Annotated in this window: 99 protein-coding genes, 2 pseudogenes and 1 riboswitch (1 of these 102 running past the window's edge); of the genes and pseudogenes, 52 read left to right on the top strand and 49 right to left on the bottom strand. The window is 71.2% G+C overall.

Going from position 1 to position 112,730, the window contains the following annotated elements; translation table 11 throughout:
• Positions 1–139: the start of a PadR family transcriptional regulator gene (locus ACFC09_RS26535; protein ID WP_376532731.1), read on the bottom strand. The gene continues 410 nt to the left of window position 1, outside the view; 139 of the gene's 549 nt are visible here — the first part of the coding sequence; its start codon is at positions 137–139; its stop codon lies off the left edge, out of view.
• A gap of 178 nt (positions 140–317) precedes the next feature.
• Here ACFC09_RS26535 and ACFC09_RS26530 point away from each other — a divergent pair, with 178 nt between their 5' ends.
• The 4 genes from ACFC09_RS26530 (at position 318) to fumC (ending at position 5,725) form a co-directional block, all read left to right on the top strand.
• Positions 318–905, top strand: coding sequence for a hypothetical protein (locus ACFC09_RS26530; RefSeq protein ID WP_376532729.1), 588 nt, complete (start codon positions 318–320; stop codon positions 903–905).
• Positions 906–934: 29 nt separating this feature from the next.
• Positions 935–2,278, top strand: a complete 1,344-nt coding sequence (locus tag ACFC09_RS26525) for a carotenoid oxygenase family protein (RefSeq protein ID WP_376532727.1) — start codon at positions 935–937, stop codon at positions 2,276–2,278.
• A 292-nt stretch (positions 2,279–2,570) separates the two neighbouring features.
• Positions 2,571–4,247 carry an NAD-dependent malic enzyme gene (locus ACFC09_RS26520; RefSeq protein WP_376532725.1) on the top strand — a complete coding sequence of 559 codons (1,677 nt, stop codon included), beginning with the start codon at positions 2,571–2,573 and terminating at the stop codon, positions 4,245–4,247.
• Positions 4,247–5,725, top strand: coding sequence for a class II fumarate hydratase (fumC, locus tag ACFC09_RS26515; RefSeq protein ID WP_376532723.1), 1,479 nt, complete (start codon positions 4,247–4,249; stop codon positions 5,723–5,725). Before ACFC09_RS26520 ends, fumC begins: the two co-directional genes overlap by 1 nt.
• Before the next feature lie 259 nt (positions 5,726–5,984).
• Here fumC and ACFC09_RS26510 read toward each other — a convergent pair whose 3' ends face one another.
• Positions 5,985–7,637 (bottom strand): FAD-dependent oxidoreductase, encoded by a 1,653-nt coding sequence (locus ACFC09_RS26510; RefSeq protein ID WP_376532721.1) that lies wholly within the window; start codon positions 7,635–7,637, stop codon positions 5,985–5,987.
• A 266-nt stretch (positions 7,638–7,903) separates the two neighbouring features.
• Between ACFC09_RS26510 and ACFC09_RS26505 the strand changes: the two genes are divergently transcribed.
• From ACFC09_RS26505 to ACFC09_RS26475, 7 genes are all read left to right on the top strand, one after another.
• Positions 7,904–8,980, top strand: coding sequence for a SchA/CurD-like domain-containing protein (locus ACFC09_RS26505; RefSeq protein ID WP_376532718.1), 1,077 nt, complete (start codon positions 7,904–7,906; stop codon positions 8,978–8,980).
• A 64-nt stretch (positions 8,981–9,044) separates the two neighbouring features.
• Complete coding sequence (locus tag ACFC09_RS26500; protein ID WP_376532716.1) at positions 9,045–9,506, top strand: cupin domain-containing protein; 462 nt, start codon at positions 9,045–9,047, stop codon at positions 9,504–9,506.
• Positions 9,503–10,762: a beta-ketoacyl-[acyl-carrier-protein] synthase family protein gene (locus ACFC09_RS26495; RefSeq protein WP_376532714.1), complete on the top strand. Its 1,260-nt coding sequence runs from the start codon at positions 9,503–9,505 to the stop codon at positions 10,760–10,762. Before ACFC09_RS26500 ends, ACFC09_RS26495 begins: the two co-directional genes overlap by 4 nt.
• A 13-nt stretch (positions 10,763–10,775) precedes the next feature.
• Positions 10,776–12,026, top strand: coding sequence for a ketosynthase chain-length factor (locus ACFC09_RS26490; RefSeq protein WP_376532712.1), 1,251 nt, complete (start codon positions 10,776–10,778; stop codon positions 12,024–12,026).
• Between the two features lie 145 nt (positions 12,027–12,171).
• Positions 12,172–12,429, top strand: a complete 258-nt coding sequence (locus ACFC09_RS26485) for an acyl carrier protein (protein ID WP_376532710.1) — start codon at positions 12,172–12,174, stop codon at positions 12,427–12,429.
• 1 nt (position 12,430) lies between these two features.
• Positions 12,431–12,910 carry an SRPBCC family protein gene (locus tag ACFC09_RS26480; RefSeq protein ID WP_376532708.1) on the top strand — a complete coding sequence of 160 codons (480 nt, stop codon included), beginning with the start codon at positions 12,431–12,433 and terminating at the stop codon, positions 12,908–12,910.
• Between the two features lie 20 nt (positions 12,911–12,930).
• Positions 12,931–13,254 (top strand): TcmI family type II polyketide cyclase, encoded by a 324-nt coding sequence (locus ACFC09_RS26475; RefSeq protein ID WP_376532706.1) that lies wholly within the window; start codon positions 12,931–12,933, stop codon positions 13,252–13,254.
• Between the two features lie 94 nt (positions 13,255–13,348).
• Here the strand turns inward: ACFC09_RS26475 and ACFC09_RS26470 are convergent, their stop codons facing one another.
• The 3 genes from ACFC09_RS26470 to ACFC09_RS26460 form a co-directional block, all read right to left on the bottom strand.
• Complete coding sequence (locus ACFC09_RS26470) at positions 13,349–14,344, bottom strand: methyltransferase (RefSeq protein WP_376532748.1); 996 nt, start codon at positions 14,342–14,344, stop codon at positions 13,349–13,351.
• 277 nt (positions 14,345–14,621) lie between these two features.
• The gene (locus tag ACFC09_RS26465) at positions 14,622–15,680 is read right to left on the bottom strand and encodes a nitrous oxide reductase family maturation protein NosD (protein WP_376532704.1); all 1,059 of its coding nucleotides are present in this window, start codon (positions 15,678–15,680) and stop codon (positions 14,622–14,624) included.
• Positions 15,681–15,740: 60 nt separating this feature from the next.
• Positions 15,741–16,655, bottom strand: a complete 915-nt coding sequence (locus ACFC09_RS26460) for an aminoglycoside phosphotransferase family protein (RefSeq protein WP_376532702.1) — start codon at positions 16,653–16,655, stop codon at positions 15,741–15,743.
• On the opposite strand from ACFC09_RS26460, the gene ACFC09_RS26455 reads away from it, so the two are divergent.
• Genes ACFC09_RS26455 through ACFC09_RS26445 form a run of 3 tightly spaced genes read left to right on the top strand, consistent with a single transcriptional unit; the run spans position 16,642 to position 19,202 of the window.
• Complete coding sequence (locus ACFC09_RS26455; RefSeq protein ID WP_376532700.1) at positions 16,642–17,307, top strand: rhomboid-like protein; 666 nt, start codon at positions 16,642–16,644, stop codon at positions 17,305–17,307. The genes ACFC09_RS26460 and ACFC09_RS26455 overlap by 14 nt on opposite strands.
• Before the next feature lie 9 nt (positions 17,308–17,316).
• On the top strand, positions 17,317–18,726 hold the full coding sequence (locus ACFC09_RS26450) for an NAD(P)/FAD-dependent oxidoreductase (protein ID WP_376532698.1): 1,410 nt from the start codon (positions 17,317–17,319) through the stop codon (positions 18,724–18,726).
• Positions 18,723–19,202, top strand: a complete 480-nt coding sequence (locus tag ACFC09_RS26445) for a GNAT family N-acetyltransferase (RefSeq protein ID WP_376532696.1) — start codon at positions 18,723–18,725, stop codon at positions 19,200–19,202. The genes ACFC09_RS26450 and ACFC09_RS26445 overlap by 4 nt, the downstream gene beginning before the upstream one ends.
• 19 nt (positions 19,203–19,221) lie before the next feature.
• Here the strand turns inward: ACFC09_RS26445 and ACFC09_RS26440 are convergent, their stop codons facing one another.
• On the bottom strand, positions 19,222–19,743 hold the full coding sequence (locus ACFC09_RS26440) for an NUDIX domain-containing protein (protein WP_376532694.1): 522 nt from the start codon (positions 19,741–19,743) through the stop codon (positions 19,222–19,224).
• Positions 19,740–20,972, bottom strand: coding sequence for a helix-turn-helix domain-containing protein (locus ACFC09_RS26435; RefSeq protein WP_376532692.1), 1,233 nt, complete (start codon positions 20,970–20,972; stop codon positions 19,740–19,742). Before ACFC09_RS26435 ends, ACFC09_RS26440 begins: the two co-directional genes overlap by 4 nt.
• A 430-nt stretch (positions 20,973–21,402) precedes the next feature.
• Here ACFC09_RS26435 and ACFC09_RS26430 point away from each other — a divergent pair, with 430 nt between their 5' ends.
• Positions 21,403–21,837 (top strand): ATP-binding protein, encoded by a 435-nt coding sequence (locus tag ACFC09_RS26430; RefSeq protein ID WP_376532746.1) that lies wholly within the window; start codon positions 21,403–21,405, stop codon positions 21,835–21,837.
• Between the two features lie 437 nt (positions 21,838–22,274).
• Here the strand turns inward: ACFC09_RS26430 and ACFC09_RS26425 are convergent, their stop codons facing one another.
• On the bottom strand, positions 22,275–23,570 hold the full coding sequence (locus tag ACFC09_RS26425; protein WP_376532690.1) for a helix-turn-helix domain-containing protein: 1,296 nt from the start codon (positions 23,568–23,570) through the stop codon (positions 22,275–22,277).
• Positions 23,571–23,762: 192 nt separating this feature from the next.
• Here ACFC09_RS26425 and ACFC09_RS26420 point away from each other — a divergent pair, with 192 nt between their 5' ends.
• Both ACFC09_RS26420 and ACFC09_RS26415 read left to right on the top strand, forming a co-directional pair.
• Positions 23,763–24,203, top strand: a complete 441-nt coding sequence (locus ACFC09_RS26420; protein ID WP_376532688.1) for a hypothetical protein — start codon at positions 23,763–23,765, stop codon at positions 24,201–24,203.
• A 157-nt stretch (positions 24,204–24,360) separates the two neighbouring features.
• Positions 24,361–25,035 carry a class I SAM-dependent methyltransferase gene (locus ACFC09_RS26415; protein WP_376532686.1) on the top strand — a complete coding sequence of 225 codons (675 nt, stop codon included), beginning with the start codon at positions 24,361–24,363 and terminating at the stop codon, positions 25,033–25,035.
• A 74-nt stretch (positions 25,036–25,109) separates the two neighbouring features.
• Here ACFC09_RS26415 and ACFC09_RS26410 read toward each other — a convergent pair.
• Together ACFC09_RS26410 and ACFC09_RS26405 are read right to left on the bottom strand one after the other, a co-directional pair.
• Positions 25,110–25,304: pseudogene (locus ACFC09_RS26410) on the bottom strand (hypothetical protein); the annotation flags it as partial.
• Positions 25,305–25,416: 112 nt separating this feature from the next.
• The gene (locus ACFC09_RS26405; protein ID WP_376532684.1) at positions 25,417–26,763 is read right to left on the bottom strand and encodes a hypothetical protein; all 1,347 of its coding nucleotides are present in this window, start codon (positions 26,761–26,763) and stop codon (positions 25,417–25,419) included.
• A 203-nt stretch (positions 26,764–26,966) separates the two neighbouring features.
• Here ACFC09_RS26405 and ACFC09_RS26400 point away from each other — a divergent pair, with 203 nt between their 5' ends.
• The gene (locus ACFC09_RS26400; protein ID WP_376532682.1) at positions 26,967–27,437 is read left to right on the top strand and encodes an ATP-binding protein; all 471 of its coding nucleotides are present in this window, start codon (positions 26,967–26,969) and stop codon (positions 27,435–27,437) included.
• A gap of 931 nt (positions 27,438–28,368) precedes the next feature.
• Here the strand turns inward: ACFC09_RS26400 and ACFC09_RS26395 are convergent.
• Entirely contained in the window at positions 28,369–29,349 is a 981-nt protein-coding gene (locus ACFC09_RS26395) for a zinc-binding dehydrogenase (protein ID WP_376532680.1), read from the bottom strand.
• A gap of 178 nt (positions 29,350–29,527) precedes the next feature.
• Positions 29,528–30,688: an NAD(P)-binding protein gene (locus tag ACFC09_RS26390; RefSeq protein WP_376532744.1), complete on the bottom strand. Its 1,161-nt coding sequence runs from the start codon at positions 30,686–30,688 to the stop codon at positions 29,528–29,530.
• A 153-nt stretch (positions 30,689–30,841) separates the two neighbouring features.
• On the opposite strand from ACFC09_RS26390, the gene ACFC09_RS26385 reads away from it, so the two are divergent.
• The gene (locus ACFC09_RS26385) at positions 30,842–31,549 is read left to right on the top strand and encodes a pentapeptide repeat-containing protein (RefSeq protein ID WP_376532678.1); all 708 of its coding nucleotides are present in this window, start codon (positions 30,842–30,844) and stop codon (positions 31,547–31,549) included.
• Positions 31,550–31,631: 82 nt separating this feature from the next.
• On the opposite strand, the gene ACFC09_RS26380 is transcribed toward ACFC09_RS26385, so the two are convergent.
• A complete protein-coding gene (locus ACFC09_RS26380; protein WP_376532676.1) occupies positions 31,632–32,132 on the bottom strand; it encodes a hypothetical protein in 501 nt (166 codons plus the stop codon).
• A gap of 278 nt (positions 32,133–32,410) precedes the next feature.
• Here ACFC09_RS26380 and ACFC09_RS26375 point away from each other — a divergent pair, with 278 nt between their 5' ends.
• The 3 genes from ACFC09_RS26375 to ACFC09_RS26365 all read left to right on the top strand — a co-directional run bounded on the left by ACFC09_RS26375 (position 32,411) and on the right by ACFC09_RS26365 (position 36,290).
• Positions 32,411–33,187: a hypothetical protein gene (locus tag ACFC09_RS26375; RefSeq protein ID WP_376532674.1), complete on the top strand. Its 777-nt coding sequence runs from the start codon at positions 32,411–32,413 to the stop codon at positions 33,185–33,187.
• Positions 33,188–33,595: 408 nt separating this feature from the next.
• Complete coding sequence (locus tag ACFC09_RS26370; RefSeq protein WP_376532672.1) at positions 33,596–34,879, top strand: hypothetical protein; 1,284 nt, start codon at positions 33,596–33,598, stop codon at positions 34,877–34,879.
• Between the two features lie 391 nt (positions 34,880–35,270).
• Positions 35,271–36,290 (top strand): hypothetical protein, encoded by a 1,020-nt coding sequence (locus tag ACFC09_RS26365; RefSeq protein WP_376532670.1) that lies wholly within the window; start codon positions 35,271–35,273, stop codon positions 36,288–36,290.
• 186 nt (positions 36,291–36,476) lie between these two features.
• On the opposite strand, the gene ACFC09_RS26360 is transcribed toward ACFC09_RS26365, so the two are convergent.
• From ACFC09_RS26360 to ACFC09_RS26350, 3 genes are all read right to left on the bottom strand, one after another.
• On the bottom strand, positions 36,477–36,908 hold the full coding sequence (locus tag ACFC09_RS26360) for a hypothetical protein (RefSeq protein ID WP_376532668.1): 432 nt from the start codon (positions 36,906–36,908) through the stop codon (positions 36,477–36,479).
• 181 nt (positions 36,909–37,089) lie between these two features.
• Positions 37,090–38,907, bottom strand: coding sequence for a stealth family protein (locus ACFC09_RS26355; RefSeq protein ID WP_376532666.1), 1,818 nt, complete (start codon positions 38,905–38,907; stop codon positions 37,090–37,092).
• 13 nt (positions 38,908–38,920) lie between these two features.
• On the bottom strand, positions 38,921–40,618 hold the full coding sequence (locus ACFC09_RS26350; protein WP_376532664.1) for a stealth family protein: 1,698 nt from the start codon (positions 40,616–40,618) through the stop codon (positions 38,921–38,923).
• Between the two features lie 214 nt (positions 40,619–40,832).
• Here ACFC09_RS26350 and ACFC09_RS26345 point away from each other — a divergent pair, with 214 nt between their 5' ends.
• Positions 40,833–41,432: a DinB family protein gene (locus tag ACFC09_RS26345; protein WP_376532662.1), complete on the top strand. Its 600-nt coding sequence runs from the start codon at positions 40,833–40,835 to the stop codon at positions 41,430–41,432.
• A gap of 185 nt (positions 41,433–41,617) precedes the next feature.
• Here ACFC09_RS26345 and ACFC09_RS26340 read toward each other — a convergent pair whose 3' ends face one another.
• Entirely contained in the window at positions 41,618–42,193 is a 576-nt protein-coding gene (locus tag ACFC09_RS26340; RefSeq protein WP_376532660.1) for a TerD family protein, read from the bottom strand.
• Positions 42,194–42,400: 207 nt separating this feature from the next.
• On the opposite strand from ACFC09_RS26340, the gene arfB reads away from it, so the two are divergent.
• Positions 42,401–42,841: an alternative ribosome rescue aminoacyl-tRNA hydrolase ArfB gene (arfB, locus tag ACFC09_RS26335; RefSeq protein ID WP_376532658.1), complete on the top strand. Its 441-nt coding sequence runs from the start codon at positions 42,401–42,403 to the stop codon at positions 42,839–42,841.
• A gap of 129 nt (positions 42,842–42,970) precedes the next feature.
• Positions 42,971–43,873, top strand: coding sequence for a sigma-70 family RNA polymerase sigma factor (locus tag ACFC09_RS26330; protein WP_376532656.1), 903 nt, complete (start codon positions 42,971–42,973; stop codon positions 43,871–43,873).
• A 23-nt stretch (positions 43,874–43,896) separates the two neighbouring features.
• Here the strand turns inward: ACFC09_RS26330 and ACFC09_RS26325 are convergent, their stop codons facing one another.
• A complete protein-coding gene (locus ACFC09_RS26325; protein WP_376532654.1) occupies positions 43,897–44,364 on the bottom strand; it encodes a GNAT family N-acetyltransferase in 468 nt (155 codons plus the stop codon).
• A 226-nt stretch (positions 44,365–44,590) separates the two neighbouring features.
• Positions 44,591–45,163, bottom strand: a complete 573-nt coding sequence (locus tag ACFC09_RS26320; RefSeq protein ID WP_376532652.1) for a flavin reductase family protein — start codon at positions 45,161–45,163, stop codon at positions 44,591–44,593.
• 281 nt (positions 45,164–45,444) lie between these two features.
• On the opposite strand from ACFC09_RS26320, the gene cdgB reads away from it, so the two are divergent.
• Together cdgB and ACFC09_RS26310 are read left to right on the top strand one after the other, a co-directional pair.
• A complete protein-coding gene (gene cdgB, locus ACFC09_RS26315; protein ID WP_376532650.1) occupies positions 45,445–47,097 on the top strand; it encodes a diguanylate cyclase CdgB in 1,653 nt (550 codons plus the stop codon).
• A gap of 130 nt (positions 47,098–47,227) precedes the next feature.
• On the top strand, positions 47,228–48,184 hold the full coding sequence (locus tag ACFC09_RS26310) for a CBM35 domain-containing protein (RefSeq protein WP_376532648.1): 957 nt from the start codon (positions 47,228–47,230) through the stop codon (positions 48,182–48,184).
• 39 nt (positions 48,185–48,223) lie between these two features.
• Here ACFC09_RS26310 and ACFC09_RS26305 read toward each other — a convergent pair whose 3' ends face one another.
• The 3 genes from ACFC09_RS26305 to ACFC09_RS26295 form a co-directional block, all read right to left on the bottom strand.
• The gene (locus ACFC09_RS26305; RefSeq protein ID WP_376532646.1) at positions 48,224–49,144 is read right to left on the bottom strand and encodes a 1-phosphofructokinase family hexose kinase; all 921 of its coding nucleotides are present in this window, start codon (positions 49,142–49,144) and stop codon (positions 48,224–48,226) included.
• Between the two features lie 146 nt (positions 49,145–49,290).
• Positions 49,291–50,433 (bottom strand): N-acetylglucosamine-6-phosphate deacetylase, encoded by a 1,143-nt coding sequence (gene nagA, locus ACFC09_RS26300; protein ID WP_376532644.1) that lies wholly within the window; start codon positions 50,431–50,433, stop codon positions 49,291–49,293.
• On the bottom strand, positions 50,433–51,401 hold the full coding sequence (locus ACFC09_RS26295) for an ROK family protein (RefSeq protein WP_376532642.1): 969 nt from the start codon (positions 51,399–51,401) through the stop codon (positions 50,433–50,435). Before ACFC09_RS26295 ends, nagA begins: the two co-directional genes overlap by 1 nt.
• A gap of 100 nt (positions 51,402–51,501) precedes the next feature.
• Between ACFC09_RS26295 and ACFC09_RS26290 the strand changes: the two genes are divergently transcribed.
• A complete protein-coding gene (locus tag ACFC09_RS26290) occupies positions 51,502–51,759 on the top strand; it encodes a DUF3263 domain-containing protein (protein ID WP_376532640.1) in 258 nt (85 codons plus the stop codon).
• 641 nt (positions 51,760–52,400) lie between these two features.
• A complete protein-coding gene (gene otsB / locus ACFC09_RS26285) occupies positions 52,401–53,282 on the top strand; it encodes a trehalose-phosphatase (protein ID WP_376532638.1) in 882 nt (293 codons plus the stop codon).
• Positions 53,283–53,576: 294 nt separating this feature from the next.
• On the opposite strand, the gene ACFC09_RS26280 is transcribed toward otsB, so the two are convergent.
• Both ACFC09_RS26280 and ACFC09_RS26275 read right to left on the bottom strand, forming a co-directional pair.
• The gene (locus ACFC09_RS26280) at positions 53,577–55,061 is read right to left on the bottom strand and encodes a trehalose-6-phosphate synthase (RefSeq protein ID WP_376532636.1); all 1,485 of its coding nucleotides are present in this window, start codon (positions 55,059–55,061) and stop codon (positions 53,577–53,579) included.
• An 83-nt stretch (positions 55,062–55,144) separates the two neighbouring features.
• Positions 55,145–56,092: a glucosyl-3-phosphoglycerate synthase gene (locus ACFC09_RS26275; protein ID WP_376532634.1), complete on the bottom strand. Its 948-nt coding sequence runs from the start codon at positions 56,090–56,092 to the stop codon at positions 55,145–55,147.
• A 158-nt stretch (positions 56,093–56,250) separates the two neighbouring features.
• A riboswitch (SAM riboswitch) is annotated at positions 56,251–56,415 on the top strand.
• An 18-nt stretch (positions 56,416–56,433) separates the two neighbouring features.
• Between ACFC09_RS26275 and thrC the strand changes: the two genes are divergently transcribed.
• The 5 genes from thrC to ACFC09_RS26250 all read left to right on the top strand — a co-directional run bounded on the left by thrC (position 56,434) and on the right by ACFC09_RS26250 (position 62,645).
• Positions 56,434–57,717: a threonine synthase gene (gene thrC, locus ACFC09_RS26270; protein WP_376532632.1), complete on the top strand. Its 1,284-nt coding sequence runs from the start codon at positions 56,434–56,436 to the stop codon at positions 57,715–57,717.
• Positions 57,718–57,927: 210 nt separating this feature from the next.
• On the top strand, positions 57,928–58,203 hold the full coding sequence (locus ACFC09_RS26265) for a MoaD/ThiS family protein (protein WP_376532630.1): 276 nt from the start codon (positions 57,928–57,930) through the stop codon (positions 58,201–58,203).
• A gap of 435 nt (positions 58,204–58,638) precedes the next feature.
• Entirely contained in the window at positions 58,639–58,842 is a 204-nt protein-coding gene (locus ACFC09_RS26260; protein WP_004986573.1) for a cold-shock protein, read from the top strand.
• A 582-nt stretch (positions 58,843–59,424) separates the two neighbouring features.
• Positions 59,425–61,047, top strand: a complete 1,623-nt coding sequence (gene groL, locus ACFC09_RS26255) for a chaperonin GroEL (RefSeq protein WP_376532628.1) — start codon at positions 59,425–59,427, stop codon at positions 61,045–61,047.
• A 305-nt stretch (positions 61,048–61,352) separates the two neighbouring features.
• Positions 61,353–62,645, top strand: a complete 1,293-nt coding sequence (locus ACFC09_RS26250; RefSeq protein WP_376532626.1) for a hypothetical protein — start codon at positions 61,353–61,355, stop codon at positions 62,643–62,645.
• Between the two features lie 201 nt (positions 62,646–62,846).
• Here the strand turns inward: ACFC09_RS26250 and ACFC09_RS26245 are convergent, their stop codons facing one another.
• The 5 genes from ACFC09_RS26245 to ACFC09_RS26225 all read right to left on the bottom strand — a co-directional run bounded on the left by ACFC09_RS26245 (position 62,847) and on the right by ACFC09_RS26225 (position 66,682).
• On the bottom strand, positions 62,847–63,353 hold the full coding sequence (locus ACFC09_RS26245) for a hypothetical protein (RefSeq protein WP_376532624.1): 507 nt from the start codon (positions 63,351–63,353) through the stop codon (positions 62,847–62,849).
• A 339-nt stretch (positions 63,354–63,692) separates the two neighbouring features.
• Positions 63,693–64,373 (bottom strand): Uma2 family endonuclease, encoded by a 681-nt coding sequence (locus tag ACFC09_RS26240; protein ID WP_376532622.1) that lies wholly within the window; start codon positions 64,371–64,373, stop codon positions 63,693–63,695.
• A gap of 59 nt (positions 64,374–64,432) precedes the next feature.
• Positions 64,433–65,329 (bottom strand): hypothetical protein, encoded by an 897-nt coding sequence (locus ACFC09_RS26235; protein ID WP_376532620.1) that lies wholly within the window; start codon positions 65,327–65,329, stop codon positions 64,433–64,435.
• Positions 65,330–65,592: 263 nt separating this feature from the next.
• Positions 65,593–65,859 carry a DUF397 domain-containing protein gene (locus ACFC09_RS26230; RefSeq protein ID WP_376532618.1) on the bottom strand — a complete coding sequence of 89 codons (267 nt, stop codon included), beginning with the start codon at positions 65,857–65,859 and terminating at the stop codon, positions 65,593–65,595.
• Positions 65,843–66,682, bottom strand: a complete 840-nt coding sequence (locus tag ACFC09_RS26225; RefSeq protein WP_376532616.1) for a helix-turn-helix domain-containing protein — start codon at positions 66,680–66,682, stop codon at positions 65,843–65,845. Before ACFC09_RS26225 ends, ACFC09_RS26230 begins: the two co-directional genes overlap by 17 nt.
• Before the next feature lie 745 nt (positions 66,683–67,427).
• Here ACFC09_RS26225 and ACFC09_RS26220 point away from each other — a divergent pair.
• Together ACFC09_RS26220 and ACFC09_RS26215 are read left to right on the top strand one after the other, a co-directional pair.
• Entirely contained in the window at positions 67,428–69,356 is a 1,929-nt protein-coding gene (locus ACFC09_RS26220; RefSeq protein WP_376532614.1) for a hypothetical protein, read from the top strand.
• Between the two features lie 175 nt (positions 69,357–69,531).
• Complete coding sequence (locus ACFC09_RS26215; RefSeq protein ID WP_376532612.1) at positions 69,532–70,689, top strand: NADH:flavin oxidoreductase; 1,158 nt, start codon at positions 69,532–69,534, stop codon at positions 70,687–70,689.
• Here ACFC09_RS26215 and ACFC09_RS26210 read toward each other — a convergent pair.
• The 3 genes from ACFC09_RS26210 to ACFC09_RS26200 all read right to left on the bottom strand — a co-directional run bounded on the left by ACFC09_RS26210 (position 70,682) and on the right by ACFC09_RS26200 (position 74,611).
• On the bottom strand, positions 70,682–72,493 hold the full coding sequence (locus ACFC09_RS26210) for a PTS transporter subunit EIIC (protein ID WP_376532610.1): 1,812 nt from the start codon (positions 72,491–72,493) through the stop codon (positions 70,682–70,684). The genes ACFC09_RS26215 and ACFC09_RS26210 overlap by 8 nt on opposite strands.
• 16 nt (positions 72,494–72,509) lie before the next feature.
• On the bottom strand, positions 72,510–73,445 hold the full coding sequence (gene murQ, locus ACFC09_RS26205) for an N-acetylmuramic acid 6-phosphate etherase (protein WP_376532608.1): 936 nt from the start codon (positions 73,443–73,445) through the stop codon (positions 72,510–72,512).
• 245 nt (positions 73,446–73,690) lie between these two features.
• On the bottom strand, positions 73,691–74,611 hold the full coding sequence (locus ACFC09_RS26200; protein WP_376532606.1) for a MurR/RpiR family transcriptional regulator: 921 nt from the start codon (positions 74,609–74,611) through the stop codon (positions 73,691–73,693).
• 216 nt (positions 74,612–74,827) lie between these two features.
• On the opposite strand from ACFC09_RS26200, the gene ACFC09_RS26195 reads away from it, so the two are divergent.
• On the top strand, positions 74,828–75,211 hold the full coding sequence (locus ACFC09_RS26195) for a hypothetical protein (RefSeq protein ID WP_376532604.1): 384 nt from the start codon (positions 74,828–74,830) through the stop codon (positions 75,209–75,211).
• Positions 75,212–75,299: 88 nt separating this feature from the next.
• On the opposite strand, the gene ACFC09_RS26190 is transcribed toward ACFC09_RS26195, so the two are convergent.
• The 3 genes from ACFC09_RS26190 to ACFC09_RS26180 all read right to left on the bottom strand — a co-directional run bounded on the left by ACFC09_RS26190 (position 75,300) and on the right by ACFC09_RS26180 (position 78,394).
• Positions 75,300–76,397, bottom strand: coding sequence for a GNAT family N-acetyltransferase (locus ACFC09_RS26190; RefSeq protein ID WP_376532742.1), 1,098 nt, complete (start codon positions 76,395–76,397; stop codon positions 75,300–75,302).
• Positions 76,398–76,435: 38 nt separating this feature from the next.
• Positions 76,436–77,671: a Cmx/CmrA family chloramphenicol efflux MFS transporter gene (locus ACFC09_RS26185; RefSeq protein ID WP_376532740.1), complete on the bottom strand. Its 1,236-nt coding sequence runs from the start codon at positions 77,669–77,671 to the stop codon at positions 76,436–76,438.
• 78 nt (positions 77,672–77,749) lie between these two features.
• Positions 77,750–78,394 (bottom strand): hypothetical protein, encoded by a 645-nt coding sequence (locus tag ACFC09_RS26180; protein WP_376532602.1) that lies wholly within the window; start codon positions 78,392–78,394, stop codon positions 77,750–77,752.
• A 181-nt stretch (positions 78,395–78,575) separates the two neighbouring features.
• On the opposite strand from ACFC09_RS26180, the gene ACFC09_RS26175 reads away from it, so the two are divergent.
• Entirely contained in the window at positions 78,576–79,295 is a 720-nt protein-coding gene (locus ACFC09_RS26175; RefSeq protein WP_376532600.1) for a copper homeostasis protein CutC, read from the top strand.
• Between the two features lie 219 nt (positions 79,296–79,514).
• Here ACFC09_RS26175 and ACFC09_RS26170 read toward each other — a convergent pair whose 3' ends face one another.
• Positions 79,515–81,689 carry a HelD family protein gene (locus tag ACFC09_RS26170; protein ID WP_376532598.1) on the bottom strand — a complete coding sequence of 725 codons (2,175 nt, stop codon included), beginning with the start codon at positions 81,687–81,689 and terminating at the stop codon, positions 79,515–79,517.
• 354 nt (positions 81,690–82,043) lie between these two features.
• Here ACFC09_RS26170 and ACFC09_RS26165 point away from each other — a divergent pair, with 354 nt between their 5' ends.
• Positions 82,044–82,223, top strand: a complete 180-nt coding sequence (locus tag ACFC09_RS26165) for a hypothetical protein (protein WP_376532596.1) — start codon at positions 82,044–82,046, stop codon at positions 82,221–82,223.
• A gap of 104 nt (positions 82,224–82,327) precedes the next feature.
• Positions 82,328–83,314: pseudogene (locus tag ACFC09_RS26160) on the top strand (glycosyltransferase 87 family protein); the annotation flags it as partial.
• Between the two features lie 380 nt (positions 83,315–83,694).
• On the opposite strand, the gene ACFC09_RS26155 reads toward ACFC09_RS26160, so the two are convergent.
• From ACFC09_RS26155 to ACFC09_RS26145, 3 genes are all read right to left on the bottom strand, one after another.
• Positions 83,695–83,892 carry a hypothetical protein gene (locus tag ACFC09_RS26155; RefSeq protein WP_376532594.1) on the bottom strand — a complete coding sequence of 66 codons (198 nt, stop codon included), beginning with the start codon at positions 83,890–83,892 and terminating at the stop codon, positions 83,695–83,697.
• 146 nt (positions 83,893–84,038) lie between these two features.
• Entirely contained in the window at positions 84,039–85,682 is a 1,644-nt protein-coding gene (locus tag ACFC09_RS26150) for a DNA repair helicase XPB (protein ID WP_376532592.1), read from the bottom strand.
• 83 nt (positions 85,683–85,765) lie between these two features.
• Complete coding sequence (locus ACFC09_RS26145; RefSeq protein WP_376532590.1) at positions 85,766–88,405, bottom strand: helicase-associated domain-containing protein; 2,640 nt, start codon at positions 88,403–88,405, stop codon at positions 85,766–85,768.
• Positions 88,406–88,553: 148 nt separating this feature from the next.
• Here ACFC09_RS26145 and ACFC09_RS26140 point away from each other — a divergent pair, with 148 nt between their 5' ends.
• Both ACFC09_RS26140 and ACFC09_RS26135 read left to right on the top strand, forming a co-directional pair.
• A complete protein-coding gene (locus tag ACFC09_RS26140; RefSeq protein WP_376532588.1) occupies positions 88,554–89,708 on the top strand; it encodes a hypothetical protein in 1,155 nt (384 codons plus the stop codon).
• Between the two features lie 515 nt (positions 89,709–90,223).
• Positions 90,224–90,859, top strand: a complete 636-nt coding sequence (locus ACFC09_RS26135) for an HAD family hydrolase (RefSeq protein ID WP_376532586.1) — start codon at positions 90,224–90,226, stop codon at positions 90,857–90,859.
• Here the strand turns inward: ACFC09_RS26135 and ACFC09_RS26130 are convergent.
• Positions 90,835–91,086: a hypothetical protein gene (locus tag ACFC09_RS26130; RefSeq protein ID WP_376532584.1), complete on the bottom strand. Its 252-nt coding sequence runs from the start codon at positions 91,084–91,086 to the stop codon at positions 90,835–90,837. The genes ACFC09_RS26135 and ACFC09_RS26130 overlap by 25 nt on opposite strands.
• A gap of 513 nt (positions 91,087–91,599) precedes the next feature.
• Complete coding sequence (locus ACFC09_RS26125) at positions 91,600–92,166, bottom strand: hypothetical protein (RefSeq protein ID WP_376532582.1); 567 nt, start codon at positions 92,164–92,166, stop codon at positions 91,600–91,602.
• A 546-nt stretch (positions 92,167–92,712) separates the two neighbouring features.
• On the opposite strand from ACFC09_RS26125, the gene ACFC09_RS26120 reads away from it, so the two are divergent.
• Positions 92,713–92,904 (top strand): recombinase family protein, encoded by a 192-nt coding sequence (locus ACFC09_RS26120; RefSeq protein ID WP_376532739.1) that lies wholly within the window; start codon positions 92,713–92,715, stop codon positions 92,902–92,904.
• Between the two features lie 238 nt (positions 92,905–93,142).
• Complete coding sequence (locus ACFC09_RS26115; protein WP_376532580.1) at positions 93,143–93,526, top strand: cold-shock protein; 384 nt, start codon at positions 93,143–93,145, stop codon at positions 93,524–93,526.
• A gap of 46 nt (positions 93,527–93,572) precedes the next feature.
• Here the strand turns inward: ACFC09_RS26115 and ACFC09_RS26110 are convergent, their stop codons facing one another.
• From ACFC09_RS26110 to ACFC09_RS26095, 4 genes are all read right to left on the bottom strand, one after another.
• Complete coding sequence (locus ACFC09_RS26110; RefSeq protein WP_376532578.1) at positions 93,573–94,427, bottom strand: 1,4-dihydroxy-6-naphthoate synthase; 855 nt, start codon at positions 94,425–94,427, stop codon at positions 93,573–93,575.
• A complete protein-coding gene (locus ACFC09_RS26105; protein WP_376532737.1) occupies positions 94,417–95,130 on the bottom strand; it encodes a futalosine hydrolase in 714 nt (237 codons plus the stop codon). The genes ACFC09_RS26110 and ACFC09_RS26105 overlap by 11 nt, the downstream gene beginning before the upstream one ends.
• Before the next feature lie 11 nt (positions 95,131–95,141).
• Positions 95,142–95,612: a DUF2771 domain-containing protein gene (locus tag ACFC09_RS26100; RefSeq protein ID WP_376532576.1), complete on the bottom strand. Its 471-nt coding sequence runs from the start codon at positions 95,610–95,612 to the stop codon at positions 95,142–95,144.
• Between the two features lie 88 nt (positions 95,613–95,700).
• Positions 95,701–97,113 (bottom strand): MFS transporter, encoded by a 1,413-nt coding sequence (locus ACFC09_RS26095; protein ID WP_376532574.1) that lies wholly within the window; start codon positions 97,111–97,113, stop codon positions 95,701–95,703.
• 407 nt (positions 97,114–97,520) lie between these two features.
• Between ACFC09_RS26095 and ACFC09_RS26090 the strand changes: the two genes are divergently transcribed.
• The 4 genes from ACFC09_RS26090 to ACFC09_RS26075 all read left to right on the top strand — a co-directional run bounded on the left by ACFC09_RS26090 (position 97,521) and on the right by ACFC09_RS26075 (position 104,338).
• Entirely contained in the window at positions 97,521–98,447 is a 927-nt protein-coding gene (locus tag ACFC09_RS26090) for a DUF3027 domain-containing protein (protein ID WP_376532572.1), read from the top strand.
• A 494-nt stretch (positions 98,448–98,941) separates the two neighbouring features.
• Positions 98,942–99,697 (top strand): calcium-binding protein, encoded by a 756-nt coding sequence (locus ACFC09_RS26085; RefSeq protein ID WP_376532570.1) that lies wholly within the window; start codon positions 98,942–98,944, stop codon positions 99,695–99,697.
• A 163-nt stretch (positions 99,698–99,860) separates the two neighbouring features.
• Positions 99,861–103,058 (top strand): sacsin N-terminal ATP-binding-like domain-containing protein, encoded by a 3,198-nt coding sequence (locus ACFC09_RS26080; RefSeq protein WP_376532568.1) that lies wholly within the window; start codon positions 99,861–99,863, stop codon positions 103,056–103,058.
• Positions 103,059–103,408: 350 nt separating this feature from the next.
• Positions 103,409–104,338 (top strand): hypothetical protein, encoded by a 930-nt coding sequence (locus ACFC09_RS26075; protein WP_376532566.1) that lies wholly within the window; start codon positions 103,409–103,411, stop codon positions 104,336–104,338.
• 108 nt (positions 104,339–104,446) lie between these two features.
• On the opposite strand, the gene ACFC09_RS26070 is transcribed toward ACFC09_RS26075, so the two are convergent.
• Together ACFC09_RS26070 and ACFC09_RS26065 are read right to left on the bottom strand one after the other, a co-directional pair.
• The gene (locus ACFC09_RS26070) at positions 104,447–106,843 is read right to left on the bottom strand and encodes a cation-translocating P-type ATPase (protein ID WP_376532564.1); all 2,397 of its coding nucleotides are present in this window, start codon (positions 106,841–106,843) and stop codon (positions 104,447–104,449) included.
• A 176-nt stretch (positions 106,844–107,019) separates the two neighbouring features.
• On the bottom strand, positions 107,020–107,304 hold the full coding sequence (locus ACFC09_RS26065; protein WP_376532562.1) for a DUF2530 domain-containing protein: 285 nt from the start codon (positions 107,302–107,304) through the stop codon (positions 107,020–107,022).
• Between the two features lie 202 nt (positions 107,305–107,506).
• Here ACFC09_RS26065 and ACFC09_RS26060 point away from each other — a divergent pair, with 202 nt between their 5' ends.
• Positions 107,507–108,958, top strand: coding sequence for an NCS2 family permease (locus ACFC09_RS26060; protein ID WP_376532560.1), 1,452 nt, complete (start codon positions 107,507–107,509; stop codon positions 108,956–108,958).
• 17 nt (positions 108,959–108,975) lie between these two features.
• Here the strand turns inward: ACFC09_RS26060 and ACFC09_RS26055 are convergent, their stop codons facing one another.
• The gene (locus ACFC09_RS26055; protein WP_376532558.1) at positions 108,976–109,158 is read right to left on the bottom strand and encodes a ribbon-helix-helix protein, CopG family; all 183 of its coding nucleotides are present in this window, start codon (positions 109,156–109,158) and stop codon (positions 108,976–108,978) included.
• A 154-nt stretch (positions 109,159–109,312) separates the two neighbouring features.
• Between ACFC09_RS26055 and ACFC09_RS26050 the strand changes: the two genes are divergently transcribed.
• Together ACFC09_RS26050 and ACFC09_RS26045 are read left to right on the top strand one after the other, a co-directional pair.
• Entirely contained in the window at positions 109,313–109,750 is a 438-nt protein-coding gene (locus ACFC09_RS26050) for a MarR family winged helix-turn-helix transcriptional regulator (RefSeq protein ID WP_376532556.1), read from the top strand.
• 126 nt (positions 109,751–109,876) lie between these two features.
• Positions 109,877–111,157 carry an MFS transporter gene (locus ACFC09_RS26045; protein WP_376532554.1) on the top strand — a complete coding sequence of 427 codons (1,281 nt, stop codon included), beginning with the start codon at positions 109,877–109,879 and terminating at the stop codon, positions 111,155–111,157.
• Positions 111,158–111,298: 141 nt separating this feature from the next.
• Here the strand turns inward: ACFC09_RS26045 and ACFC09_RS26040 are convergent, their stop codons facing one another.
• Positions 111,299–111,868 (bottom strand): GNAT family N-acetyltransferase, encoded by a 570-nt coding sequence (locus ACFC09_RS26040; protein ID WP_376532552.1) that lies wholly within the window; start codon positions 111,866–111,868, stop codon positions 111,299–111,301.
• Positions 111,869–111,912: 44 nt separating this feature from the next.
• On the opposite strand from ACFC09_RS26040, the gene thpR reads away from it, so the two are divergent.
• Positions 111,913–112,491, top strand: coding sequence for an RNA 2',3'-cyclic phosphodiesterase (gene thpR / locus ACFC09_RS26035; protein WP_376532550.1), 579 nt, complete (start codon positions 111,913–111,915; stop codon positions 112,489–112,491).
• Positions 112,492–112,730 lie beyond the last annotated feature (239 nt).

Genomic DNA, 112,730 nt, shown 5'->3' with positions numbered 1-112,730 from the left:
GCCGGGTCAGCTCGCCGTAGACCTGGCTCTGGGTGGCGGGCCAGACATGTGCCAACGACGTGTCGAACAGCTTCATCAGGTCGTATCCGCTGGCAGTGCGGTCGACCAGCAGCCCGAGCAGAGCGTGCCGGAGGCTCATGACAGGCACCCCGCCTTCCCGTTTCGCACAGTTTCCCGACGTCAGTGCGGTCATTCTAGCTCCGACATGTCACTCCTGCACCTTCCACTATTGACTGGTCAGGCGTGACCTTCTACTTTCGACAGGTCGGACCTGAGGTATTCACGCGTCAGGCCGAACCGACCGAAGGGACCCAGTCGTGAGCTTCCGGAGCTACCTGCGCGGATTCATCCCGTGGATCGCCTTTGCCGCCGTCTCCTCGTTCGGCTGGCAGTGGGGCGCGCTGACCGCCCTGATACTCGGCGTGTACCTGCTGGGCAAGCAGCGCAGGGCAGGCGTGGCCGCGGACGCGCTGGTCCTGGAGACCAGCACCGTCGTCTACTTCGTCCTGCTGACCGCGCTCGCCTTCGCCGTCCCCGGATCGTCGCTGCGGCACTACGCGGGAGTGGCGTCCTTCAGCTGGCTCGCGCTGACCGCCTGGGGCACCCTCGCCGCCCGCCACCCCTTCACCCTCGGCATCGCCAGGCAGGGCACCCCGCGCGCGTTCTGGGACACCCCGCAGTTCCTGCGCGTCAACGTCGTCATCACCACGGTCTGGGCGCTGTGCTTCACCCTCACCGCCATCGCCGTCGCGGTCCTCGTCGCCGCCGGCGGCGGCACCCTGGCGACCACGCTCACCCAGGTCGCCGGATTCGTGGTGGGCGCCGTGTTCACCGCCCGCTACCCCAAGATCATGCAGGCCCGGTACGCCGCGCGGGCCCGAGCGGCGGCGCACGCCGCCGAATGACCCCCTCCGCCACCACCCGAGGATCCGACATGACCGCCACCGCTCCGCACCTGCTCGGCAACTTCGCCCCCGTACCCGACGAGGCCACCGTCACCGAACTGGCCATCACCGGCACCGTCCCGCCGGAGCTGACCGGCTGGTACCTGCGCAACGGCCCCAACCCCCGCCAGGCCGCCTCCGCCCACTGGTTCATGGGCGACGGCATGGTGCACGGCGTCCGGCTGGAGGGCGGCCGCGCCACGGCCTACCGCAACCGGTGGGTCCGCACCAGCACCTTCACCCACGGCGCGCGACTGCACGACGAACAGGGCGACGCCGACCTCACCGCGGGCACGGCCAACACCCATGTGGTCCGCCACGCCGGGCGCACCCTGGCGCTGGTCGAGTCGTCCTACCCCTACGAACTGGACTGCCGACCCGGCCACGAGCTGGACACCGTCGGGGCCCACGACTTCCGGGGCCGGCTGCGCACCCCGATGACCGCGCACCCCAAGATCTGCCCCACCACCGGGGAACTGCACTTCTTCGGGTACGGGGGCCTGAGCGCGCCGTACCTGACGTACCACCGCGCGGACGCCGGCGGCGAACTCGTCCTCAGCCGGCCGGTCGACGTCGGCGCGCACACGATGATGCACGACTTCTTCCTGACCAGCGGCCATGTGGTCTTCATGGATCTGCCGATCCTGTTCGACCTGGCCGTGGCGACCAGCGGCCGGCCGGGCATGCCCTACACCTGGACCCCCGACTACGGCGCCCGGCTCGGTGTGCTGCGCCGGGACGATCCGTACGGCGCCGTGCGCTGGTTCGAGATCGGCACCTGCTTCGTGTTCCACACGCTCAACGCCCACGAGGAGGCCGACGGGCGCCGGCTGGTGCTGTACGTGGTCCGCTACGACTCGCTCGGCGACGGCGTCAGGACCACCGGTCCGGGCACGCTGTGGCGCTGGACCGTCGACCTGGCCGCCGGGACCGTACGCGAGGAGCAACTGGACGACCGGGCCTGCGAGTTCCCCCGTGTCGACGACCGGCTGGCCGGACTGCCCGCCAGGCTCGGCCAGGTCAGCACCACCGGCGATCCGCACACCGGCGGACAAGACGGCGCGATCCACCGCTACGACCTTGAGCGGGGCACCGTCACCAGCCACCGGTTCGACGGCGGCCGGGTCCCCGGCGAAGCGGCGTTCGCCCCCGCCGACGACCGGGCCGGCGGCCCCGGCTGGCTGCTGACCTTCGTCCACGACCCCGCGACCGACCGCAGTGACCTGGTCGTCCTCGACGCCGACGACCTGAGCGGACCCCCCACGGCCACGGTCCACCTGCCCCGCCGGGTACCCGCGGGCTTCCACGGCAACTGGTTGCCCGACGGCTGTTGAGAAGCAGGGACGCAGGAGCGGGGGCAGCGGGGGAGGGGGTCGAGGGACAGGGACAGCGGGGGAGGGGGCCGAGGGGCAGGGACAGAGGGGAAGGGGCGTAGGGGCGGGGGAGGGTGTGGCCCGGCGCCGGGGCGGGCCGGGGCCACGACATTACAAATTGCGCCGAATGGATGAGGATATTCGTATATCGGTGTGTCCGCGGTGTCGGTGACCAGCGGAGGAGCAGCGGGTCCTGGGCCGGGACAACGCCTCGGGAACGAGAAGAACCATCCCTCCGGAAAGGCGGACCGCCATGAGTTCGGTCAGGACGACCCACAGATCTCCGGGAGCTGACGTTCTGCGGGACCCGATCCGCAACAGAGGCACGGCGTTCACCGAGCAGCAGCGCACCCAGCTCGGCATCTCCGGTCTGGTGCCGCCGGCGGTGCTGTCGGAGGAGCAGCAGGCGATGCGCGCCTACGAACAGTTCAGTTCCCAGCCGACGCCGCTGGCGAAGAACACGTTCCTGGAGTCGCTGCGGGACCGCAACGAGACGCTCTACTACAAGCTGCTCGTCGACCATCTGACCGAGATGCTGCCCATCGTGTACGACCCGGTGGTGGGCCAGGCGATCGAGCGCTACAGCCACGAGTACCAGCGTCCGCGCGGGGTGTACCTCTCGGTGGACGATCCGGACGCGGTGGAGACGGCGTTCGCCAACCTCGGGCTCGGCGCCGACGACGTCGACCTGCTGGTGGCCACGGACGCGGAGCAGATCCTGGGCATCGGCGACTGGGGCAGCAACGGCATGGGGATCTCCCAGGGCAAGCTGGCCGTCTACACCGCCGCCGCCGGCCTCGACCCGGGCCGGGTCGTCCCCGTCATGCTCGACGTCGGCACGGACAACGAGGCCCTGCTCACCGACCCGCTCTATGTCGGGCTGCGGCACTCCCGCACCCGCGGCGAGGCATACGACCGGCTCATCGGCAATTACATCGCGACCGCCTCGCGGCTGTTCCCGCGGGCGCTCCTGCACTTCGAGGACTTCGGGCCGTCCAACGCGCGCCGCATCCTGCTGGAGTACGCCGACAAGGCGTGCATCTTCAACGACGACATGCAGGGCACCGGGGCGATCACCCTCGCCGCCGTCCTCGCGGGCGTGCGGGTGGCCGGTACGCCGCTGGCGGAGCAGCGCGTGGTCGTCTTCGGCGCCGGTACCGCCGGGGTCGGCATCGCCGACCAGATCCGCGAGGCGATGGTCCGGGCCGGGGCCCGGCCGGAGGCGGCCGTCCGGCAGGTGTGGCTGGTCGACCAGCAGGGCCTGCTGCTGGACGACATGGCCGAGCTGCGCGACTTCCAGACCCCGTACGCCCGGCCGGCCGCCGAGGCCAAGGACTACAGCCGGGACGGCCGGGGCCGGATCAACCTGGCCACCACGGTGGCCGAGGCGCGGCCGACCATCCTCATCGGGACGTCCACCAGCCCCCGTGCCTTCACCGAGCCGATCATCCGGGAGATGGCCTCGCACGTCGACCGGCCGCTGATCTTCCCGCTGTCCAACCCGACCGAGAAGATCGAGGCGCACCCGGCGGACCTCGTGCACTGGACCGACGGCCGGGCGCTGATCGGCACCGGGACCCCGTGGGATCCGGTGCCCTACGACGGCGTCGATCACCGGATCGGGCAGGCCAACAACGCGCTCGTCTACCCCGGCCTCGGCCTCGGCACCGTGGTCGCGCGGGCCGCGCACGTCACGCCGGGCATGATCCGCGCCGCGGCCGAGGCGGTCGCCGGTCTGGTCGACACCGGCACACCCGGCGCCTCCCTGCTCCCGGAGGTGGCCAACCTGCGGGCCTCCTCGGCGACCGTCGCGGTCGCCGTGGTGCGCCAGGCGCTGGACGAGGGCGTCGCGCGGGCGGACATCGACGACGTCGTCCAGGCCGTGCAGGACGCGATGTGGCAGCCCGACTATCCCGAGGAGGTCGTGTGATGGCGGCGCACCGGACCGCCGTACGGGACGTGCCGATCGGCACGGGCGCCACCGGCACCCGGGTGGAGACCGACTCGATGGGCAGGATCGACGTCCCCGCGGAGCACTACTGGGGCGCGCAGACCCAGCGTTCCCTGATCCACTTCTCCATCGGCGACGACCACATGCCCAAGGCCGTCTACCACGCCTACGGCTACGTCAAGAAGGCGGCGGCCCTGGTCAACCGGCGGGCCGGCCGGCTGGACGAGGAGCGTGCCGCCGCGATCGTCCGGGCCGCGGACGAGGTCATCGCCGGCGAGCTGGACGGCGAGTTCCCGCTGTACGTGTGGCAGACCGGGTCGGGCACCCAGTCGAACATGAACGTCAACGAGGTGATCGGCAACCGCGCCAGCCAGCTGCTCGGCGGCGCCCTCGGCAGCAAGCGGCCGGTCCACCCCAACGACCACGTCAACATGGGCCAGTCGTCCAACGACACCTTTCCCACGGCGATGCACATCGCGACCGTCCTTGAGGTGTCCGGCCATCTGCTGCGCAACGTCGACCAGCTCGCCCAGGCGATCGAGGACAAGGCCGTGACCTGGGTGGACGTGGTCAAGACCGGCCGTACCCACCTCCAGGACGCCACCCCGATCACCGTCGGCGAGGAGTGGTCCGGCTATGTCGCCCAGCTGCGCGACGCGCGCGCCCGGACGGCCGAGAGCCTGTCCGCCGTCCACCGGCTCGCGGCGGGCGGCACCGCGGTGGGCACCGGTCTGAACGCCCCCGACGGGTTCGGCGAGCAGATCGCCGCGGAGATCGCCGAGCTGACCGGGCGGCCGTTCGTGACCGCCCCCAACAAGTACGCGGCCCAGGGTTCCCTGGACGCGATGGTGGCGGTCGGCGCGGGGCTGCGCGGCCTGGCCGTGGCCCTGATGAAGATCGCCAACGACATGCGCTGGCTGGCCTCCGGGCCGCGGGCCGGACTGCACGAACTCAGGCTGCCCGCGAACGAGCCCGGCTCCTCGATCATGCCCGGGAAGGTCAATCCCACCCAGCAGGAGGCCATGGTCATGGTCTGCCTCCAGGTCATCGGGGAGGACGCGATCGTCGCCGCCGCGGGCGCCCAGGGCAATTTCGAGCTGAACGCCATGCGCCCGATCATCATCAACAACGTCCTGCACTCGGCCCGGATCCTCGCCGACGCCTGCGAGAAGCTGCGCCGCTACAGCGTCGAGGGCACCGAACTCGACCGGGCGAGGATCGACGACTACGTCGGCCGGTCGCTGATGCTGGTGACCGCGCTCAGCCCCACCATCGGCTACGACAAGGCGTCCGCGATCGCGCACAAGGCGGACGACGAGGGCACCACGCTGCGCGAGGCGGCCCTCGCCCTGGGGGTCGCCGCCGCCGACTTCGACCGCATCGTCGACCCCGCGACCATGGTCGGCCGCCCCCGGCACGACCTGGGCCTGGATCGCCCCGGCGCGGACCACACCTGACGTGTCCGCGCCGGGGCCCGGGGGCGGCGGCCCTGGCACGACCTGCGCGCACACGGCGGCCCGGAGCCGGAGCCCGGGGGCCGGGGGCCGCCGCGGAGTGGCCCGAGCCGGCCGGTGGCCCGAGCCGGCCGGTGGCCGCAGCCGGCCGGTGGCCCGAGCCGGCCGGTGACCCCAGCCGACCGTTGATCCCCTCCGCCCCCGAACGGCGAGAGCCACCCGTGTCTCCCGGCACGGGTGGTTCTCTCGGTGGCGGGGCGGCTCAGTCCCTGCGCAGGATCTCCGCCAGGGCCTCGCGCAGTTCCGTCTCCGGGTCCGGTGCGGCACCGGTGGAGCGCCAGGCGACGAATCCGTCCGGGCGGACCAGGACGGCGCCGTCGGCCGTCGTGCCGTGCAGCCGCGTCCAGTCGACCGGTCCGGCGGCGCTCTCCGTGTCGTAGGTCAGGTCCGCGTCGGCTCCCGGGCCGATCCGGTAGGCGTCGAGCCGTACGCCGTCCCGCTCGGCGACGCGGCGGGCCGCCGCGTGCCAGCCGGCGTCGTCCGGCGCGTCGGTGAGCAGGACCATGGAGCGTTCGTACAGGTCGATGGTGGAGATCCGCTCGCCGTCCCGGCGCAGCCACAGGTGCGGGGCGCGGCTGCCGGGCTGACCGGCCAGGCGTAGCTCCTCCGGGACGACCGGCTGCTCGGGGTCGGTGCCGACGACGGCGCCCTGCGGGTAGCGGTAGCCGAGGACGACGTTGAGGATGCCGCCGCGCCGGCCGCCGCCGACGCCGGGGGCCGGCGCGAAGCCGGGGTGGCTGTGCTCGACCGAGCGGGCGGAGGCGCGGGCGCTGGTCGCCAGGGCCACCGGGCGGCGCTCGGTGCCGTACGTCTCCAGCAGGCCGCCCCCCGCCCAGCCGTCCAGCACCGCGGCCAGCTTCCAGGCCAGGTTGTGGGCGTCCTGGATACCGGTGTTGCAGCCGAACGCCCCGGTGGGGGACATCTCGTGGGCGGAGTCGCCGGCGAGGAACACCCGGCCGGACACGTACTGGTCGGCGACCCGTTCGGCCGCGCGCCACGACGCCGTTCCGGTGATTTCCACATCGAGGTCGGGGACGCCGACGGCCCGCCGGATGTGCCGGAGGAGGCGTTCCTCGGTGAACTCCTCCAGCGTCTCGCCCCGCTCCGGATGCCACGGCGCGTGGAAGACCCAGCGCTCCCGGTTGTCGATCGGCAGCAGCGCGCCGTCGGCCTCCGGGTCGGTGAGGTAGCAGCAGATGAAGTGCCGGTCGCCGACCACGTCGGCGAGCAGCTTGGAACGGAAGGTGACGCTGACGTTGGCGAACAGGTCGCCGGGGCCCGACTGTCCGATGCCGAGCCGGTGGCGCACCGGGCTGCGCGGCCCGTCCGCCGCGACCAGGTAGTCGGCCCGGACGGTGTACCGCTCGTCGGTGGAGCGGTCCCTGACGGTGACCGTCACCCCTTCGGCGTCCTGCTCGAAGGACTCCATCTGGTGGGAGTAGCGCAGGTCGCCGCCGAGTGCGCGGGCGTTCTCCATGAGTACCGGTTCGAGGTCGTTCTGGCTGCACAGGCACCACGCGGTGGGGCTGAGCCGGGCGAGTCCGCCGCCCGGGTCGATCTGTTTGAACAGCCATTCGCCGGCGTCGCCGACCAGCGTCGGGGTCTGGAGGATGCCGTGGTTGCCGGCGAGCGGCGAGGCCGCGGCCTTGATGCCCGGCGCGATGCCGGCCACCCGGAACAACTCCATCGTCCGTACGTTGTTGCCCCGTCCGCGTGGATGGATCGAGGTCCCGGAGTGCCGCTCGACCAGCATGTGCCGCACACCGAGACGGCCCAGGAACAGGGACATGGACAGGCCCACCAGGGAGCCGCCCACGATGAGGACGGGAATCCGGTGGTCGGCTTTCTGATGCATCGAAGCCTCCGTTGGCAGAGGTGCGCCGAGGGGCGCCTGTGATTTTCCATGCCCTCTGCGGGCGGCTCGGTGTGCCTCGGCTCTCTCAATCACCCGCGTGGTTCACAGCCCTGGGCGGGCCGCCCGGAGTGTCTTCGCGGTGCCCATCACCCGCGTGGTTCATACGAGTCGCGCACTCCTGGGGACCGGCACAGGATCAAGGAACGCTGACGTCGCGTCACCCGCGGCCGGCGCCCGAGTCTGCCCCGTAAGGAGATGTACGCAGGATGACCACTACCTCTGAACGTGTTTCAGAAGCGCTGACCCGACAGGTGTCGAAAGTCTCCCAGTCCGTGTTCGACGGCTCCCGGCTGCGGGTCGTCCTGCTGGTCGACGTGTACGACGGAGCCCAGCAGCAGTTCCTGAAGGCGTACGAGCACCTGTGCAACCAGGTTGCGTCCGTGCCCGGCCACGTCAGCGACCAACTCTGCCAGTCCATCGAGAATCCCTCCCAATGGCTCATCACGAGCGAGTGGGAGAGCGCCCCGCCCTTCCTCGCCTGGGTGAACAGCGAGGAGCACGTGGACATGGTGAAGCCGCTGCACGGCTGTGTCCGGGACACCCGGTCGCTGCGCTTCCACGTCGTGCGGGAGACCGGTGTGGGTGTCGAGCGGTCGCCGCAGCGCCGGCTCCAGACCTCGCCGCGGATCGGTGACGGGCTGATCCGGCACGCGCTGACCTTCACGGTCCGGCCGGGCAGCGAGGAGAAGGTGCAGAAGCTGCTCGCGGAGTACGCCGCGCCCGAGGCGAAGGTCGACGAGTCCACGCGGCTGTGCCGGACCTCGCTGTTCATGCACGGCAACCGGGTGGTGCGGGCCATCGAGGTGCGCGGCGACCTGCTCGCGGCCCTGCGGCACGTCGCCCGGCAGCCCGAGGTGCGCGCGGTCGAGGAGGCCATCAACCCGTACCTGGAGCAGGAGCGGGACCTGAGCGACCAGGAGTCGGCGCGGATCTTCTTCACCCGGGCGGCGCTGCCGGCCGTGCACCACGTGACGGCGGACGGCCTGGCCTGGGGCGAGCGGTGCGCGATGCACTACCCGGCGGTGCCCGGCCGTGGGATGCGGCTGGCCGAACTGCTCGCCCAGTACGACGAGATGGTCGCGGGGGACCCGACCAGCCCGGTGCTGCGCAGCACGATCTTCCAACGCGACGACGTCGTGGTGCGGCTGCTCGACCTGCGCGAGGAGACCGGCACCCAGCCCGTGGTGCCTCCGTCGCCGCACGCGGCCGAGCTGAAGTCGCTCCTCGACGGCGAGGCCGTCCGCATGACCCTGGTCACCGACCGCCGTTCGCCGGGCGCCTGAGCCGGCGGCCCGATCCGGTGGACACGCCCCTCATCCCACCGCAGCACACCAACGGAGGAACGTCGTGATCAAACCCCGTCCCAGAATCGTGGACCTCAGCGAGGTCGAGCCCAACGTCCGGCGCGGCGGCGATCTGCGCGCCATGCTCACCCCGGCCACGGTGGGTTCCACCAGCGGTTTCATGGGCGTGGCCATCGTGCAGCCCGGCGACCGCATCGGTGAGCACTACCACCCGTACTCCGAGGAGTTCGTCTACGCCCTGTGCGGTGAGCTGGAGGTGGACCTGGACGGCGAGGCGCACCAGCTGCGGCCCGAGCAGGGGCTGATGATCCCCGCCTACATGCGCCACCGCTTCCGCAACGTCGGCAACGTGGAGGCCCGGCTCGTCTTCCACCTCGGTCCGCTCGCGCCGCGTCCGCAGCTGGGCCACGTCGACACGGAGGAGACCGAGGTGATCGGCGCTGCCGCCGTCACCACCGAGGCGGCCGCCGACGACGCGGCCGATCCGCGGAAGGTTCCCTCATGACCCGGCGGGTGGCGGTCACCGGCATAGGCATCGTCGCCCCGGGCGGGATCGGCACCCGGGCGTTCTGGGACCTGCTCGCGGCCGGCCGCACGGCGACGCGCGGCATCACGTTCTTCGACCCGTCCGGACTCAGGTCCCGGATCGCCGCGGAGTGCGACTTCGATCCGGCGGCGTACGGGCTGGACGCGGAGCAGACCGAGCGGGCGGACCGGTACATACAGTTCGCGCTGGTCGCCGGTGACGAGGCGGTCCGGGACTCCGGTCTCGACCTGGCCAGGGAGAACCCCTGGCGGGTCGGTGTCTCGCTGGGCACCGCGGTGGGCGGCACCACCCGCCTGGAACACGACTACGTCCTGGTCAGCCACGGCGGGCAGCACTGGGACGTGGACCACCGCGAGGCGCAGCCACAGCTGCACCGGGCGTTCTCGCCGAGCACGCTGGCCTCCGCGGTGGCGGAACGATTCGGCGCCCAGGGTCCGGTGCAGACCGTCTCGACCGGCTGCACCTCCGGACTCGACGCGGTCGGGTACGCCTTCCACACCGTCGAGGAGGGCCGGGCCGACGTCTGCATAGCCGGTGCGTCGGACTCGCCGATCTCACCGATCACCATGGCGTGCTTCGACGCGATCAAGGCCACATCCCCCAACAACGACGACCCGGCCCACGCCTCCAGGCCCTTCGACAACAACCGTGACGGCTTCGTCATGGGCGAGGGCGGCGCGGTGCTCGTCCTGGAGGAACTGGAACACGCGCGAGCCCGGGGCGCCCACGTCTACTGCGAACTGAGCGGCTACGCCACCTACGGCAACGCCTACCACATGACCGGCCTGACCAGTGAGGGCCTGGAGATGGCGCGGGCCATCGAGGACGCCCTCGACCACGCCCGGCTGGACCCCACGGCCATCGACTACGTCAACGCCCACGGCTCCGGCACCCGGCAGAACGACCGGCACGAGACGGCCGCCGTGAAGCGGGCCCTGGGGCAGCACGCCTACCGGACGCCCATGAGTTCCATCAAGTCCATGGTGGGGCACTCCCTCGGCGCGATCGGCGCGATCGAGGTCGTGGCCTGCGTGCTGGCCCTGGCGAACCAGGTCGTCCCGCCGACCGCCAACTACGAGACCCCGGACCCCGAGTGCGACCTGGACTACGTCCCCCGTGTCGCCCGCGAGCGCACGCTGCGCAGCGTGCTCTCCGTGGGCAGCGGGTTCGGCGGCTTCCAGTCCGCGGTGATCCTGACCCGGCCCAGGGAGTAAGGGAGAGCACACGATGAGCGCACCCCACGAACGTCGCGCGGCCATCACCGGAATCGGTGTCGTCGCACCCAACGGAACCACCACCGACACCTTCTGGAAGGCCACCCAGCGGGGGCTCAGCGTCCTCGACCGGATCACCCGCGAGGGCTGCGAGCACCTGCCGTTGAAGGTGGCCGGCGAGGTTCGCGCGTTCGACCCGGCGGCGGCGGTCGAGGAGCGCTACCTCGTCCAGACCGACCGGTTCACGCACTACGCGATGGCCGCGGCCGACCTCGCGCTGGAGGACGCCCGGCTGGGCCAGGCCGACACCGCCGACGCGCCGTTCTCCATCGGCGTGGTCACCGCGGCCGGTTCCGGCGGCGGTGAGTTCGGCCAGCGGGAGCTGCAGCGACTGTGGGGTAAGGGCAGCCGGTTCGTCGGCCCGTACCAGTCCATCGCCTGGTTCTACGCCGCCTCCACCGGCCAGATCTCCATCCGTCGCGGCTTGAAGGGCCCCTGCTCGGTGGTCGCGGCCGACGAGGCGGGCGGCCTCGACGCCCTCGCCCATGCGGCGCGGGCGGTGCAGCGCGGCACCGACGCGGTCGTCGCCGGGTCGACCGAGGCGCCACTGGCCCCGTACTCGATGGTCTGCCAGCTCGGCTACCAGGAGCTGAGCACCGCGGACGATCCGCTGCGCGCCTACCTTCCGTTCACGGCCGAGGCCGGCGGGTTCGTGCCCGCCGAGGGCGGCGCCATGGTCGTGGTGGAGGCGGAGCGCACGGCCCTGGAGCGCGGGGCGCCGTTGCGCGCCATGCTCGCCGGGCACGCGGCGACCTTCACCGGAGCCTCCCGCTGGGAGGATTCCCGGGCCGGGCTCGCCCAGGCGATCCGGGGCGCCCTGGACGAGGCCGGGTGCGCGCCGGAGGAGATCGACGTGGTCTTCGCCGACGCGCTGGGCGTGCCGGCCGCGGACCGCGCCGAGGCGCTGGCCATCGCCGACGCCCTGGGCGCGCACGCCGCGCGGGTACCGGTCACCGCGCCGAAGACCGGCATCGGCCGGGGCTACTGCGCGGCGCCCGTGCTGGACACCGCGGCGGCGGTGCTCGCGATGGAGCACGGACTGATCCCACCCACCCCCAACGTCTTCGACGTCTGCCACGACCTCGACCTCGTGACCTGCCGGGCCCGCAACGCCGAACTGCGCACGGCGCTGGTCCTCAGCCGGGGACTCATGGGGTCGAACTCGGCGCTGGTGCTGCGGCGCGGCACCGGCGAACGCGTCTGAAGAACCCGACGCCTTCCGAGGCCGTCACCCGACGTCTCCCGAGGCCGTCACCCGAGACCGTCACCCGACGTCTCCCCGGAGACCGTCACCCGACGCCTCCCCGGAGGCCGTCTCACAGCACTCCCGGAGAGAAGGAGAGAACCGCATGAGTGTCCTCATCACGCTGGAAGAGTTGTCCGGGCTCATGAAGCAGGCCGCCGGGGTCAGCGTCGCCCCGCAGGAACTGGAGCAGCGCTCCGACAGCGGCTTCGACGCCCTCGGCATCGACTCGTTGGGCCTGCTCGGCATCGTCGGCGAGCTGGAGAACCGGCACGGCACGCCGATGCCGCCGGACGCGGAGCGCTGCAGGACGCCCCGGCAGTTCCTCGACCTCGTCAACACCACTCTGATGGCAGGAGCCTGACATGGCAGGACACACACAGAACGAGATCGTCATCGGCGCCCCCCTGGACCTCGTCTGGGAGATGACCAACGACCTGGCGAACTGGCCGCAGCTGTTCAGCGAGTATGCGGCGGTCGAGATCCTCTCCCGGGAGGGCGCGAAGACGACGTTCCGGCTGACCATGCACCCGGACGAGAAGGGCACGGTGTGGAGCTGGGTCTCCGAGCGCGAGCCGGACCGCGACACGCTCAGCGTCAAGGCACGCCGGGTGGAGACCGGCCCGTTCGCGCACATGGACATCCACTGGCGCTACGAGGAGGTCGCGGCCGGCACCCGGATGGTGTGGACCCAGGACTTCGCGATGAAGCCGGACGCCCCGGTCGACGACGACTGGATGACCGACAACATCAACCGGAACTCCAAGATCCAGATGGGGCTGATCCGGGACAAGATCGAGAAGGCCGCGGCCGGGAAGCGGTCCACGGCCGCCGTCGCCGACTGAGCGCGGAAGGAACGCACCCGATGCACCAGGCTCTCATCGTCGCCCGGATGGCCCCCGGCTCCGCCCCTGACATCGCCAAGGTGTTCGAGGAGTCGGACCGGGGGGAGCTGCCCCACCTCGTCGGGGTCGTCCGGCGCAGCCTCTTCCAGTTCGGCGATGTGTACATGCACCTCGTCGAGTCCGAGCGCGAGCCCGGACCGGCCATCGCCAAGGTCACCGACCACCCGGAGTTCCGGGGCATCAGCGAGCGGCTCACGGCGTACGTCAGCGCGTACGACCCCGAGACCTGGCGCTCCCCGAAGGACGCCATGGCGCACCGCTTCTACCTGTGGGAGCGCGGCTGACACCGTCTCCCGATACGGAAACACCGGTCGCCGGGCCCGCTGCCGCGGGCCCGGCGCCGGTTTCCGTGTCCGTACCGCCGCGCCGGTGTCCCGCTCAGCCGGGGACGTGGCAGTCGAACGCGTCCAGGTAGGGGTTGACGGGACCGGTGCCGTCGACGACCAGGCCGGCCGCGGTCAGCCGGCGCACCATGGAGTCGGTGGTGTGCTTGGCCCCGCCGACGTTGAGCAGCAGCAGCAGGTCCATGGCGGTGCTGAAGCGCATCGAGGGGGTGTCGTCGACGAGGTTCTCGATGACCACGATCCGGGCGCCGGGCCCGCCCGCCGCGATGACGTTGCCGAGCAGCCGCGTCGTGCTCGCGTCGTCCCATTCGAGGATGTTCTTGATGACGTAGACGTCGGCCTTCACCGGGACGGACACCCGGGCGTCGCCGGGCACGACGCGCGCGCGGTCGGCGAGGTCGCCGCCGGCGCGCAGCCGCGGCAGGGCGCCTGCCACCACGCGCGGCAGGTCGAGCAGACTGCCGTGCATCGACGGGTACTTGTCGAGCAGGCTCGCCACCACATGGCCCTGGCCGCCGCCGATGTCGGCGACCGAGGCGGCGCCGGACAGGTCGAGCAGCGCGGCCACGTCCCGCGCCGACTGCTCGCTGGAGGTGGTCATCGCGCGGTTGAAGACGTCCGCCGACTCGGGGGCGTCCTCGTTGAGGTAGGTGAAGAACTCCTTGCCGTACAGGTCCTCGACCACGTTCCGGCCGGTGCGCACGGCCTCGTTGAGCCGGGGCCAGGCGTCCCAGGTCCACGGCTCGGTGCACCACAGGGAGATGTCACGCAGGCTGTTCGGGTCGTCCTCGCGCAGCAGCCGGGACATGGTGGTGTGCGCGAACGTGCCGTCCGGCCGCTCCTCGAAGACGCCGTAGCAGACCAGCGCCCGCAGCAGCCGGCGCAGCGGCGCCGGCTCGGTCTTCACCGCGGCCGCGAGGTCCGTCACGGCCATGGGGGACTCCCCGAGGGCGTCGGCGACGCCCAGCCGGGCGGCCGCCCGGACGGCGGCGGCACATGCCGCGCCGAACACCAGCTCCCGCAGCCGCATGGACGGCGGTGGGGACGGGGAGCCTGCCTTCTCGTGCGGGGCCGAGGGCTTGGAGGTCGCGGTCGTCATGTGCCGCCTTCCTTCCTTGGATTGGCCTTGGACTGGCCTTGGTCCGGGCTGGACCGGCCCTGGACCGGCCTGGACCGGACCGGCCTGGACTGGACCGGCCTGGACTGGACCGGCCTGGACTGGACCGGCCCGTGGGCCGGCCCACGGACCGCCCCGGGGCCGGCCGCGGACCGGTCGGCCCCGGGCTACGGGACGCGACGGACGGCGGTCAGCACATGCCCGCGGGCTTGGAGGCCCGGCAGGAGTTGCCGCTGAACGTGTTGCCCTTGCCGGTGTCGGTGTTGACCAGGTCGGCCGGGGCGTTGTCGTCCAGCACGTTGTCGTTGATCCGGTTCCGCTCGCTGGTGACGCCCACGAAGCTCTTGAACAGGACGATGCCGCCCGACAGCGGCGACTTGCCGGAGTGACCGGTGATCCGGTTCCGGGTGACCAGGGTGTCCTCGGCGCCGGTCAGGACGATCCCGGAGCCCTGGAGCGCGGGCAGCCGGGCGGTCTTCGGGCAGGACTTGTTGTTCTGCGTGATCTGGTTGTCCCGGACGGTCAGGGCGCCCGCCCGCGGCTTGTTCTCGTCGCCGACGACGAACATGCCGACGCAGTTGCCGGTGACGTAGTTGTCCGCGACGGTGAGGTTGCGCAGACGCCGGACGGTCACGCCGATCCGGTTGCCCTCCAGGCGGTTGCTCTCGACCGCCGCGCCCTTGGTGTCCTTAGCGCCCTGCTCGGCCGAGACGGTGTTGGCGAGGAAGAGGCCCGCGTCGCCGTTCCCCTTGGCGTGGTTGTACCGGAACACGCCGTGCACGGACCGCTCCTGGGCGATGCCCCAGACGCCGTTGTTGGCGGCGTAGACCCTGGTCACGGTCATCCGGTCGGTCGACGTGCCGAACACCCCGGCCCGCGCGAAGCCGGTCACACTGAGGTCCGCGACGGTGACGTCCTGGACCGGGTGGGCCGTCGTGCCCGTCACGCAGATGCCGTTGCCCGCCGCGGAGCAGCCGGTGGCGGCCTTCTTCCCGGTGGGCTGGAGCACGGTGCCGAGACCCATGCCGCGCAGGGTCAGACCGGACTTGCTCACCGTCACGCTCTGCCGGTAGATGCCGGGGGTCAGCAGGACGGTGTCTCCGGCCCGTGCGGCGTCGACCGCCTTCTGGATGGATTCCCCGGGGTGGACCACGTGGGTCGTGTGGGCGGCGGAGGCCGGGGTGGTACCGAGGGCCGCACCGACGAGTGCCGCGGTGCACGCCAGGTACGCGATGCTGCATTTTGTCATATTCTGCACGCTATGGCCGATCAGCCCATGGACCGGGTGGATGGGCCGTTCGACGGCGTGTCATCGGCGCAGAGCGCGCCCGATCTCCAACTGGACGGCCTCCAACGGCCGTCCGTCCTCCGTCTCCCACAGACAGTTCTGCAGCACCCGCCCCAGCGTCCACGCCCGCGCCCGCTCCCGGTCCAGGCCCAGCGCATCCGTCAGCGCGTCGAAACGCCAGCGGGTCTCGGCCGGGTCGTAACGGTTGTCGATCGCCGGGAGCAGATCGAAGCCGGGGTCGCCGGCCAGCGGTTTCGGATCGATGGCCAGCCAGTCGGCCCGCGCCCCCGCGAGCACGTTCTCGAAGTGCAGGTCCCAGTGCAGCAGCCGGTCACCGGGCTCGGCCAGCACCTCGCGCACCGCCGCCGCGCAGTCCCCGACCAGCCGCCGGTCCGCCGGATCCGCGATCCGCTCCAGCGCCCACGGCACCTGCTCCAGCATCCGACGGGCGATGTCGGCCAGCCGGCGCATCCCCGGCGGGGCCGGCACCGCGGTCAGCCGGGCCAGCAGCCCGCCGATGATCCGCACCGCCTCCCGGTCGTCCGGCAGGTCGCTCAGCACCCGGCCCTCGTCGAGCCGCTCCAGCAGCAGCGTGCAGGTCGGCCCGTCGTGCTCCAGCAGTCGTACCGCCCCGTCGCCGTCCCAGACCCGCAGCGCCTCGGGCTCACCCGCGCTCTCCTCGTCGAGCGGCTGGAGCTTCAGCGCGGCCGGCGTCCCGTCGGCCCGGACCACGGGCAGCACCAGCGCACACCACCCGTACATGGCCGGACCGTCCACCACCAGCTCCCACCGCCGCAGGAACTCCTCGGCCCGTCCCGGCAGCTCCGCGATGAAGGAACGCCCCGCCTCCCCGTTGAACCTCTCCTGTGAGGCGACCAGCTCGCCAGGCACTTCGATCACCTCGCCGACGATACTGACGTGTGTGAACCGGGTCATCCGATTTCGGCGCGGGCTCGGGGCGGCGGCTGCCTACGTCCGCAGCGCCCCGGGAACCTACCTCTGGCTGCTGATCCTGTTCGCCACCACCGTCGCCCTGCACTACATGTCCCCGGCCTTCGAGCAGGCGTTCCTGCGGCACCGCTCGACCAACATCCACGAGCTGTCCCGCGACCCGGTACGGGTGCTGATCACCAGCGCGATGTGGATCGACGGCGAGTACTGGCTGCCGTACGCCGCCCTGTACACGGTCTTCCACGCCCAGGCCGAACGCTGGCTCGGCACCCTGCGCTGGCTCGTGGTCTGCGTCGCCGCGCACGTGCTGGCCACGGTGGGCAGCGAGCTGACGCTGCTGCACGCCATCGACGTCGGGGCCGCCCCGCGGCGGGCCGCCGACACCCTCGACATCGGCGTCAGCTACGCCCTGGCCGGGGTGGTGGGCGTGCTCACCTACCGGATCGCGGCGCCCTGGCGGTACGGGTACCTGGCGGCCGTACTGATCTTCTTCCTGGTGCCCCTCCTCACCGGCGCCACCTTCACCGACCTCGGGCACTTCCTGTCCGTACTGATCGGTCTCGCGTGCTATCCGCTGGTCAGGGGCCGCGGAAAAGCATGGAATCCGAAGGAGACACTGACCGCCCTCAGGGGTTAACGTCCGCGCATGAGCAGCTCGGCAAGCAGTGTCGTCAACGGCGGCATCTCCTTCTGGTACGCGGACGACGGCCTTCCCGCCGCCCGCGCGCCCCTGACCGGCGACGCGTCCGCCGACGTCGTGATAGTCGGCGGCGGCTACACCGGACTGTGGACCGCCTACTACCTGAAGAAGACCGCCCCCTTCCTGCGCATCACCGTCCTGGAGCAGAAGTTCTGCGGCTACGGCGCCTCCGGCCGCAACGGCGGCTGGCTCTACAACGGCGTCGCGGGCCGCGACCGCTACGCCCGGCTGCACGGCCACGAGGCCGCCGTACGCCTGCAACGCGCGATGAACGACACCGTCGCCGAGGTCGTCGCGGTCACCGAGGCCGAGGGCATCGACGCCGACCTGCACCGGGGCGGCGTGCTGGAAGTGGCCACCACCCCCGCCCAGCTGGGCCGCCTGAAGGCGTTCCACGCCCACGAGCTGTCCTACGGCGAGCGGGACCGCGAGCTGTACGGCGCCCGTGAGACCCGCGAACGGATCCGGGTCGCCGACGCGGTCGGCGCCGCCTGGACCCCGCACGGCGCCCGGCTGCACCCGGCCAAGCTCGTCAAGGGCCTCGCCGCGGCCGTCGAGGCGCTGGGCGTCACCGTCCACGAGTCGACACCGGTGACGGAGATCCGCCAGGGTCACGCCGTCACCCCGTACGGCACCGTGCGCGCCCCCTACGTGCTGCGCTGCACCGAGGGCTTCACCGCCGCCCTGAAGGGCCAGCGGCGCACCTGGCTGCCCATGAACTCCTCGATGATCGCCACCGAGCCGCTCACCGACGAGCAGTGGGCCGAGATCGGCTGGGACGGCCGGGAGACCCTGGGCGACATGGCGCACGCCTACATGTACGCCCAGCGCACCGCCGACGGCCGGATAGCCCTCGGCGGCCGTGGCGTCCCCTACCGCTTCGGCTCCCGCACCGACAACGACGGCCGCACCCAGGACGCGACCATCGACGCCCTCCGCGACATCCTCGTCCGCTTCTTCCCGTCCCTCGCGGGCCTGCGCGTGGCCCACGCCTGGTCCGGTGTCCTCGGCGTGCCGCGCGACTGGTGCACGACCGTCACCCTGGACCGCACGACGGGCCTGGGCTGGGCGGGCGGCTACGTCGGTTCGGGCGTCGCCACCGCCAACCTCGCCGCCCGCACCCTGTGCGACCTGGTCCGGCTGGACTCCGGCCAGGGCTCCCGCACCGCGCTGACGGACCTGCCCTGGGTCGACCACAAGGTCCGCCGCTGGGAGCCGGAGCCCTTCCGCTGGCTGGGCGTGAAGGGCATGTACGCCACCTACCGCGCCGCCGACCGCCGCGAACGGCTCCGCCCGAGCAGCGACTCCTCCCGCCTGGCCCGCTGGGCGGACCGGGTGGCCGGGAGGCACGCGTGATCCGCCCCGCGACCCCCGCCGACGTCCCCGTCATCCACGCCCTGATCCGCGATCTGGCCGTCTACGAGAAGGCCCCCGACGAGGCCAGGGCCACCCCCGGGCAACTGCACGAGGCGCTGTTCGGGCCGCACCCGGCCGTCTTCGCCCACCTGGCCGTGGACGACACGACCGGCGAGCCGGTCGGCTTCGCGCTCTGGTTCCTCACCTTCTCGACCTGGCGCGGCGTCCACGGCATCCACCTGGAGGACCTGTACGTCCGCCCGGAGGCCCGCGGCGCCGGCCACGGCCGCGCCCTGCTCACCGAACTGGCCCGCATCTGCGTACGGCGCGGGTACGCCCGCCTGGAGTGGTCGGTCCTCGACTGGAACGAACCCGCGATCGGCTTCTACCGCAGGCTCGGGGCCGTCCCACAGGACGGGTGGACGGTGTTCCGGCTCACGGACGGGGCGTTGGGTGAGCTGGGGGCGGGGCGATAGACCCTTGCCGGTGGCGGGTCTATGCCACGGGTACGCCGTCGCGGAGGTAGCGGGGGCGGCCATCTGCTACCGCGTCCAGAGCGGCCGTGAACCGTCGCCGCATACGGTCACCGACCCGGCGCAACGCCTCATCGGGCGCTATGAAAACAGCCTCGGACAGTTCTTCGTCCCGGGGCCGCAACGCGGGAGCCGCACTCATATCGAGGGTGCCCCCGTCGAAGATGAACGCGAGCTGATCGTCCCAGGGACCATGCGGGGCGACCCAGTCGACCACCAGCAGTCCCCGCACGGTCACCCGCAGACCGAGTTCTTCGATGAGTTCCCGGCCCACCGCATCCTCCGGGGGCTCGTTCGCCTCCGCCATCCCGCCGGGCAGGTCCCAGCCTGGCTTGTAGTTCGGGTTCACCAGGAGGACGCGTCCGGCGGCATCACGCAACAGCACGTCAGCGGCCACGCGCTTGCGGGCCTGCTTGGCGTTGCCCTCCGCGAGGTACGCGTTCCACGCTTCAGGGTCGGCAGGGGTGGGGGTGGTGGGCCTCATGCGGAGGTGCCTCCCGATGACGGCGGGATCAGATCGGCCAGCAGCAGCATTCTCGCCCTGCGCGCGTCATCGAAGCGCACCAGGTATTCCCGTACTGGTGGATACTCCTTGTGGCGCTCAAGCAGCCGGCGCAACTCGTCCAGTTGCTGGACGACCCGGACGGATCCGAGGGTGGGGCTCGTGCTCAGCAGCGCATGGGCAGCATGCACGGCGGCGTCCAGTTCCTTGCGCCGCACCCGGATGTCCACCACGGTGATCTGACTCAGGGCGAGCGACCGTGCCCGCCCTTCCTCGCGCAGCACAACGGCCTGTTCGGCCTCCGCCAGTGCCAAGTCGAGCCGTTCGAGGTCGCGCAGGATCAGCGCGGATTCGCTGGCCAGGGCGGCGGCGTCGAACGGGCTCAGCCACGGGTGCGCGGCGTCCGAAGTCCCTTCCAAGTCGCGCCGGGCCTCTTCGAGGGCGCCGGCGGCTGGGGTGTGCTGCGCGGCGGCGGCCAGGGCGCGAGCCTTCATGGTGTGCAGTCTCGCGGTCAGCACCGGAATACGCGGCCCCTGCGCGGCGAGGCCGAGGCCGGCGCGGGCCCACTGCACGGCCGCCGCCGGGTTTCCACTCTGAAGGGCGAGGTGGCTGCTGGAGGCTGCGACGTGCGCTGCAAGCGGGAGGTCACCCGAGGCGCGGGCCAGCGGCAAGGCGCGGGCGAAGTGGCGTTCAGCGAGGGCGTCTTGCCCGGAGTCGTGGGCCATCCACCCGGCCATCTCAGTCAGCGCCGCCGCTGCCGCGAACACCTGCGCGTCGCTGTCGGTGTCGACGAGCCGGGGCGCCACGCGGTCCGACAGATGGCGCACCACAGCCCCGTAGAGACGGCTGCCGCCAGTCTGCCGGTCGGCGCTGCGGAAGTGGTCCATGGCCACGAGATCGTCGCCGTTAGGCGGTGGACGGTCGCCATGCGGGTGTTCCGGTCCCGTCGGTGCGGGCTCCCATGACCGGCGCGCCAACCCCAGCAGCCGGCCGGGAATGTGGAAGGCGTCCGCGATCTGTTCGAACACCGTCAGCTTCTCCACCCGGCTCTTGCCGTTCATGTACTCGTAGAGCCGCCCTTGGGTGATGCCGACGGCGGCGGCGAGACGCCGGGTGCTGACGCCTCGGCCGTTGAGCATCCGGAAGACGGTGCCCATGTCCCGCTCGGCGCAGGCGCGTAGGAGCCGCTCATCACTGAGCAGCCCGCCCATGATCACGCGAGGGTCTGGTGCTGACTGCTGGTTCATCTCCGACTCCCCCGAGTAGCGGTGAGCCGATGCTATGTCCAGGGGGCCTGGGGTGACTCCGGGTTGGAGTCACCTTCTGGAGTCTCCTGAGCCCTGCACCCCGGCGTTGACTGACTGACAGCCGCCCCCGAGCGGCAGTCCCGCCCACGACGTTCTCCCCCGAGACAAGCGGGCGGGGTCATGCCCCCACGCAGACGCCGAGGCTCGCGATGACCAGACTCTCCCAGGAGCAGCACCCCGCAAGTACCACGAGGACCAGCAGCACACCGCCCCTGGCCTGCGCACGGCCGATAAGCCCCTACGCCCGCGTCTACGCTGCACGCCACGACGCCCCGGCCACTTGGAAGCCCGAGCACTTCCGCACGTACCTCGAACTCGGGGGCGTTTCGTGACGATGGCCACCGAACGCCCAGCCGGTATCGGACACCCCCGCTACGCCGAGAACCACCCCCGCACGGCGGAGGCAGCCGCCCAAGCGCGCCGTCTCGTCCGCGCCGCGTTCCGCCTGTGGGACCTCGACCACCTCACCGACCGCGGGGAACTGGTCATCACGGAACTCGTCGCGAACGCCGTCCGGCACACCTCGTGCCCCCTGGTTCGGCTGATCGTCGCGCGCCCCTCCCCGGACTGGGTTCGCCTGGCGGTGGTGGACCGGGCCCCCAGGAAGCTGCCCCGGATTCGAGAGGTCTGCGCCGATGACACGACCGGCCGGGGCCTGTTCCTGGTCGACGCGTACTCCGACCGCTGGGGATACGACCTCATGGGCACCAAGCCGGGCGCCCCGTGGGGCAAGGCCGTGTGGAGCGAACTGGGGATCACCGAACGGTGATCCTCAACCGCCTCGACACCGCACCATGCGACCAGGAGCACGTCGGCCGACGCCCCCGCCGGCACCGATGGTGGCACGGATCGGGTGGCGGCCGGTCGCGGCCCAGGTGCTCTCCGTCGTCGCGGTCACGGCCTGTGTCGTCTCGCTGATCTGCTGCGGCAGCCGCGGATGATCTCCGGCTGCCGGGCGGTGTTCTCCTCCTTTCCACTCGGCCACTCGCCGACCGGATCACCGGTTCCTCAGTAATAAGGAACGCGGACCGTCCGTGCCGGGCACCAGTCATGAGGAGTACGACCGGAAGCGGTGGGTGCGCTGGTACAGGGGCAAGCGGGCCTCCTGTGCGCTCACACCCCCGCGAGCCTTTATGGGGAGGACAGCGATAGCTGGCCCGTAGGGGCCGAATCTCGCGCCGACCGTCTCCCTGAGGCGGTCGGCAGTCAGCTGCGGACGCCGGTCACCGCGGCCAGCTCACCGACACCGCTCACTCGCGGATGCCGTGAGGACAGGTCGGCGACGATCTGACGGATTGCTGGGCGGTCGCGGACCTCTCCAGGGGAGACGCGCACGGCGGAAAGAAACTCGTGGGCCGCCTGCTCGGGCTTGCCCCACTGCCACCATGCACGGCCGAGATCGGTATGCATCCGCCCTTTGCGCTCGGCGGTGGGGAACTGGTCCGGGTGCAGCGCCCGGCCTGCCTGGAGGGCGGCCCCGGCATCACCCAGTGCCCAGTGAACGCCGACCTCGTAGAGGTCGACGGCGGACGGCGTGATGGAGAACAGACGGCTGGCCGGGGCTTGCTGCGGGAGGTCGCGCGCGGCCTGGGACGCCTCGCGGATCATGGTCAGCGCCTGGTCCCGGTCCCCGGCCCGCGCCGCCGTGTAAGAAGTGGTGCACAGCATCTGGGCGTAGGCTGCCGAATGGGCCGGTGTCGTCAGCCCGGTGGCCTCGACCTGGGCGGCAGCGCTCAGGATCAGGCGCTGTGCGGCGCCGGGCTGGCCCTGGTGGCGCAGGACGATACTCAGTTCCCGGGCGGCGGCAGCGGCGGCCAGCGGGGAGCCGGAAAGCTCCGCATGGACGGTGGCGCGGTCTGCGGTAAGACGCGCCCGGTCGTAACGGCCGATCTTGACGAGGAGCTGGGCGGCCAGGCTGTAGCACGACGAGAGCCGGGCGTGTGCAAGGTCCGTCCGGGACCGGGCGGCGTCGTGGGCGTCGGCGAGGAGCCCCGGCAGCGCTTCGAGAAGGTCAGCGTGCCTGCCCGCGTCGAACAGGGATCGCGCCCGCGCAAGGCGGGTATCAAGCGGCACGGCCGAGCCGGTCGGGGCAGGCGTGATCGCTAAGGCATCGTCCACGCGGACAAGGAGCTGGGAGGGGGCCGCCAGCCCGGCGGCCGCAAGCAGTGTCCGGCGGCGCATGGGGTCCTCCTGGGCGCAACGTGGACCATCGGCCGCCACTCTAGTGGCTTGGAGCACGTTCAATCCCAGTGCCGCACCCAAGACGTGCGGCGGCACACCGACCTCTTGGGCGGCCCGGCGCAGGAGACGCAGGTCAGCCGTTCGGCTGCCGCGTTGCTCCATCCTGGAGACGGTGGAGGCGGAGCAGCCGAGGCGTGCCCCGAGGTCGGCTTGCCGCCATCCCCGACCGACTCGGCCCATGCGGATGAGCCCTCCGGGGTCCTGGTGGTCGACGAGCGTACGGGCCTTGGTGGAACTCCACAGCGGGTCCATGGTGCGCATCGCGCCTCCCACTGGCCGGGGCCGGGCCAATCCACGGTAGCGAGCGCGCGAAGGGGCGTCGACGGTGTGTGCAGGACCTGCAAATTGCCTGCATTGCAAGGTAGTTGCTCACTCCTCGTGGCCGTCCGGTGGTGTCCTTCGAGAGCGGGCCCGCTCTGGGTGGCGGGCCCCGACAAAGCCATGGAGGGCAGCATGACGGCAGCAGTGGAGACCAAGGTCCGAGACCCCCAGGACTACGTGAAACGCGACGTGTGGGACCGGGAGATCCAGCTCCTGATGCGGGATCACCCCGTGGACGAGGTGATGGCCAACCGACTGTTCGGCGCGGCGGTCTCGTACCTGATCACGGCCATGGAGAAGTGGGGCCAGGGACTGGAGATGTGCTGTGGCCGCCTGGTCGACCTGGCGGTCCACGTCTTCATCCTGGACACCAAGAACTATCGCGAGTTCTGCGCGGAGCACTTCGACGGCAGGTTCCTGGAGCACATCCCCGAGATCGAGTTCAAGTACGACGGCTCGGTGGAGCGCACTGCGCAGATCATCGCGGACGCGGGCTTCGACGTGGACTGGAAGCTCTGGGAACGGGACTACGGCAAGTGCGGTCCGTGCAGTCCGGGGTCGAACTGCCACTGATCCGAACCGGTCAGGCCCGGGGGCGTCACGGACGCTCCCGGGTCTATTCGCGTGCCCAGCCAGGTGAAGCGGCGCCATTCGCCCATGCGCGGGAGAGAGCCCCGATACGGTGTCCAGCTCAAGGGACATCGGTCACTCCACCCTCCCGAGGAGCTTCATGCCCCACGCGCCCATGACACCGGCCGAGTACTGGGACAAGTACAAGCCCTACAAGGGCGAGGGCGCCCAACCGGCGCCGCAGGCCGACCGGTTCGACTGGACGCAGTACCCCGGGCACGGGCCCGGCTCCGAAGTACTCGGCCGCCCCCTCCACGCGCTGGAGCTCGGGCCGGCCGAAGGCAAGGAGGCCGCCCACTTGGCCCTTCAGGGCGTCGAGGTGACCGGCGTCGATTTCTCCCCCGTCCAGGTCGAGCGGGCCCGCGCCTGGTGGAGGGGCACCCCTGGGCTGTCCTTCGCCCAGGGCGAGGCATGCTCCTACCTCTCGTCGGCTCCGGCAGAGTACGACGCGATCTATTCGGTGTGGGGGGCCGTGTGGTTCACAGACCCCGAGGACCTGTTCCCGTGCGTCTTCAAGCGACTCTCCCCGGGCGGCGTCTTCGCCTTCTCGCAGGCCGAACCGGTCGCTGGTTCGTACGGTCCTCAGCAGATGTGGGGCAAGTGGCTCGAAGGACGGGAGCGCGAGCTGACGGTACTCCGGTGGCAGTACGCCCCCGAGATGTGGGCCGACATCCTCAAGCGGCACGGCTTCACCGACATTGACGCCCATGTCCTCAAGGCTCCGGAAGCGGGGAACCTGGGCACGCTCATGGTCCGCGCTCAGGTCCCCGCGTAAGGCGGCCCCCCGCCCTGGGCCTTGCTGAGTGCCAGGACACGAAAGAGCCCCCGCACATCTTCAGTACCCGGTGTCGGGACGACGGCCTCAAGGTGCCCGCCGGTCCACAGCACGGCTTCGGCGAACCACGCATCGGGACCGTCCGCGATACAGGAGACCGCCACGAGCGCCGCGGCGTCGTGCCCGTCCACCGCATCCGCCAGGAGCACCCGCACGCGCTCCTCGACCTCCGTACTCAGGCCGCGGTGACCGGTGATACCCACTCGCATTCCGTCCTCCTCCAGATAAATGCGGACAGATGTCTACAGGTAGGCGCCGTGCAACCGCTGGTCTAACTCGCGTAAAGGTGGAAGGAAAGCTGTCGTTGAGCCTGTAGCCGGGTCAGGCTGCCTTCAGCCGGGAGACCTCGCGCGCCCGCTCGTCGAGGGTGCGTACGACCGGCAGGGAGGCGTACGGCTTGAGACCGGCGCGCAGGTTGCGCAGGTGCTCGTCTCCTCGCGCGGAGCTGATCATCCGGTACTCGTCCAGGAAATCGTGCCAGGTGGCACAGGCTGCCTCAACGTGCCGCATGGACATCTGCCGTTGAGCGATCACCCCGAGGCAGTGCACACGGCCCTGACGCTCCTCAGGGTTGCGGGCGGCGTTCGAGCGGCGCAGGGCCTTGACGCTGCCCGGCCCGTCCTTGAGTGACCACCGGACATGGGCCTCGTGGAAATGGTAGGCAGCTTCGTCGTAGCCGCCCACGGCGTCCCGCCGGTCGTCCGCCTGGGCCAGTGCCGTCTCGGTCTCGCGGAGCCGGGTGAGAGCGGTGTGCCGATCGCCGGTCATCGCGGCGGCGGCGGCCTGCTGCCCGCGTAGGAACGCGGTCAGGCGCGGCCCGGACGCCGGGGCGGCTTCGGCGGCGGCGTCCGCCAGCTCCAGCGCCTTCGAGCCGTAGCCGAGGTGGGACGCCTGCAACGACATGCCGCGCAGCGTACGGCAGTAGGTGACGTGGTCCTCGCCGGCGCCGGCGAGGTCGAGGGCCCGCAGGTAGTACTTCTGCCCGAGCCCCTGCTTCGTCTCGTACATCGCCATCCACCCCGTGAGGTACACGAAGTCGGAGACGGCTGCCAGCATCGCCTTGCGCACCTGGTCCGAGGCGTCCGCGCGCAGGTACGTGCCGATGGTGTTCGTGATGAACGCCGCCGCCATCGGCCGGGCATGACCGGCGCCGATCTCGTCCAGGATGTCGGCGACCTTGTCTGTCATCTTCCGTACGGTCTCGACGTCGCTCGTTCCGATCCGCAGGGCGCGACCCGCACGGGCCTCCTGCACCCGCTGGTCGAGTTCCCCGGTCGCCTGGTCGTAGGCGGGCACCACCAGCGTGGCGGCGTACAGGCCCGCGGTCAGCACGTTGCGGCGGCCCGGGTCCAGGTCCGCACGGCTCAGCGCCATCACTCCCGAGACGACGTCGCGCTCCTCGGCCGGATCGTCCTCCCAGCCGACTTCGGCGGAAGTCACCGGGCGCCCGGCGAGCCGGGAGAGCGCTTCGAGGATCGCGGGCCTCGCTCGCGGTTTCGGCGTGCTGCCCGCGAGCCACTGCGACACGCTCGACTTGTCGTAGTGCAGAACAATCCCGAGTTCTTTCCCGACGGTGTTCGTGCGCCGCGCCAACTGCGCGTTTCCGATCCCCTCCGACTGCATCAGGCCCGCCAGGGCTGTGTTCGGCGTGCGCGATCGTCGTGCCATCGAAACCCCCGAGCTGTGTTCAACCAGTTCAACCCTGCCTCCACTCTGCTCCCTTACCCCGCTGTGCGCAGAGGAGTTGAGTGATTACCGGCCGTTCGGCGACCCGTAGCCGACGGTTGACGGCCGCGCCGGTCCCTTCTTCTCTCCGACCTCCGGGGGGTACCGGCGCGGTGCCCCCCGACCCCCTGCCCAAGGCGTGATCCATGACGATGACGGCGACCAGACCCCGTCCGAACGGGCATCCCGGCTACAGCGAAACCCATCCCCGCGCCGAACGGACGGCACCCCTGGCCCGCAGACTGGTCGGCACCGCATGCGCCGCATGGGGTCTTGCGGACGAGGTGACCAGGTCCGCAACACTGGTGATGGCCGAACTCGTCTCCAACGCGATCCGCCATGCCCGGGGTCCCACCATTCGGATCATCATCGACCGGCCCAGCGACGAGTGGGTGTGTCTGGCGGTCGTCGACCGCGCTCCCCACCGCCTTCCCGAGTTGCTTGCCCCGTCCGCTGAAGAACAGAGCGGGCGCGGGCTGCTCCTCATCGAGGCGCTGAGCGACCGGTGGGGCTACGACCGGCTCGGCCCGGCCTCCCGCCCGTGGGGAAAACGCTGCTGGGCCGAACTCAGCGTGAGCCTCGGCGTGAACCTCACCACGAACAGGGCGGACCGGTGATGCGGGACGGCTTGGACGATCCCCTGAACGACGCCTCTCGTCCGCCGCGTCCGCGCACTCGCCCGCGGCGAACCCGGATCGGATGGCGGCCGGTCGCGGCCCAGGTGCTCTCCGTCGTCGCGGTCACGGCCTGTGTTGTCTCGCTGATCTGCTGCGGCAGCCGCCAATGATCTCCGGGGACGGGCCTCCTCATTCCCCGGCCGCTCACGCCGTGGAGCTGTTCACGACCGTACGACGGCCGCACTTCGCCGAGAGCCGTCCGCTTCGCCCGCGGGCCGACGTTCTGCGCGGGGCGGCCCGCGTGCACGCTCCCGCGGCCCGCCGGCGGGGGCGCACCGTCGCGGGTATTGAACCTCCCGCGGTTCAGTGCCGTTTCCCCCTCCGTACCGCCGACAGCAGAGAAAGAGGAGGATAGGAACAAGTGGCAGATCAGGTTCCCCCCAATCGCCCGAACCAGCCAAGGCAGACGTTGATGGACGAGCTGTCCGTGTCGGATTTGACCGCACTCCTGATAAGCGCGTCTCAATCACGTGATGCTGAGGTGGCTCGGTATTTGGGCAACGCGTTGAACACCAGGCTCGCCACCCGCCCGGCGGACGGGCCGTCCGTCTCGGTGTCCGGTCCCGAGGCCCCCGCGAACGCGGCAGTCGCGCGGGCCATTCACCAAACTCTCCTGTCGACACGGCCAACGGATCAGGTTCGTTCACCGGAGCAGGATCACGTCACTAAATCCGTGATATCCCGAGTGGTCAATTCCCAGATAACGGCGGCGAACAAAGGGATGAGGAGGTAGTGGCGACTGCCCTTCCGGCTTCGTCACGGACCCGGGAGCGGCACTCCGGCCTCGATGTCGTTGGGGACGCGGTCGCCTCGTGCGGTGAGGCGGACCCGCTGCCCTCGGGTATGGCCTGGTGATACGGCCCCGGGCCGGTCACGGTTCCAGGACCACCTTGCCGATCGTCCCGCGGGTCTCCAGCGCGCGGTGGGCGGTCGCCGCCGCGGCGAGCGGGAAACGGGTGACGGCGGGCCGCAGCCGTCCCGCGGCTGCCTCCGCGAGGGCGCGCAGCTCCAGTGTGCGCACCGGGTTGGCGCCGCCCGCCCGGCCCAGCATCACCGGGCCGAGCACCTGATCGGAGACGCCCTCGACGAGGTGGCCGCGGCCCGTGCCGATGCCCTCCGCCGACCAGCCGAAGACGATGTGCCGGCCGCCGTCGCCGAGGAGCGCGACCGACTCCCGGGCCACGTCCCCGCCCACCCCGTCGAAGACGACCGTCGCCCGTCGCCCGCCCAACTGGGCGCGGACCAGGGCCGGCCAGCCGGGATCCGTGTAGTCGACGGCGATGTCGGCGCCGTTCGCCCGTACCCGCGCGACCTTCTCGGGCCCGCCCGCGAGCCCGACCACCGTCGCTCCGGCGTGCCGCGCGTACTGCACCAGCAGGGTGCCGATGCCGCCGGCCGCCGCCGGGACGACTACCACCGAGTCCGGGCCCAACTCGGCGAACTGCACGATCCCCATCGCCGTACGGCCCGTGCCGATCATGGCGACCGCCTCGGCGAAGTCCAGGTTCTCCGGGATGTCGTGGACCCGCTCGACGTCGGTGACGGCCAGTTCGGCGTAGCCCCCGGGGACGGACCCGAGGTGGGCCACCACGCGACGGCCGAGCCAGAGCCCGGCGACGCCCTCGCCGAGCGCGTCCACGACACCGGCCACCTCACGCCCGGGTACGGTCGGCAGGGCGGCCGGCTCGGGCAGCGGGCCCCGGTGCCCCTCGCGCAGGAAGGTGTCGAGGAGGTGGACCCCCGCGGCGGCCACCGCGATGCGGACCTGGCCCGGTCCGGGGGCGGGGTCGGCGACCTCCTCGTGGACCAGGTTCTCGGCCGGGCCGAAGACGTGCAGGCGGATGGCGTGCATGGGCTCCCCATCAATGATCCGGTTGATCTGGTGGTTTATGTGATGTGTCTGGTTTATGTGGTGTTTTCGGTGGTTTCCGTCGTGAGTGTCCGTTGGTGTGTGTGCGGCCGTTCGGTGGTGGCGCGTGCGCCGGTGCCTGTGCGCCGAAGCCACTCTTCGACCTCAAGCGCGCTTGAGGTCAAGCCCGCCGGAGGCCGAGTGTGCGGTGGCCGAGGGCCAGCGACGCGGCGGTGAGCGCGCTGTTGAAGGACACCTCCGACAGGACGCCGGGCGCCGCGACCTGGTCCCCGACGAGATACACGCCGTCGCCGCGGTCGATGGCGGGCCGGTCGCGCCAGCTGGTGCCCGGCAGGTCGAGGGCCCCGGTACGGCCCTTCGCGACCGCCTCCCGCCGCCAGGTAACCCGCCCGCGCCAGCCCTCGAAGCCGAGGTCGAGCAGTTCCTCGGCGCGGGCCACGCCGTCCGCCCGTGACGCGCCCGGCCCGATCGGGAGCTGCCCCTGGATCAGCTGTTCACCGGCCGGGGCGAGGGAGCGGTCCGCGGCGGTGCACCGCTCCAGCCAGCCGGGCGCGTCGAGATCTGACACCACGAAGGCGTCACCGCGCCGGGTGCGCACCGCCACGTCGACGAGGACCGCGCACCCGCTGGGCCAGACCAGTGCGTCGTCGCCGAGCAGCCGGCGGGCGGCGGCGAGCGACGTGGCGACGATCACCGGTGTGTCGGTGGGCAGGGTGTCGACGCGGGACAGCGTCTCCATCCGTACCCCCAGGTTCCAGGCCCGCGCGGCCATCCGGTCGATGACGCTCGCCCAGCCGCCGCGCGGATAGTGCGCCTCCGGCGGCAGCCGGGTCGCCCGGCGCAGGCGCTCCTGCACGAAGGCGGCCGACAGCGCGCCCGGATCGTGGTGGAAGAGGGCGACGGCGCAGTAGTGCGCGGCGGCCAGTGCGCCCTCCTCGCCCGCGATCTTCGTCGCCCAGCCCAGGAAGTCCCGGTCCACGGGGGCCGCCGGGGCACCGGGACGCAGCAGCTTGAGCATCGCGAACGGCGGGGTGCGGCGCAGCACACCGTGGTGGCGCAGCCGCAGCCGGGCCGCCTCCCGCGCCGGGAGGGGAGCGAGCGGCCCGAGCAGTCCGCGCCGCTTGAGCCACGTCCAGTGCGGGCCGCCGCTGTACAGGGCGTGCGGGCCCTCGTTCGTCCGGTACGGGCCCTCGGCGGTGCGCGCCCGTCCGCCGAGGGTGTGGTGCGCTTCGTACACGGTGACCTTGGCGCCTGCCTCCGCGGCGGTGATGGCCGCGGTGAGACCGGCGAAGCCGCCGCCGACTACGGTGATGCGCCGCATGCGCTGCATGGCAGGTGTCCTCCCTCGGGCCCGGCGGCCCACGACGGTGTCGGGTGCTCGGACATAGGACTCGGGGAGTCGGCCGGAATGTGACATCGGCGGTGTCGTCGCAGGTCAGGGCGGATTGTCAGAGGTGTGGTGCAGCATGGGCGGATGGGTAGGAGAGCGACTGGTGACGGTGGTGGGTCCGGCGGGCCGGGCCGGAGCGGTGGTGTGCGGGCGGCCCGTCGTCCCGAGCTGCGGCTGCCGCCGACGACGCCGTACGACGGACAGGAGTTGGAGCCGGACGGGGACTACGACGGCATCGCGTTCCAGGAAGCGGACCTGGTCGGTCAGGACGGCGCGGGGGCCCGTTTCATGGACTGCGTGCTGACGGGGTGCGCGCTGGACGAGACGCGGCTGCGCAAGGCCCGGATCCTCGACAGCTCGCTCACCGGCATACGGGGCGTGGGCACCGACCTCGCCGAGGCGACCCTGCGCGATGTCGAGCTGCTCGACGCCCGCCTGGGCGGCACCCAGCTGCACGGCGCCGTGCTGGAGCGGGTGCTGATCCTCGGCGGCAAGATCGACTATCTGAATCTGCGTACGGCCAGACTCAAGGACGTCGTCTTCGAGAGCTGTGTCCTGGTCGAACCGGACTTCGGGGGAGCGCGTCTGGAGCGGGTCGAGTTCGTCGACTGCGCGCTGAAGGGGGCGGACCTCAGCGGTACGACTCTTGTGGACGTCGACCTGCGCGGTGCCGCCCCGCTGGAGATCGCCCGCGGGGTGGACCGTATGTCCGGCGCGGTGCTCAGCACCGGTCAGCTACTGGACCTGGCCCCGCTGCTGGCGGCGGAACTGGGCATCCGGGTGCTGGACTGAGCCATGAGCCGGACCGAGCCACGGTCCGGGCTGGGCCACGGACCGGACCGAGTCGCGGTACGGCGGGGTTCCGTCGCCCGGCTCAGGGCACCCGGGGGAAGCGGGCCTGGAGCGTCCACACGGCCGGGTTCTCCGCCAGGGACTCGTGCAGGTCGGTCAGGTCGGCGAGCAGGTCGTGCAGGAAGTCCCGTGCCTCGCGGCGCAGTTCGGCGTGGGAGAAGGACAGCGGGGGCTCCTCGGCCGGCGTCCAGTCGGCCCATACGTCCACCCAGCCGAAGCGCCGCTCGAAGAGGACGCGGTCCGTCGACTCGGTGAAGTCCAGCTCCGCCCGCTGCGGTCGCGAGGCCCGCGAACCGGCGGGGTCCCGGTCCAGCCGCTCCACGATGTCGCACAGCGCCCAGGCGAAGTCGAGCACCGGCACCCATCCCCAGGCTGTGGACAACTCGCGGTCCGTCTTGGTGTCCGCGAGGTAGACGTCTCCGCAGAACAGGTCGTACCGCAGAGCGTGGACGTCCGCCCGCCGGTAGTCCGTCTGCGGCGGGTCCGGGAAGCGGTTGGAGAGGGCGTAGCCGATGTCGAGCACGGGGTGATGGTGTCAGAGGCCGGTGTCCGGCCGGCCTGCGGGACCGGGCTGGTCGGGTGTGCGGGCCGGGTCGGCAGGTCCCGTGACTTCCTTGTGGGATCTGCCGCGGGACGTTGGCGGAGCCGGTCGGGGACAGGCGGGATCTCGCATCGCCATTGAGCCGGGCGGCACGTGCCTGCGAAGCTCTGTGGCATGAGGCCGGGGAGGGGTGAACCGTTTCGCCCGTTGGGCCGGGGGGGACGCCAGGGGGGGACAACGAGTGAACGGAGAACGATGTCATGCCCAGAAAATCGCGTGCGCAGTGGGATGATTTTATTGAGGGTCTGCAGGCGTATTATGAAAAACCGGAGAATTTGGGCACTGTGCCTCGTCAAAGATATGTTTATACGGCGAAATCGGGCGACGTGTGCAAATTGGGAATAGACATTAAAAATTGGCGGAATAACGGGCTGCCCCAGAATTGCCCGCAGGATGTCAGGGATGTGGTCGAGATGTACCGCGTCCTCGACTTCGTAAACCCTGGGACGGTTAAGTCGCGTGAGCAGTGGGATGCTTTTATTGAGGGTCTGCAGGCGTATTATGAAAAACCGGAGAATTTGGGCACACTGCCTTATGCGGGCTATCTTCATGTCACAGAAGACGGTGTCGAATCCAACGTGGGAGATGACCTCAATAATTATCGGGTGAGGGGGATACCTAAGAGTTGCCCACCGAATGTCAGGGGCGTGATCGAGGAGTACCTTGCTGAATTTGCGGATCCTATTGTATTTCGTTCGGCGCAGGCTGTGGGTGAGTCTTACGGGGATTCCAATCAGTCTGCGGGTCTTTCTGCACCGGAGTATCAGGCTGGTTCGTCCGTCGGTGAACCGTTCGGTTCTGGTCAGTGGGAAGTTCCGTTGGTGGGTTCTGAGGTGGGTCAGTGGGCTCAGTGGACGCTGCCTCCGGGGGGTGGTCCTTCTGTCGCGCCTGGGGCCGGTTCGTCCGGGCAGGCGGTCCAGATGCCGATGCCGGCCGAGCCCACTCATGAGAATCGGAGGGTCATTCGCCGGGGTTGACCTCATGACCACTGGGGTACCCGCGGGGGTTCGGTGTTAAGGATGTCCATGGACCTGCCGGGTCGCTGTTCCGCTGTTCCGCGATGTCACCAGGCGCCCACGGGACGTCGAGCACGGGGTGATGGTGTCAGAGGCCGGTGTCTGGTCGGTCTGCGGGACCGGGTTGGTCGGGATTGGCGGGCCTGGTCGGGTGTGCGGGCCGGGCGTGCAGGTCCCGCAACTTCCTTGTGGGACCTGTGGGACGTTGGCGGAGTCGGTCGGGGGCAGGCGGGATCGGCGAATCGCCGTTGAGTCGGGCGGCACGTGCTTGCAAAGCTCTGAGGCGTGAGGTCAGGGAGGGGTGAACCGTTTTGTCCGCTGGGCCGTTGGGGATGCCGGGGGGACAACGAGTGAACGGAGAACGCTGTCATGCCCAAAAAGTCGCGTGCGCAGTGGGATGCTCTTATTGAGGGTCTGCACGCATATTATGCAATAGCGGAGAATGCGGGCACCGTGCCTCCTCGTCCATATTTTCATGAGACGGAAGCGGGCGTCAGATCCAACGTGGGAACGGATCTCAATAACTTTCGGGCGAGGGGGATTCCTAAGGATTGCCCGCCGGATGTCAGGGATGTGATCGCGGGATACAGGGTCATCGAATTCTCAAACCCTAAAGGTGGGTCGGGTAGGTCGCGTGTGCAGTGGGATGCTTTTGTTGAGGGCCTGTATAGATTTTATGAAACAGAGGCGAATCTGGGTACCGTGCCTCCTCACTCATATTTTCATGAGACGGAAGCGGGCGTCAGATCCAACATAGGAACGGACCTCAAAAACTTTCGGGCGAATGGGATTCCTAAGGATTGCCCGCCGGATGTCAGGGATGCGATCGCGGGATACAGCGTCCTCGACTTCGCAAACCCTGAGGGTGTGCCGGGTAGGTCGCGTGTGCAGTGGGATGCTTTTGTTGAGGGTCTGGATAAATACTTTGAGGTGCCGGAGAATTGGGGCACCGTGCCTCCGGGTAGTTATTTTCATGTGACGGAAGCGGGCGTCAGGAGCAACGTGGGAGCGGACATCCGAAACTTTCGGGCGAATGGGGCACCTAAGAGTTGTCCGCCGGATGTCAGGGATGTGATTGAGATGTACGGCGTCATTGACCTCCCAAACCCTAGAGTTGCGCGGGGTAGGTCGCGTGCGCAGTGGGATGCTTTTGTTGAGGGTCTGGATAAATACTTTGAGGTGCCGGAGAATTTGGGCACCGTGCCTACTTTTACTTATTTTCATGTGACGGGAGCGGGCGTCAGATCCAACGTGGGAGTGGACCTCAATAACTTTCGGGCGAATGGGATTCCTAAGGATTGCCCGCCGGATGTCAGGGAGGTGATCGAGGGGTACAGGGTCACTGCTTTCAGAAATCCGATTGGATTTCGTCCGAAAAGGGCTGTGGGCGCGGTTTACGGAAATTCCAGTCAGTATGCGGGTCCTTCTGTGCCGGAGGATCTGGTTGGTTCGTCCGTCGGCGGATCGCTCGGTTCTGGTCAGTGGGAAGTTCCGTTGGTGGGTTCTGCGGTGGGTCAGTGGGCTCAGTGGACGCTGCCTCCGGGGGGTGGTCCTTCTGTCGCGCCTGGGGTCGGTTCGTCCGGACAGGCAGTCCAGATGTCGATGCCGGCCGAGCCCACCCATAAGAAGCGGAGGGTCAGTCGCCGGGGTTGACCTCATGCCACTGGGTACCCGCAGGGTTCCGGTGTGAAGGATGTCCATGAACCTGCCGGGGCCCGGTTCCGCTGTTCCGCGATGTCACCAGGCGCCCACGGGACGTGGGGCACGGGGTGATGGTGTCAGAGGCCGGTGTCCGGCCGGCCTGCGGGACCGGGCTGGTCGGGTGTGCGGGCCGGGTCGGCAGGTCCCGCGACTTCCTTGTGGGATCTGCCGCGGGACGTTGGCGGAGCCGGTCGGGGACAGGCGGGATCGCGCATCGCCGTTGAGCCGGGCGTTACGTGCTTGCAAAGCTGATCTGTGGCATGAGGCCGGGAAGGCTGAACCGTTTCGCCCACTGGGCCGTTGGGGATGCCAGGGGGACAACGAGTGAACGGAGAACGATGTCATGCCCAGAAAATCGCGTGCGCATTGGGATGCTTTTGTTGAGGGTCTGCATGCGTATTATGCAAAACCGGAGAATTTGGACACCTCGGTTCCTTCTGAACATGTTCATAAGGCGAAATCGGGCATCGAAATCAACATGGGATCAGACCTCAGAAAATATCGACGTGACGGTGTGCCTGTAAGTTGCCCGGAGGATGTCAGGGATGTGATCAATATGTACGGCGTCCTCGACGTCCATAAACATGGGCCCAGCAAGTCGCGTGCGCAGTGGGATGATTTTGTTGAGGGTCTGCAGGCGTATTATGAAAAACCGGAGAATTTGGGCACTGTGCCTCGTCAAAGATATGTTTATACGGCGAAATCGGGCGACGTGTGCAAATTGGGAATAGACATTAAAAATTGGCGGAAGAACGGGCTACCCCAGAGTTGCCCGCAGGATGTCAGGGATGTGGTCGAGATGTACCGCGTCCTCGACTTCGCAAACCCTGGGACGGTTAAGTCGCGTGAGCAGTGGGATGCTTTTATTGAGGGTCTGCAGGCGTATTATGAAAAACCGGAGAATTTGGGCACTGTGCCTTATGCGGGCTATCTTCATGTCACAGAAGACGGTGTCGAATCCAACGTGGGAGTGGACCTCAATAATTATCGGGCGAGGGGGATACCTAAGAGTTGCCCACCGAATGTCAGGGGCGTGATCGAGGAGTACCTTGCTGAATTTGCGGATCCTATTGTATTTCGTTCGGCGCAGGCTGTGGGTGAGTCTTACGGGGATTCCAATCAGTCTGCGGGTCTTTCTGCACCGGAGGATCTGGTTGGTTCGTCCGTCGGTGGATCGTTCGGTTCTGGTCAGTGGGAAGTTCCGTTGGTGGGGTCTGAGGTGGGTCAGTGGGCTCAGTGGACGCTGCCTCCGGGGGGTGGTCCTTCTGTCGCGCCTGGGGCCGGTTCGTCCGGGCAGGCGGTCCAGATGCCGATGCCGGCCGAGCCCACTCATGAGAATCGGAGGGTCATTCGCCGGGGTTGACCTCATGACCACTGGGGTACCCGCGGGGGTTCGGTGTTAAGGATGTCCATGGACCTGCCGGGTCGCTGTTCCGCGGTGTCACCAGGCGCCCACGGGAAGTCGAGTACGGGGTGATGCTGTCAGATGCGGGTTGTCCTCCTGGTCGCTGGGACGGGTGAACAGGAGGACAACCCGCATCTTTCCGGCTCAGTCCTCGAAATCCTGGGCCACTTCGTCCCAGGGGATGTCGCGCAGGGCCGCGGGAACGTTGTCGTTCGACGGGATGTCCGGAGTGTCCTGGAACCAGACGACGACCAGGGCGGAGGAGTACCAGCCCGAGTTGTGTGCGGGGTCGATCTCGTTCGAGTCGAAGGCGCCGATGCAGGCGACGGCGGGCAGGTCCTCGATGGGCTCGCCCCGGAAGTTGGTCCTGTCGCGGTGGGTGCGCTCGGGAGGTACGAGGTGGACGGGCAGGCCGGGGTAGGCGTCCCGGGCCTTGCGCAGACGGTATTCGATGATGTCGTCGTTGACGCGCTTGGTCGGTGCGCCTTCGAGCAGTCCGGCGTACGTCGAGTCGAGCCGCAGCGAGGTGAGGGCGATGCCACGGCGGGACGAGAGGGTGAGGTAGGTCAGCGGCATACCTGGAACCCTATGCCCGCAACCCAACGCCGGTGAGCTGGTTGCGAGTTGGCTCCGCCCACCTGACGGCTCCGCGCCCGGACGGTTCCCCGCTCGCCCGATGGCTCCCCGCTCGCCCGATGGCTCCGCGCTCGCCCGACGGCTCCGCCCGCCGTCGGGAGCGTCCAAAACCTCGGGAGTGTCAGTCCGCGTGCCCCGCGTCCTCCAGGGCCGCTCGCCGCGGGAGGCGTTCCGCGGACGGTGCCGCGGGCGGGTGCGGTACGGTCCCGCGCACTCTCTCGAAGCGGCTCGGGAACGGGTACTTGCGTTCCAGGAAGCCGCGGATGACGGTGCGGGCCGCGGTCCTGGCCTCCGGGGTGGTGTCGACGTCGTTGAGGCAGAAGAAGTCGACGTCCTCGCCGGCCGCGAGGCGGGCCAGCCGCCGCCGCATGTCCGGGGTGCCCAGCTGGACGTAGCGGAAGCGGTAGTCGGCCGGGACCGCCCGGCCGGTCGCGATCGCCCAGTGGTGGTGCAGCGTGGACGCCGGAGCGACGTCGGTGGTGGAGCGGAAGCGGGAGTACGAGGTCCGCTGGAGCTCCTCGATGGCCAGGTGCTCCATCTCGTTCATGACCGACAGCAGTTGGGGATGCGGGGTGTGCAGCGACTTGTGCGTGATGTACCTGCCGTGGAAGCGCCTGATCACCTCGCGGGTGTTCTTCCCGGCGGAGTTCGGCGCGGGCTCCACCGGGTGCGGGGTGCCGACGCCGAGTTTCAGCGGGGACAGCGGGATCCGGGCGATGCCGTTGCCGTGGAAGAAGTGCTCGGCGCGCACCGGGCGGTTGATGAAGACGTCGTCGTTGAAGTAGAGGTAGTGCTCCGAAAGACCCGGTATGTGATGCAGCCGGCTCTCGATCGCGTGCGAGTTGAAGACGGGCAGGGCGTCGGCCGGGAGGATGTCCCGGTGGTCGACCACGGTCAGGCCCTCCGCGTCCGGGTCCAGCCAGGCGGGGACCTGGGAGTCGGTGACCAGGTAGACGTGCCGGATGAACCCGGCGTACATCTCCAGCGAGCGCAGCGCGTACTTCAGTTCGTCGTGGCTGGTGTAGCGGGAGGCGCCGGTCTCGCGCGGGGCGATGGAGTTGTCGGAGACCGCCTGGTGGGCACGGCGCTTCGCCTCCATCGCCGGGTCGTCCCCGTCGACCCAGGTGTACACGGCGTCGACGGGGAAGCGCACCTCGTCGATGCCCGGCTCGGCGAACGGCGCGAACGTCGGCACGCTGCCGCGGCGGACCGCCACCCGGGCCGGCTGCTGCGCCGACACCGGCAGCACCTCGGACACCCGGTTGCGGCGCGGCGCCACGAGGGCCGGGCCGAAGACGTCCTCCAGCCGGCCGCCGGGCACGGTGAGCCAGGAGGGATCCGCGTCCGGGGCGGTGCCCAGGTCCCGGCCGTGCCGCCAGAACTCGATGTCGCACCCGGCGTCGAGACCGCTGAGGACCTGTCCGGCAGGGCCGAGCCGCACCACACCGGTACGGAGCACCCTGGCCCGCTTCAGCGCCTTCGGCAGCTTCCCGTCGGCCCACAGCACCGCGGTCGTCACCTCGTCGTCCGGGCCGACGGCGCCGACGTACCCGGCGGTGCGGGCGAAGCGCTGCGCGGCTCGGGCGAGGACGTCGCCGCGGTGGGTCTCCGCGACGCCGATCACCTGCCGTGTGCCGTACCCGTGCTCGGCGGGGACGAGGAAGTACGGGACGCCGATCGCCTCCAGCAGGGCGCAGACCCGCTCGCGGTCGGTTTCGGCGGCGTCGGCGGTGGTGTAGCCGGCGACCGGCTGTCCGTACAGCCGTACCGTTCCGCAGGTGATCCGGCGCAGCCCGGGGACGGCGGCGCGCAGGCGCCTGCGGGCTCGGGCCGCGCGCAGGGTCCACAGCCGTGCCGCCAGCCGGAGCCGGAGGCGGAGCAGCACGTCGCGGACGGCCCGCAGGCCGCCGGGCGCCGCGAGGCGGTGGCGGATATCCATGGGCATGTTCCCGTCAGCTCTGCTTCTCGTAAGGGCTGGGGAACGGGAAGTAGTCCTCCAGGAACTCGCCCATGCGGATGCTGACCTGCTCCCGCTCCTCGGGCGGTACGTCGACGTCGTTGAGGCAGAAGAAGTCGAAGCGGCGGGTGCGGCGCAGGTCGGCCAGGCGTGCCTCGGCGTCCGGGCGGCTGATGTTGACGTACCGGAAGCCGAACTTGCCCGGTACGCCGTGGCCGGTCATCAGCGAGTACTGGTAGAGCAGCGGGGCCGTCACGGCGATGTCCTGCGGCGAGCGGAACCGGGACGCCGTGGTGCGGCGGATGTCCTCGGCGAAGAGTTCTTCCAGCGACTGGAGCACGTCGCGCCGTTGCGGCAGCGGGGTGTGCATGAAGTTGTTCGTCGTCATCCGCCCGAACTTGTCGAGCAGCAGGCGCCGGACGTTCTTGCTGGCGGAGTTGGTGGCCGTCTCCTCGGCGTGCGGCTTGCCGATGCCGATCTTGAGCGGGGACACCGGGATCTTCATGAGTCCGCTGCCGTGGAAGAAGTGCTCCGGGGTGACCCGGCGGCCCACGAACACGTCGTCGTTGAAGTACAGGTAGTGCTCGGAAAGACCCGGTATGTGGTGCAGCCGGGTCTCGATGGCGTGCGAGTTGAACACCGGCAGGACACCTTCGGGGAAGATGTCGCGGTGGTCGACGACCGTGATCCCCGCGGCCCGGTCGTCGAGCCAGTGCGGCTTCTGGCCGTCGGTGACGATGTAGATGTGGCGGACGAAGTCGGCGTACATCGCCAGTGAGCGCAGCGAGTACTTCAGCTCGTCGTGGCTGGTGTAGCGGGAGGCGTTGGTCTCCTTGTCCAGGATCTCGGCGGTGCCGCGGTCCTGGTACCGGGCCCGCTTGGCGCGCATCGCCGGCTCCTCGCCGTCCACCCAGGTGTAGACGACGTCGACGGGGAAGGTCACCTCGTTCACGGCCGGCAGGGTGAGGGCGGCGAAGGTGGGCAGCTCCCGGTCGCCGACGCGGACCGTGGCCGGCTGCTGCTCGGACGCGGGCAGGACGTCCGTGATGCCGTTGTTGCGCGGCGCGATCAGCGACTCGGCGAAGACGTCCTCGGACGCCTGCGGCTGCACCTTGGCCAGCCGCCGGGGCCCTTCGTCGGAGGCGAGGAGCGCCGCCCCGTCCTCCCAGAACTCGACGTCACAGGCGAGTTCCGGCCCGGCGAGCAGCTGGCCCGCGGGCCCGAGGTGGTTCTCCCCGACGCGCAGCGCGGGCGACGTACGCAGCGGGGCCGGCAGCACGCCGTCCAGGAACAGCGCGGGATGCTTGAGCTTCCCGCCGGGCAGCGGCCTGCCGATGAACACCGCCTTGCCCGCGTTCTGCGTCTCCAGGGCGGTGACGAAACGCTCCCGGTCGACGGCGTTCACCCCGACGGTGTGCCGCGTGCGGGTGGCCGGCACCAGGAAGTACGGGATGCCTTCGCTCTCCAGCGCGGCGACGACCAGACCGAGGTTCTCGGCGGCCGCCTCGGCCGCGCTGAACCGGGTCACGACCCGTCCGTAGAGCCGCTGGCCGCGGACCGCGACCGGGCGCAGCACCGGATCCGTGACCGCTGCTCTCCGCCGCCGCCGCATGGTGCGCAGCTGCCACACCCGCTCGGCCGCCTCCCGCTCGACTCGCGGCCGCATCCGGCGGGCAAAGGAACGCACGGTCACGTTCTTGGCTCCTGTTCATTAACCTCTTCATGGACTTGCGTTAACCAGACGCACGCACTGCGCGGAAGGTTGTGCAAGATTTCGCCGAACATTAATGATGCACATAACTTTCTCATCACTGAAGGTGGTACCCGTTCGGGCGCAGGAGGGCGCCGCCGACCGGCGTCGTCCGGGGGCTGGTGGGCGCGGGTCCGCGCGCACGATCATGGGGCGCATGGATGAGCGAAACGCACGCTGGAGCCGGGCGACCGTCTACCCCGACATGTGGGTCGATCCGGAGGACGATCCGCGCAACAGCGGCGGGGTCAGTCCGGACGGCGAACTCGCCACACTTCAGGACTTTCTGTCGAATTACCGCGCAACCCTGCTGATGAAGTGCGAGGGCCTGGACGCGGAGCAGATGGCCCGGCGGTCGGTGCCGCCGTCGACGATGTCACTGCTCGGCCTGGTCCGGCATCTCGCCGAGGTGGAGCGCGACTGGCACAACTGGATCGGCGACGGCGAGCCGCTGCCGAAGCTGTACGGCGGCGACGGTGGCGGGGACAGCGAGGGCGGCGAGGGCGGCGGGGACAACTGGGACTTCGACGGGGCCGTCGCCGAGCAGGCCGAGGTGGACGCCGCGTACACCGCCCTGGCGCGCGAGCAGGCCGCGACCGACGCCGTGCTGGCCGAGCACCCGGACCTGGGTGAGCGGCTGGGGAAGGACGGGTTCGCGGTACGGGAGCTGCTGGTGCACAGGATCGAGGAGTACGCCCGGCACTGCGGGCACGCCGACCTGTTGCGTGAGCGCATCGACGGCCGGGTGGGCCAGTGACGGGCACCGGGGCGGCCGGCCGGACTCCGGCCACGGCGGAAGCGTGCGCGCGAGGTTGAACGCGCGGGAGTGAACGCGCGGGGGTGAAGGGGACGCGGCCCGTTGTGCGGAACGGGAAGGGGAACGGGCACGGCCGGTCCCGGACCGCGGAACGACGCGGTCGGGCCCGGCCGTGCCCGGGTGACTCAGACGTTGACGCCGAAGTCCTGGGCGATGCCGACCAGACCGGACGCGTAGCCCTGGCCGACCGCGCGGAACTTCCACTCCGCGCCGTTGCGGTACAGCTCGCCGAAGACCATGGCCGTCTCGGTGGCGGCGTCCTCGGAGAGGTCGTAGCGGGCGATCTCGCTGCCGCCGGCCTGGTTGACGATGCGGATGTAGGCGTTGCGGACCTGGCCGAAGTTCTGGCCGCGGTTCTCGGCCTCGTAGATGGAGACCGGGAAGACGATCTTGTCGATGTCGGCCGGGAGGGCGGCGAGGTTGACGTTGATCGCCTCGTCGTCGCCGGCGCCCTCGCCGGTGCGGTTGTCGCCCGTGTGGACGATCGAGCTGTCCGGGGTCTGCTTGTTGTTGAAGAAGACGAAGTGGGCGTCCGAGTAGACCTTGCCCTGCGTGTTGACCGCGATCGCGGAGGCGTCCAGGTCGAAGTCCGTGCCGGTGGTGGTGCGGACGTCCCAGCCGAGGCCCACGGTGACGGCGGTCAGGCCCGGAGCCTCCTTGGTGAGCGAGACGTTGCCACCCTTGGACAGGCTTACAGCCATGGTTTGGGAGTCCCTTCCCTCGTTGCTTACCTACGGCTTCGTACTGGGGACGAAGCTACCCTCACCGGGAAGAACGCCAAGGGGGGCCCAGGAGGTTCCGCATCCCTTTACCTTTTTTACCCTCCTTGGCCCAGTCCCCGGCTCGGCAAAGGCCCGGTCCTCGGCTCCGGCAAATCGGGGTGACGCGGACCGGACGATGAGGCGACCATGGAGAGCATGTCCGGTCCTTACGTCATCCGTGGCTCCGTCTCACTCCCCGAGGCCGAGCTGATGTGGCGCTTCTCACGTTCGTCGGGGCCCGGCGGACAGCACGTCAACACCAGCGACTCGCAGGTCGAGTTGCGCTTCGACCTGGCGCGGACCGAGGCGTTCCCCCAGGTGTGGAAGGACCGGGCGCTGCGGCGCCTCGCGGGCCGGCTCACCGACGGCGTGCTGACCGTCCGGGCGTCCGAGCACCGGTCCCAGTGGCGCAACCGCGAGACCGCCGCGGTGCGCCTCGCGGCCCTGCTCGCCCAGGCGACCGCGCCGCCGCCCAAGCCCCGCAAGCCGACCCGGATCCCGCGCGGGATCAATGAGCGGCGGCTGCGGGAGAAGAAGCAGCGTTCGGACACCAAGCGCGGCAGGTCCGGCCGGGACTGGACGAACTGAGCCGGTCCCTCGTGTCACATTCCCGTCCCGCCGTACGTCACCTCCATGTACGTCGTCCCCATGACGGCAGGTACGCCGTCCCCCTGACGGACGGGGCGGTCTCCACGACGGACGAGGGTGTGGCCGGCGATGAACGAACACCGGACAGGGCACGGGCACGACGGCACGGGCGCCGGCGACGGTGCCGGTGCCGGTGAGGCCGAGGCGCTGGCCCGGAGCTTCGAGGTGTACCGGCCCCGGCTGCGGGCCGTCGCCCACCGCGTGCTCGGCTCGGCCGCCGAGGCCGAGGACGCGGTGCAGGAGGCATGGTTCCGGCTGAGCCGTACCGACGCCGGCCGGGTGGAGAACCTGGGCAGCTGGCTGACGACGGTGGTCGGCCGGGTCTGCCTGGACATGCTCCGCTCCCGCAGGTCCCGCGCCGAGGAGCCCCTGGAGTCCGGCCCGACGGTCGCCGTCGCGGACGCCGGACCCGAACAGGACGCCCTGCTCGCCGACTCGGTCGGCGTCGCCCTCCTCGTCGTCCTCGAAACCCTCACGCCCGCCGAACGCCTGGCGTTCGTGCTGCACGACCTGTTCGCGGTGCCGTTCGAGGAGGTCGCCGGCGTTCTCGGCCGCACCCCGGCCGCCGCCCGCCAGCTCGCGAGCCGGGCCAGGCGGCGGGTGCAGGGCGCCCCGCTGCCGGGCGCCGACCTGGCCCGGCAGCGCAAGGTCGTGGAGGCGTTCCTGGCCGCGGCGCGCGAGGGCGACTTCGAGGGGCTGCTCGCGGTGCTCGACCCGGACGTGGTGGCCCGCAGCGCGGCCGGGGTCACGACCGGCGCGGAGCGGGTCGTCGCCGGGGCGACGCGTTTCCCGCACCTGGCCCACCTCACCCACGTGGCCCTGGTCGACGGGACCCCCGGCCTGGTGATGCTGGTGGACGGCCGGCCGGAACGGGTCCTGGCCTTCACCTTCGTACATGACCGCATCGCGGCCATCGACATCGTCATCGCCCCCGACGACCGCCTGTCCCGGCTGACCGTCACACCGCTGTGAGACCCGGCGGGCCGGCGGCGGCACTACGTCAGTTCCAGCACCCCGACCGTCTGTCCCCCGCTGGTCTCACCGGTCTTGCGGAAGCCGAGCCGAAGGTAGAACTCCTCGGGACCGTCCGGGCCGGGGTGCCAGGTGACGTGGAGCTGCTCGTCGCCGCGACGGCGCAGTTCGGCGGCGACGGACTCGACCGCGAAACGGCCGTACCCGCGGCCCTGTTCGCCGGCCGCGATGTTCAACCGCCACAGGCCCGAGCGGAACAGGCTCCCGTCGCCCCGCCAGTCGATGCCGAGGAAGGCCATGAGGAAGCCGACCGGGCGGTCGTCGTCGCCGTCCACGATCAGCCGCGGCCAGGCGACGCCCGCGGGCTGGACGTACGCCTCGGCGAGGGAGCGCACGACGGGCTCCACGGCGGACTCCTGGTCGGGCCGGACCCGGATGCCGAGGGCGGCGTCGAGGGTGCGCGGCGTGATCACTTCCAGGCGGGGCGTCATCCGGGCACGGTAATCCGGCCGCCGATCACCGGGCCAGGGAATTTTGCCCGCCGGGCCGGGGAATTCGGCTGCGTGGGGCACCGGGAATTTCACACTGCCGCGGACGTCCCCCCGTCCCCTCACCCCGGCGCACCCCGGCCTTCGCCCTCGGCCCGCACGCCGGGCCGCCGCTCGCACGCCATGCCCCCCGCCCGCAGGCCAGGCCCGCGCCCCGGGCCCGCCGTCCTCAGCCCAACCGGCGGTACCGCCCCCGGAAGTACAGCAGCGGCCCGCCGTCCGCGCTGGGCAGGTCCGCGGTCAGTACGCGGCCGATCACCAGATTGTGGTCCCCGGCCGGGACCATCTGTTCGGTGCGGCACTCCAGGGTCGCGAGGGCGCCGCGCACCAGGGGCGCGCCGGAGACCGCGCCGCGGGCGTAGGGGATGTCCTCGAACAGCAGCCGGTCGCTGATGCGGCCCTTCATGGCGAACCGGCCGGCGATGTGCCGCTGGCTCTCGGAGAGCACGGACACCGCCCACAGGGGCTGCTCGGCGAGCAGGTCGTCCATGCGGGAGCCCTCGCGCAGGCTGACCATGACCAGCGGCGGGTCCAGCGACACGGACAGGAAGGCCGTGGCCGTCATGCCGGCGTCCTCGCCGGCCGGCGCCGTCGGGTCGTCCGGGTCGAGCGGCGGCTCCTGCGCGGTGACCAGGACCACGCCCGCGGCCAGCCGGGACATGGCGGCCCGGAACTCGTCGTTGCTCACCCCCTCAGCATGCCCGGGGACGGCGGGGGAGGGCGGCGAAGGAGTGTTCAGCACGGCGGAAACGCTAATCTTCGCTCCGGGTCCGTCGCATCGGGCCTGAGCCCGAGACGGGTCCTAGGACCAGGTAGGACCAGGGGACGAAGTACGCCGAGACACTTCCTGATTGTTCATGTTCTTCTGTGACTTGAGTCACAAGGGCCAGGAATTGTTGACCCTGTGTACCGAGTGGGCAGCGCGCTGTGATTCAGTGGCGGTGGAGCTGCAAGGGCACCACGGAAGAGATAACGCCGAACAGAACCCTTGATTCACTGCGAGGTCTCGGGGGGAGGGCGAGCATGGAGACCGAGTCGGAGCCCTACGTCCGCCTTGCCTCCCTCCGGCAACTGCACCAGGCCATGGCCGACATGAACACGGCCCGCAGCCTGGCGGACACCCTCCAGACCGTCGCCGACGGCGCCGTCACCGCCCTCGGCTACGAACTCGCCTGCGTCAACCTCGTACGCACCGACGGCGACCTGGTGGTCGCCGCCTTCTCCGGCAACGCCGCCGCCGAGGCCCTGATCACCGGCCGGGTCGGCTCCCGGGAGTCCTGGGAGCGCCGGCTGCGCATGGGCGAGTCCTGGGGCGACCTGCGGTTCATACCGCACACCGAGGGCTGGGTCCTCGACGACGACGACGTCCCGCAGTGGTTCACCGACGGGCCCGCGCCCCGCTTCGAGGACGAGTGGCACCCCGCCGACCGGCTGTTCGCGCCCATGAACACGCCCGGCGCGCAGGGCGGCGGCTCCGGTGAGCTGCTCGGCGTGATCTCCGTGGACCGGCCGCGCAACGGACGGCACCCCGGCGCCTGGGGCCGCGAGGCCCTCCAGATGTACGCGTTCCAGGCGGCCATCGCGATCAGCAACGCCCGGCTGCGCGCGAACATGCAGCGCGCCCTGGTCCGCCTGGAGCGGGAGCAGCAGGCGCTGCGCGCGAGCGAGGAGAGCTTCCGGCAGGCGTTCGAGTACGCCCCGTCCGGCATGGCCATCGCCGAACTGGGCGGGGACCAGCACGGCCGCATCCTGCGCACCAACGACGCGCTGTGCCGGCTGCTGGGCCGCCCCGCCGCCGCGATGCGCCGCTACTCCTTCTCCGACCTCGTCCACCCCGAGGACATAGGCACGCTGCTGCGCACCTCCGCCGAGGGCGGCCGGGCGGAGCTGCGGCTGGGCCGCCGGGACGGCTCCTACGTCTGGGTCTCGCTGCGCAACTCCGTGGTCGCGGACGCCGCCGACGGCCCCCGCTTCCTGCTCACCCACGTCGAGGACATAGAGGAACGCAAGCGCCGCGAGCTGCAACTCGCCCACCGCGCCTCGCACGACTCCCTCACCGGCCTGCCGAACTCCGCCGAGCTGCGCGCGCGGCTCGCGTCCCGCCTGTGCCGCCGCCCCACGCACGTCGACGACCTGGAGTCCCTGGACGCCGCGTACGGCCATCCTGCCTACGACGTGAACGGTCACGGCTTCGACTTCGCCTCCGGCGCCGCGGGCTACGACGGCTTCGACCACCATGTGCACGTCGTCGCGCCCGAGGGCGACCGCGACGACGGCACCAAGGGCCTCGCGGTCCTCTTCTGCGACCTCGACGGCTTCAAGTCGATCAACGACCGGTTCGGGCACAACGCGGGCGACGCGGTCCTCATCGAGGTGGCGCGGCGGCTGTCGCGCGGCGTGCGCGACGGCGACACGGTGGCCCGCCTCGGCGGCGACGAGTTCGTCATCCTGGCCGACGGCCTCGGCAAGGCCGACGCCCAGGACCTCGCCGTACGCCTGCGCAACGAGATCATCCAGCCGATCCGGGCCGAGGGCCGGGCGGTGCGGGTCGGCGCGAGCTTCGGCATCGGCTGGGCGCACTGCGGCATGACGGCGGACGAAGTGTTGAAATCCGCTGACGAGCGGATGTACGTCGAGAAACGATCTCGTCCCAAACAACACAGGCGAGCCGGATGAGCGCAGGTCAGTGGGCTGAAGCACACGAGGTCACCCGTTTGGCCCAGTGAGAGCGGGTAGGCTCGCTGTTCACCACCCGTCTCCACTAACCCGTACCGCATCCGCCCGCACCTGTTGAGGAGTACTAGGCATGACGCCCGGCGACAACGGCGCGAGCACGCCCGAGGACGACGACCCGTTCGGCTATCTGTACGCCGACGGGCAGGCCAGGGGAGCCCAGCCGCCGTCCGGTGGCTACGGCTACCCGAACTCGGTCAGCAGGGTGCGCGCGGTGGGGGAGCGCCAGTACGGCCAGCAGGCCCCCTACGGCCAGCAGCCCCCGGCAGCCTACGGGAACCAGACGGTGCCCGTGCAGCAGGGCGCCCACGGTCAGCCGAACGCCCACTACCAGGCCCCCGAGACCTACCCCGGTGGTGCCGGACCGGGCGCCCCGCAGCCCCCGCACGGCGGCGGCCGAAACGGCCGCGGCCCGAACACCAAGGGGCTGCTGATCGGCGCGATCGCGGTGGTCGCCGCGGTGGTCATCGGCATCAGCGTGGCCATGTTCAGCAACTCGGACGGCGACAAGAGCGACAGCGGATCCACGGCCTCCGCCTCGACGGACGGTGCCGGCTCCCAGGAGTCGGCTTCGTCAAGTCCCTCGGAGAGCGCTGCCTCCGAGCCGGGTGTGCAGGACGCGGCGGCTCTGACGCTCGGGGGCGGTGCCCAGGTCGGCACCGAGTACTCCGGTGCGCGGGCCGACGGCGGCAAGTACGTCGACCAGATGACGCAGCCCGGGGCCTCGGTGACCTGGAAGGTCGACGTGCCCAAGGCCGGCACGTACGACCTGTGGATCCGGTACGCCAACGCCGAGAAGGACGCGGCGAGCGCGACGACCGTCGTGAACGGCAAGGCGATGAGCTACAAGGCGGATCTTCAGAACTACGGCAAAAAAGGCGACTGGAACGCCTGGTACCGCTCCTACGTCTCCGTCCAACTCGACAAGGGGACGAATACGGTGGCTGTCACCTGCGGTCAGGGAGACGCCTGCCATTTCAATCTCGACCAGTTGGCGTTGCTCCAGGAGGGGCAGAAGCCCGACTGGTGAATGCCCGGCAGGTGAGTGGATGCGCTGTTGCCACGGACCTCACGCCGACACGCTGACATCGGTCTGCGACAGCATTTCCTCATAGGTCGGCCGATCGAACTCCCCCGCCACCGGTGCCGCCACCGTCGCCGCCGACAGGGCGACCGCGCGGGCCAGCCGGTCCGGCCAGGCGAGGTCTTCCACCAGGCCGGACAGCAGGCCCGCCACCACCGAGTCGCCTGCGCCGGTGGGATTGCCGGCCACGGTGGCGGGCGGGGCGGCCCGCCAGTGGCCGTCCGCGGTGTGGGCGAGCAGACCGCCGGGGCCGAGGGAGGCGACCACCGCGTGGGCGCCGCGCCGCCTGGCGTCCCGTGCCGCGCGCAACGGCTCGTGGAATCCGGTGAGTTCGGCCAGCTCCTCGGCGTTGGGCTTGGCGATGTCCGGGCGGGCCGCCACCCCGCGCCGCAGCGGCTCCCCGTCGGTGTCGAGCAGCACCGGGACACCGGCCGACCGGGCGGCCCGTATGAGGCCCGCGTAGGCCCCCACCGGTACCCCGGGCGGCAGGCTGCCGCACAGCGCCACCGCCGAGGCCGGCCCGAGCAGACCCGCGTACGCCTCCTGGAACGCGGCCCACTCGACGGCGGTGACCTGCGGCCCCGGCTCGTTCAGCTGGGTCGTGTCGCCGCTGCGCTCGTCGACCACGGCGATCGTGCGCCGGGTCGCGCCCGCGATCGGGACCAGCGCGTCCAGCACGCCCGGGGTGTCGGCGAGCCGTTCGCGGATCTCCCGGCCGGTGCCGCCGCCGGCGAACCCGGTGACCGTCACCTCGTGCCCGAGGGCCGCGAGCACCCTGGCCACGTTCACGCCCTTGCCGCCCGGCCGCTCGGCGACCGCGGACACCCGGTGCGTCGCGTGGGGCCGCAGCGCGCGCACGCGATAGGTGAGGTCGAGAGCGGTGTTGAGCGTGACCGTGAGGATCACCGGGGCCGACCTCCCTCGCGCCGTGCTGACCTGTGCCGTGCTGACCTGTGCCGTGCGTCTCGTCACGATCATGCCAAACAGGCGGCGAGGCGCCCAGACCGCGGACGGTCCCGGACACCTCGCCGACGCCCCGACGCGGGGACGGATCAGGGCAGTTGGGGATCGACCACCCACTCGCCCCGCCGCATCACGCCCTTGAGGTCGAAGCTGTCGTCGAGGAGGACGAGGTCGGCGTCCTTGCCGGGCTCCAGGGAACCCACCTGGTCGGCCAGGCCCAGCAGCCGGGCCGGATTCACGGACAGCGCCGTCACCACGTCCTCGACCGGCACCCGGTCGACCGTCACCGCCCGCTTGAAGGCGCGGTCCAGGGTCAGGGTCGAGCCCGCGATGGAGCCGCCCTGCACCAGCCGGGCCACCCCTTCGCTGACCTCGACCTCCAGCGGGCCGAGCATGTAGCGGCCGTCGCCGATCCCGGCCGCGTCCATCGCGTCGGTGATGAACGCGACCCGCCCGGCGCCCGCGTGCCTGAACGCCAGCTCCAGCGCGGCCGGGTGCAGATGGGTGCCGTCGTTGATCAGCTCGACCGTGACCCGTTCGTCCTCCAGCAGGGCGGCGACCGGGCCGGGGGAGCGGTGGCCGAGCGGCGGCATCGCGTTGAACAGGTGGGTGGCGACCGTCGCGCCCGCGTCGATCGCCTCCTTCGTCTGCTCGTACGTCGCGTCCGTGTGGCCGATGGCGGCGATCACGCCCTGCTCCGCCAGCAGCCGTACCGAGTCGATGCCGCCCGGCAGTTCGGCGGCCAGGGTGACCATCCGGGTCCAGCCGCGGCCCGCCTCGACCAGCCGCAGCACCTCGGCCGGATCCGGGTCGCGCAGCAGTTCCTCGGCGTGCGCGCCCTTGCGGCACGGCGAGATGAACGGGCCCTCGAAGTGGATCCCGGCGATGTCGCCCTGCTCGGCCAGTTCGGCCAGCAGCCCGGCCTGCTTGACCAGGAAGTCCATGTCGTCGGTGACGGTGGAGGCGACCAGCGTGGTGCTGCCGTGCAGCCGGTGGGTGCGTACGGCCGTCAGGATCTCGTCGGCCGTGCCCGAGAACGAGGCGCCGCCGCCGCCGTGGTTGTGGAGGTCGACGAAGCCGGGCACCACCCAGTGGCCCCGTACGTCGATCACTTCGGCGTCCGCGGGGGAGGCGGCCGCGATCCGGGTACCCTCGACGGCCACGCGGCCGTCGGTCACGATCCCGGTGGGCAGCACCACCCGGGCACCGGCAAGAACGGTACTGGGGGCCATCAGGCGGTTACCTCCGTAGGGTCAGCGGTTTCGAGGAGATCCCGGGCGAGGAGCCCCGCGCCGAGGCAGCCGGCGGTGTCGCCGAGCGCGGCGGGGACGAGCGACGGGACTTTCTGGAAGGTGACGCGGCGCCGGACGGCGTCCCGCAGCGGCGAGAACAACGTTTCCCCGGCTTCGGCGAGCCCGCCACCGATGATCAGCGTGCGCGGGTCCAGCAGGGTGAGCGCGGTGACCAGCCCGTCGGCCAGCGCGTCCACCGCCTCCTGCCAGATCCGTACGGCGTCCGGACGGCCGGATGCCACGGCCTTCGCGCAGTCGGCGGCGTCCGCGCCGGGCCCGCCGCCGGCCGCCGCCCAGGCGTCGCTCACGGCCGCCGCGGAGGCGTACCGCTCCAGGCAGCCGCGCTGCCCGCAGGGGCACGGGGCGCCGCCGGGCCGTACGACGATGTGGCCGATCTCGCCGGCGAAGCCGTGCGCGCCCGCCTCCACCCGGCCGTCGATGCCGATGGCGCCCGCGATGCCGGTGCCCAGCGGCACGAACAGGAAGCGGTCCGCGCCCCGGCCGGCGCCGATCCGGCCCTCGGCGAGGCCGCCGGTGCGCACGTCGTGGCCGAGCGCGACCGGGACGCCGAGCCGGGCCGCGAGCAGGTCGCGCAGCGGTACGTCGCGCCAGCCCAGGTTGGCCGAGTAGACGGCGACGCCGTCCGCCTCGTCGACGATGCCCGGGACCGCGATGCCCGCCGCGACCGCGGGCTCCCCGAACCGGCCGACGCCCCGCGCGCGCAGTTCCTCGGCGAAGTCGAGGATGCCCTCGACCACCGCTTCGGGACCGCGTTCGCGGCCGGTCGGGCGGCGGTCCTGGTGCAGCAGTTCGCCGCCGTCCCCGACCAGGGCGGCCTTCATCCCGGTGCCGCCCACGTCGAGGGCGATGACATGTCTCACGGGGAACAGTGTGGACCGCGGACCCATAAGAGGTCTAGTCCACTTACGCGGTCCAGACCTTTCGAATGTCCACAGGTGCGGGCTCCGGGACCCGGTCGCTGTCGGTGCCCGGCGCTACCGTTCCCCCATGGAACCGGACGACCGTCACGAACTGGGCCGCCAGGAACTGGGCCGACGCGAAGCGGCCATCCTCGCGTTGGAGCGTCGGGGCTTTCCGGGCCCCGGCGCCAAGGAACGGGCGATACGCGAGGAGCTGGGCCTGGCCCCGGTCCGCTACTACCAGCTCCTGAACGCCCTGCTGGACGACGCCCGCGCCCTCGCCCACGACCCGGTCACGGTCAACCGGCTGCGCCGGGTCCGTGAGACGCGCCGCGGGGAGCGCTGAGAGCGGGGGCGGGGGCGTGGGGAGCGCTGAGGGCGGGGGCGTGGGCGTGGGTGAGGGCGTGGGCAGGGGACACGGGGCTGGATCCGGTGGTGGGAGTCGCCGGGTCGGATCTGGTGGTGGGAGTCGCCGGGTCGGATCCGGTCGCGGCTGTACGGACCAGACCCTGGACCGCCTGGGCGTGCGGGTCCGGCCGCGCTCGCCGAGGCGCACGGGCGGCACCATGAGGCCGCCGTCCTGCTCGGCGCTGCCTCCCGGCTGCGCGGCACGCACGATCGCACCGATCGGCAGGTCACCGAACTCACCCGCCGGGGACGGGCGGCGCTGGGCGAAGAGACCTTCGCCACGGCCTACCGCCAGGGCTCGGAGCTGGACGGGAAGACAGCCGTGAACGCGGTCGATCCGGCCCGGCTGCGCCGACGACTCAGGACGAACTCCCCCACCCCGACCCGAGAGAACCCCGGTCCTACTGAACTGAGGGAAATCCTGACCTGAGGGAATCCTGACCTGAGGGAATCCTGACCTGAAGGAATCCTGACCTAAGGGAACCCTGACCTGAAGGAATCCTGATCTGAGGGAACCCCTGATCCGAGGGGCCCCCGTTGTCATGCGTGCGCGCCGCCCCGCGTGGATAGGGTCGCCGTATGGGCAACCCAACGGATTCGACGGATTCGACGGACTCGACCGACCCCCAGGACGCGCTCCCCACGCCCGTGACCCGGGCCGGGCGGGACGGGCTCGCGGCTCTGCTCGAAGGGCCGCGCACCGCGGTGATCGGGCTCGACTTCGACGGGACGCTCGCGCCGATCGTCGCCGACCCCGAGCAGGCCCGCGCCCACCCGGACGCCGTGCCCGTGCTCGCCGCCCTCGCCCCGAAGGTGGCCGCCGTCGCGGTGGTCACCGGACGCCCCGCCGGAGTGGCGGTCCGGCACGGCGGCTTCGCGGGCGTACCCGGCCTGGAACACCTCGTCGTGCTCGGCCACTACGGCGCCGAACGCTGGGACGCGGTCAGCGGCACCGTCAGCGCCCCCGCCCCGCACCCCGGTGTCGCCGGCGTCCGCGCCGAACTGCCCGGCTTCCTCGACCGGATCGGCGCCTGGCGGGGCACCTGGATCGAGGAGAAGGGGCGGGCCGTCGCCGTGCACACCCGGCGTGCCGAGGACCCGCAGGCCGCGTTCGAAGCCCTGCGCGGTCCGCTCGCCGAACTCGCCGCCCGGCACGGCCTGATCGTCGAACCCGGCCGTCTGGTCCTCGAACTCCGCCCACCCGGCATGGACAAGGGCGTCGCCCTGCTGGAGTACGTCCGGGAGATCGGTGCCCGGTCCGTGCTGTACGGCGGCGACGACCTCGGCGACCTGCCCGCCTTCGCGGCCGTCGACGAACTCCGCTCGGACGGCGTACCCGGCCTGCTGGTGTGCAGCGGCAGCACCGAGGTGACGGAACTCGCCGAACGCGCCGACCTGGTGGTGGACGGCCCGGCGGGCGTAGTACGACTCCTGAGGACCCTGTCCACACACCTACCCTGACCGACCGCCCCCCAACAGACACACGATCAACCGACCCCCTTCAAGGACCCGGGTACGGCCCTCACCGGGCCGGGTGGCAACGCCCCTTCTGAGGGGCGCGGGGAACTGCGCGCTCAGCCACGTCCCGGCCGCAGCCGGAGCACGGGGGCACCCCCGGGAGGGACCCGGGTACGGCCCTCACCGGGCCGATGGCAACGCCCCTTTTAAGGGGCGCGGGGAACTGCGCGACCAGCCACCTCCCGGCCGCAGCCGAAGCACGACGACACTCCCGCCATGGCCGGCGCAGCCAACCGCTCAGCCGGCCCGCAACCCGTCCAACTGGTCCAGGAACCACCGGCCGGGCGGCAACGCCACCGCCGCGGCAGCCAACCGCTTCGTCCGTTCCGCCCGCTCGTCCGCCGGCAGGCTGAGCGCCCGGTGCAGGGCGTCCGCCGTGTCCCCGATGTCGTACGGGTTGACGGCGAGCGCGTCCTCGCCCAGCTCCTCGTACGCCCCGGCCTCCCGGGAGAGCACCAGCGCGCAGCCCTTGTCGGAGACGACCGGCACCTCCTTCGCGACCAGGTTCATGCCGTCCCGGATGGGGTTGACCAGGGCCACGTCGGCGAGCCGGTAGGCGGCCAGCGAGCGGGCGAAGTCGTCCTTGACGTGCAGCACGACCGGGGTCCAGCCCGGCGTGCCGTAGCGGGAGTTGATCTCCTCGGCGAGCCGCCGCACCTCGGCCGTGTAGTCCCGGTAGACGGCGAGGTCCTGCCGGGAGGGATAGGCGAAGGCCACGTGCACGACCCGCTCGCGCCAATCGGGGTGGTCGTCGAGGAGCTGCCGGTATGCCAGCAGCCCGCGCACGATGTTCTTCGACAGCTCGGTGCGGTCCACCCGCACGATCGTCCGGCGTCCCGCGCCGATCTCCGCGCGCAGGGCGGCCATCCGCTCCTCGACGTCCGCCTCGTGCGAACGGGCGCGGAGGAATTCGGGGTCGGCGCCGAGGCCGTGCACGTCGACGACGGTCCTGCGGGCGGACACCTGGCCACCGGCCGCGTGCTCAAGACCCCGCGGCCCCGCCTCCGCCTCCGCCTCCGCCTCCGCCCCGAACGCCCCGAACCGCCGCACGCCGGGGCCCGCCGCCTGCGCGCACTCCATGAACGCCCGCGCCCAGCGCCAGGTCAGGAAGCCGAGCCGGTCCGCGCCCAGCATCCCCCGCACCAGCTGTGACCTGATGTCGTCCGGCAGCATCCGGAAGTACTCCGCGGGCGCCCACGGCGTGTGCGAGAAGTGCCCGATCCTGAGATCCGGCCGCTTCTCGCGCAGCATGCCCGGCACCAGGCACAGGTGGTAGTCCTGCACCAGCACCGCGGCGCCCTCGGCCGCCTCCTCGGCCAGCGCCTCCGCGAACGCCCGGTTGTAGGTCTCGTACGACGCCCACTGGCGGCGGAACTCCGCGTCGAAGACGGGCTCCAGCGGGGTCTGGTACAGCATGTGGTGGACGAACCAGAGGACCGAGTTCGCGATGCCGTTGTACGCGTCCGCGTGCACGTCGGCCGGGACCGCGAGCATCCGCACACCGTCCTCGCCCACACCGCGCCGCACCGCCTCCCGGTCGCCGTCGGACAGCGCCGAGCACACCCACAGCGCGCCCGCCTCGGGCCCGATCGCCGACAGCCCGGAGACCAGCCCGCCGCCGCCCCGCCTGGCGGCCAGCGAGCCGTCCTCCCGGACGCCGTACGAGACCGGGCCGCGGTTGGACGCGACCAGCACCTGGGCAGCACCCTGCGTGGAAGCCATACGCCTCAACCTAGCCCGGCCCGGAAACGCTCAAACGTACGGTTGCGGCCAGTCAGCGGTCGTATACGGCCAGTTTCTCTTGCTCACGCGACCTGGCGCCGCGCGTACTCGGCGATCTCCACCATGGGCGGCCGTTCCTCGGTGTCCACCGCGTGGGTGTGCGGCTCGAAACCGTCCTCGCCCCGCTCGAACTGGGTGAGGCGCGGCCGTACCAGGTGTCCGCGGGCCAGTCGCAGCTGGGCGGTGCGGTAGATCGCCGCGGCCATCCGGCCGAGCGCCTGCCCGTCCTGGTGCCGGTGTTTGCGCACACCCACGTCGACCTGGGCGAGCGCGTCCAGGCCCACCAGGTGCAGGGCGTCGACCAGCATGCCCAGCTCGACGCCGTACCCGACCGGGAACGGCAGCTGTTCCAGCAGCGAGCGGCGAGCCGCGTACTCGCCGCCGAGCGGCTGCACGAAACCGGCCAGCTGCGGCCAGTGCATGTTGAGCAGCGGGCGGGCCATCAGCTCGGTGACCCGGCCGCCCTGCCCGGCCGCGCCGGCCAGCGGGCGGTCATACATGGCCTTGACCAGGTCGACGTCCGGCTCGGTGAGCAGCGGGCCGACGATCCCGGTGACGAAGTCGGAGGAGAAGTCCCGCAGGTCGGCGTCGACGAAGCAGACGATGTCCCCGCTGGTGACCAGCAGCGAGCGCCACAGCACCTCGCCCTTGCCGGGGACGGTGGGCAGCCGGGGCAGGATGTCGTCGCGGTGCACCACCCGGGCGCCCGCCGCGGCGGCCACCTCGGAGGTGCGGTCGGTGGATCCCGAGTCGACGACGACGATCTCGTCGACCAGCGGCACCTCCCGCAGCATGAGGTCGTGCCGGACGGCGGCGACGATGGCGCCGACCGTCGCCTCCTCGTCGAGCGCGGGCAGGACCACGGAGACCGACAGGCCGGTGCGTTGTTTCGCGGCGAGTATCTTGTGCAGCGGTCGATCGGTCACGGACCAGGAGCGGGTGGCCAGCCAGCGTTCCACTTCTTCCAGCACGGTCGGCGGCTCCTCACTGTCGTGATCACACCAGGTGCGTGTGTGACCCATCTCGCGGTTCGGACGACTATCTCAACTGTCCTGGCCTTCGGTTACAGTCTTGAACAACGCGGATGACCATCGCATGTCGGGGGTCATCGGTGTACACAACCGCATACAGCTCATCCAGAGGGGCAGAGGGACACGGCCCGATGAAGCCCCGGCAACCCTCCAGTCGGTACTCGTACTGATCGCAGCGCAATCCGATCGTTCTCGCGAGGCTCCCGGCTCGGGAAGGTGCCAATTCCGTCTCACGGCGAGATGCGTCGTGGGGAAGATGAGGAGAAAGGGCCTCGCCTCACATGGCTGTGCAGACCGTTGCAAGCACCACGAACCCGACCGTCGACCTCGGCCCCGCCGCTGCCCTGAGCTGCCGCGAATGCGGTCACCGGGTACCGCTCGGCCCGGTGTTCGCCTGCGAGGAGTGTTTCGGCCCGCTGGAGATCGCGTACGACTACTCGGCGTACGACACCGAGGAACTGCGCCGCACGATCGAGGCGGGACCCGCGAACATCTGGCGCTACGCGCCGCTGCTGCCCGTCCCCGCGGACGTGGCCGAGAAGCCGAATCTGAACCCCGGCTGGACCAAGCTGGTCCAGGCCGACAACCTGGCCCGCGAGCTGGGCGTCACCGGCGGCCTGTACGTCAAGGACGACTCCGGCAACCCGACCCACTCCTTCAAGGACCGGGTGGTCGCCCAGGCGCTGGAGGCGGCGCGCGCCTTCGGCTTCACCACCCTCTCCTGCTCCTCGACCGGCAACCTGGCCGGAGCCGTCGGCGCCGCCGCCGCCCGCGCGGGCCTGCGCTCCTGCGTGTTCATCCCGCACGACCTGGAGCAGGGCAAGGTCGTCATGGCCGCGGTCTACGGCGGTGACCTCGTCGGCATCGAGGGCACCTACGACGACGTGAACCGTTTCTGCTCCGAGCTGATCGGCGACCCGGCCGGCGAGGGCTGGGGCTTCGTCAACGTCAACCTGCGGCCGTACTACGCGGAGGGCTCCAAGACCCTGGCGTACGAGATCTGCGAGCAGCTCGGCTGGCGGCTGCCCGACCAGATCGTCGTCCCGATCGCCTCCGGCTCCCAGCTCACCAAGATCGACAAGGGTCTGAAGGAGCTGATCGCGCTGGGTCTCGTCGAGGACCGGCCCTACAAGATCTTCGGCGCGCAGGCCGAGGGCTGCTCGCCGGTGTCGGCCGCGTTCAAGGCCGGACACGAGGTGGTCCGGCCGCAGAAGCCGAACACCATCGCCAAGTCCCTGGCGATCGGCAACCCGGCCGACGGCCCCTACGTCCTCGACATCGCGCGCCGCACCGGCGGCGCCGTGGAGGACGTCACGGACGAGCAGATCGTCGACGCGATCAAGCTGCTGGCGCAGACCGAGGGCATCTTCGCGGAGACGGCCGGCGGGGTGACCGTCGGCGTGGCGAAGAAGCTGATCGAGAACGGCGTCCTCGACCCCGCGCTCACCACGGTCGTCCTCAACACCGGCGACGGCCTCAAGACCCTCGACGCGGTGGCCGGCACCGGCCTGACCGCCACCATCCGTCCGAACCTGGACTCCTTCCGAGCGGCCGGCCTCGCATGACCGGCGGCTCCGCATGACCGGCGGCTCCGTATGACCGGCGGTTCCGCATGACTGGCGGTTCCGCATGAACGGCGGCGCGCCGTCGGCCGGTCCTGACCGAGTCCGCGTCCGAGGCCGCATCCGAGGTCGTATGCGCGCCGCGAGCCGGCGGAGCCCGTCACTCCCCTTCCCCGCCGCACCACCTGTGCACCCGACCGGAGGTCACACCGCATGAGCGTCACCGTTCGTATCCCCACCATTCTGCGCACCTACACCGGAGGTCAGGCCGAGGTGAGCGCCGAGGGCGCCAACCTCGGTGAGGTGATCGCCGACCTGGAGAAGAACCACACGGGCATCGCCGCCCGGGTCCTGGACGACCAGGGCCAACTGCGCCGCTTCGTCAACGTGTACGTGAACGACGACGACGTCCGCTTCGAGCAGGGCCTCCAGACCGTCACCCCGGAGGGCGCGGGCGTCTCCATCATCCCGGCCGTGGCCGGCGGCTGACCCCTCGTTACCTTCGGTTACGCCTGTCACCGACTGTTCATCGGATCGCCCCCTCCGTGAGAGAAGCGGAGGGGGCAATTCAGTGGGGTTGAGCGCGGTAGAGTTGGGGAACGCGAGCCCCACGCCCGGGGCGCGGTCCCTGGAAATCATTCCGCGCGCCCCGCAAGAAGTCGCCAATCTGTGCGCGTTTTTTGTGGCTTTTACTCCTTTTATGAGGCCCGACTTGCCCTGAATTCTGGTGAATTCTCGGGAGATTCCCGACCGGGTACGTCCAGATTTCTCGTCCGATTGACCTGTTGCAGACGGCAGTTGGACAGATACATTCAGCCGCGGTCGACGCGTTCCGGCGCACGCCCCCAAACCTTGGGGGGTGAGGTCTGACCCGGGTCCGCGAGGTGTGGATCTGTGCAAGGGCCAGTAATAGGGGAGTTAGGCATGGCTCAGGGCACCGTCAAGTGGTTCAACGCGGAGAAGGGGTACGGCTTCATCGCGGTCGACGGTGGTGCGGACGTCTTCGTCCATTACAGCGCCATTCAGATGGACGGCTACCGCACCCTGGAAGAGGGCCAGCGGGTCGAGTTCGAGATCTCGCAGGGTCAGAAGGGCCCGCAGGCCGACATGGTTCGCGTCACCGCCTGAATTTTCTTGTCGCGAAGGACCCGCACCTTTACGGGTACGGGTCCTTCGCCATGTCCTTATGTCCTGCGCCGGAGTCGTCATCCGTTCCCGGCGCCGTCCCGGCACCTGTTCCCGGCGCCTGTTCCGGCACCTGTTCCGGCACCTGATTCCCCGTTGCCCGCTCCCGTCGCCGTACGGGCGCGCGCCGACGCGTGTTCGCGCACGGCTGACGCACCCCCGGCACGCCGGAAGCCGACCGCTCTCCCCTTCGGACCCCTCGGTGCCCGCTTCGCGGGCGCGCCTTGCTCCCACCCGTCACCCGACCACCACCCCTTGGAGCCCGCTTCGCGGGCGCGCCTTGCTCCCACCCGTCACCCGACCACCACCCCTTGGAGCCCGCTTCGCGGGCGCGCCTTGCACTCGACCCACCCGAGTGCTAATCATTGGCGTTAGCACTCTGAAGGTGAGAGTGACAATGAAGGACCGGGTCGGTGAGGCCCGCAGGCCGGGTGGGGCAAGGAACCACGAGGCCGGTGAGCCGTCCGTCGCGGGCGCGGGCGCGGTCCGTTGGAATCACCCCCAGTCCTGGAGGGACCACTTCACATGGCCAAGATCATCGCGTTCGACGAGGAGGCGCGGCGCGGCCTTGAGCGCGGTATGAACCAGCTCGCCGACGCCGTCAAGGTCACCCTCGGCCCCAAGGGCCGCAACGTCGTCCTTGAGAAGAAGTGGGGCGCCCCCACGATCACCAACGATGGTGTCTCCATCGCCAAGGAGATCGAGCTGGAGGACCCGTACGAGAAGATCGGCGCCGAGCTGGTCAAGGAAGTCGCCAAGAAGACGGACGACGTCGCCGGTGACGGTACGACCACCGCGACCGTCCTCGCCCAGGCCCTGGTCAAGGAGGGCCTGCGCAACGTCGCCGCCGGTGCCAACCCGATGGCCCTGAAGCGCGGTATCGAGAAGGCCGTCGAGGCCGTCTCCACCGCCCTGCTGGAGCAGGCGAAGGACGTCGAGACCAAGGAGCAGATCGCCTCCACGGCCTCCATCTCCGCCGCCGACACCCAGATCGGCGAGCTGATCGCCGAGGCCATGGACAAGGTCGGCAAGGAAGGCGTCATCACCGTCGAGGAGTCGCAGACCTTCGGTCTTGAGCTTGAGCTCACCGAGGGCATGCGCTTCGACAAGGGCTACATCTCCGCGTACTTCGCGACCGACATGGAGCGTATGGAGGCGTCCCTGGACGACCCGTACATCCTGATCGCCAACTCCAAGATCAGCTCCGTCAAGGACCTGCTCCCGCTCCTGGAGAAGGTCATGCAGTCGGGCAAGCCGCTGCTGATCATCGCCGAGGACGTCGAGGGCGAGGCCCTGTCGACCCTGGTCGTCAACAAGATCCGCGGCACCTTCAAGTCCGTCGCCGTCAAGGCCCCGGGCTTCGGCGACCGCCGCAAGGCCATGCTCGGCGACATCGCCATCCTCACGGGCGGCGAGGTCATCTCCGAGGAGGTCGGCCTCAAGCTGGAGAACGCGACCCTGGACCTCCTGGGCCGCGCCCGCAAGGTCGTCATCACCAAGGACGAGACCACCATCGTCGACGGTGCCGGCTCCTCCGAGCAGGTCAACGGCCGGGTCAACCAGATCCGCGCCGAGATCGAGAACAGCGACTCCGACTACGACCGCGAGAAGCTCCAGGAGCGCCTGGCCAAGCTCGCGGGCGGCGTGGCCGTCATCAAGGCCGGTGCCGCCACCGAGGTGGAGCTGAAGGAGCGCAAGCACCGCATCGAGGACGCCGTGCGCAACGCCAAGGCGGCCGTCGAGGAGGGCATCGTCGCCGGCGGTGGCGTGGCCCTGCTCCAGACCACCAGCGTCTTCGAGAAGCTGGAGCTGGACGGCGACGAGGCGACCGGCGCGCAGGCCGTCAAGCTCGCCCTGGAGGCCCCGCTCAAGCAGATCGCCGTCAACGCCGGCCTTGAGGGCGGCGTCGTGGTGGAGAAGGTCCGCAACCTCACCCCGGGGCACGGTCTGAACGCCGCGACCGGTGAGTACGTCGACCTGGTCGCCGAGGGCATCATCGACCCGGCGAAGGTCACGCGTTCCGCGCTGCAGAACGCCGCCTCCATCGCTGCGCTGTTCCTCACCACCGAGGCCGTCATCGCCGACAAGCCGGAGAAGGCCGCCGCGGCCGCTCCGGGCGGCATGCCGGGCGGTGACATGGACTTCTGATCCTTCCCGGATCACCTGTCCTTTTCCGAGGGCGGTACTCCCTGTCTGTGACGGGGGGTGCCGCCCTCGGGCGTTGCGGCGGCCTGTCCGGCAGCAAGCGGCCAAGCGACCGCCACGACCTGGGTCACGTCGTCCTGTTCGAGATGCCCTGGCCAGGGCTCGTGGCTGGTGAACCGGTCGTGATTTTCAGCCGTTTCAGGAGGTGGAAGAAACTGGAGCAAGTGGAAGCTGGGCGTAGGGCCGGTCGGAGTCGGCGGTGACTTCTGCGCTGTCACATGCCCGAACACAGGAGGAGTGACTCTCGGATGGTGGAGCGGGCGCGGGATTACTCCCCGGCCAGATCTGTCGGCTCGGCGGCAGACAGCGATGCCGGGGGTTCCTATGAGGGCTTCGAGAGCACTCCAGAGGACTTCAGGCAGGCATGGGAAGCCTTTCCCGGGAGGAGGGTCGGGCCGAACCCGGTGGATACGGTGGGTTCCGGGGAATCCAGATACGGCGTCAACCCGCTATCTCTCACGGTGGCCAACAGCGGACCGGCTGCCGACTATCAGATCGCTCATAGGCTGGACCGTGATCCGCTGTACCGCTTCAAGACTCATACGAGGGAGCGCGGCCTCGGAATTGTCTTCAGGGACGGGTTCGAGAATAAAAGCGATAAACTTCCCTCCAGTATCCAGTACTACCAGAACAACCACACAGACACGGTGTATGTCAGTTCCAGCCGGGACCGGGATCCGGCAGGACCCAAACCGCTGTGGGTCGATGAGGGGGAATACGCGCGGTACTCCATGCCGAATGTACCCGGGGGGATCGACGTCCTGGCCACTCTCCGCGAGGTGGCCTTCCGGCATCAGCAGGAAATCATCCATTACAAAGGGATATCTACCCTGTACATCGGCGGTGCGGACGTGTTCAGCATGCCGGCCGAGCGCGATGGGCACGACCGGCTGATCGGGTCCGCGGACAATCTGCTGGCCGCACCGGAAGTACGGGAAGCGCGGCGGAGACTGGAATGGGCGCTGACGCCGGAGAACGTCCGTGCGGCGACGCAGAATGTCAGAGAAGGCCGGGCATCGGAATACGAGCAGTTCCGTCACCAGTATGCCGAGTGGTATGCGCGGTCCGGGCAGCACACCGAACACGCAGGGGTGGACGGAAATCTCTGGTCTTACGCCGAGTGGTGGTCCAGGCATAAGAACGCGGGTTCAGAGCAGTTTCGAGTGTTTTCCCAGGACTGGAACAACAGTCCTCACCCGTCCTGGAACGACGCGTCGCCCCCGCAGCCGCCGTCTGCGACGCAGGATCTCTACGACGAGGCAAGGCGGGCGAGAGATTCCGTCCGGCAGGATCCCGGTCGATGGCAAAATTACACGAAGATGTATCAGAGGTATCAGGAATTGCATCAGGGGGCGGATGCGCGGCAGAGCCGGCAGAGTCATACGGCCTCCGCTCCTCGGCCACCCGTCGGCATGTCGCCTTATCAGTGCGCTCCGCCGAGGCAGGAGGGTCAGGTGGAAAGGGGGAACCTTCCCCCGGCCCATCGGGGTAACTTCCAGCCTTCGGGGCGGGGGCGCGGCGCGGGGGGCCCGGCACGCTAGCGGTGGTTTGTCGGTCCCGGGCGGTAGGGGTCGAGGTGGCGTGGCGGACCACTCTGATCGAGGGGTCCGCGGCAAGGGAGTGGTGTCCGGTCCGATCGTTCTTTCAGGGAATTACGGTTCTGCCGTCGGGTGGATCAGGGTGGATCAGGGTGTATCCGGCGGCGTTTTGTTATTCATGCCATGGGTGTCTTCCCTGCCAGTTCAACGGGCGGACCTCTTATTACGGGCGGGTCCGAGATCAAGGGCAATGTGGCGCGGGGTGGCCGCCGACGGCCGCTGATCGGGCGAAGCGGGCCGCGACCACTCGGTGTCGGTTCCCTCCGGGAGGAAGGAAGCCACCGAGGCGGCCGACGGCAGCAGCCGTTCGGCCGATTCCGTGGCAGCACCGCCGCTGCCCAGCGGCGCTCCGGCGGCACGATCGTCGCGGGTATCGCGTTTCTGGGAGATCCCCGTTATCTCCTTGAGCCGCGTGGCGACGCGGTTCGCGGTATGCCGCACGGCCAGGGTCGCATCACCCTTGGGCTGCACAGGCCGATCCCCGGGTTGCCACAACCTGTCTATCTTCTTCTGTAGAGCAGCGTCCCGCGATCCGTACTTCTTCTCCAGAGCGCCGAACTCGTAGCCCGCTCTATGCATGTAGTGGACCCAAGTGCCGGGATCCCAATAGCTTTCATGGTTGTTGTCTGCCGTCCGGGCCAACGTCTGCACAAACGAGTCGTATTTATGGATCTCAGAGTATGGGGCCCGGTGATTCTGGCGGCCGGAATTGTATCCATGTTCCCACGCTTCCGTCAGTTCGGGCGCTCTCTCTCTTGCGGAATTCCGTGAATCATTTCCGTAGGAGATATTTCTCGTTTCCTCCCAGAATTTCTTTTCTGCTTCAGGGATTTCGGCAGCTCTTGGTGGTAGCACGGTGGCCTCCTGGCTGAGTCTTCTGCGCCGCTCCAAGCAGCAACGGATCAGGTCGTTCCGCGGTTCACGACAGCCGATCGGGCGCGCCTACGGCTGACTCACGCTCCACCGCGCCGGCCCTCGATGGCATGGGCGTCAGTCGGCGTATTCCTTGAGTTCTTCGGTGTCGAGGGTGATGCTCACCGGGGCGGGAAGCTCGACGGTCGTGCCCCAGGGGTACGACTGGGTCTGCTGGTAGCGGCCGACCTTGGGTTCGCTGTAGACGACGATGGTGTTGTTGTCGCGGTCGATGAGGAGGTAGACGGGGATCTCGGCCGCCGCGTAGCCGATGGGCTTGTCGATCCGGTCGCGCTGGTCGGTGTCGCGGTCGTGGGAGGTGATCTCTACGGCCATGAGCGCGCCGTCGGGGGCGGACCATTCGCCGTGACTCCTGAAGTGGCCCACCGGTGCAAGGAACCCGTCTGTGCGGGCGCGGCCCTTGCGGTATGCCTCGGCCTTGACGCCCCGTTCGGGCATGAGGTTCAGCTCGGGGCGATGCTGCATGCACTGGCGGAGCAGCCACATGAAGATCTCGCCGTGGTTGCCGTCCGGCACTGCCTTGACCTCGACTTTTCCGTTGATGTATTCGAGTCGCACGGTCTCTGGGGCCGCCGCGGCCAGTTCCTCGAATTCCTCGACGTCGAGCGGGCCGTGCCGAATGCACAGCCTTCCGCCGAGGAACTCCAGCCGGTTCCGCAGCTCTCGCGGAGCCCTGCGGACGAGTTCCTCGAAGTCCTCGACGGACATCTGCGGGCGGTCAGCGGTGTCAGGGGTCATGGCGTTGCCTCCTTCCCTCCATGGTGCATCGGAGTGATCTCGGCGGACCGTGGGAGCCGTCATTGGGGTGTCCTGTCCTGTGGGCGGTTGTTCGGTTGGTTGTCCGGTCGGTTGTTCAGAGGTGTCGTGGACATCGCAGCGCGGATCTTGTCCGCGCGGGCTCGGACTGTGGGGGCGGGCAGGGGCGTACGGGGTTGTGCGGGGGCGCGTTCGCCACGGCAGCCGCTGCACACGCCTCCCGGCAGTGCCTCCGGCCGCCCCGGCACCCCGCACTCCGCGCACTCCAGGAGGCGGCGGGGCGGGCGGGGCGGCTGTCGTACGGGCTCGGGCGGGAGTTTGTCCAGCAGGCGGCGGCGGACCAGGGCGGCCGGGTGGTGCACCGGCGTGGGCAGGCCCTCGGTCAGGGCGCGGAGTACGGACTCGTCGGTGGCGCCCCGGGTGAACCAGTCCGTCAGGAGCGGGGCGAGGGCCGCGCAGTCGGCGGCGGAGAGCGACAGCACGGGGGCCGTGCGGCCCAGGGCGGCGAGGAGGGTGTGGGCGCGGGTCCGGGTGGGGCCGCGGTGGTCGGCCGGCGGCTGGTCCGGCGGCGGTCCTGGAGGCTGTCCGGGTTCCGGTGCGTCGCCGCGTGTGAACGCCGCCCACCACGCGTCGTCGCGCGCGGTCCGGGACCACCACGTTCGGGTGATCCAGCGGGTTCCGCCGGCGGTGGTCTCCAGCCGTTCCCGGCCGCGCCTCAAGTGGCCAGCGGCTACGAGTCGGTTGAGGGCGGTGCGGAGGGCGCATTGGCCGTACGGGGTTGTGTTGGCCAGCGTCTTCACGGAGATGTCGGCGCCGTCGGGGAGGCGGTCGACGTACGCGGCGATGGCTGCTTCGCGGGGCGGGAGATGCGCGAAGTCGCGGTTGATGCAGGGGAGTTGGTCAGGAGTCGAACGTTTTCCGTAACCCGGATTGGCCATCGGGGGCGGGGTCGGATGCGCGGACGGGTGGGCAGCACTAGCATTGGCGTCAGCCACGGGATCGACCTCATTTCGATCTCGTCGGTCAAGCCCCCGCAGGTGTTGGCGCACCTGGCGGGGGCTGATTCGTTATGCGGGACGCTAGACGGTTGTCACCCTCCGTTGCAAGTCGGTTGCGTCAAGTCAACTCGCAGGGTGGGAGGGCGGGTTGGGACCTCCCACCCGTTCCTTGCAAAGAGGGCTCGGCGCTCGGTGCCCGAGGCTCAAGCGCCCAGGCTGCTGACGTTCTCTATGAACGCCGACCAGGCTTCCGCCCGGAACACGAGCTTCGGGCCGTGGGGGTTCTTGGAGTCGCGGACGGGGATGAGGGCGGGGTGGCCGTCGGCTACTTCGAGGCAGTTTCCGCCGTCGCCGCCGCTGTACGTCGACTTGCGCCAGCGGGCCATTTCCAGGCAGTCGTTGCCGCCGGCGCTGTAGCTCGACTTGATCCATACGGCCGTGCTCAGGTCGTGCTCAGGGATGCTCCTCATGGGCGTAATCCTCTGCCAACTCCTCAATGAGGGCCAGGGACTTCTCCTGCGAGAGGGCGGAGGCCACGAGAAGGTCGTACACGAACCGCAGTTGGGCGACGGTGGCCGGATCGTCCTCCAAACGCCCGGTGCGCACTCCCTCGAAATAGACGAGTGGAGCGGCGTCCTCGAAGTCCATCAGCTTCAAGGCGCCCTGCATCGCCGCGTGCGCGCCCGCGCTGGACGGCAGCACCTGAACGATGACCCGGCTGCGGCGGGACAGACTGGCGACATGGCGCAGAGCCTCGGCCATCACCGTCCGGCCTCCTGTCTCCCGGCGCAATGCCGCCTCGTCGAGGACCACCCACAACACCGGCCTTGTTGGATGGTCCAGGAGACGGATCCGCTCCATTCGACCTTCCACCCATTGCTCGATGGTCTCTTCCGGTGCCGTCGGGTCGTACGCGCGGTTCACGGCCCGTGCGTACGCGGGCGTTTGCAGAAGCCCGGGGATCAGGAGTGGTGCGTACTGTCTGATGGCCGTTGCATGAGACTCCGCCTCCGCCGCCACTTCGAAGGGCTCCTCATATTTCGACTTGGCCGCCGCCTTGCAGTTCCGCGTGAAGAAGCCGTCCGTCTCCAGGACTTCGTCCAGCAGCACCGCGTACTCCTGCTGCATCCGCCGCGATCCCGTCTCCAACTGTCCGATGAACGATCCGCTCACGAACAGCCGTTGGCCAAGTTCCTCCTGACTCAGCCGCTTCCTCTCCCGTGCGTGCCGCAACTCCGCGCCCAGTAGGGCGCGCGGTGACGACGACGGGTCGAGGTCCTTCGGTCCGGGCATGGCGTTTCCTCCCCGTCCGACACCCGATCTTGTTGAGGTGTGGTGTCTGGCCAGGTCAGGAGTCCGGCGGCCACGCTGTGTTGCGAATCACAAACTCAGCGTGGAGGTGCGGGATGGAAGAGATGGCGGGCGCCAAGGGCGCGGTGGAGGGGGCGGAGGGGGCGCGGTCCGTTCGGACGGCCGAGGAGGCGGTGGGGCAACTGCGGTCGGCTCTGCGTGATGTCGGCGTCATCCTGCCGGGGCTCGGGGGGTGGATCCGCTGTCGGCCGGGCAGGAGGAGCCGTACGCCCTGGTCGATCTGGGGCGTTGCAATCTCGGGGTGGCCGCGCGGCTGGCGGCTGCGCTGCGGGGGGTGGCGCGGGACGGTGGGGCGTGAGCGGCGGGCGGCCCCCGGCCGGCGGGTACGTCGTCGACGTACGGAGCGGGCGGCTCGGTGAGGTGATGGATCACGTGGGCGGGTGTGTGCAGTTGCGGCCCGTTGGTGGTGGGCGGGAGTGGGACTGTCCGCCGGAGTCCGTCGAGGCGGCGGCGCCGGGTGAGGTGCTGCGGGAGCGGGTGCGGCGGTTGAACCGGGAAGCCCGTCTGCTGGGGGCGATCGAGCCGCCTCGCTGAGCTCGGAGGGTGAGGGGGGCCGGGATCGTTCTGCGGTCGCTGTCCCTGGCAGGGCGCCGCCCGCTCTGGTGGCTGTCCTGGCATGATTCGGCGTCGGTTCGAGTTTATGTGATGGTCGGTTCGGGTTTATGTGATGGAGGACTTCTTGGATCAGCACACTGGTGCCGACGGCCGCGACTGGTTCGCGGCCGGGATCCGGGCTCTGTACTTCTCGGAGGACGGCTCACCCCCCTTGGTCCCGGCCGGGATACTGCCGTCACTAGGCAGGAAAGGCGCGCCCGCGGAGGAGCTGAAGGTCCGGCGGCGGATGCACGATCAGCTCAAGCCTAGGGCCTGGGCGAGTGTTGCGGCGAAGGCGGAGCTGCTGGAGGCGGGGATTCCGTTGCTGCCGGGGGAGGACGGCGGTTTCTCCATCGACCCGGAGGTGCCGCGGGAGAGTGAGGTGGCCGCTGCAGCGGTCCGGGCCGCAAACGCCAGGGCCCTAGGGGCGTTGTACGGCTTGACGGAGGGTTCCACTGCCCTGGTCCCGCGCGGCGTACTGCCGTCGGCACGGGGCGGGAAAGACGCGCCTGCGGAGGAGAAGAAGGCCCGGCAGCGGATGCACGATCTCCTCAAGCCTAAGGCCCGGGTGAGTGATGAGGAGGAGGTGGTGCTGCGGGAGGTGGGGATTCCGTTGCTGCCGCGGAAGGGCGGCGGTTTCCACATCGACCCGGAGGTGCCGCGGGAGAGTGAGGTGGCCGCTGCAGCGGTCCGGGCCGCAAACGTCAGTGCCATAAGGGCGTTGTACGGCTTGACGGAGGGTTCCACTGCCCTGGTCCCGCGCGGCGTACTGCCGACATGGAGCGGGGAAGGCGCGTCTGCGGGGGAGGAGCAGGCCCGGCAGCGGATGAACAATCTCCTCAAACCTGAGTACCAGGTGAGTGATGTGGAGGAGGTGGTGCTGCGGGAGGTGGGGATTCCGTTGCTGCCGCGGAAGGGCGGCGGTTTCCACATCGACCCGAAGGTGCCGCGGGAGAGTGAGGCGGCCGCTGCAGCGGTCCGGTCCGAAAACGTCAGTGCCATAAGGGCGTTGTACGGCTTGACGGAGGGTTCCACTGCCCTGGTCCCGCGCGGCGTACTGCCGACACGGGCCAGGGAAGGCGCGCCTGAGTCGGAGGCGAGGGCCCTGCGGCGTATGTACCATCTCCTCTCCCCCGAGTACCGGGTGAGTGATGTGGAGGAGGTGGTGCTGCGGGAGGCGGGGATTCCGTTGCTGCCGCGGGAGGACGGCGGTTTCTACATCAACCCGGGTGTAGAGCGGCAGAGTGATGAGGCCGCCGCAATGGCCCGGTTCAAGAGTGCCAGTGACATCGCGGCGTTGTACGGCTTGACGGAGGGTTCCACTGCCCTGGTCCCGCGAGGCGTACTGCCGGCATGGGGCAGGGAAGGCGCGCCTGAGGGGGAGGAGAAGGCTCGGCAGCGGATGCACAGTCTCCTCAAGCCCGAGAACCGGGCGAGTCCTGCGGAGGAGGCGGTGCTGCGGGATGCGGGGATTCCGTTGCTGCCGCGGGAGGGCGGCGGTTTCCACATCGACCCGGACGTGGCGCGGGAGAGTGGTGTGAAGAGGGCGCGTTCTTCTGCCGTGCCGGCTCTGCCACCCGGTACCGGGATGCCGCGGACACAGAACAGTGTTCCCCTGGGCCAGGGTGATTACGCCGATCCTGCGCAGCTTTGGCAGCCCGGGTTCCCGGAGGCGCAGTCCGGGTTCGCGGAGGGGCTGTCCGGCGGTTCCGGGAACGGGAGCGTTGACACGGTGTCCGGGGTGTCCGGGGTGTCGTGGTCTGCTCCGGTCAATCCTGCCGGGTCCTACGCCGGCGGACATCCGTCCGGGGCGGGGCATGCCCCGGCTGTGACAAACAGGGACACGGACATGCTCGTATCCGGACAGCCCGTCACGTCGGCGGCCGGGGCATACCTGTCACAGGGGCTGCCCAGCGCCCTGGGCACCCGAGCCCGCGAGGACAACGAACAGCCGGTTCGGGGGACGTCGGCGGATAGCCCAAAGCGTCTCCGGAGACGCTGATCCCCCTGGCCCCCCGACCGGCATTTCTGCCGGCGCAGAGAAGGGAAGGCGCGTCAGAGTCGAGCTGATGTGGGTGTGTTCTGGGTCACTTGGTGGTCGGGTCGGAATCCGGCGCTGCGGATCCGGGTTGCTTCAGGTGCTGTAACAATGCGCACGCACAGACATGTCATGGACTGTGTCAAAGCCGACCCCGAGGAGCCCCCAGGCGACCGTCAGCGCCACGTCCGCCTCCCGCGCCGCCCAGGTTCTCGCCCGCCCGATCGCGATCAACGGGGTCACCGTCCCCAACCGGATCGTGATGGCCCCGATGACCCGTTCGTTCTCACCGGGCGGCATCCCCGGCGAGGACGTCGTGTCGTACTACGCCCGGCGCGCCGCCGCAGGTGTCGGACTGATCGTCACCGAAGGCACCTACGTGGGTCACGAGTCGGCCGGACAGAGCGACCGGATTCCGCGGTTCCACGGCACGGAGCAGCTGGCGGGCTGGGCCCGGGTCGCCGAGGCGGTGCACGCGGCGGGCGGCACGATCTTCCCGCAGCTGTGGCACATCGGCATGGTCCGCGAGCAGGGGCAGCCGCCGTTCCCGGACGCGCCCGCGGTCGGCCCCTCCGGGCTGCGCCTCGACGGCACCGAGGGCACCGGCAAGGCGATGACGCAGGCCGACCTGGACGCCGTGATCGGCGCCTTCGCCGAGGCGGCGGTGGCCGCGGAGCGCATCGGCTTCGACGGGGTGGAGCTGCACGGCGCCCACGGCTATCTGCTCGACCAGTTCCTGTGGGCGGGCACCAACCGGCGTACCGACGCGTACGGCGGGGACCCGGTGGCCCGGACCCGGTTCGCGGCGGAGGTGGTGGCCGCGGTGCGCGCGGCCGTCTCCGCCGACTTCCCAGTCACCTTCCGCTACTCGCAGTGGAAGTCGGACAACTACGACGCGCGGCTCGCCGAGACCCCCGAGGAACTGGAGGCGATCCTGACCCCGCTGGCCGCGGCCGGTGTGGACGCCTTCCACGCCTCCACCCGCCGCTACTGGCTCCCCGAGTTCGAGGGCTCCGACCTCAACCTGGCCGGCTGGACCAAGAAGCTCACGGGCAAGCCGGTCATCAGCGTGGGTTCGGTCGGTCTCGACGGTGACTTCAGCACGGCTTTCCGGGGCGAGGGCTCGGCGGTCAGGGGCATCGACGACCTCCTGGACCGGCTGGAGGCGGACGAGTTCGACCTGGTGGCGGTCGGGCGCGCGGTGCTCCAGGACCCGGAGTGGGCGGCGAAGGTCCTCGGGGGCCGGTTCGACGAGCTGAAGCCGTACGACGGGGGCGCGCTGAAGTCGCTCAGCTGACGCCGCTCGGTCCCGGTTCCCTGCTCGGTCCTGGTTCCCTGTCCGGTCCGGGTTCCCTGCTCGCTCCCGGTTCCCTGTCCGGTCCGGGTTCCCTGCTCGCTCCCGGTTCCCTGCCCGGTCCCGGTTCCCTGCCCGGTCCCGGTTCCCTGCCGGGAACCGGTTCTCCGCGCGGGCCGGGAGCGTCGCTCGGTCCCGGTTCTCCGCCTGGTTCGGGTCGGAGGGCCGGGACCGTCGCGTACGTGGCGGCGAAGCCCGTCACATAGGCGGTCAGCAGGCCGCCCGCGTAGATCGACGCCGTCAGGGCCAGGGGCCGGTTGCCCGCCAGGAGCGGGAACAGGGCCCAGCCGGACGGGCCGATGGCCGTCGCGCCCACCTTGTCGCCGAGCATCGCGAAGAAGCCGACGAAGGCCCCGCCCGCCGCGCCGCCCGCGCAGGCGGTCAGGAACGGCCGGCCCAGCGGCAGCGACACCCCGTAGATCAGCGGCTCCCCGACGCCCAGCAGCCCCGCCGGGAGCGCCGACCTGATCGTCGTACGGAGGGAGGTGTCGTGGCGCAGCCGGACGTACACGGCGAGGGCCGCGCCCACCTGGCCGGCGCCCGCCATGGCCAGCAGGGGCAGCAGAACGGTGTAGCCCTGCTGCTCGATGAGGGTGGTGTGGATGGGGATCAGCGCCTGGTGCAGGCCCAGCATGACGAGGGGCAGGAACAGACCGCCGAGCACCAGCCCGGCGAATGCGCCGGTCGTGGCCAGGAGCCAGTCCGCCGCCGTGCCGATGGCGGTGGCCACCGCGCCGGCCGCGTACATGAGGCCGTACAGCGTCACCAGGCCCGCGGTGAGGACCGTGACGGTCGGGGTGAGCAGGACGTCCAGCGCGCCCGGTACCCGGCCGCGGCACCACTTCTCCACGTACGTGCCGAGCAGCGCCGCCGCCAGCGCGCCCAGCACCCCGCCCTGGCCGGGCGTCAGGCGCACGCCGAACGCCGTCACCTGCGCCACGCCCGGGTAGACCACCACGGCCGCCACCGCCCCGCCGAGCACCGGCGTACCGCCGAACTCCTTCGCCGTGTTGTATCCGACGAACACCGCGATCAGCGCCATGAAGGCGGAGGCCACGGCGGTGAGGGCGGGGGTCAGGCCGGGCAGCCAGTGCGCATTGGCCAGCAGCCCGGCCAGCCCGGCGAGGATGCCGCAGCCGATCAGGGCCGGGATCAGCGGCACGAAGACGGCCGCGACGCGGCGCAGCGCGGATTTGACCGGGGTCGCGTTGCGGCGGCGCCGCTCCGCCCGCAGCACGGCACCCCGCGCGGCCAGTTCGGCGGCGGTCGTGGGGGCTGTGCCGGTGACCTCGGTCGTCCCGGTGGCCTCCGCCGTCCCGGTCGACGCGCGGATTGCGGGCGCGCTGCCTGTCCCGGTCGTACTGCCTGCTCCGGTCGTACCGCCTGTCCCGGTCGTGCTTCCTGCTCCGGTCGTGCTGCCTGTCGTGCTGCCGGTCGTACTGCCGGTCGTGCCGCCTGTCGTGCTGCCTGTTCCGGTTGTCGCGGCTGCTGCTTGCGCTGTCAGCCGTTCGACCTCGGCCGTGACGTCGGCCACCGCCGCCGGTCCCAGCACCACCTGGTACGACGGCCCGTCCACCACCACGCCCAGCACCCCGGGCAGCGCGCGCAGCCCGGCCTCGTCGGCGGCCGAGGCGTCGGCCAGGCCCAGCCGCAGCCGGGTCATGCAGTGGGCGACGGAGGTGACGTTGGCGGGGCCGCCGACCAGGGGGAGCAGCGCGGCGGCGGTGGAGGCGGGGTCGATGCGCACTCCCCGAGCGTGCGGGTCAGCCGCCCGCGACCGCCAGCGCGGCACGCAGATGACCGTCCGACTCCTCCAGAAGGCGGGCGGCCGTCGGGCCGTCGACACCGGCCAGGATGGTCAGGATCGCGTTCTTCGTCTCGCCGCCGGTCTCGGCCAGGGCCCGCTCGATCTCCCCGTCCGTGGCGCCCGTGGCCAGCGCGACGATACGACGGGAGCGGGCGCGCAGCTTGTCGTTGGAGGCGCGGACGTCGACCATCAGGTTCCCGTACGTCTTGCCCAGCCGGATCATCGTGATCGTCGACAGCATGTTGAGGACCAGCTTCTGCGCCGTGCCGGCCTTCAGCCGGGTGGAGCCGGTGAGCAGCTCGGGGCCGACGACGACCTCGATGCCGTGCTCGGCCGCCGCCGCGAGCGCGCTGTCCGCGTTGCAGGCCAGGCCGACGGTCAGGGCGCCCAGGGCGCGGGCGTGCGCGACCGCGCCGACGGCGTAGGGGGTGCGGCCCGAGGCGGAGACGCCGACCACCGTGTCGTCGGGGGTGAGCGCGAGCGCGTCGAGGTCCGCGCGGGCCAGGTCCGGTGAGTCCTCCGCGCCCTCCACGGAGGTGACCATGGCCGCGGGGCCGCCCGCGATCAGGCCGACGACCCGGGCGGGGTCGGTGTTGAAGGTGGGCGGGCACTCGGAGGCGTCCAGCACGCCGAGGCGGCCCGCGGTGCCGGCGCCCGCGTAGATCAGCCGGCCGCCGCGGGCCATGCGCGCGGCGATGGCGTCGACGGCGGCGGCGATCCGCGGGAGACAGGCGGCCACGGCGGCGGGTACGGCGCTGTCCTCGCCGTTCATCAGCCGGGCGATCTCCAGGGTGGGCAGCCGGTCGATGTCCGCGAGTTCCGGCCGGAAGGCTTCGGTGGTGAGCGTGTCGAGTTGGGCGCGGAGCTGACGGGGGTCGGACGTGGAGGTCATGGCGAGCGGCTCTTTTCCGTGCTTTTCAGGCGTGTGGTGCGGGTGGAGCGAGCGAAGTCCGCTGCAATTCGGCATCCCCCGTGCGCGGGGCGCGGGGAACGGGGGTCCCCCTGTTCGAGTGTGCGAGCCGAGCCGGGAACCGAGAACCGGGCGGAGCGCCCCGCGGGTGTCGAGTGCGAACCCGCGCCGCCCGCAGACGAACGACGACGCGGTTCTTCCCGGGCGACCCGCCAAGCACCCGGTGCTCAGCGGTGCCGGTGGGCGAGCGCCTCGTAGGAAGCGGCCAGCGCGGGCCCGGCCGTCTCGTACGTACGCTGCGCCACTCCGATGAACAGGCAGTCCACGACGAGGAGTTGACTGGTGCGCGAGGACATCGCGGCCGGTCGCAGCTCGCTCTCCCGGGCCGTGGAGGTGGTGAGCACGTGGTCGGCGTACTGGGTGACCGGGCCGTCCGGCCGCCCGGTGACGGCGATCGTGGTGGCGCCGTGCTCGAAGGCCGTCCGCAGCGGCTCGATGACGTCCCCCGTCGAGCCGGAGTGGGTGATGGCGATGGCCACGTCCCCGGAGCGCAACTGCACCGCGTTGGTCACGGCGAGGTGCGGATCGCTGTGGGCGTGGGCTATCTGGCCTATGCGCAGCAGCTTCTGGGTGAGGTCCTGGGCGACCAGCCCCGACGCGCCGATTCCGTACACGTCGGTGCGCCGTGCGGCGGCGAGCGCCGCGACCGCCGCGCCCAACTGGGCGGTGTCGAGACCGGCGGCCGTGTCGGCGAGGGTCTGCTGCTCGTCGTAGGCGAGTTTGGCGACGACGTCGGCGATCGGGTCGTCGACCGCGATGTCGGTGGTGAGGGCGGGTGCGCGGCCGGACTGCTGCTGGGCGGCCAGGCCGGCGAGGGCGAGGCGCAGGTCACGGTAGCCGGGGTAGCCGAGCAGCCGGGCGGTGCGGACGACCGTCGCCTCGCTGGTGCCGGTGAGTTCGGCCAGTCCGGTGACGGTGAGGGCGGCGCAGCCGGCCGGGTCGCCCGCGACGGCCTCGGCGACCCGCTGCATCGAACGGGTCATGGACGGGGCGAGCGTGCGCACCTTGGCGGTGAGGGCGGCCGGGGCGGGCGGCGCGTTTCCGGGGCTGCCAGGGCTGCCGAAAATTTCCTTCACGTCCTGGGTCACGCTTGAAAGATATTTTCGGCTGTGGCCGGGGTCAAGACCGCGGCAGCGTGGTCCCAGGGGGAACAGGGGGAGGGCAGACAGGGGGAGGGGGGAGACAGCGGCCCCGGCCAGGGCCGAGTGACGGGTGACGGGAGACGGGAGACGGGCGGCGTGAGATGAGAGACGCGGGGCGCGGTACGGCTTGGTGGCGGGGGCGGGACCCCGCACAATGGCGCCATGGATCCCATCACCCCACTGGAACGTGCCCTGCACACGGCCCGTGCGCGGGTGCTCGCCGACCTGGTCGCGGGTGAGGTCGCCGACGCGGACGTGGTCTCGCTGGTCGAGGAATCGGTCGTGCAGCGGCGTTGGTGGGTCGAGCAGTGGCCGGACGGGGCGGCCTACGTCGCCGGGCTGGTCGCGCAGGACGTGCAGGACGCGCTCCTGGAGCGGTACGGGCGCTGGCCGCTGTGTCCGGTGTGCGGCTCCGGCGATCCGCACGCGCTGGACGTCGAGCCGGAACTCGGACCCGACCCGCACTGGGTGTGCCACCAGGCGGGCGTGAAGGTCGCGGCGGTCGGCTCGCTGGGGCGGGCCACGGGCGGCGTGCCGTCCTCGTGAGGCCGCCGGGCGTGGCAACGCGGGTCGGGGTGGGGTGTCCGGTGGTTCGGCGGGGCTGGAGCCGGGGGCCGGTGGGGTGTCAGGTGGCTCAGCGGCGGAGGTAGAGCCGGAGCGAACGGGCCATGCCGTGCTCCGTGTGCGCGGTCTCCTCCTCCGCCGTGTCGGCACGGACGAACCCCGTCCGGTCCAGCACGCCCTGCGACGGCAGATTGTCCTCTTCCGCGCAGGCGACCAGCAGGTTCACCTCGTCCCTGGCCAGCGCCCACTCGGCCAGCGCGGCCAGCGCCTCGGTGGCGTACCCCTGGCCGCGAGCGGCCTCGGCGAGGTCGTAGCCGATCTCGACGCGGCCGTCCTCGTCCGGGGCCGAGTGGAAGCCCAGGCCGCCGAGTGCCCGGCCGTCCTCCCGCCGGACCAGCACGAACAGCCCGAACTCCGGCCGGTGGACGCCGGATTCATAGCTCTTGGCCACCATTCCGGCGGCGTCCCGCGTGCCCTGGAACGGGCCGCCGTCGATCCAGTCGAAGCCGCCGTCGCCGCCCAGCCGCAGATCGCGGGCGGCGGCGGGCCGTACGCCCTGGAGGGTGAGCCGTTCGGCGGGGATGACGAGGTTGTTGCACCAGCGCCAGCCGGTGACCGGGGCGCGGCCGGGCAGCTCGCCGCGGCCGGTCGCCCACAGCAGCGTCGGCCAGGGCGCCGGGCCGGGCCGGACATGCGGGAAGATGCAGGTCAGTACGGACTCGGCGAGGTCCGCCGACGGCTCGTAGGCCAGCCCGAGCCCCGTGGCCATGTCATGCGTGTGCAGCAGTACCTCGGCGATGCCCATCGCGGCGAAACCCTGGCGGTCCGCACTGCGGAAGGGAAACGGGTGGAAGGCGCGCGCCTCGCGCGAAGTGGTGCGCACGGTGGTGGCGAGCAGCACGCCGAAGGTCTCGATCACCTCCAGCACACCGGTGTTGTCGGCCGCGGGCATGCCCTCCTCGCCCTCGCCGTTGAGCGTGATGTCGAAGGGCACGTACGACTCCTGCGCGCGTCCGGCCAACTGCCCGGCGTACGCGACGAGATCGCTCGCGAGGTGCACGGCGGTCTGCCGGCAACTCCAGTCCAGCGACCCCGCCTTGACCGCCGTCCAGTCCCGGTCCACGGCCGCGCGCAGCGTCGCCACACAGCCCGCGACGGCCTCGTCCACCTGATCCCCGCCCAGTTCACGCATGCGCGCAGACTAGGTCATCGGCTACGCGGGTGAACCTGGTTTTCCGGCCGGGCGGCGTCGGAGCCGGTGACGACGCGGGACGCGGCCGGGCCACGGGACGCGGACGTACGGCGGTGCAGCCGCAGGGACACGCCGGCCGCGCCGACCGCCGTGAGCGTGAGCGCCGCGCCCGCCCAGGCGGGGGCCGCGTACCCGTAGCCGGCGTCGATGACGGCGCCGCCCAGCCAGGGGCCGCCGGTGTTGCCGACGTTGAACGCGGCCGTGGTGGTGGCACCGGCCAGCGTCGGGGCGGCCGCGGCGACGTCGAACAGCCGGGCGTTGAGGGCGGGCGCGGTGTAGAAGGCGGACCAGCCGAGGAGGAAGGAGAGGACGACGGCCGCCGCCGCGAACTGGCCGAGGAGCGCGAGCAGGACGAGGAACACCGTCGAGGCCGCGGTCCCCGTGAGCAGCACCCCGAAGAGGTGCGCGTCGCCGATCCGGCCGCCGAGCGTCGAACCGGCCAGGGCGCCGATCCCGAACAGCGCGAGCACGATCGGCACCCAGCCGTCGGCGAGCCCGGCCACGTCCGTGAGTAGCGGCGCGAGATAGCTGAACGCGCAGAACACGCCGCCCGCGGCGAGCGCGATCAGCACGATGCCGACCTGCACCTGGCGGTCCGCGTAGATCTTCAACTCCTGCCGCAGCCGGGGCTGTTCGGCGGGGCGCGGGATGCGCGGCACGAGCGTCGAGACGCCCACGAGCGCGACGGCGGTGGCGAGCGCCACCGCCCAGAACGCCGAGCGCCAGCCCAGGTGCTCTCCGAGGAGGGCGCCGGCCGGGACACCGAGGACGTTGGCGACGGACAGTCCGCCGATCATCACGGCGAGCGCACGGGCCCGTACACCCTCGTCGACCATGGCGACGGCCACCGCCGCCCCCACCGCCCAGAACCCGGCGCAGGCCAGCGCGCTGATCACCCGGGAGGCGAACAGCAGCCCGTACGAGGGCGCGAGCGCGCCCGCGACCTGGCCGAGGCCGAAGACGGTGAGCAGCCCGATGAGGGTGGTGCGGCGGGGCAGCCGCAGCGTGGCCACGGCGAGCAGCGGCGCGCCGACCACCATGCCGATGGCGAAGGCCGAGATCAGCAGGCCGGCCCGGGGGATCGACACGTTCATGTCGTCGGCGACCGCCGGCAGCAGACCGGAGAGCATGAATTCGCTGGTGCCGAGGGCGAAGACGGACAGTCCGAGGACACGGACGGCGAGGGGCATACGGGAGCGGCGTATGTCGGGTGCGGGCATATCGGGGAAGAACACCCGGCCCGCTCGGGCCATTCCCCGGTTCCGGGGTCAGCCGGTGAGCAGCTCCAGCTCGGCGGTGAGGTTGTCGCGCGCGGTCGGCTCCCACGTGCGCCGTCCGTACGGCGTCCGGAACAGCCGGGGCAGCTCCAGCAACTGGCGCAGGACCGCGGCACGGCCCGAACGGAAGGCGTCGGACGGAACGAAGTGGTACTCCTCGCGGACGGCCGCGGTGTACGCGGCGTACGCGGACGGCGGCGCGGCGAGTATCGCCAGGTCGGCGTCGCACAGCACCTGTCCGTCGGGGTCGTCGTCGGCCGGGTCGTGGGTGACGGTGAGCCGGACCAGCCGGGCCACCTCGGCGGTCCGGTCCGCCGGGACACCCGCCTCCGGCAGGGCCCGTTCGGCCAGGCGGGCCGAGCGCTCCTCGTTCTCGGAGCGGTCGGGGAGGTAGACGGCGTCGTGGAACCAGGCCGCCAGGCGTACGACATCGGGGTCGCCGGCGTGGTCCACGAGGACGTCGACGTGGTCCAGGACCGCGGTGAGGTGCGTGAGCGTGTGGTAGTGGCGCTGCGGTTCCTGCCAGCGGGCCAGGAGGCGCTCGGCGTACGGCAGCGGGTCGGGGCCGCCGCCGGGGCCGCGGGCTCCTTCCAGGGCGCGGGTCCAGCGGATGCGGAGGGCGTCGAGGTCGGCCATGGGGCCATTCTCCCGCGCCGGTACGCGCGGGCCCGGGTCGCGACGCGTGCTCCGGTCGACGGGGCCGGTGCGGCGGGCCGCGGTCGGCGGGGGCGATCTCGCGGGGCCGGGGCGGGCGGGCGTACCCTAAATTGGACTAGACCTGTCATCGCTCCAGGGAGCACCGTCGGAAAGGGGTCCTATGAGCACGCGTGCAGTCCTGGAGGTGATCGCCCTCGGGGTCGAGGACGCGGTCGCCGCCCAGGCCGGAGGCGCGGACCGCCTCGAACTGGTCACCGACATGGCGGCCGACGGGCTGACCCCGTCGGTGCCGACCTTCGTCGGGATCCGCGCCGCCGTCGACATCGACCTGCGCGTGATGCTGCGGCTCTCCGACGGGTTCGCGGCCGGTGGTCCGGAGGGCGTCGACCGGCTGGCCGGGGTGGCCCGGGAGCTGCGGGGGGCGGGGGCCGACCAGTTCGTGCTCGGGTTCCTGGACGCGGGCGGGGGACCGGACCTGGCGGCGGTGGAGCGGATCGTCGCCGAGCTGGACGGCTGCCGGTGGACCTTCCACCGTGCGATCGACCGGGCCGCCGACCGCGACGCCCTGCGCAAACAGCTCGCGGACCTGCCCGGTCTCGACGCCTACCTGACGGCCGGTTCGGCGGCCGGTGTCGACGACGGGCTCTCCACGCTGGTGGCGGAGGCCGGGCGCGACCGGGAACCGGGGTACGAGCCGACGGTCATGGTCGGCGGCGGCCTGCGCCTCGATCACGTCCCGACCCTCCGCTCGGCGGGCATCACCGCCTTCCACATCGGCGGCGCGGCCCGCCCGTCCGGCTGGTCGGGCCCGGTGTCGACCCGCTCGGTGACCGAATGGCGGAGAACGCTGGACGAACTTGACGGGGCTGACGGGTCCTGACGGGTCCTGACGGGTCCTGACGGGTCCTGGCAGGTCCTGACAGGGCCTGACAGGACGCTGCGGGTGCGGGTGCGGGTGCGGGTGCGGGTGTGGCGCGGCGCGGGAGTGGGTGCGGCGCGGGAGTGGTGCTCGGTGTGCTGCGCGTGCCCGCGCCGCTGTTCGTGCCGGGGCGTGTCCGGGGCCGGGTCCGTGCCCGCGTCCGCGTGGCGGGCCCCGGCGTCAGGCCAGTTGGGGCGGCAGCGGTGCGGCGTGGGTGACGATCAGGCCCGACACGGCCCGGGTGAGGGCCACGTAGAGGCGGCGCAGGCCGGTGCGCTCGTCGGGTTCGCCGTCGACCACCGCCTGCGGCTCGTCGAGGACCACGTAGTCGTACTCCAGGCCCTTGGCCAGTGATGCCGGGACCAGGGTCAGCCGGGTCTGCCGGGTCGTCTCCTCGCCCGGTGCCAGGAAGGTGATCCCGGCCGCCGCGAGCGCCTCGGCCAGCGCCGGGACCCGCGCGTCGGCCGCGATCAGACCGGTCGAGCCCGCGTTGCGCAGCAACTCCTCGCAGGCCGCGACCACCTCACCGGTGCCCTGGGCCGCGCGCAGGTCGAAGAAGCCCGGGTTCTCCCGGACCGACGCGACCGGGGTGAGGCCGGGGGCGATGTGCGGGAGCAGCCGGGAGGCGTACGCGATGACGTCCGTGGGGACGCGGAAACCGGCGGTCAGCTCCTCCACCACGCCCTCCGCCTTGCCCAGGTGCGCCAGCGCCTCGTCCCAGCTGCGGGTCGCCCACGGGGTGGTGCCCTGGGCCAGGTCGCCGAGGACGGTCGCGCTGCCGGTCGTGCAGCGGCGGCCCACCGCCCGGTACTGCATCGGCGACAGGTCCTGCGCCTCGTCCAGCACCACGTGCCCCAGCGAGTGCGTGCGCTGTACGAGGTCGGTGGCCTCGTCGATCAGTACGGCGTCCGCCGCCGACCACTTCGCGGACTTCACACTGCGCGCCGGCTTCGTCCACAGCACCGTCTTCTGCTCGTCCTGCGACAGCAGTCCGTCCGCGTGCTCCGCGAGGAAGGCCGCGTCGGTCAGCAGCCGCAGCACCAGCTTCGCCGGTTCGACCGGCGGCCAGATCGCCTTGACCGCCGCCTTCACCGCGCTGTTGCGGGCCACCGCGTCCTGCACCCGGTCGTCCGGCGCCTCGCCCGAGCGCTCCATCTGCACCAGCACGGCGTGCGCGATGCGCTGCGGCAGGGCCTCGCGGGCGGCCCCGTAGCGGATGTCGCGGGCCAGCAACTCGCGCACGATGTCCTGAAGTTCGTACGCCGCGACCCGCCAGCGGCGCGAGCCGCGCACCACCACGACCGGCTCGGTCGGCAGGGTCACGTGCGCGTACAGCGCCCGCTTGAGCACCTGGGCCAGCCGGGCGTCGCCCTTGACCAGCGCGGCCGGCGCCTCGTCCGTGCCGCGTACCTCCACCTGCCCGACCAGGTCGTCGACGGTGGCCTGCCGCACCGCCAACTCGCCGAGCGCGGGCAGCACTTGCTCGATGTAGTGCAGGAAGGACCGGTTCGGCCCGATGACCAGGGTGCCGGTGCGGGCCAGCCGCTCGCGGTGCGCGTAGAGCAGATAGGCGACGCGGTGCAGGCCGACGGCGGTCTTCCCGGTGCCGGGGCCGCCCTGGACGCAGACCGTGCCGCCCAGCCCGGACCGTACGATCTCGTCCTGCTCGGGCTGGATGGTGGCGACGATGTCCCGCATCGGGCCCACGCGCGGGCGCTCGATCTCCTGCTGGAGCAGCTTGCTGGTGCGCGCCACCTCCGCGGGGTCCGACAGGTGCTCGTCCTCGTACGCCGTGAGGTCACCGCCGGTGTAGCCGAAGCGGCGGCGCAGCCCGACGTCCATCGGGTCCTTCTTGGACGCCCGGTAGAACGGCTGCGAGACCGGCGCCCGCCAGTCGATGACCATCGGGTCGCCCTCGGCGTCGTGCACGTGCCGCCGCCCGATGTAGAACCGCTCGCCCTCCGCGCCCTCGGCCTCCTGAGCGCCCGGAGCGTGCAGATAGTCGAGGCGGCCGAAGAACAGCGGGGTGTCGCTGAGGTCGGCCAGCGACTTGATGCGCTCGTCGATCTGCGCGGCGAGCACCTCGGCGTTGACCCAGTTCGCGGTGACGTCGCTGATGTCGAGGGACTCGACGTCCTCGCGCATGGCGCGCAGGGCCGCGCGGGACTCGGTGAGGTGGGCGCTCTCCCTGGCGAGGGGATCGCCGGCGGGATCGGCGGCCGGGGCACCGGCCGGGCCACCGGTGGGCCCCCCGGTGAGAGTGCCGTCGGGGGCGTCGTCGGGGGCGTCGGCGGGAGTGTCGAGCGGGTCGTGGGCGGGCGTGGACAAGGTGGTGCCTCCGGTCGGCTGCTGCATGGTCGGTTGCACGGACAGTGCGCGTTCGGCGCGGGCTGCGTGACTGTGGACGCCGTCCGGTTTCCGGCCGGGCGGCAGCACTCCGGGAGGGAGGCGGGCAAGAGCGGGGATTCTAGTGCGCGGGTCCGGGCGGTGGCCAATGAATTTCCCGCGGCTGGCTTTCCCGCGGCGTGTTCCGGCGTCCGCCCCGCCGTCCCCCTCGCCGTCCCCCCCCGTCGTCCCCCCGTCGTCCCCTAGGGGACACCTCCACCCTGCATGGGGGGAGCGGGTCCATCCCGAGAGCTACGCGGGGGCATCCGGAATTGGCTCCGCAGACCGATGCCGGTCTTATGCCCGACGATCCACCATGGAGACATGAGCGCAGCAACCATTCACCCAGCATCAGCCGCCCCGGCCGGCGCCACAGCCGTCGAGGGCTACCACCATCACCGCCTGGGCAGTGCCCTGCGGGCCATCAAGGTGTTCGCCGAGGCGGCGTTCGGCGTCGTCATACTCGGTGAATACGGCGAGGAAGCGGGCGTTCGCCGTAAGTAACCCCTAGGTTCGCCTCCGTGGCACAACGGACGGCGACGCCTTACCTCCTCCTGACCCTGTCCCTCCTCTCGTTCGCCGCCCTCTGCGTCGTGCAACGGGCCCCGATGGCCGACGCGCTGGTCTACCGGGCCGAGGGCGAGGCCGTCCTGCACGGCGGCGACCTGTACGGCTTCACCGTCACCGAGTGGCGGCTCCCGGCGACGTATCCGCCCTTCGCGGCGGTCCTGTTCGTGCCGACGACCTGGATCCCCGTCCCGGCCATGAAGGCGGCCTTCCTCGCGGGCAACGCGCTCCTGCTCGCAGGTCTCGTCGCCCTCTCCGCCCGGCTCGCGGGCCGCCCGGTCCGCCTGCCCGTGGTGTGCACGGCCACCGCGTCGGCCCTGTGGCTCGAACCGGTCTTCCAGACGGTCCTGTTCGGCCAGATCAACCTGGCGCTCGCCTGCCTCGTCCTGTGGGACCTCACCCGCCCGCCGGGCGCCCGGGGCAGCGGGCTCGCACTGGGCGTGGCGGCCGGGATCAAGCTGACCCCGGCGGTCTTCGTCGGCTATCTCCTGCTGACCGGCCGACGGCGGGAGGCCGCGACGGCGACGGCCGCCTTCGCCGGGACCGTCGCCCTCGGGGCGGTCCTGCTCCCGGCGGCCAGCGTCGACTTCTGGACCCGGCGGATCTTCGAGACCGGCCGCGTCGGCAAGGGCTGGATCGTCGACAACCAGTCGCTGCTGGGCCTGATCGCGCGGGCGACCGGCGATCCGGCACCGGGCCCGGCGTGGGCGCTCCCGGCCGCCGCCGTGGCCGTCGCCGGGCTGTGGGCGGCGGCGCGGGCGCCACGCCGGCGGCACGGGATCCTGCTGGCGGCGGGCACCGCCCTGCTCGTCTCGCCGGTCAGCTGGTCCCACCACTGGGTCTGGTGCGTGCCGCTGATCGCCGTGCTCCTCGCCGAGGGCCGGACCCGGCTCGCGGCGCTGACGGCGGCCGTGTTCACCGCCCGCACCATGTGGCTGCTGCCGCACGAGGGGGACCTGGACCTCCGGCTGCCCTGGTGGCAGCAGCCGTTGGCGGCGCCGTACCCGCTGCTGGCTCTGGTGCTGCTGGGCCTGGCGCTGGTGGGTCCGGTGCTGGTGGGTCCGGTGCTGCCGGGCCGGGCGTTGGTGGGGCCGGTGGCCCGGCGGCTGCGGCTACAGCGCGAGGATCACCCGCATGCCGGTCTCGACCGCCTCCATGTCCCGGGGCGCGACGGCACCGAGATCGCGGACGAAGTACCGGGCGGCGAAGGTGGCGTAGGCGTCCACGACGGCCGTCCCGGGGACGGGGGCGGTCAGCTCGGTGGCCAGCAGGGAGGGCGCAGTTCCGCCGGGTTCGTGGACCTCCACGCAGGTGGCGATGGCCAGCCGCTCGTTGGCGAGGTCGTCGGAGACGACGAGGACCCGGCGGCTGCGGCCGCCGTGCTCGATGTCGTAGACGTGGCCGCGCCTCACCGGGGTGCGCCGAAGAACGCGTCGGCGGACGCCCCGAGGTAGGCGTCGTCGTCCGCGCGGCGGGGCAGCGCGTCCAGCGCCTCCTCAAGCATCTGACGCCTTATGGCGGCGGCGACCTGCGCTGACGCGTTCGGGCGGGCCTTCAGATAGGCGGCCACCTCGTCCGGCAGCGAGAAGGTCATGTTCACCGTCATGCCGGGCATCATAGGGTCGGCATGACGCCCGGTACATGCCCCGGCCGTGTGACCTGTGCCGGGTGTGACCTGTGCCCGGTGACCGGTGCCCGACGTGACCGGTGCCCGACGTGACCGGTGCCCGACGTGACCGGTGCCCGCCCCGCTCAGTTCTCCGCGAGGAGTTCGTCCGCGTCGACGATCCGGTAGGCGTACCCCTGTTCCGCCAGGAACCGCTGGCGGTGCGCGGCGAAGTCCTGGTCGATGGTGTCGCGGGCGACCACGGAGTAGAAGTGCGCCTGGTGGCCGTCGGCCTTGGGCCGCAGCACCCGGCCGAGCCGCTGCGCCTCCTCCTGCCGGGAGCCGAAGGTGCCCGACACCTGGATGGCGACCGTCGCCTCCGGCAGGTCGATGGAGAAGTTCGCCACCTTGGACACGACGAGCACGCTGATCTCGCCCTCACGGAACGCGCCGAACAGCTTCTCGCGCTGCGCGTTGGACGTCTCGCCCTTGATCACGGGCGCGTCCAGGTGCTCGCCCAGCTCGTCGAGCTGGTCGATGTACTGGCCGATGACGAGGATCTGCTGCCCGGCGAACCGGCGCACCAGCGCCTCGGTGACCTTCCGCTTGGTGTCGGTGGTGGCGCAGTAGCGGTACTTCTCCTCCGTCTCCGCGGTCGCGTACGCGAGTCGTTCGGTGTCGGTCAGGTTCACCCGGACCTCGACGCAGTCGGCGGGCGCGATGTAGCCCTGCGCCTCGATCTCCTTCCACGGCGCGTCGAACCGCTTGGGCCCGATCAGCGAGAACACGTCCGACTCGCGGCCGTCCTCGCGCACCAGCGTCGCGGTCAGCCCGAGCCGCCGGCGGGCCTGGAGGTCGGCGGTGAACTTGAACACCGGGGCCGGCAGCAGATGCACCTCGTCGTAGACGATGAGGCCCCAGTCCCGGGAGTCGAACAGCTCCAGATGGGGGTAGATCCCCTTCCGCTTCGTGGTCAGCACCTGGTACGTGGCGATGGTGACCGGCCGGATCTCCTTCCGCGTACCGCTGTACTCCCCGATCTCGTCCTCGGTCAGCGTGGTCCGCTTCACCAGCTCGTGCTTCCACTGCCGGGCCGAGACGGTGTTGGTGACCAGGATCAGGGTGGTGGACTTGGCCTGCGCCATCGAACCCGCGCCGACCAGCGTCTTGCCCGCGCCGCAGGGCAGCACCACGACCCCGCTGCCGCCGTGCCAGAAGTTCTCCACGGCCTGCTTCTGGTACGCGCGCAGCGCCCAGCCGTCCTCGCGGAGCTCGATCGGGTGCGCCTCGCCGTCCACGTACCCGGCGAGGTCCTCGGCCGGCCAGCCCAGTTTCAGCAGCGTCTGCTTGATCTGGCCGCGCTCGGAGGGGTGCACGGCGACGGTGTCCGGGTCGATCCGGGTCCCGACCAGCGGCGCGATCCGCTTGGACCGCAGCACCTCCTCCAGGACCGGCCGGTCGGTGGTGGTCAGCACGAGACCGTGCGCCGGGTGCTTGCTCAGGGTCAGCCGCCCGTACCGGTCCATGGTCTCGGCGATGTCCACGAGCAGCGCGTGCGGCACCGGGTAGCGGCTGTACTGCACGAGCGCGTCGACGACCTGTTCCGCGTCGTGCCCGGCGGCCCGCGCGTTCCACAGTCCCAGCGGGGTCACCCGGTAGGTGTGGATGTGCTCCGGCGCCCGCTCCAGTTCGGCGAACGGCGCGATGGCGCGGCGGCAGGCGTCGGCCTGCTCGTGGTCGACTTCCAGCAGCAGGGTTTTGTCGGATTGGACGATCAGCGGACCATTCACGCGCGGCACCCTTTCGTACGGCCTCATTCTCGGCCAAACGTCAAGTGTGCCCTAGTCCCAGGTGATCGCGGAGGCCCGCCGGGTCAGCCGTCCGCCAGTTCCGCGACGCCGGTCACCCGGTGCAGCGGATAGGTGCGCACCTCGTCCGCCGTGTGGTCGTACGCCGTCACGAAACCGCCCTCGACCCGGATGGGCGCGATGACCCGCTGGCTGGCGGTGCCCTCGGCGTTCACGTACCCGATCCACAGGGCTCCGCCGGTCAGCACGGCGGCCTGCATGGTGGCCAGGGTCTCGGCCGAGCTGGTGCGCGGCAGGTCGCCGCCCGCCGCGGGGCTGCCCGCGGGCTTGCGCGGAGCCGTGGCGGCCAGGTCGCCCGCCCGGATCGCGCGGACCGCCGCGGACAGCAGGGTCGGATCGGGGGTGGGCGGGCCGTCCGGGACCGGCTCGGGGGCTGTCCGGGGCGGGGTGCGGTGCGCGTGTGCGCGGGCGATCAGCACATCGCCCTCGGCGGACTCGGCGGCGGGGGCGTAGCCCAGCGCGCGCAGGCCCTCCAGGAGCGTCGCCGGGTCGGCCTGCGTCGCCAGCACGGTCGGGGCCAGGCGGCGCAGGCGCAGCGCGGCCGACCGCTTGTCGGCGAGGATCTCGTTCAGCAGGGCGTCGTCGTCGCAGCGGACGTACGCGGACGCCGCGCCCACCCGCAGCCGCCCGTGCTTGCGTGCCACGTCGTCGATCAGGTACGTCAGCGGCTGCGGGACCGGGGTACGGGAGTGCGCGGCGAGGAACGCGTGCAGGTCGGCGGCGGCGCGCCCGGCGTCCAGGGCGCGGCGCACGGAGTCGGGCGTGAAGCGGTACACCGTCGCGCCGCCCTTCGACTCGACGTCCGCGAGCACACCCAGCGTCGCGGCCAGCGGCCGTTCCAGCGGTCCCGGCGCCACCGCGGTCAGGTCCGCCTGGAGCAGGACGTGGTCCAGCGGCTGCGGCAGCAGCGGGGCGAGCAGCCCGGCGGCCACCGCGCGGGCCGCCGACTGCTCGGCCGGGGAGAGGGTTTCGCGGGGCGTGGGCGGACGCCGCCGGTGGTGGGCGGGCAGCTTGTCCCCGGGCCCGTCGGCCGGCTCACCGGCGGCTGTGCGGCTGCCGTTCACGGCGGGCGGGGGCACGGGAGGGGGGACGGGCGCCGCAGGGGGAGCGGCGTCGGGGGCGGCGGGCGCGGGCGTGCCGAGCAGCGCGCGGCCGTGGGACGACAGGGCGCCGCGGCCCGTGATGCCCAGCAGCTCCGCCTCCGTCAGCGTCCAGCGCGCGATCCGGGAGCGCAGGTCGTCGTCACCGCCCTGCGGCCGGGCGCCGTCGCGCGCCGGAGCCGCCGCCGGGCCGCGCAGCGGACGCTCCCACCGCAGCCGCGCCGGTACCGCGTCGGGCGCCGGGGCGGCGCCCTCCGGCAGCCCGGCCAGCAGAGCCAGCACCCGGTGCCGCACCTCGGGCGTCGCGGAACGGTCCAGGCCCGGCCCCAGCGCCGACAACGTACGGTCCTTCGCGTCCCGCCCGCCGACCAGCCCCGGCGTCCGGGTCGCCGTCAGCCACGCCTGCGCGAGCCGCACCCAGCGTTCGGCCGGGGGCCGCTCCAGCCACTCGTCGTAGGCCGGGGTCGCCGCGTACCGCTCGTCGGCCTCGCCGTCGGAGGCCAGCAGGCCCGCGGCGTAGGCCAGTTCCACCCAGTGGGCGGCGGCCGGTTCGGACACGTCGAGGGCGACGGCCGTCCGCTTCAGGTCCCGGACGCTGAGCCCGCCGGCCCGCAGCACCGCAGGGCCGCCCTCGTCCCAGTACGTCAGCAACTCCTCCACGGTCGCCAGCGCGGTGTACGCCTGCCCGGCCGCCGTCGCGTCCACGATCCGCGCGGGATGCGTCGCGGCCGGTTCCACGGGCGGCGGTAGCGCCTCGGGCGTGCGGTGGGCCCGGCCCGCCCGCAGGTGCAGGGCGACCTCGCGGGGCAGGACGACCGTGCCGGGCGCCGTCGGCAGCAGCAGACCCCGGTCCAGCAGCCAGCGCAGATGGCTGCCCGGCTCGGCGGTGACCTGCCCGTACGGCGGCCCCCAGACGAGCCGGGCCAGCACCGCGCGGGAGCCCTCCGGGGCCTCGGCGAGCAGGGCGGCCAGCCGACCGCGGTCGGTGAACAGGCCGGCCAGCGCGGTCACGGCGGAGACCGAGTCATGGGTCGAGGGCAGGCCCGCGGCCGTCACGATCTCCTGGATCCGGCCCGGCGACATGCCCGCGGTGGCCTCCTGCACGGTCGGCCCGAGACCGGTCGGCGACGGATGCTGCGCCGACGGGGCGAGCACCTCGCGGGCCGTGCGCACCAGGCGCAGCCGGTCGTCGTCGCCCCACACCAGGGCCTGCTCGCGCAGGACGGCGAGGGCGCCGGGCAGGACGGCGGCGACGGCACGGTCACCGGTGTCGCCCGCCAGCAGGCCCAGCAGTTCGCCGTAGGCCGCCGGGTCCGGCGCCACGGCCAGTGCCTGCGCCGTCTGGAGGGTGAAGAGGTCCAGGCGTTCCAGGGCGCGCAGGACCGAGGCCCGGGTGCCCGCCCGGGTGGCGAGCTGGGTGAGGTCGGTGGGCACAGGGGTGATGAGGTCGGGGCGGCTGCGCAGCAGCGCGGCCAGTGAGGCGTCGTCGCGCACGCGGAGCGCTTCCGCGAGCGAACGGGGCGCCGGGCGGTCCTCGGTGCTCATCTGACTTACGGTACCGGCGCCGCCCCCGGTGGCGGCCGTACGGTGCGGGTCGGCGTGCGCCGTGACCCGGCCGCCGTCCCGGGCGGCGCGGGAGTCGCGATAACGTCAACCGTCGGGGTTCTTTACGGCCAACCCCCGGAGGGGCTTAGTGGGGATCGAGAGCGACCAGGTCGTCTTCGAGTATCTGAGCCGGGTCGGCGACGTGGCGCAGCAGCAGCAGTTGCCGTCCGCCACCCGGATGCGGCTGGTCTCGGGGCTGCGCAACGAGATCGACCAGCACCGGGCCAAGGTCTCCGTGGACAGTCCCGCCGCCGTCCGCCGCATCCTCGACCGGCTGGGCACGCCGGACGAGGTCGTCGCGGCGGCGGGCGGGGACACCGGGGTGCCGCAGCCGCCGCCCGCGGCCGTGCCCGAGCAGCCCGCGCCGCGCGACCCCGGGCCGAAGGGGTTGCCCGGCCGCGACAAGGGCGCCCGGGAGGGGAAGCCGAGGGAGCGGGCGCCCAAGGAGAAGGGCAGGGGGCTGCGCCGGGTCGTGCCCCGCCCCCGGTCGGCCGAGCCGGAGGCGCCGGACCGCCCCGACCTCCCGTCGCCGCCGCACTTCCCCCAGGCGGGCGGCTTCGGCGACGGCGCGCTCCGGCCCGATTGGTGGAGGGTGGGCGACAGCCCGTTCGGGCCCGGTGACGACGTGCCCGGGTTCGTCGGGGGCGTGGAGATCCCTGAACTGCTCAAGCCGCCGCCGCAGGAAGAAGAACCGGAGGCCGAGGAGACGGCCGAAGGCAGGGCGGCCGGGAAGTCGGCAGGGAAAACGGCCGGGAAGGCCGACGGGAAGGCCGACGGGAAGTCCGAGAAGGAGGCTCGCGGGAAGGTCGGGCAGCGGCGGTATTCCGGAGAAGCGGAGTCCGAGCCCGCGGCCGGGGCGGCCGGTTCGTCCGCCCGCCGTCGGCTGTCCCTGCCCGGTCCCGCCGCGGGCTGGACCAACCCGCTGCTCCTGCTCGCCGCGGCGGCCCTCGTCGCCGGGGCGGTGCTCGGCAACTGGTTCGCACTGATCCTCGGCTGGATCATCGCCTACGGCTCCCGCCGGCTCACTCCGGCGGAGAGCAAATGGGCCGTCATGGTGGTGCCCGGTCTGGCGCTGACGGGCGGCCTGGTCTGGCTGTGGGGCAGGAACGAGGGCCGTTGGGGGGCGCCCATCGCGCAGGGCCACATGAGCGATGCGTTGGGCGAGACGTGGCCGTGGGTCGTGCGGGCGGCGGCTTTGGGGTCGGCGTTGTATGTGGTTTGGCGTTCCCAACGGGGGCGCTGAGCGCTTGGCTTGGGCGGTGGGGTTTTTGGGGGTTTGGGGGGTTTTCAGGTTCGGGTGTTTTGGAGCTGGTTGCGCAGTTCCCCGCGCCCCTATGGGGGGGTTGGGCTCATGGGGTGGGGTGGAGTGGTGGGGTGGGGCGGGGCTTTGGGGGGTTTGGGGGGTGTTTGGTGGGTGCGGGTGCGTCGTGGTTGGTCGCGCAGTTCCCCGCGCCCCTTTGGGGCGTTGGAGGTTTGCGGGGTGGAGTGGTGGGGCGGGGCTTTGGGGGGTTTGGGGGGTGTTTGGTGGATGCGGGTGTGTTGTGGTTGGTCGCGCAGTTCCCCGCGCCCCTTTGGGGCGTTGGAGGTTTGCGGGGTGGGGTAGTGAGGTGGGACGGGGGGCCGTGGGGGTTGTGGTGTTTGTCGGGTGGGGGTGCGGGTGTGGTGGGGCTGGTCGCGCAGTTTCGCGCGCCCCTGGCGCCGTTGGCGCCCCGGGGCTCCCGCGGCCCTGGCGCTCCTACGGGGGTGGGCGTGGGCACAATGGCCCATATGACTTCTCGTGTGCTCACCGTCGGATTCGACCTCGACATGACCCTGATCGACTCCCGGCCCGGCATCCACGCCTGCTACACGGCGCTGGCGGAGCGGACGGGGACCTATATCGACGCCGATCTGGCCGTCACCCGGCTGGGTCCGCCGCTCGCCGATGAGCTGATCAACTGGTTTCCGGCCGAACAGATCGCCCCGATGTCCGACCTGTACCGCGAGATGTACCCGGCGATCGCCATCACCGCGACCCCCGCGATGCCCGGCGCCCGCGAGGCGGTCGAGGCGGTGCGTGCGGCGGGCGGCCGGGCGATCGTGGTCACCGCGAAGTACGAGCCCAACGCCAAGCTGCACCTGAGCCACCTCGGCATCGAGCCCGACGCGGTCGTCGGCGACCTGTGGGCCGAGCGCAAGGCGGAGGCGCTGCGCGAGCACGGGGCGAGCGTCTACGTGGGCGATCACGTCGGCGACGTACGCGGCGCGCGCACCGCCGGCGCGGTCTCCGTGGCGGTGGCCACCGGCCCGTGCGGCGCGGACGAACTGCACACCGCGGGCGCGGACGTCGTCCTCGACGACCTGTCCGCGTTCCCGCGCTGGCTGGCCGGTTACCGCGCTACGCCCCGCGCCTGACGCCGTCCCGCGGCGACCGACCGCAGGACGCCCGCGCCGGCCACCAGGAATCCGACGCCCATGAGCATGCACAAGCCGTACATGTACGCCGGAAAAGGCTTCGCGCCCAGGAACAGCGGGGCCACGGTGACGAGAGTGGCCACGGCGCCGAGGAAGAAGACCACGGTTCCGGCACGGATCAGTCCGTCACCGGGCGCGGCGGAATTGGTTTGGGTTTTGTCACGCACCGGACCAGGGTAGTTCCCAGCGCGCCGCCCTGGACCGAGCCGACCCGGACTGGGCAGTGCTGCCTGGCCACGAACAGGCCCAGCTAGGCTCCACCTGATCACCGAATTCAGGGTGAACTCCGCCACAGGGCCGGGGCGTTCGACGACGGCCCCGGTGGGCGGCGGCTGGTCACAGGATCGTCGGCAGCAGAACACCGAATGAACCCGTCGCCTCCAGGCCGGGTACTTCACGGTGTGCCCCCGCCCGCCAATGCGGACTCATCGCCTACTGGCCAAGGCCCTTGGCGCGGACAGCGGAATCTCCAAGAGCGAAGCCGCCCTCGTCCGCAACCGGCTCTAACGCTTCCACTACCGGCCCGACACCCTTGACGGATTCATAGCAGGCAACGGCCTGACTCTCGAAAATCGAGCGTTACTCCGACGAGCCGAAGTCAGTGATTCACGCGGGATCACCAAGGGGTCGGTCTTACGGGAGCAGCGACGCACGCCCAGCACGATCACAGCTTTCGACGGTCAACGCCGGCCTGGTGTCCCGGGGCTTCCGCCCTGCGTGTTCCTCCGGGCATTCCGTGCGGCCTGCAGGGCGGCAATCCGCGGCGACCGGCGAGGAGACACCCGCCCTTCCTGCCCCAGCGCAGCGACCCGGGCCACATCAGCATTCGCAGCTTGCGCAACCGGCGGGGTATAGGCAGGCGGCCGGACGGCGGCCGGATCCTGCGCAGGCTCCTCAATATACGGCGGTGGGGTCCCGCCGGGAGCAAACGCCGGGGGCAAATTGATGCGCGGCGGCCCGCCGTTACCCGCCTCAAGGTACCGTATAATCGGCCTCCTGGCGTCCCGGTAATTTTGGTAGTAATACCTCACTGCGTCCATCGCGACATCGACATCTACATGCGGGAGCAGTGACACTATCTCATCATGATATTTCTGGATGACATTCATATCGTTGCGGTGGAATTCCTCTACCTCTCCTCTCGTGTAGGTGCCTCTTTCCATTTCCAATTCCAGCTCGAATGCGTCGCTCCGCCTCCACTCCAGAATGCGGGGATCGATCTGCAATTCGGGTTCGGGTGTGGGCATGGCGTCTCCTGTTCTCGGTTGTGCGACGGAGTTCTCCTCCTGTCGCATTCGACCGTTTCGCGACTGTGAACGGTCATTCGATTCCACCGCGTGCTGGTTCCGCATCGGCGTCGGCGGCCTTCACATACGGAGTGTCACTGGCTGGCAAGTTGAACCACGTCCTCCACAACGTGCCCGTGTGCGTACCAGTTCAAGGCGGCGACGAATCTACGATCCTGTAGTCCTCCCACAACCCTGGACGGGGCGACGCTGGTGGTGCACGGTTCCCGGTGGGCTGACCGTGGTCCAGGCCCAGTCCGGTGTCGGGAAGCTCGCCGTCCGGATGGACGAGTGGCGCCGCCGCATCGACGGCGTGGTGACGCCGGGCGGTGATCGCCCAGCAGCGCTGGGCCCCGCGCGGCCCCGGGCGGACCGTCCGCGACGACGGCCACGTCATCCCGCTGGAGCGGGCGGTGCCGGCGCCGTTCTCCGGCCGGGCCCCGTGCAGAACAAGGTCCGCGAGCCAGGGATGTTCTGGCCATCGCTGAGGATCCGCACTCCCGTTGAATCGCGCTCCGTATCCTCGCGGGAACTTTCTCCGGTACCTACTCGCCTACCGGTGAGGGGAAGTTCCTCTTCATGGTGATGGCTGCTTTCGCTGAGCTTGAGGGAGACATGATCGTAGAGCACACCCGTGCCGGATTGGATGCGGCCAAGGCTCAAGGGCGTACTGGTCGACGTCCTACCGTCATCACTTAGGACCTGCTCACCGTGGCCAAGGCTCCTAAGGCCAAGAGGGAGAGCGTCAGTGCCATTGCCAAGGCCCTTGGAGTCTCCCGCGTCGCGCTCCCCCCACCACTTCGGGCCTCTGGCGGCACAGGCAGGGGCTCTCTCCCGTTTTAAGGCGTGTTCGGCTGGAGAGACCCCCGGTAGGCTGTCATGACGGCAGTTCAAGGGCGTCCGGCCAGTCCGGCGACGGATCGAGGGAGTGTGTGCTTTGCCGACTGGCAAGGTCAAGTGGTTCAACAGCGAGAAGGGCTTCGGCTTTCTCTCCCGTGACGACGGCGGTGACGTCTTCGTCCATTCCTCGGTTCTCCCCGCCGGAGTCGATTCGCTCAAGCCGGGACAGCGCGTGGAGTTCGGCGTGGTCGCCGGGCAACGCGGCGACCAGGCCCTCTCGGTGGTCATCCTCGATCCGACGCCGTCGGTCGCGGCGGCCCAGCGCAAGAAGCCGGACGAATTGGCCTCCATCGTGCAGGACCTGACGACCCTCCTTGAGAACATCACGCCGATGCTGGAGAAGGGCCGTTACCCCGACAAGGCCGCCGGTAAGCAGATCGCCGGACTGCTGCGCGCGGTCGCCGATCAACTGGACGTATAGCGGCGCCCTCGGGGGAAATCCGGGCGCGTCGGGGAAACCGAGCGCGTCAGGGGAAAGCGAGTGCGGTCGGGCCGAGGGGCGGGACGAGCCCTTCGGCCGCCGCGCGGGTGAGCAGGCCCCGGATCGCCGCGTATCCGTCCTCGCCGAGGTCGGACGTGAACTCGTTGACGTACAGCCCGATGTGCTGGTCGGCGACGGCCGGGTCCATCTCCTGGGCGTGCTCCATCACGTACGGCCGGGAGACCTCGGGGTCCTCCCAGGCGCTGTGCACGGAGGTGTGGATCGACTCGGCGAGCAGCCGCAGCGTGTCCGCGCCCAGCGACCGCTTGGCGACGATGGCGCCCAGCGGGATCGGCAGGCCGGTGGTGGCCTCCCAGTGCTCGCCCATGTCCGCGAGCTTGTGCAGGCCGTAGTTCTGGTAGGTGAACCGCGCCTCGTGGATGACGAGCCCGGCGTCGACCTTCCCGTCCCGCACGGCCGGCATGATCTCGTGGAACGGCATCACGACGATCTCGCCGACGCCGCCCGGCAGGGTGTCCGCGGCCCACAGCCGGAACAGCAGGTACGCGGTCGACTTCTCGCTCGGCACGGCCACCGTGCGGCCGGTGAGATCCGCGGCGGCATCGCGGGTGAGGACGAGGGGCCCGCAGCCCCGGCCCAGCGCGCCGCCGGAGGGCAGCAGCGCGTAGTCGCCGAGGATGTACGGCAGCACCGCGTACGACACCTTCAGCACGTCGAACTCGCCGCGTTCGGCCATGCCGTTGGTGATGTCGATGTCGGCGAAGGTGACGTCGAGGGCGGGGGCGCCGGGGACGCGGCCGTGGGCGAGGGCGTCGAAGACGAAGGTGTCGTTCGGGCAGGGGGAGTAGGCGATCTGCAGCGGTCGGCTCTCAGGGCTCATGTGGGTTCCAACTCTCCAGTGCGGGCGCGAGCTTCCCGAAGCCCTCGGTGAGGGCGGCGAGGGCGTCGCCGATGCGCCAGGCGGCGCGGTCGCGCGGACCGACCTGGTTGGACACCGCGCGTACTTCGAGGACGGGCACCCGGTGCGCGGCGGCGGCCTCGGCGACCCCGAAGCCCTCCATGCCCTCGGCCAGCGCCCGGGGGTGACGGGCGCGCAGCGCGTCGGCACGGGCGGCGCTGCCGGTCACGGTCGAGACGGTGAGCACGGCCCCGGCGGGCGCTTCGAGCGCGGCGGTCACGGCCCGTACGAGTGATTCCGGTGGACGGTGGGTGACGGTTCCGAAGCCGAGTTCGGTGACCGGGAGGAAGCCGTCGGCGGTCTCGGCGCCCAGGTCCGCCGTGGTGATCTCGTCGGCGACGACGAGCGATCCGACGGGTGCCGCGGGCCCGAAGCCGCCCGCGATGCCGGCGCACACGACCAGGGTGTACGGGGTGCCGTCCAGGGCCGCGGCGGTGAGGGCGGCGGCGGTGGAGGCGGCGGCGCGGCCGGGTCCGACGCCCGCGACCAGCAGGTCGTACGGGTGGGGGCCGGTGAGCCGCTGGAGCGTGGCGCCCGGCAGGCGCACGTCGCGGGCGGTGCCGTGCAGCGCCCTGGCCACCGCGTCCCGTTCGGCGGGGACCGCGGTGGCCACCAGGCAGCGCATCCCTGACGTGGTCAGGAGGCCTTCTTCAGCTTGAAGTTCCACAGCCCCGTGACGTCCTTGTCGCCCTCCTTGATCGACACCAGGGTCGAGTTGCCCTGCGCGCCGTACTGGGCGTTGAAGAAGACACTGCCGGGGACGGTGCGGTACGTCTTCGTGCTGGCGTCGGTGAGCGGCTGGCCGTTCATCAGGATCGTCCACTTGTTGTCCGCGATCTTCGGGTCGACGCCGAAGCGGACGGTGTCGTCCGGGTCCACGGTGATGGACTTGATGTCCTTGGCCTGGAGGCACTTGGTGAGGGTGTTCTGGTCCAGGGCCTTGCCGTCGTCGTAGCAGGTGGCTTCGGAGTTGACCGAGTCGGTGCCGACGGTGATCGTGGCGATCGGGGTCGGCTTCTCGCACGCCGTGAGGACGAGCAGTCCGGCGCAGACGGCGCCGGCGGCGGCGACGGCGCGGCGGCGTCGCGGAGCGGATTGCATGGTCATGGCCGAAGGCTATCGGGCGCCCTCGGCCGACTTTCCACGTGGGGTGCGGCGTGCCCGGTTCGTTACGCCACTTCGTTACGCCACTTCGTCACGCCACTCGCGGCCGGGGCGCTCCGCCGTGCCGGGCCGAGTCGAGCAGACCCCGCAGCGTGGCCAGCCAGCCCGCGGCCACCAGGACCGCGGCCACCGCCAGGCCGAGGGTGCCGTTGAGCGGCATCACGATGCCGATGGCGCCGCCGAACACCCAGGCCATCTGGAGCAGCGTCTCCGAGCGCGCGAACGCCGAGGTGCGCACCGGCTCCGGCACGTCCCGCTGGATCAGCGCGTCCAGGGACAGCTTGGCCAGCGCCTGGGCGAACCCGGCGACCGCGGCCAGGCAGGCCACCAGGAACGCGCCGAAGAAGACCGCGGCGACGACCACCGTGCCGAGCGCCACCGCGACCACGGTCACGATGATGATCTCCGGCGCCCGGTTCCGCAGCCAGGCCCCGACCGCCGTGCCGAGCGCGTTGCCCGCTCCGGCCGCCACGCCCACTATCCCGAGCGACACCGCCGCGCTCTCGCCGGCCAGCGGATGCTCGCGCAGCAGGAAGGCGAGGAAGAAGATCAGGAAGCCGGAGAGGCAGCGCACGGCGGCGTTCGCGCCCAGCGCGTGGGTGACCGCCCGGCCGACCGTGCGCAGCCCCGGACGCTTCGCCCGGGAGCGCCGCGGGCCCCGCAGATGCTCCTCGTCCGCGGCGAGCAGCGCGGTGTCCTCGCCCCTGGCGGAGTCCACCTTCCGCGGCAGGGAGAACGACAGGACCGTACCCGCCACGAAGATCACGAAGGCGCCGTACAGCGGCCAGGGGTCGCCGACGGCGTGCAGTCCCGCGCCGATCGGCGCGGCCACCCCGGTGGCCAGCAGCCCGGCGAGGGTGACCCGCGAGTTCGCCTTCACCAGGGAGAAGCGGGGCGGCAGCAGCCGGGGCACGACGGCGCTGCGGATGACGCCGTACGCCTTCGACGCCACGAGCACCCCGAGGGCGGCCGGGTACAGCTCCAGGCCGCCGGTCGCCACCGCCCCGGCGATGATCAGCGCCAGCAGGGCGCGGGCCAGCATCGCGGCGGCCATCGCGGCGCGGCGGCCGTGCGGCAGCCGGTCCAGGAGCGGGCCGATCACCGGCGCCAGGACGGTGAAGGGGGCCATGGTGATCGCGAGGTACAGCGCGACCCGGCCGCGGGCCTCGTCCGTCGGCACCGAGAAGAACACCGTGGAGGCGAGCGCCACGGTGATCATCACGTCACCGGCGCCGTTGACGGCGTGCAGCTCGATCAGTTTGCCGAGCCCGGACTCGCCGGCGCCGTTCGCGTTCGTGGCCTTCCGGATGGAGCGGGCCGGGCCGTGCAGGGCATGGCCGACGAAGCGGGCGGCACCGCCCATCCGGCCCGCACCGCCACCTCGCCTGCTCCCCTTGACCCCGCCGGTGCGGACGGTGCCCTGGGACGACCTCGCGGCTGCCACGACGTTCATAGTGCCCCGAGAACGCGTTTCCAGAGCAGTGGTCGGCCTAGCGAGTCGGTGACGTCACAGTCGGGGCGCCGGGTGGGCGGCGCGCGCGGCCGGGGCCCGCCGGGATTCCTCGGGTTCCTTGGGGGTTCCTCGCGGAATCCCCGGGGGTTTCTCGCGGTTCACGGCCCCGCCCGACGGGCCGGAAACGGCATGGCGGGGCCGGGAAGCGGCCGTCGGTGTAGGCCGAAGGCACGCGAACAGGTAGCGTGCGTATCTCAGCCATCCCGCAGAATGGATGGCAGAGGTGCGTCCGAGCGCGATCGGACGCGGACGTCGATGCGGCCCACAGGTCCGCTCCGTCCGCTCCACCGCCTTCCGGCAGCGCACCCATGAGACGGCGTAGGAGAGAAGCGATACCTGTGAGCGCAGCGACAACGCGAAGCCGCACCCCCGACCGCCTGTGCGCCGAGGCCGTCGACCTCGCCCGTGCCGCAGCGGAGGAGGCGGCCGCGCCCGGCGTGGTCGGCGAGCACTCCGGACTGGTATCCGAGGGCGACCGTGTTGTCACGCACTTCTTCGAGTGCAAGGAACTGGGCTACCGCGGCTGGCGCTGGGCGGTGACGGTGGCCCGCGCCTCCCGGGCCAAGGTGGTCACGCTCGACGAGGCGGTCCTGCTGCCCGGCCCGGACGCGCTGCTCGCCCCCGAGTGGGTGCCGTGGAGCGAGCGCCTGCGCCCCGGCGACCTGGGCCCCGGCGACCTCCTGCCGACCGAGGCCGAGGACCCGCGCCTGGAGCCCGGCTACACCGGCGAGGACCAGCCGCCGGCGGACTCCGCCGTGTCGCACGAACTGGTGGAACTGGCGGAGGCGGAGGACGCCGAGGTCACCGCGGGCGCCCCGGCGACTCTCCCGACGGTGCCCAGCCGGGGCTCCATCGCGGCGGTCGCCGAGGAACTGGGCATGCGCCGCGCCCGGGTCCTGTCCCGCTACGGCCTGCATGTCGCCGCCGACCGCTGGGAGGAGGCGTTCGGCCCGCAGACCCCCATGGCCCAGGCGGCGCCCGCGGCCTGCGTCACCTGTGGCTTCCTGGTCCCGATCGGCGGCTCCCTGGGCCAGGCGTTCGGCCTGTGCGCGAACGAGTTCTCCCCGGCGGACGGCCGGATCGTCGCCCTCACGTACGGCTGCGGCGGCCACTCGGAGGCGGCGGTCATGCCGAAGCCGCCCCAGCCGCCGGCCCCGGTGATCGACGAGACGCGGGTCGACGTCTTCCCGCTGCGCCCGTCCCCCGACTCGGGTTCGGTCCCGGCGGTCTCCGACGAGGACACGGCGGAACTCGGTCATTCGTAGGCCGGGTCGAGAGGCTTGGCCCGGGAGGTTTCCGGGTCGGGAGGTTTCCGGGTCGGGTGTCTTCCGGGTCGTCGGGCGGTCCGGCTCTGGATCTTCCGGTCGGTGAGGTTTCCGGGTTCGCTTGGTCCTGTTCGGTTGGTCCTGTTCGGTTGGTCCTGTTCGCTTGGTCCAGTTCGGTTCGTTCTGTTCGGCTGGTCCCGTTCGGCTGGTCCCGTTCGGGGGGCTCTGTTTCGGGCGAGTGCGGGCGGCGCCGTCGGCCTGTAATCGAACATTTGTTCACAGCTTTGTCCCGCCGTCGGGTCCGTCGCGCGGGTGGACTTCACGGAACACGCGCCTCCACATCTCGCACAAAAAACCTTCACATCTCCCGCAACTTTCCCTTCGGCTCGGTGGTCCCTCTCTGAGGGACCGACAGGTCCCGCACACCTGAACGAAGCAGGGGGTACGGCCGCCGCCTCGGTCGCTGCCGTGCTTCTCCAACGAGGGGACAACACATGCGCATTCGCGCCTCCGCCGCCGTCGTCACCGGCGCGCTGGCCGTGTCCGCACTCGCCGTTCCGGCGGCCCAGGCCGGCGGCTACGGGGACACCAAGATCACCAAGGTGGTCGTGGACGGCGACAACAAGGTGGACCTCAGCACCTCCGGAGCGAAGACCATCAAGGTCAGCGTGACGGCGACGGACAACTCGGGCATCCAGCGCGCGGATTCGTTCAGCCTCTTCGGTCCGGGCTACGGCTGGGAGACGACCGGCACGCCCACCTGCGCGAAGGTGAACGCCACCACCTCGACCTGCACCGCCTCGGTGAAGATCGACCCGAGGACCGACTACCTCGCCAACGCCGAAGCCGGAACCTGGTACGTGTCCGCGTGGGTCGACGCCAAGGACGGCGACTTCACATACCAGGAAAAGGCCGGCTCCTTCTGGTTCCAGCGTTCCACCAGGCTCACCGCCAACGCCACGCCCGAGCCGGTGAAGAAGGGCAGGACCATCACGGTCACCGGTGCGCTCACCCGCGCCAACTGGGAGTCGCTGAAGTTCGGCGGCTACGCCTCCCAGTCGGTGAAGCTCCAGTACCGCAAGAAGAACTCCACCACCTACAGCACGCTCAAGACGGTCAAGACCGACTCGAAGGGCAACGTCAAGACCACGACCAGGGCCACGGCCGACGGCTACTACCGCTTCTCCTTCGCGGGCAACTCCTCCGCCGCGGCGGCCGGCTCCGCCGGTGACTACGTCGACGTGCGATAAGGCACGGGCCCGGCGGCGGCGGACGCACCGCGCGTCCGCCGCAGCCGGACAGATGCCGGCGGCAGATGCCGCCGGGACGCCGCCGCCAGATGCCGTCGGGCAGATGCGCGGCCACGCCCGGCAGGCGGTACCTTCGTCGTCACGCCGACGATGGAGAGTGAACGTGAGCAAGTTCGTGCGGCCCGCGGCCGAGGGCGCCGATCCCTTCGGCACGGCTCGTCTGCGCCGCGGTGTACTCGACGCCTGGGCCACCAGTCCCGCCCGCTTCCGCGAGGACGCCAACGCGGAGGAAGACCTCGTCCTCGGCGGCTACCGCGACCGGCTCGTCATCGAACTCGCCCAGAACGCCGCCGACGCCGCGGCCCGCGCCCAGGTCCCCGGCCGGCTCCGGCTCACCCTCCGCGACGGCGTCCTGTTCGCCGCCAACACCGGCGCCCCGCTGGACGCGCCCGGCGTCGAATCCCTCGCCACCCTCCGCGCCTCCGCCAAACGCGACACCGACACCGACACCGACGCCGCCCACGGCACTGTCGGCCGGTTCGGCGTCGGCTTCGCCGCCGTGCTCGCCGTCACCGACGAACCCGCCGTCGTGGGCCGCCACGGCGGCGTCCGCTGGTCCCTCGCCGAGGCCCGCGAACTGGCCGCCGACACCGCCGGGCGCAGCCCCGGCCTCGGCGACGAGATCCGCCGCCGCGACGGCCACGTGCCGCTGCTGCGCCTCCCGTTCACCGCGGAGGGCACCGCCCCCGACCCGTACGACACGGTCGTGATCCTGCCGCTGCGCGACGCCGCCGCCACCGATCTCGCCGAACGCCTCCTCGACGCCGTCGACGACGCCCTGCTGCTCGCCCTGCCAGGACTGGCGGAGGTCGTCGTCGAGACGGACACCGTGCGCACCCTGCGCCGCCGCGCGGAGGGCGCCTTCACCGTCGTGGAGGACTCCCGCGAGGGCACGACCCGCTGGCGTACCACCGAGGCGCACGGCCCGCTCACCCCCGACCTGCTCGCCGACCGCCCGGTGGAGGAACGGCTGCGCCCGCACTGGTCGGTGACCTGGGCCGTCCCCGTGGACGAGGACCAGCGGCCGGTCCGGCCGCGCACCGCGCCCGTCGTGCACGCGCCCACCCCCAGCGACGAACCGCTCGGCGTGCCCGCCCTGCTCATCGCCTCGTTCCCGCTGGACCCCACCCGCCGGCACGCCGCCCCGGGCCCGCTCACCGACTTCCTGGCCGAGCGCGCGGCGGACGCGTACGCCGAACTCCTCGCCGACTGGCGGCCGGTGACCGAGGGCGTCATCGACCTGGTGCCAGGACCGCTCGGCAAGGGCGAACTCGACGGCACGCTGCGGCAGGCGATCCTCGACCGGCTGCCGCGCACGCCGTTCCTGCCGCCCGCCGTACCGCCTGCCGTACCGCCCGCCGAGCGGGACTCGGAGCTGCCCGAGGAACTGCCGGAGGCGCTGTCCGAGGCGCTGCGGCCCCGGGACGCCGAGGTGGTCGAGGGCGCGGGCGCCGACACCGTACGGGTGCTGGCCGAGGTGCTGCCGACCCTGCTGCCCGCCGGTCTCGAACGCCGCGTCGAACTGCGCACGCTCGGCGTCGCCCGGCTCCCGCTCGCCGAGGCCGTCGACCGGCTGGCCGGTCTGGAGAAGGAGCCCGACTGGTGGCGGCGGCTCTACGACAGCCTGGCCGGGGTGGACCCGGACCGACTGTCCGGGCTGCCCGTACCGCTCGCCGGGGACGCCGCCCAGGGCGCAGGGGGCGGGCGGACCACCATCGGCCCCCGCCAGGTGCTGCTGCCCACCCCGGACGCCGCCCGCATCGACCCGGGCACGCTCGCCCGGCTCGGGCTGAAGGTCGCCCATCCGGACGCCGCGCATCCGATCCTGGAGAAGCTCGGCGCGCTGCCCGCCACCCCGCGCGCCGTGCTGACCACGCCCCAGGTGCGGGCCGCGGTCGCCGCCTCCCTGGACGACGGGGGCGGCCTCGGCTGGGAGGAGGACGCGCTCGACGCCGAAGAGTTGGCGGACACCGTTCTCGCCCTGGTCCGGGACGCGGGCCTGGAACCGGGCGACGAGCCCTGGCTGGGCGCCCTGGCGCTGCCCGACGAGGACGGCGAACTCGCCCCCGCCGGTGAACTGGTGCTGCCCGACAGCCCGTTCGCCCGGGTCGTCCGCGAGGGCGAACTGGCCGCCGTGGACGCCGAACTGGCCGAGAAGTGGGGCGAGCAGCCGCTGGCCGCCTGCGGCGTACTGGCCGACTTCGCACTGGTGAGGGCCACGGACGTGGTCCTCGACCCGGACGAACTGGAGCCCCGCGAGGGCGACTTCGCCGAACCGGACGACGCGGGCCTGCTGGACGCCGTGGACGTGTGGTGCGAGGACATCCTCGACCGCTTCCCGGACACCCCGGTCCCCCCGGTCGCCACCGAACTGATCGCCGTGCGCGACCTCGACCTCGTCGACGACGACCAGTGGCCCGAGGCCCTCGCCCTGCTCGCCCGTCCGCCGCTGCGCGACGCGCTCACCCAGCCGGTGCGGATCCTGCTGCCCGACGGCACCCACGAGGTCGTACGGCCCTACACGGCCTGGTGGCTGCGCGGACACCCGGTGCTGGCCGGCCGACGGCCCGCCGGGCTGCTCGCGGCGGGCGGCGACCCGCTGCTGCGCGGGCTGTACGACGAGGCCGACGCGGCCGGCTTCGAGGACGAGCAGGTGCTGCGGGCGCTGGGCGTGCGGACCTCCGTCGCCGCGCTGCTCGACGAGCCCGGCGGCGCGGCCGAGCTGCTGGACCGGCTCGCCGACCCGGAGCGGACCGTCACCCCGGCCCAACTGCACGGCCTGTACAGCGCGCTGGCCGAGCTGGACCCGGAGCAGGTGACCCTGCCGGACGAGCTGCGGGCGGTCGTCGACGGCCGGGTCGAGGTGGTGGACGCGGCCGACGCCGTGGTCGTCGACTCGCCCGACCTGCTGCCCTTCACCTCCGGTGTCCCGCTGCTGCCGGTGCGGCCCGCTCGGGCCGTGGAGCTGGCGGACCTCTTCCAGGTGCGGCGGCTGAGCGAGTCCGTCACCGGACAGGTGGACTCGGCGGGCACCGGGCGCGAGGTGCCGGACCCGGTACGGGTGCTGCTCGGCCCGCGCACCCCGGACACCTACGTCGAGCACGACGAACTCGTCGTGGACGGCGTCGAGATCGACTGGCGCCTCACCGCCGACGGCGTGCTGCACGCCGCCACCCTGGAGGGCGTCGCCGCGGGTCTCGCCTGGGCGGCCGGGCAGTGGCCGCGCCGCTTCGAGGTGGCGGCCCTGCTGGAGGACCCGTCCCGTACGGAGGAACTGGCCCGGGACCGCTGGTTCGACTGACGGCGCCACCTGAGCCGCCAGGTCAGGCGCACGGGTAGCGCACGGGCAGGGCGCGGGGCAAGGGGCACGGGTGAGGGGCGCGGCGAGGCGTACGGGTGAGGGGCACGGCGAGGCGTACGGGTGAGGAGCGAGGCAAGGCGCACGGGCAAGCCGTACGGGTGACGACGTACGGGTGACGACGTACGGGTAAGGCGCTCACAAAAACTTCATAGCCCCCTACAACCCTTCGCCCCGGCCGTTGATCTCACGACGTGGAGTCAACAGACTCCATCGTCACTGCGGCCCAGCGCCGACGTCGGACCGTGCGGAACCACCGGCGCCGGGCCCTTTTCTCCACTGGGGAAACACACATGCGTATTCGTGCCACCGTGGCCGCCGTCTCCGGCGCCCTGGCCCTCTCCGCGTTCGCCATGCCGGGCGCGCACGCCGCCATGGCCGACCCGTCGTACAAGGCGGACACCGCGGCGGTCCTCCGGGCCGCGCACTCGGCGACCCCCGGCAAGACCGCGTTCCGCGCCGCCGCGACCGCAGGCGACGCCCCGTACGCCCTGAACGCCACCTTCTCCAACTTCAAGATCGCCAAGTCGGTCAAGTTCGGTATCGGCGGCCACGTCGTCTTCACGGCCTCCTACACGATGACCCACGGCGCGGACGTCGACATCACGGCCACCGACTTCGTCACCGGCCCCTACATCTACCGCGGCTCGTTCGACACGCCGACCAACATGCTGTTCGGTGACAACCCCGCCACGTGCAAGGTAACCTCCGCCACCACCGCCGCCTGCACCGGCAAGATCGACGTGTACCCCGGCGAGGGCGACCTGGCGAACACGGAGGCGGGCACCTGGAAGGGCGCGGCGCTGGCCATCGCGTACAACGGCCAGGACCCGACCTCCAGCACCTTCGACTACAGCAAGGTCGGCTACGCGGACCAGGGCAACCTCGCCAGCACGCTGGTGCTGCACAACTCCATGCTGACGGCCGACGCCTCGCCCGAGCCGGTGAAGAAGGGTCGGACCATCACGGTCACCGGCAAGCTGACCCGGGCCAACTGGGACCGGAGCATCTACCAGGGCTACGCCGCGCAGCCGGTCAAGCTCCAGTTCCGCAAGAAGGGCTCCAGCACCTACACCACGCTGAAGACCATCAAGACCAGCTCCACGGGCACGCTGAAGACCACGACCACGGCGACCGTCGACGGCTACTACCGCTACAGCTTCGCGGGCACCACGAACACCGCCGCGGTCAGCGCCGCTGGTGACTACGTCGACGTGCAGTAGTAGTCGACGTGAAGTAGCAGCGGCGGTTCGGGCCGCGTCCGGTCGGTGTCATCGGCCGGACGCGGCCCGAACCGTTCCGGTCCGCCCCTGCCGGCCAGGGAGGGGCGGTCAGGTTCGGGCGCGGCGGTCCACCCACCGCCACAGGAACTCCAGGGCCGCGCAGGCGATCACCGCGACGCCCACCGCCGTCCACGGCATGGTGACCCCGACCAGCTTCAGCGCGAAGAAACTCTGTAGTGCGGGCACCGCCAGGACGAAGAGGAAGGCCACGCCCATCGCGGCGACCAGGGCCACCCGCCACCAGGTGTAGGGGCGGGCGATGATCGCCAGCACCCACATCGAGATCAGGAACAGCGTGAGGGTCGCCGCGCTGGTCTGCGCGGGCAGTGCGTCCGGACCGGTGTAGTAGTGCCGGGCGAGCAGGTACGTCGCGAACGTCGCGAGACCGGCCACCACCCCGCCGGGGATCGAGTACCGCATCACCCGCCGTACGAAGTGGGGCTGGGCCCGTTCGTTGTTGGGGGCGAGCGCCAGGAAGAAGGCCGGAACGCCGATGGTCAGGGTGGACAGCAGGGTCAGGTGCCGGGGCAGGAAGGGGTACTCCACCTGCCAGCACACCACCAGCAGCGCCAGCAGGACCGAGTAGACGGTCTTCACCAGGAACAGCGTGGCCACCCGGGTGATGTTGCCGATGACCCGGCGGCCCTCGGCGACCACCGACGGCAGCGTGGCGAAGCTGTTGTTCAGCAGCACGATCTGGGCGACCGCGCGGGTGGCCTCGGAGCCGGAGCCCATCGCGACGCCGATGTCGGCGTCCTTGAGGGCGAGGACGTCGTTCACGCCGTCGCCGGTCATCGCCACCGTGTGCCCGTGGTACTGGAGCGCGCCGACCATGTCCCGCTTCTGCTGCGGGGTGACCCGGCCGAAGACGGTCGCCCGGTCGAGCGCGTCGGCCATCTCGGTCCGCTCGGCGGGCAGCCCGCGCGCGTCCACCGCCGCCCCGCTGAGCCCGAGCTTGGCGGCGACCGCCCCGACCGACACCGCGTTGTCGCCGGAGATGACCTTGGCGCGGACGTTCTGGTCGGCGAAGTAGCGCAGGGTGTCGCCGGCGTCGGGCCGCAGCCGCTGCTCCAGGACGACCAGGGCGGCGGCGTGGGCGCCCTTGGCGACGTCGGTGTCGTCCAGGTCGCGCACGGCCCGGGTGAGCAGCAGCACCCGCAGGCCCTGCTCGTTGAGCCGTTCGGTCTCGGCCAGCGCCGGGTCGCCGTCGGTGAGCAGCACGTCCGGGGCGCCGAGCAGCCAGGTGCTGCTCTCGCCGCCGCCCTCGCTGAAGGTGGCGCCGCTGTACTTGCGGGCGGAGGAGAAGGGCAGCGACTCCACGCAGCGCCAGTCCTCGCTGTCCGGGTAGGCGTCGATGATCGCCTGGAGGGAGGCGTTGGGCCGGGGATCCGATTCGCCGAGCGCGCCGAGCACCTTGCGTACGTACGTCTCGTCGCTGCCGTTCAGCGCGCGCAGCTCGGTGACGTCCATGCCGCCCTCGGTGAGCGTGCCGGTCTTGTCCAGGCAGACGGTGTCGATGCGGGCGAGGCCCTCGATGGCGGGCAGCTCCTGGACCAGGCACTGCTTGCGGCCGAGCCGGATCACGCCGATCGCGAAGGCGACGGAGGTGAGCAGGACCAGGCCCTCCGGGACCATCGGGACGATGCCGCCGACGGTACGGGCGACGGCGTCCTTCAGGTTGTTGTTCTTGACGACGAGCTGCGTGATCACCAGGCCGACGGCGGCCGGGACCATCATCCAGGTGACGTACTTGAGGATGGTCGAGATGCCGGTGCGCAGCTCGGAGTGGACGAGGGTGAAGCGGGAGGCTTCCTCGGCGAGTTGCGCGGCGTACGCCTCGCGGCCGACCTTGGTGGCGACGAAGGCGCCGCCGCCGGCGACGACGAAGCTGCCGGACATGACCCGGTCGCCGGGGTGTTTGACGACGGGGTCGGCCTCGCCGGTGAGCAGGGACTCGTCGACCTCAAGGCCGTCGGCCTCGGCGCACACGCCGTCGACGGCGACCTTGTCCCCGGGGCCGATCTCGATGAGGTCGTCGAGGACGATCTCGGAGGTGCTGATCTCGACGGCGCCGCCGTCGCGGCGGACGGTCGGCCGGGCCTCGCCGACGACCGCGAGCGAGTCGAGGGTCTGCTTGGCGCGCCACTCCTGGATGATGCCGATGCCGGTGTTGGCCAGGATCACGAAGCCGAAGAGGCTGTCCTGGATCGGGGCGACGAACAGCATGACCAGCCACAGGACGCCGATGATCGCGTTGAAGCGGGTGAAGACGTTCGCCCGGACGATCTCGGCGAGGGAACGACTGGAGCGGACCGGTACGTCGTTGACCTGGCCACGGCTGACCCGCTCGGCGACTTCAGCGGTGGTCAGACCGGTCGAGGGGGTCGACGGGACGGGTACCGGGTGCACCGGGTCGAGTTCGGCGCCCGCGTCGATGTGCGTCATGCAATCGACGGTACGTGCGGTTTTGCGGCTTCACCCGCCGAGTGGCCAGAAGATCCGACCTGGGGATGACCCGGGTCGTGCGGTGGTAGTAGGGACCGGTGCAGGGGACCGGACGACCGGACCCGGGTACGGCCGGCCGGGCCCGACGGTCGGTTGACGGCGGGGCGCCCCCCGGATCACTCCGTGGGAGCCGCCTGGGCCGACGGCCGTCCAGCCCCCCGTTTGATCGCCGCGTCCCGCCTGCGGACGTACCAGACGCCGATCAGGCCGAGGCCGCCGCCGGTCAGACAGGTCCACAGCCACCAGGTGTGGCCGTGGTCGGCGAACCAGCCGTAGAAGGGGAGCTGGACGAGGAAGAGGACGAACCAGATGATCGTGCCGCCGGTGATGGTGGCGACCACGGGGCCCTCCAGGGGCTCCGGTGCCTCGTGCTTGGGGGTTCCCGAATCGAGAGCGGCCATGCGCACAGCTTACGAGCAGCCCGCGGGGCAGTCCGCCGTGGCCCGTCGCGGTCCGCCGTGGCCTGTCGCCACACGGCTCTACGCGCGAAGATAGCGATCTAGAACCTCATACGTTCATACTGAACCCGTTTGTCTCTGGCCGTTTCTTTTCGTAGGAAACTCCAACGTGGTGTGGGGGATTCCGTTGGTGATGAGGTCTCGTATGTCCACCTCGGCAGCTGCCAAGGTCCCCGCGCCGGAACAGCCGGGCGGGGCGCCGGTCTTCGGCGCCCTCGACCGGTACTTCAAGATCTCCGAGCGCGGCAGCAGCCTGGCGCGCGAGGTCCGTGGCGGCTTCGCCACGTTCTTCGCCATGGCGTACATCATCGTGCTGAACCCGATCATCCTCAGCAGCGCGAAGGACATGTACGGGCATCACCTCGATCACGGCCAGCTGGTGACGGCGACCGCGGTGACCGCCGCGTTCACCACCCTGCTGATGGGCGTGATCGGCAACGTGCCGATCGCCCTCGCCGCCGGCCTCGGCGTGAACTCGGTCGTCGCGCTCCAGCTCGCGCCCCGGATGTCCTGGCCGGACGCCATGGGCATGGTCGTCCTCGCCGGTTTCGTCGTCATGCTGCTCGTCGCCACCGGACTGCGCGAACGCGTGATGAACGCCGTGCCCTACGGCCTGCGCAAGGCCATCTCCATCGGCATCGGCCTGTTCATCATGCTGATCGGGCTCATCGACTCCGGCTTCGTCAGCCGCATCCCGGACGTCGCGCAGACCACCGTCCCGCTCCAGCTCGGCGGGGACGGGCACCTCGACGGCTGGCCGGTCCTGGTCTTCGTGCTCGGCTCGCTGCTCACCCTGGCGCTGATCGTGCGCAAGGTGTCCGGCGCGATCCTCATCTCCATCGTCTCGATGACCGTGCTCGCGTTGATCATCAACGCCGTCGCCAAGGTGCCCTCCTGGGGCCTGACCACCCCGAAGTGGCCGGGCAACCCGGTCTCCACCCCGGACTTCGGGCTGCTCGGCAAGGTCAGTCTGTTCGGCGGGTTCGGCAAGGTCGGCGTCCTGACGGGCGTCCTCTTCGTCTTCACCGTCCTGCTGTCCTGCTTCTTCGACGCCATGGGCACGATCATGGGCGTCGGCGACGAGGCCAAACTGACCGACGCCCAGGGCCAGCTGCCCGGCATCAACAAGGTCCTCTTCGTGGACGGCATCGCCGTGGCCGCCGGCGGGGCCGGCTCCTCCTCGGCCACCACCTGCTTCGTCGAGTCCACGGCGGGGGTCGGCGAGGGGGCGCGCACCGGCTTCGCCAACGTCGTCACCGGCGTGCTGTTCGCGCTCGCCCTGTTCCTGACGCCGGTCGCCACGATGGTGCCGTCCCAGGCGGCCACGCCCGCGCTGCTCGCGGTCGGCTTCCTCATTCTGTCGGGCTCGGTCAAGGAGATCGACTGGGCCGATCACACCATCGCGATCCCAGCCTTCGTCACCATGCTGATGATGCCGTTCACGTACTCGATCACCAACGGCATCGGCATGGGCTTCCTCACCTTCGTGGTGCTGCGCCTCGCGGCCGGCCGCGGCCGGGAGATCCCCGTACCGATGTACGTCGTCTCGGTGGTCTTCGCCTTCTACTACCTGATGCCGGCGCTCGGCCTGACCTGACCTGGCCTGGTCCGGGCTCAGGTGACCCCGTAGAACTTCTCCGTCTCCTCGACTGCGGTCTGGAACCGCTCGTCGAAGTCGTCCCGGATGAGCGTCCGGATCACATAGTCCTGGACGCTCATTCCCCTCCTGGCGGCGTGGTGACGGAGCCGTTCCAGCAGGTCGTGGTCTATCCGCAGGCTGAGCACGCTGGTCCCCATGCAGTCGAGGGTCGCGGCAGCCGTGCGCGCGGGGTGTCACGTTCCGCATCCACATCACCCATATGAGTGATGTATGGAATGAGTGGCCGGAGTCACGGGCATGCTGTGCGCGGACGGTGGTCTTTAGTCAGAGTAATGAGTTACTCTAAAGAACATGCCGGACTTCACCCATGGCGACGACGTTGCCGCCGTGAACTCTCTCCGCTCCGCCGTGATGCGACTGTCCCGTCGGCTCAAGCACCAGCGGGTCGACGAGTCGCTGAGCCCCACCGAGATGTCGGTGCTCGGCACCCTGTCCACCTGCGGCAAGGCGACCCCGGGCGAACTCGCCCGCAAGGAGCACGTCCAGCCGCCCTCGATGACCCGCATCGTGGCCCTGCTGGAAGCCAAGGGACTGGTCCGGCTGGAGCCGCATCCCGAGGACCGGCGCCAGAAGGTCGTCACCAGGACCGAGCAGGCCGAGGTGATGTTGGAGGAAAGCCGCCGCAAGCGCAACGCCTTCCTGGCCGGACTGGTCGACGGCCTCGACGAGGACGAGTGGGCGAAAGTCCGCGCAGCCGCCCCCGTGCTGGAGAAGCTCGCAAACCTGTAACCACGTGCCGCGCACCAGCGCACCGCTCGTCGCAAGGAGGGGACACCTTTGAGTTCGGGACCCGGAGCAGCTTCCGCCCCCGCACCTATCACTTCCACCGCCGGCGGCACCGCCCGCCGGTCCTCGATGTTCAGCTCACTCAGAGTCAGGAACTACCGCTTCTTCTTCGCCGGCCAGGTCATATCCAACACCGGCACCTGGATGCAGCGCATCGCCCAGGACTGGCTGGTGCTCAGCATCACCGGCTCCTCCACCGCCGTCGGCGTCACCACGGCCCTCCAGTTCCTGCCGATGCTGCTGTTCGGTCTCTACGGCGGCGTCCTCGTCGACCGCCTGCCCAAGCGGCCCGTCCTCCTCGTCACCCAGACCTGGATGGGCCTCGCCGGTCTCGCCCTCGCCGTGCTGACCCTCTCCGGTCACGTGCAGGTGTGGCAGGTCTACGTGGCCGCCTTCGCCACCGGCCTCGCCACGGTCGTCGACAACCCGGCCCGGCAGTCCTTCGTCTCCGAGATGGTCGGCCCGGACCAGTTGCAGAACGCGGTCAGCCTGAACTCCGCGAACTTCCAGTCGGCCCGGCTGGTCGGCCCCGCCGTCGCGGGCGTCCTCATCACCGGTGTCGGCACCGGCTGGGCGTTCCTCTTCAACGGCCTGTCCTTCGTCGCCCCCGTCGCCGGACTGCTGCTGATGCGCGGCCGTGAACTGCACGTCGGCCGGCGGACCCCGCGCGGCAAGGGCCAGCTGCGGGAGGGCCTGCGCCATGTCGCCGGTCGCCCCGAGCTGATCTGGCCGATCGTCCTGGTCGGCTTCATCGGCACCTTCGGCTTCAACTTCCCGGTCTGGCTCTCGGCCTACGCGGACGACGTCTTCCACGCCGGCGCCGGCGGCTACAGCCTCCTCAACACGCTGATGGCGGTCGGCTCGGTGGCCGGCGCGCTGCTCGCCGCCCGCCGGGGCACGGCCCGGCTGCGGCTGCTGATCGCCGCCGCGGTGGCCTTCGGCGCCCTGGAGACGGTGGCCGCGCTCGCCCCGTCGTACTGGCTGTTCGCGCTGCTCATGGTCCCGATCGGGATCTTCGGCATGACCACCAACGTCACCGCGAACACCTCGGTCCAGATGGCCACCGATCCGGCGATGCGCGGCCGGGTGATGGCCCTGTTCATGATGGTCTTCATGGGCGGTACGCCGCTGGGCGCCCCGATCGTCGGCTGGATCACCGACGCCTACGGCCCGCGGATCGGCTTCCTCTTCGGCGGTGTCGTCTCGACGCTGTCGGCCGCCGCCATCGGACTGGTCCTCGTCCGCATGGGCGGGCTGCGCCTGTCGGTGGGCTGGAACCACGGCCACCCGCACGTGCGGTTCGTCCGGCCCGAACCGGAGGCCGAGCCGGAGCTGTCACCGGCGGCCTGACCCCCGCCCGGGAAGCGCCGGGCCGGGTCCCGCCCCGGCCCGGCCGGCTCATGGCCGCTCAGGACCTCCGGACCCTGCCTGCCGTCCGCCGCTCAGGTCCTCCGGACCCTGCCTGCCGTCCGCCGCTGATGTGCTGCGGGTTCATGCCTCGCCGCCCGTCAATCCCACCCTGCGGGCCAGCACCTGCCCCGGCCAGGCCGCCTTGGTCTGTCCCGGCCAGGCGTCCCGGCCGACCGTGAAGGACTCGGTCGGCGTGAAGCCGTTGCGCTCGTAGTAGGCGACCAGCCCCCGGTCGCCGCCCGCGTAGCAGTCCACCCGGAGCAGCGACACCCCGCCGCGGCGGGTCTCCGCCGCCGCGTGCGCCAGCAGGGCGGACCCGACGCCGAGGCCCTGGAAACGGCGGTCGGAGGCCAGGAGGTGGATGTAGCGCTCGGGTTCGGCCGCGGGCCGGACATACGGTCCGGGCGCGTCGGTGAGGGTGAGCGTGGCCGCCGGGACCCCCTCGTACTCGGCGATGAACGGAGCGCCCTCGGTGACGTACCGCTCGACCAACGCCACCGACCGGGGGTCCGTCGACCAAGGGGTCCGCCCCCACTGCGCGGTGCGGCCCCGGGCGGCCAGCCAGGCCACGCCGCTGTCGAACATGCCGAGGATCAACGGGACGTCGGCGGGCTTTCCGGCCCTGATCGTGATCTTCTCGCTCTGCTCCATGGCCGCCATGATGCCCCGGCCCACCCGTCTGGGAGGGTGAGGCCATGAGACTCTTCGCCGCCGTGCTGCCCCCTCAGGACGTCGCCGGTGAACTGGCCGCTGCGGCCGACGGGTTGCGCGGGCTGCCCGGCGCGGACGCGCTGCGCTGGACCGGCCGGCCCGGCTGGCACCTCACCCTCGCCTTCTACGGCGAGGTCGACGACACGCTCGTACCGGACCTCTCGGCCCGCCTGGCCCGCGCGGCCCGCCGTGGCGCCCCCTTTCCGCTCGCCCTCTCGGGCGGCGGGCAGTTCGGTGGTGGGCGGGCGCTGTGGACCGGGGTACGGGGCGACCTGGCGGCGCTGCGGCTGCTGGCCGAGCGGGCGGAGGCGGCGGCGCGCAGGGCGGGCGTGCCGATGGGGGAGCACCGGCGCTACCGCGCCCATCTGACGCTGGCCCGCGCCCGGGACCGGGCGGACGTGGACGTTCAGCCGTACCTGGAGTCGCTCGCCGCCTTCACGAGCCGCACCTGGACGGTGGCCGACCTCGCCCTGGTCCGCAGCAACCTGCCGAGGTCCGGCGTCCCCGGTGAGCGGCCCCGCTACGAGACGGTCGCCCGCTGGGCGCTCGGCGGGGCCGGTTAACCTCGACCGCGTGGACCCGAAAACCCGGAACCGGATCATGGCCGGTGCGCTCGTGCTGATATTCGTGGTGGTGGCGCTGGCGGCGGCCCTCGGCAGGTAGCCCGCCGCCACGACGCGGCCCGCCGCCACGACGCGGCCCGCCACCGTGACGCGGCCGGCCGCGAGCTGCGGCCGGCCGCGTACTGTTCTCCGACGCGGCGCCGGCCGCCGTCCCGGACCGGTGGCGCGGGGGGCCGTCG

Origin of the sequence: Streptomyces sp. NPDC056161, assembly GCF_042268025.1 — a bacterium.
Lineage (GTDB): Bacteria > Actinomycetota > Actinomycetes > Streptomycetales > Streptomycetaceae > Streptomyces.
This window is presented reverse-complemented; position numbering and strand designations above follow the sequence as displayed.

Coding starts and splice junctions, on each gene's coding strand:
- ACFC09_RS26355 (WP_376532666.1), bottom strand. CDS start 38,907: ATGGATATCCGCCACCGCCTCGCGGCGCCCGGCGGCCTGCGGGCCGTC.
- ACFC09_RS26435 (WP_376532692.1), bottom strand. CDS start 20,972: ATGGGCGGGCTGCTCAGTGATGAGCGGCTCCTACGCGCCTGCGCCGAG.
- ACFC09_RS26485 (WP_376532710.1), top strand. CDS start 12,172: ATGAGTGTCCTCATCACGCTGGAAGAGTTGTCCGGGCTCATGAAGCAG.
- ACFC09_RS26520 (WP_376532725.1), top strand. CDS start 2,571: ATGAGTTCGGTCAGGACGACCCACAGATCTCCGGGAGCTGACGTTCTG.
- ACFC09_RS26230 (WP_376532618.1), bottom strand. CDS start 65,859: ATGAGGAGCATCCCTGAGCACGACCTGAGCACGGCCGTATGGATCAAG.
- ACFC09_RS26310 (WP_376532648.1), top strand. CDS start 47,228: ATGACGCCCGGCGACAACGGCGCGAGCACGCCCGAGGACGACGACCCG.
- ACFC09_RS26225 (WP_376532616.1), bottom strand. CDS start 66,682: ATGCCCGGACCGAAGGACCTCGACCCGTCGTCGTCACCGCGCGCCCTA.
- ACFC09_RS26330 (WP_376532656.1), top strand. CDS start 42,971: ATGAACGAACACCGGACAGGGCACGGGCACGACGGCACGGGCGCCGGC.
- ACFC09_RS26175 (WP_376532600.1), top strand. CDS start 78,576: ATGAGCACGCGTGCAGTCCTGGAGGTGATCGCCCTCGGGGTCGAGGAC.
- ACFC09_RS26055 (WP_376532558.1), bottom strand. CDS start 109,158: ATGGGGACCAGCGTGCTCAGCCTGCGGATAGACCACGACCTGCTGGAA.
- ACFC09_RS26050 (WP_376532556.1), top strand. CDS start 109,313: ATGCCGGACTTCACCCATGGCGACGACGTTGCCGCCGTGAACTCTCTC.
- ACFC09_RS26325 (WP_376532654.1), bottom strand. CDS start 44,364: ATGACGCCCCGCCTGGAAGTGATCACGCCGCGCACCCTCGACGCCGCC.
- ACFC09_RS26510 (WP_376532721.1), bottom strand. CDS start 7,637: ATGCATCAGAAAGCCGACCACCGGATTCCCGTCCTCATCGTGGGCGGC.
- ACFC09_RS26260 (WP_004986573.1), top strand. CDS start 58,639: ATGGCTCAGGGCACCGTCAAGTGGTTCAACGCGGAGAAGGGGTACGGC.
- cdgB (WP_376532650.1), top strand. CDS start 45,445: ATGGAGACCGAGTCGGAGCCCTACGTCCGCCTTGCCTCCCTCCGGCAA.
- ACFC09_RS26105 (WP_376532737.1), bottom strand. CDS start 95,130: ATGCGCTGCCTGGTGGCCACCGCGGTCCCCGCCGAACGGGACGCGGTG.
- nagA (WP_376532644.1), bottom strand. CDS start 50,433: ATGGCCCCCAGTACCGTTCTTGCCGGTGCCCGGGTGGTGCTGCCCACC.
- ACFC09_RS26135 (WP_376532586.1), top strand. CDS start 90,224: ATGGCCCATATGACTTCTCGTGTGCTCACCGTCGGATTCGACCTCGAC.
- murQ (WP_376532608.1), bottom strand. CDS start 73,445: ATGACCTCCACGTCCGACCCCCGTCAGCTCCGCGCCCAACTCGACACG.
- ACFC09_RS26065 (WP_376532562.1), bottom strand. CDS start 107,304: ATGGCCGCTCTCGATTCGGGAACCCCCAAGCACGAGGCACCGGAGCCC.
- ACFC09_RS26125 (WP_376532582.1), bottom strand. CDS start 92,166: ATGCCCACACCCGAACCCGAATTGCAGATCGATCCCCGCATTCTGGAG.
- ACFC09_RS26415 (WP_376532686.1), top strand. CDS start 24,361: ATGCCCCACGCGCCCATGACACCGGCCGAGTACTGGGACAAGTACAAG.
- ACFC09_RS26235 (WP_376532620.1), bottom strand. CDS start 65,329: ATGGCCAATCCGGGTTACGGAAAACGTTCGACTCCTGACCAACTCCCC.
- ACFC09_RS26155 (WP_376532594.1), bottom strand. CDS start 83,892: ATGACGGTGAACATGACCTTCTCGCTGCCGGACGAGGTGGCCGCCTAT.
- ACFC09_RS26070 (WP_376532564.1), bottom strand. CDS start 106,843: ATGACGCACATCGACGCGGGCGCCGAACTCGACCCGGTGCACCCGGTA.
- ACFC09_RS26390 (WP_376532744.1), bottom strand. CDS start 30,688: ATGCGGCGCATCACCGTAGTCGGCGGCGGCTTCGCCGGTCTCACCGCG.
- ACFC09_RS26385 (WP_376532678.1), top strand. CDS start 30,842: ATGGGTAGGAGAGCGACTGGTGACGGTGGTGGGTCCGGCGGGCCGGGC.
- ACFC09_RS26505 (WP_376532718.1), top strand. CDS start 7,904: ATGACCACTACCTCTGAACGTGTTTCAGAAGCGCTGACCCGACAGGTG.
- arfB (WP_376532658.1), top strand. CDS start 42,401: ATGGAGAGCATGTCCGGTCCTTACGTCATCCGTGGCTCCGTCTCACTC.
- ACFC09_RS26475 (WP_376532706.1), top strand. CDS start 12,931: ATGCACCAGGCTCTCATCGTCGCCCGGATGGCCCCCGGCTCCGCCCCT.
- ACFC09_RS26195 (WP_376532604.1), top strand. CDS start 74,828: ATGGATCCCATCACCCCACTGGAACGTGCCCTGCACACGGCCCGTGCG.
- ACFC09_RS26060 (WP_376532560.1), top strand. CDS start 107,507: ATGTCCACCTCGGCAGCTGCCAAGGTCCCCGCGCCGGAACAGCCGGGC.
- ACFC09_RS26420 (WP_376532688.1), top strand. CDS start 23,763: ATGACGGCAGCAGTGGAGACCAAGGTCCGAGACCCCCAGGACTACGTG.
- ACFC09_RS26045 (WP_376532554.1), top strand. CDS start 109,877: ATGTTCAGCTCACTCAGAGTCAGGAACTACCGCTTCTTCTTCGCCGGC.
- ACFC09_RS26495 (WP_376532714.1), top strand. CDS start 9,503: ATGACCCGGCGGGTGGCGGTCACCGGCATAGGCATCGTCGCCCCGGGC.
- ACFC09_RS26250 (WP_376532626.1), top strand. CDS start 61,353: ATGGTGGAGCGGGCGCGGGATTACTCCCCGGCCAGATCTGTCGGCTCG.
- ACFC09_RS26100 (WP_376532576.1), bottom strand. CDS start 95,612: ATGACCATGCAATCCGCTCCGCGACGCCGCCGCGCCGTCGCCGCCGCC.
- ACFC09_RS26440 (WP_376532694.1), bottom strand. CDS start 19,743: ATGAGGCCCACCACCCCCACCCCTGCCGACCCTGAAGCGTGGAACGCG.
- ACFC09_RS26075 (WP_376532566.1), top strand. CDS start 103,409: ATGCGTATTCGTGCCACCGTGGCCGCCGTCTCCGGCGCCCTGGCCCTC.
- ACFC09_RS26370 (WP_376532672.1), top strand. CDS start 33,596: ATGCCCAAAAAGTCGCGTGCGCAGTGGGATGCTCTTATTGAGGGTCTG.
- ACFC09_RS26365 (WP_376532670.1), top strand. CDS start 35,271: ATGCCCAGAAAATCGCGTGCGCATTGGGATGCTTTTGTTGAGGGTCTG.
- ACFC09_RS26145 (WP_376532590.1), bottom strand. CDS start 88,405: ATGAGCACCGAGGACCGCCCGGCGCCCCGTTCGCTCGCGGAAGCGCTC.
- ACFC09_RS26490 (WP_376532712.1), top strand. CDS start 10,776: ATGAGCGCACCCCACGAACGTCGCGCGGCCATCACCGGAATCGGTGTC.
- ACFC09_RS26340 (WP_376532660.1), bottom strand. CDS start 42,193: ATGGCTGTAAGCCTGTCCAAGGGTGGCAACGTCTCGCTCACCAAGGAG.
- thrC (WP_376532632.1), top strand. CDS start 56,434: ATGGCTGTGCAGACCGTTGCAAGCACCACGAACCCGACCGTCGACCTC.
- ACFC09_RS26085 (WP_376532570.1), top strand. CDS start 98,942: ATGCGCATTCGCGCCTCCGCCGCCGTCGTCACCGGCGCGCTGGCCGTG.
- ACFC09_RS26040 (WP_376532552.1), bottom strand. CDS start 111,868: ATGGAGCAGAGCGAGAAGATCACGATCAGGGCCGGAAAGCCCGCCGAC.
- ACFC09_RS26165 (WP_376532596.1), top strand. CDS start 82,044: ATGAGCGCAGCAACCATTCACCCAGCATCAGCCGCCCCGGCCGGCGCC.
- ACFC09_RS26345 (WP_376532662.1), top strand. CDS start 40,833: ATGGATGAGCGAAACGCACGCTGGAGCCGGGCGACCGTCTACCCCGAC.
- ACFC09_RS26405 (WP_376532684.1), bottom strand. CDS start 26,763: ATGGCACGACGATCGCGCACGCCGAACACAGCCCTGGCGGGCCTGATG.
- ACFC09_RS26185 (WP_376532740.1), bottom strand. CDS start 77,671: ATGCCCCTCGCCGTCCGTGTCCTCGGACTGTCCGTCTTCGCCCTCGGC.
- ACFC09_RS26430 (WP_376532746.1), top strand. CDS start 21,403: ATGGCCACCGAACGCCCAGCCGGTATCGGACACCCCCGCTACGCCGAG.
- fumC (WP_376532723.1), top strand. CDS start 4,247: ATGGCGGCGCACCGGACCGCCGTACGGGACGTGCCGATCGGCACGGGC.
- ACFC09_RS26290 (WP_376532640.1), top strand. CDS start 51,502: ATGGAACCGGACGACCGTCACGAACTGGGCCGCCAGGAACTGGGCCGA.
- ACFC09_RS26220 (WP_376532614.1), top strand. CDS start 67,428: ATGGAGGACTTCTTGGATCAGCACACTGGTGCCGACGGCCGCGACTGG.
- ACFC09_RS26395 (WP_376532680.1), bottom strand. CDS start 29,349: ATGCACGCCATCCGCCTGCACGTCTTCGGCCCGGCCGAGAACCTGGTC.
- otsB (WP_376532638.1), top strand. CDS start 52,401: ATGGGCAACCCAACGGATTCGACGGATTCGACGGACTCGACCGACCCC.
- ACFC09_RS26400 (WP_376532682.1), top strand. CDS start 26,967: ATGACGATGACGGCGACCAGACCCCGTCCGAACGGGCATCCCGGCTAC.
- ACFC09_RS26425 (WP_376532690.1), bottom strand. CDS start 23,570: ATGCGCACCATGGACCCGCTGTGGAGTTCCACCAAGGCCCGTACGCTC.
- ACFC09_RS26170 (WP_376532598.1), bottom strand. CDS start 81,689: ATGCAGCAGCCGACCGGAGGCACCACCTTGTCCACGCCCGCCCACGAC.
- ACFC09_RS26375 (WP_376532674.1), top strand. CDS start 32,411: ATGCCCAGAAAATCGCGTGCGCAGTGGGATGATTTTATTGAGGGTCTG.
- ACFC09_RS26110 (WP_376532578.1), bottom strand. CDS start 94,427: ATGAGCCCTGAGAGCCGACCGCTGCAGATCGCCTACTCCCCCTGCCCG.
- ACFC09_RS26450 (WP_376532698.1), top strand. CDS start 17,317: ATGAGCAGCTCGGCAAGCAGTGTCGTCAACGGCGGCATCTCCTTCTGG.
- ACFC09_RS26180 (WP_376532602.1), bottom strand. CDS start 78,394: ATGGCCGACCTCGACGCCCTCCGCATCCGCTGGACCCGCGCCCTGGAA.
- ACFC09_RS26280 (WP_376532636.1), bottom strand. CDS start 55,061: ATGGCTTCCACGCAGGGTGCTGCCCAGGTGCTGGTCGCGTCCAACCGC.
- ACFC09_RS26360 (WP_376532668.1), bottom strand. CDS start 36,908: ATGCCGCTGACCTACCTCACCCTCTCGTCCCGCCGTGGCATCGCCCTC.
- ACFC09_RS26525 (WP_376532727.1), top strand. CDS start 935: ATGACCGCCACCGCTCCGCACCTGCTCGGCAACTTCGCCCCCGTACCC.
- ACFC09_RS26240 (WP_376532622.1), bottom strand. CDS start 64,373: ATGACCCCTGACACCGCTGACCGCCCGCAGATGTCCGTCGAGGACTTC.
- ACFC09_RS26465 (WP_376532704.1), bottom strand. CDS start 15,680: ATGACAAAATGCAGCATCGCGTACCTGGCGTGCACCGCGGCACTCGTC.
- ACFC09_RS26295 (WP_376532642.1), bottom strand. CDS start 51,401: ATGGGTCCGCGGTCCACACTGTTCCCCGTGAGACATGTCATCGCCCTC.
- ACFC09_RS26470 (WP_376532748.1), bottom strand. CDS start 14,344: ATGCGGCTGCGGGAGCTGGTGTTCGGCGCGGCATGTGCCGCCGCCGTC.
- ACFC09_RS26460 (WP_376532702.1), bottom strand. CDS start 16,655: ATGACCCGGTTCACACACGTCAGTATCGTCGGCGAGGTGATCGAAGTG.
- ACFC09_RS26265 (WP_376532630.1), top strand. CDS start 57,928: ATGAGCGTCACCGTTCGTATCCCCACCATTCTGCGCACCTACACCGGA.
- thpR (WP_376532550.1), top strand. CDS start 111,913: ATGAGACTCTTCGCCGCCGTGCTGCCCCCTCAGGACGTCGCCGGTGAA.
- ACFC09_RS26480 (WP_376532708.1), top strand. CDS start 12,431: ATGGCAGGACACACACAGAACGAGATCGTCATCGGCGCCCCCCTGGAC.
- groL (WP_376532628.1), top strand. CDS start 59,425: ATGGCCAAGATCATCGCGTTCGACGAGGAGGCGCGGCGCGGCCTTGAG.